This window comes from Bifidobacterium sp. LH_491 (genome assembly GCF_056356495.1).
On the sequence record NZ_JBKEUI010000001.1, the window covers coordinates 749,729 to 865,071 of the forward strand.

General features: G+C 58.2%; 95 protein-coding genes, 2 tRNA genes and 2 pseudogenes (1 of these 99 cut by a window edge). 77 read left to right on the forward strand and 22 right to left on the reverse strand.

Annotated elements, in window-relative coordinates:
• Window positions 1-213: 213 nt before the first annotated feature.
• Window positions 214-495: a ComF family protein gene (locus AC1AWK_RS02655; protein WP_476567894.1), complete on the forward strand. Its 282-nt coding sequence runs from the start codon at window positions 214-216 to the stop codon at window positions 493-495.
• A 55-nt stretch (window positions 496-550) separates the two neighbouring features.
• On the opposite strand, the gene AC1AWK_RS02660 is transcribed toward AC1AWK_RS02655, so the two are convergent.
• The 3 genes from AC1AWK_RS02660 to glgB are packed head-to-tail and all read right to left on the reverse strand — an operon-like array spanning window position 551 to window position 4,665.
• Window positions 551-1,636: a sensor histidine kinase gene (locus AC1AWK_RS02660; RefSeq protein WP_476569555.1), complete on the reverse strand. Its 1,086-nt coding sequence runs from the start codon at window positions 1,634-1,636 to the stop codon at window positions 551-553.
• Window positions 1,637-1,683: 47 nt separating this feature from the next.
• Entirely contained in the window at window positions 1,684-2,406 is a 723-nt protein-coding gene (locus AC1AWK_RS02665) for a response regulator transcription factor (RefSeq protein WP_476567896.1), read from the reverse strand.
• A gap of 15 nt (window positions 2,407-2,421) precedes the next feature.
• Entirely contained in the window at window positions 2,422-4,665 is a 2,244-nt protein-coding gene (gene glgB, locus AC1AWK_RS02670; protein ID WP_476567898.1) for a 1,4-alpha-glucan branching protein GlgB, read from the reverse strand.
• Between the two features lie 139 nt (window positions 4,666-4,804).
• Between glgB and AC1AWK_RS02675 the strand changes: the two genes are divergently transcribed.
• A complete protein-coding gene (locus AC1AWK_RS02675; RefSeq protein ID WP_476567900.1) occupies window positions 4,805-5,401 on the forward strand; it encodes a CarD family transcriptional regulator in 597 nt (198 codons plus the stop codon).
• Between the two features lie 26 nt (window positions 5,402-5,427).
• Window positions 5,428-5,907 carry a 2-C-methyl-D-erythritol 2,4-cyclodiphosphate synthase gene (gene ispF / locus AC1AWK_RS02680; protein WP_476569557.1) on the forward strand — a complete coding sequence of 160 codons (480 nt, stop codon included), beginning with the start codon at window positions 5,428-5,430 and terminating at the stop codon, window positions 5,905-5,907.
• Here the strand turns inward: ispF and AC1AWK_RS02685 are convergent.
• Both AC1AWK_RS02685 and AC1AWK_RS02690 read right to left on the reverse strand, forming a co-directional pair.
• Entirely contained in the window at window positions 5,890-6,723 is an 834-nt protein-coding gene (locus AC1AWK_RS02685) for a metal ABC transporter permease (protein ID WP_476567902.1), read from the reverse strand. The genes ispF and AC1AWK_RS02685 overlap by 18 nt on opposite strands.
• A gap of 60 nt (window positions 6,724-6,783) precedes the next feature.
• Complete coding sequence (locus AC1AWK_RS02690) at window positions 6,784-7,659, reverse strand: ABC transporter ATP-binding protein (RefSeq protein WP_476567904.1); 876 nt, start codon at window positions 7,657-7,659, stop codon at window positions 6,784-6,786.
• Between the two features lie 214 nt (window positions 7,660-7,873).
• Between AC1AWK_RS02690 and AC1AWK_RS02695 the strand changes: the two genes are divergently transcribed.
• The 10 genes from AC1AWK_RS02695 to pyk all read left to right on the forward strand — a co-directional run bounded on the left by AC1AWK_RS02695 (window position 7,874) and on the right by pyk (window position 29,792).
• The gene (locus AC1AWK_RS02695) at window positions 7,874-8,758 is read left to right on the forward strand and encodes a bifunctional methylenetetrahydrofolate dehydrogenase/methenyltetrahydrofolate cyclohydrolase (RefSeq protein WP_476567906.1); all 885 of its coding nucleotides are present in this window, start codon (window positions 7,874-7,876) and stop codon (window positions 8,756-8,758) included.
• 145 nt (window positions 8,759-8,903) lie between these two features.
• Window positions 8,904-10,376 (forward strand): 30S ribosomal protein S1, encoded by a 1,473-nt coding sequence (gene rpsA / locus AC1AWK_RS02700; RefSeq protein ID WP_476567908.1) that lies wholly within the window; start codon window positions 8,904-8,906, stop codon window positions 10,374-10,376.
• A gap of 127 nt (window positions 10,377-10,503) precedes the next feature.
• The gene (gene coaE / locus AC1AWK_RS02705) at window positions 10,504-11,121 is read left to right on the forward strand and encodes a dephospho-CoA kinase (protein WP_476569559.1); all 618 of its coding nucleotides are present in this window, start codon (window positions 10,504-10,506) and stop codon (window positions 11,119-11,121) included.
• A gap of 127 nt (window positions 11,122-11,248) precedes the next feature.
• Complete coding sequence (gene uvrB / locus AC1AWK_RS02710; RefSeq protein WP_476567910.1) at window positions 11,249-13,360, forward strand: excinuclease ABC subunit UvrB; 2,112 nt, start codon at window positions 11,249-11,251, stop codon at window positions 13,358-13,360.
• A gap of 517 nt (window positions 13,361-13,877) precedes the next feature.
• A complete protein-coding gene (locus AC1AWK_RS02715) occupies window positions 13,878-14,099 on the forward strand; it encodes a hypothetical protein (protein ID WP_476567912.1) in 222 nt (73 codons plus the stop codon).
• 49 nt (window positions 14,100-14,148) lie between these two features.
• The gene (locus AC1AWK_RS02720) at window positions 14,149-16,974 is read left to right on the forward strand and encodes an immunoglobulin-like domain-containing protein (RefSeq protein WP_476567914.1); all 2,826 of its coding nucleotides are present in this window, start codon (window positions 14,149-14,151) and stop codon (window positions 16,972-16,974) included.
• A gap of 65 nt (window positions 16,975-17,039) precedes the next feature.
• The gene (locus AC1AWK_RS02725; protein WP_476567915.1) at window positions 17,040-21,890 is read left to right on the forward strand and encodes a family 43 glycosylhydrolase; all 4,851 of its coding nucleotides are present in this window, start codon (window positions 17,040-17,042) and stop codon (window positions 21,888-21,890) included.
• Window positions 21,891-21,962: 72 nt separating this feature from the next.
• The gene (locus AC1AWK_RS02730) at window positions 21,963-27,053 is read left to right on the forward strand and encodes a beta-L-arabinofuranosidase domain-containing protein (protein ID WP_476567917.1); all 5,091 of its coding nucleotides are present in this window, start codon (window positions 21,963-21,965) and stop codon (window positions 27,051-27,053) included.
• A gap of 134 nt (window positions 27,054-27,187) precedes the next feature.
• Window positions 27,188-28,171, forward strand: a complete 984-nt coding sequence (locus tag AC1AWK_RS02735; protein WP_476567919.1) for a TerC/Alx family metal homeostasis membrane protein — start codon at window positions 27,188-27,190, stop codon at window positions 28,169-28,171.
• Between the two features lie 172 nt (window positions 28,172-28,343).
• The gene (pyk, locus tag AC1AWK_RS02740) at window positions 28,344-29,792 is read left to right on the forward strand and encodes a pyruvate kinase (protein ID WP_476567921.1); all 1,449 of its coding nucleotides are present in this window, start codon (window positions 28,344-28,346) and stop codon (window positions 29,790-29,792) included.
• Window positions 29,793-30,083: 291 nt separating this feature from the next.
• On the opposite strand, the gene AC1AWK_RS02745 is transcribed toward pyk, so the two are convergent.
• A tRNA-Leu gene (locus tag AC1AWK_RS02745) sits at window positions 30,084-30,157 on the reverse strand.
• A gap of 228 nt (window positions 30,158-30,385) precedes the next feature.
• On the opposite strand from AC1AWK_RS02745, the gene AC1AWK_RS02750 reads away from it, so the two are divergent.
• The 9 genes from AC1AWK_RS02750 to AC1AWK_RS02790 all read left to right on the forward strand — a co-directional run bounded on the left by AC1AWK_RS02750 (window position 30,386) and on the right by AC1AWK_RS02790 (window position 39,635).
• A complete protein-coding gene (locus AC1AWK_RS02750) occupies window positions 30,386-31,003 on the forward strand; it encodes an NUDIX domain-containing protein (RefSeq protein WP_476567923.1) in 618 nt (205 codons plus the stop codon).
• A 261-nt stretch (window positions 31,004-31,264) separates the two neighbouring features.
• Complete coding sequence (locus AC1AWK_RS02755) at window positions 31,265-32,041, forward strand: ANTAR domain-containing response regulator (protein WP_476567925.1); 777 nt, start codon at window positions 31,265-31,267, stop codon at window positions 32,039-32,041.
• Window positions 32,042-32,062: 21 nt separating this feature from the next.
• On the forward strand, window positions 32,063-34,921 hold the full coding sequence (gene polA / locus AC1AWK_RS02760; protein ID WP_476567927.1) for a DNA polymerase I: 2,859 nt from the start codon (window positions 32,063-32,065) through the stop codon (window positions 34,919-34,921).
• An 87-nt stretch (window positions 34,922-35,008) separates the two neighbouring features.
• Window positions 35,009-35,908, forward strand: coding sequence for a Nif3-like dinuclear metal center hexameric protein (locus tag AC1AWK_RS02765; RefSeq protein ID WP_476567929.1), 900 nt, complete (start codon window positions 35,009-35,011; stop codon window positions 35,906-35,908).
• 102 nt (window positions 35,909-36,010) lie between these two features.
• Complete coding sequence (gene tsaB / locus AC1AWK_RS02770; protein WP_476567931.1) at window positions 36,011-36,793, forward strand: tRNA (adenosine(37)-N6)-threonylcarbamoyltransferase complex dimerization subunit type 1 TsaB; 783 nt, start codon at window positions 36,011-36,013, stop codon at window positions 36,791-36,793.
• Window positions 36,790-37,356, forward strand: coding sequence for a ribosomal protein S18-alanine N-acetyltransferase (gene rimI, locus AC1AWK_RS02775; RefSeq protein ID WP_476567933.1), 567 nt, complete (start codon window positions 36,790-36,792; stop codon window positions 37,354-37,356). Before tsaB ends, rimI begins: the two co-directional genes overlap by 4 nt.
• 15 nt (window positions 37,357-37,371) lie before the next feature.
• Entirely contained in the window at window positions 37,372-38,415 is a 1,044-nt protein-coding gene (gene tsaD / locus AC1AWK_RS02780) for a tRNA (adenosine(37)-N6)-threonylcarbamoyltransferase complex transferase subunit TsaD (protein ID WP_476567935.1), read from the forward strand.
• Window positions 38,416-38,516: 101 nt separating this feature from the next.
• Window positions 38,517-38,589, forward strand: a tRNA-Asn gene (locus AC1AWK_RS02785).
• 128 nt (window positions 38,590-38,717) lie between these two features.
• Entirely contained in the window at window positions 38,718-39,635 is a 918-nt protein-coding gene (locus AC1AWK_RS02790; RefSeq protein WP_476567937.1) for a HipA domain-containing protein, read from the forward strand.
• A 142-nt stretch (window positions 39,636-39,777) separates the two neighbouring features.
• Here the strand turns inward: AC1AWK_RS02790 and AC1AWK_RS02795 are convergent, their stop codons facing one another.
• Window positions 39,778-40,008, reverse strand: a complete 231-nt coding sequence (locus tag AC1AWK_RS02795; RefSeq protein ID WP_476567939.1) for a hypothetical protein — start codon at window positions 40,006-40,008, stop codon at window positions 39,778-39,780.
• A gap of 508 nt (window positions 40,009-40,516) precedes the next feature.
• A complete protein-coding gene (locus AC1AWK_RS02800; protein ID WP_476567941.1) occupies window positions 40,517-40,924 on the reverse strand; it encodes a hypothetical protein in 408 nt (135 codons plus the stop codon).
• Window positions 40,925-41,760: 836 nt separating this feature from the next.
• Between AC1AWK_RS02800 and AC1AWK_RS02805 the strand changes: the two genes are divergently transcribed.
• The 9 genes and pseudogenes from AC1AWK_RS02805 (at window position 41,761) to AC1AWK_RS02845 (ending at window position 48,377) form a co-directional block, all read left to right on the forward strand.
• The gene (locus tag AC1AWK_RS02805; RefSeq protein ID WP_476567942.1) at window positions 41,761-41,973 is read left to right on the forward strand and encodes a hypothetical protein; all 213 of its coding nucleotides are present in this window, start codon (window positions 41,761-41,763) and stop codon (window positions 41,971-41,973) included.
• Window positions 41,960-42,187: an uberolysin/carnocyclin family circular bacteriocin gene (locus AC1AWK_RS02810; protein WP_476567944.1), complete on the forward strand. Its 228-nt coding sequence runs from the start codon at window positions 41,960-41,962 to the stop codon at window positions 42,185-42,187. The genes AC1AWK_RS02805 and AC1AWK_RS02810 overlap by 14 nt, the downstream gene beginning before the upstream one ends.
• Window positions 42,188-42,715: 528 nt before the next feature.
• Window positions 42,716-42,895, forward strand: a complete 180-nt coding sequence (locus AC1AWK_RS02815; protein ID WP_476567946.1) for a hypothetical protein — start codon at window positions 42,716-42,718, stop codon at window positions 42,893-42,895.
• Window positions 42,896-43,089: 194 nt separating this feature from the next.
• The gene (locus tag AC1AWK_RS02820; protein ID WP_476567948.1) at window positions 43,090-43,626 is read left to right on the forward strand and encodes a VanZ family protein; all 537 of its coding nucleotides are present in this window, start codon (window positions 43,090-43,092) and stop codon (window positions 43,624-43,626) included.
• Entirely contained in the window at window positions 43,623-44,903 is a 1,281-nt protein-coding gene (locus AC1AWK_RS02825; RefSeq protein ID WP_476567950.1) for a sensor histidine kinase, read from the forward strand. Before AC1AWK_RS02820 ends, AC1AWK_RS02825 begins: the two co-directional genes overlap by 4 nt.
• Complete coding sequence (locus tag AC1AWK_RS02830; RefSeq protein ID WP_476567951.1) at window positions 44,897-45,580, forward strand: response regulator transcription factor; 684 nt, start codon at window positions 44,897-44,899, stop codon at window positions 45,578-45,580. Before AC1AWK_RS02825 ends, AC1AWK_RS02830 begins: the two co-directional genes overlap by 7 nt.
• Before the next feature lie 322 nt (window positions 45,581-45,902).
• A pseudogene (gene istA / locus AC1AWK_RS02835) lies at window positions 45,903-47,350 on the forward strand (IS21 family transposase).
• 59 nt (window positions 47,351-47,409) lie between these two features.
• Window positions 47,410-48,126 (forward strand): IS21-like element helper ATPase IstB, encoded by a 717-nt coding sequence (istB, locus tag AC1AWK_RS02840; RefSeq protein WP_476567953.1) that lies wholly within the window; start codon window positions 47,410-47,412, stop codon window positions 48,124-48,126.
• Window positions 48,127-48,137: 11 nt separating this feature from the next.
• Window positions 48,138-48,377, forward strand: coding sequence for a hypothetical protein (locus AC1AWK_RS02845; protein ID WP_476567955.1), 240 nt, complete (start codon window positions 48,138-48,140; stop codon window positions 48,375-48,377).
• A 201-nt stretch (window positions 48,378-48,578) separates the two neighbouring features.
• Here AC1AWK_RS02845 and AC1AWK_RS02850 read toward each other — a convergent pair whose 3' ends face one another.
• Complete coding sequence (locus AC1AWK_RS02850) at window positions 48,579-48,737, reverse strand: hypothetical protein (RefSeq protein ID WP_476567956.1); 159 nt, start codon at window positions 48,735-48,737, stop codon at window positions 48,579-48,581.
• 1,038 nt (window positions 48,738-49,775) lie between these two features.
• On the opposite strand from AC1AWK_RS02850, the gene AC1AWK_RS02855 reads away from it, so the two are divergent.
• From AC1AWK_RS02855 to AC1AWK_RS02865, 3 genes are all read left to right on the forward strand, one after another.
• Window positions 49,776-49,943 (forward strand): type II toxin-antitoxin system RelB/DinJ family antitoxin, encoded by a 168-nt coding sequence (locus tag AC1AWK_RS02855; protein WP_476567958.1) that lies wholly within the window; start codon window positions 49,776-49,778, stop codon window positions 49,941-49,943.
• A gap of 56 nt (window positions 49,944-49,999) precedes the next feature.
• Window positions 50,000-51,106 carry a nucleotidyl transferase AbiEii/AbiGii toxin family protein gene (locus AC1AWK_RS02860; protein ID WP_476567959.1) on the forward strand — a complete coding sequence of 369 codons (1,107 nt, stop codon included), beginning with the start codon at window positions 50,000-50,002 and terminating at the stop codon, window positions 51,104-51,106.
• Between the two features lie 536 nt (window positions 51,107-51,642).
• Complete coding sequence (locus AC1AWK_RS02865; RefSeq protein ID WP_476567961.1) at window positions 51,643-52,896, forward strand: MFS transporter; 1,254 nt, start codon at window positions 51,643-51,645, stop codon at window positions 52,894-52,896.
• 37 nt (window positions 52,897-52,933) lie between these two features.
• Here AC1AWK_RS02865 and AC1AWK_RS02870 read toward each other — a convergent pair whose 3' ends face one another.
• From AC1AWK_RS02870 to AC1AWK_RS02890, 5 genes are all read right to left on the reverse strand, one after another.
• Window positions 52,934-54,007, reverse strand: coding sequence for a hypothetical protein (locus AC1AWK_RS02870; protein ID WP_476567963.1), 1,074 nt, complete (start codon window positions 54,005-54,007; stop codon window positions 52,934-52,936).
• Entirely contained in the window at window positions 54,004-54,723 is a 720-nt protein-coding gene (locus AC1AWK_RS02875; RefSeq protein WP_476567965.1) for an ABC transporter ATP-binding protein, read from the reverse strand. The genes AC1AWK_RS02870 and AC1AWK_RS02875 overlap by 4 nt, the downstream gene beginning before the upstream one ends.
• Window positions 54,720-55,832 (reverse strand): hypothetical protein, encoded by a 1,113-nt coding sequence (locus tag AC1AWK_RS02880; RefSeq protein WP_476567967.1) that lies wholly within the window; start codon window positions 55,830-55,832, stop codon window positions 54,720-54,722. The genes AC1AWK_RS02875 and AC1AWK_RS02880 overlap by 4 nt, the downstream gene beginning before the upstream one ends.
• A gap of 108 nt (window positions 55,833-55,940) precedes the next feature.
• Window positions 55,941-56,237, reverse strand: a complete 297-nt coding sequence (locus AC1AWK_RS02885) for a type II toxin-antitoxin system RelE/ParE family toxin (RefSeq protein WP_476567969.1) — start codon at window positions 56,235-56,237, stop codon at window positions 55,941-55,943.
• Window positions 56,237-56,506, reverse strand: a complete 270-nt coding sequence (locus AC1AWK_RS02890; protein ID WP_476567971.1) for a type II toxin-antitoxin system RelB/DinJ family antitoxin — start codon at window positions 56,504-56,506, stop codon at window positions 56,237-56,239. The genes AC1AWK_RS02885 and AC1AWK_RS02890 overlap by 1 nt, the downstream gene beginning before the upstream one ends.
• 261 nt (window positions 56,507-56,767) lie before the next feature.
• Between AC1AWK_RS02890 and AC1AWK_RS02895 the strand changes: the two genes are divergently transcribed.
• The 16 genes from AC1AWK_RS02895 (at window position 56,768) to AC1AWK_RS02970 (ending at window position 73,727) form a co-directional block, all read left to right on the forward strand.
• A complete protein-coding gene (locus AC1AWK_RS02895) occupies window positions 56,768-57,511 on the forward strand; it encodes a hypothetical protein (RefSeq protein ID WP_476569710.1) in 744 nt (247 codons plus the stop codon).
• A gap of 122 nt (window positions 57,512-57,633) precedes the next feature.
• Window positions 57,634-58,722, forward strand: a complete 1,089-nt coding sequence (argC, locus tag AC1AWK_RS02900; RefSeq protein WP_476567973.1) for an N-acetyl-gamma-glutamyl-phosphate reductase — start codon at window positions 57,634-57,636, stop codon at window positions 58,720-58,722.
• Entirely contained in the window at window positions 58,719-59,888 is a 1,170-nt protein-coding gene (gene argJ, locus AC1AWK_RS02905) for a bifunctional glutamate N-acetyltransferase/amino-acid acetyltransferase ArgJ (RefSeq protein WP_476567974.1), read from the forward strand. The genes argC and argJ overlap by 4 nt, the downstream gene beginning before the upstream one ends.
• Before the next feature lie 58 nt (window positions 59,889-59,946).
• The gene (argB, locus tag AC1AWK_RS02910; RefSeq protein WP_476567976.1) at window positions 59,947-60,894 is read left to right on the forward strand and encodes an acetylglutamate kinase; all 948 of its coding nucleotides are present in this window, start codon (window positions 59,947-59,949) and stop codon (window positions 60,892-60,894) included.
• Window positions 60,895-60,898: 4 nt separating this feature from the next.
• Entirely contained in the window at window positions 60,899-62,161 is a 1,263-nt protein-coding gene (locus AC1AWK_RS02915) for an acetylornithine transaminase (RefSeq protein ID WP_476569561.1), read from the forward strand.
• 89 nt (window positions 62,162-62,250) lie between these two features.
• Window positions 62,251-63,216: an ornithine carbamoyltransferase gene (gene argF / locus AC1AWK_RS02920; protein ID WP_476567978.1), complete on the forward strand. Its 966-nt coding sequence runs from the start codon at window positions 62,251-62,253 to the stop codon at window positions 63,214-63,216.
• Complete coding sequence (locus AC1AWK_RS02925; protein ID WP_476567980.1) at window positions 63,213-63,752, forward strand: arginine repressor; 540 nt, start codon at window positions 63,213-63,215, stop codon at window positions 63,750-63,752. Before argF ends, AC1AWK_RS02925 begins: the two co-directional genes overlap by 4 nt.
• A gap of 150 nt (window positions 63,753-63,902) precedes the next feature.
• Window positions 63,903-65,141, forward strand: coding sequence for an argininosuccinate synthase (locus AC1AWK_RS02930; RefSeq protein ID WP_476567982.1), 1,239 nt, complete (start codon window positions 63,903-63,905; stop codon window positions 65,139-65,141).
• A 26-nt stretch (window positions 65,142-65,167) separates the two neighbouring features.
• Window positions 65,168-66,655, forward strand: coding sequence for an argininosuccinate lyase (gene argH, locus AC1AWK_RS02935; RefSeq protein WP_476567984.1), 1,488 nt, complete (start codon window positions 65,168-65,170; stop codon window positions 66,653-66,655).
• Window positions 66,656-66,764: 109 nt separating this feature from the next.
• Window positions 66,765-67,331 carry an HD domain-containing protein gene (locus AC1AWK_RS02940; RefSeq protein ID WP_476567986.1) on the forward strand — a complete coding sequence of 189 codons (567 nt, stop codon included), beginning with the start codon at window positions 66,765-66,767 and terminating at the stop codon, window positions 67,329-67,331.
• Complete coding sequence (locus tag AC1AWK_RS02945; protein ID WP_476567988.1) at window positions 67,328-68,107, forward strand: putative ABC transporter permease; 780 nt, start codon at window positions 67,328-67,330, stop codon at window positions 68,105-68,107. The genes AC1AWK_RS02940 and AC1AWK_RS02945 overlap by 4 nt, the downstream gene beginning before the upstream one ends.
• Before the next feature lie 142 nt (window positions 68,108-68,249).
• Window positions 68,250-69,572 (forward strand): tyrosine--tRNA ligase, encoded by a 1,323-nt coding sequence (gene tyrS, locus AC1AWK_RS02950; protein ID WP_476567990.1) that lies wholly within the window; start codon window positions 68,250-68,252, stop codon window positions 69,570-69,572.
• Window positions 69,573-69,707: 135 nt separating this feature from the next.
• Window positions 69,708-71,396, forward strand: coding sequence for a tetratricopeptide repeat protein (locus tag AC1AWK_RS02955; protein ID WP_476567992.1), 1,689 nt, complete (start codon window positions 69,708-69,710; stop codon window positions 71,394-71,396).
• Between the two features lie 111 nt (window positions 71,397-71,507).
• On the forward strand, window positions 71,508-72,563 hold the full coding sequence (locus AC1AWK_RS02960; RefSeq protein ID WP_476567994.1) for an HAD-IIA family hydrolase: 1,056 nt from the start codon (window positions 71,508-71,510) through the stop codon (window positions 72,561-72,563).
• Window positions 72,564-72,601: 38 nt separating this feature from the next.
• Window positions 72,602-72,982 (forward strand): hypothetical protein, encoded by a 381-nt coding sequence (locus AC1AWK_RS02965; protein ID WP_476567996.1) that lies wholly within the window; start codon window positions 72,602-72,604, stop codon window positions 72,980-72,982.
• A gap of 25 nt (window positions 72,983-73,007) precedes the next feature.
• Window positions 73,008-73,727, forward strand: a complete 720-nt coding sequence (locus tag AC1AWK_RS02970; RefSeq protein WP_476569563.1) for a TlyA family RNA methyltransferase — start codon at window positions 73,008-73,010, stop codon at window positions 73,725-73,727.
• 3 nt (window positions 73,728-73,730) lie between these two features.
• Here AC1AWK_RS02970 and AC1AWK_RS02975 read toward each other — a convergent pair whose 3' ends face one another.
• Both AC1AWK_RS02975 and AC1AWK_RS02980 read right to left on the reverse strand, forming a co-directional pair.
• Entirely contained in the window at window positions 73,731-74,084 is a 354-nt protein-coding gene (locus AC1AWK_RS02975; RefSeq protein WP_476567998.1) for a hypothetical protein, read from the reverse strand.
• A gap of 339 nt (window positions 74,085-74,423) precedes the next feature.
• Window positions 74,424-78,242, reverse strand: coding sequence for a YobI family P-loop NTPase (locus AC1AWK_RS02980; RefSeq protein ID WP_476569565.1), 3,819 nt, complete (start codon window positions 78,240-78,242; stop codon window positions 74,424-74,426).
• 360 nt (window positions 78,243-78,602) lie between these two features.
• On the opposite strand from AC1AWK_RS02980, the pseudogene AC1AWK_RS02985 reads away from it, so the two are divergent.
• The 4 genes and pseudogenes from AC1AWK_RS02985 to AC1AWK_RS03000 all read left to right on the forward strand — a co-directional run bounded on the left by AC1AWK_RS02985 (window position 78,603) and on the right by AC1AWK_RS03000 (window position 83,727).
• Window positions 78,603-79,742: pseudogene (locus AC1AWK_RS02985) on the forward strand (IS1249 family transposase).
• 484 nt (window positions 79,743-80,226) lie between these two features.
• The gene (locus AC1AWK_RS02990) at window positions 80,227-82,098 is read left to right on the forward strand and encodes an AAA family ATPase (protein WP_476568000.1); all 1,872 of its coding nucleotides are present in this window, start codon (window positions 80,227-80,229) and stop codon (window positions 82,096-82,098) included.
• Window positions 82,099-82,190: 92 nt separating this feature from the next.
• Window positions 82,191-82,955 carry an ATP-binding domain-containing protein gene (locus AC1AWK_RS02995; protein ID WP_476568002.1) on the forward strand — a complete coding sequence of 255 codons (765 nt, stop codon included), beginning with the start codon at window positions 82,191-82,193 and terminating at the stop codon, window positions 82,953-82,955.
• Window positions 82,956-83,604: 649 nt separating this feature from the next.
• Window positions 83,605-83,727, forward strand: coding sequence for a hypothetical protein (locus AC1AWK_RS03000; RefSeq protein WP_476568004.1), 123 nt, complete (start codon window positions 83,605-83,607; stop codon window positions 83,725-83,727).
• Window positions 83,728-83,955: 228 nt separating this feature from the next.
• On the opposite strand, the gene AC1AWK_RS03005 is transcribed toward AC1AWK_RS03000, so the two are convergent.
• Both AC1AWK_RS03005 and AC1AWK_RS03010 read right to left on the reverse strand, forming a co-directional pair.
• Window positions 83,956-85,686: a DNA/RNA helicase domain-containing protein gene (locus tag AC1AWK_RS03005; protein WP_476568006.1), complete on the reverse strand. Its 1,731-nt coding sequence runs from the start codon at window positions 85,684-85,686 to the stop codon at window positions 83,956-83,958.
• On the reverse strand, window positions 85,683-86,024 hold the full coding sequence (locus AC1AWK_RS03010) for a nucleotide pyrophosphohydrolase (RefSeq protein WP_476568008.1): 342 nt from the start codon (window positions 86,022-86,024) through the stop codon (window positions 85,683-85,685). The genes AC1AWK_RS03005 and AC1AWK_RS03010 overlap by 4 nt, the downstream gene beginning before the upstream one ends.
• A 240-nt stretch (window positions 86,025-86,264) precedes the next feature.
• Between AC1AWK_RS03010 and AC1AWK_RS03015 the strand changes: the two genes are divergently transcribed.
• Genes AC1AWK_RS03015 through AC1AWK_RS03030 form a run of 4 tightly spaced genes read left to right on the forward strand, consistent with a single transcriptional unit; the run spans window position 86,265 to window position 88,515 of the window.
• The gene (locus AC1AWK_RS03015; RefSeq protein ID WP_476568010.1) at window positions 86,265-86,687 is read left to right on the forward strand and encodes an ArsR/SmtB family transcription factor; all 423 of its coding nucleotides are present in this window, start codon (window positions 86,265-86,267) and stop codon (window positions 86,685-86,687) included.
• Entirely contained in the window at window positions 86,687-87,679 is a 993-nt protein-coding gene (locus tag AC1AWK_RS03020) for a permease (protein ID WP_476568012.1), read from the forward strand. The genes AC1AWK_RS03015 and AC1AWK_RS03020 overlap by 1 nt, the downstream gene beginning before the upstream one ends.
• 36 nt (window positions 87,680-87,715) lie before the next feature.
• Window positions 87,716-88,093 carry a thioredoxin family protein gene (locus AC1AWK_RS03025; RefSeq protein WP_476568014.1) on the forward strand — a complete coding sequence of 126 codons (378 nt, stop codon included), beginning with the start codon at window positions 87,716-87,718 and terminating at the stop codon, window positions 88,091-88,093.
• Window positions 88,090-88,515 (forward strand): arsenate reductase ArsC, encoded by a 426-nt coding sequence (locus tag AC1AWK_RS03030; RefSeq protein ID WP_476568016.1) that lies wholly within the window; start codon window positions 88,090-88,092, stop codon window positions 88,513-88,515. The genes AC1AWK_RS03025 and AC1AWK_RS03030 overlap by 4 nt, the downstream gene beginning before the upstream one ends.
• 83 nt (window positions 88,516-88,598) lie before the next feature.
• Here AC1AWK_RS03030 and AC1AWK_RS03035 read toward each other — a convergent pair whose 3' ends face one another.
• Together AC1AWK_RS03035 and AC1AWK_RS03040 are read right to left on the reverse strand one after the other, a co-directional pair.
• A complete protein-coding gene (locus AC1AWK_RS03035; RefSeq protein WP_476568018.1) occupies window positions 88,599-90,017 on the reverse strand; it encodes a nucleobase:cation symporter-2 family protein in 1,419 nt (472 codons plus the stop codon).
• A 163-nt stretch (window positions 90,018-90,180) separates the two neighbouring features.
• Window positions 90,181-90,759 (reverse strand): xanthine phosphoribosyltransferase, encoded by a 579-nt coding sequence (locus AC1AWK_RS03040; RefSeq protein ID WP_476568019.1) that lies wholly within the window; start codon window positions 90,757-90,759, stop codon window positions 90,181-90,183.
• A gap of 179 nt (window positions 90,760-90,938) precedes the next feature.
• On the opposite strand from AC1AWK_RS03040, the gene AC1AWK_RS03045 reads away from it, so the two are divergent.
• From AC1AWK_RS03045 to rpsD, 3 genes are all read left to right on the forward strand, one after another.
• The gene (locus tag AC1AWK_RS03045; RefSeq protein WP_476568021.1) at window positions 90,939-92,843 is read left to right on the forward strand and encodes an acyltransferase family protein; all 1,905 of its coding nucleotides are present in this window, start codon (window positions 90,939-90,941) and stop codon (window positions 92,841-92,843) included.
• 92 nt (window positions 92,844-92,935) lie between these two features.
• Entirely contained in the window at window positions 92,936-95,605 is a 2,670-nt protein-coding gene (locus AC1AWK_RS03050) for a UvrD-helicase domain-containing protein (RefSeq protein WP_476569567.1), read from the forward strand.
• Window positions 95,606-95,808: 203 nt separating this feature from the next.
• Complete coding sequence (gene rpsD / locus AC1AWK_RS03055) at window positions 95,809-96,435, forward strand: 30S ribosomal protein S4 (RefSeq protein WP_476568023.1); 627 nt, start codon at window positions 95,809-95,811, stop codon at window positions 96,433-96,435.
• Window positions 96,436-96,640: 205 nt separating this feature from the next.
• Here rpsD and AC1AWK_RS03060 read toward each other — a convergent pair whose 3' ends face one another.
• Window positions 96,641-97,006 (reverse strand): phage holin family protein, encoded by a 366-nt coding sequence (locus tag AC1AWK_RS03060; protein WP_476568025.1) that lies wholly within the window; start codon window positions 97,004-97,006, stop codon window positions 96,641-96,643.
• A 37-nt stretch (window positions 97,007-97,043) separates the two neighbouring features.
• Between AC1AWK_RS03060 and AC1AWK_RS03065 the strand changes: the two genes are divergently transcribed.
• The 6 genes from AC1AWK_RS03065 to mltG all read left to right on the forward strand — a co-directional run bounded on the left by AC1AWK_RS03065 (window position 97,044) and on the right by mltG (window position 102,874).
• Window positions 97,044-97,718, forward strand: a complete 675-nt coding sequence (locus tag AC1AWK_RS03065) for a histidine phosphatase family protein (RefSeq protein ID WP_476568027.1) — start codon at window positions 97,044-97,046, stop codon at window positions 97,716-97,718.
• Between the two features lie 83 nt (window positions 97,719-97,801).
• The gene (locus AC1AWK_RS03070) at window positions 97,802-98,200 is read left to right on the forward strand and encodes a DUF948 domain-containing protein (protein ID WP_476568029.1); all 399 of its coding nucleotides are present in this window, start codon (window positions 97,802-97,804) and stop codon (window positions 98,198-98,200) included.
• Window positions 98,200-98,439, forward strand: a complete 240-nt coding sequence (locus AC1AWK_RS03075) for a hypothetical protein (RefSeq protein WP_476568030.1) — start codon at window positions 98,200-98,202, stop codon at window positions 98,437-98,439. The genes AC1AWK_RS03070 and AC1AWK_RS03075 overlap by 1 nt, the downstream gene beginning before the upstream one ends.
• A 106-nt stretch (window positions 98,440-98,545) precedes the next feature.
• On the forward strand, window positions 98,546-101,224 hold the full coding sequence (gene alaS / locus AC1AWK_RS03080) for an alanine--tRNA ligase (protein ID WP_476568032.1): 2,679 nt from the start codon (window positions 98,546-98,548) through the stop codon (window positions 101,222-101,224).
• Window positions 101,225-101,238: 14 nt separating this feature from the next.
• Complete coding sequence (gene ruvX / locus AC1AWK_RS03085; protein WP_476569569.1) at window positions 101,239-101,691, forward strand: Holliday junction resolvase RuvX; 453 nt, start codon at window positions 101,239-101,241, stop codon at window positions 101,689-101,691.
• A 10-nt stretch (window positions 101,692-101,701) separates the two neighbouring features.
• On the forward strand, window positions 101,702-102,874 hold the full coding sequence (gene mltG, locus AC1AWK_RS03090) for an endolytic transglycosylase MltG (protein ID WP_476568034.1): 1,173 nt from the start codon (window positions 101,702-101,704) through the stop codon (window positions 102,872-102,874).
• A 38-nt stretch (window positions 102,875-102,912) separates the two neighbouring features.
• On the opposite strand, the gene AC1AWK_RS03095 is transcribed toward mltG, so the two are convergent.
• Complete coding sequence (locus AC1AWK_RS03095; RefSeq protein WP_476568036.1) at window positions 102,913-103,437, reverse strand: A24 family peptidase; 525 nt, start codon at window positions 103,435-103,437, stop codon at window positions 102,913-102,915.
• A gap of 62 nt (window positions 103,438-103,499) precedes the next feature.
• Between AC1AWK_RS03095 and aroC the strand changes: the two genes are divergently transcribed.
• The 10 genes from aroC to sufU all read left to right on the forward strand — a co-directional run.
• On the forward strand, window positions 103,500-104,693 hold the full coding sequence (gene aroC, locus AC1AWK_RS03100; protein ID WP_476568037.1) for a chorismate synthase: 1,194 nt from the start codon (window positions 103,500-103,502) through the stop codon (window positions 104,691-104,693).
• A gap of 17 nt (window positions 104,694-104,710) precedes the next feature.
• The gene (locus AC1AWK_RS03105) at window positions 104,711-106,333 is read left to right on the forward strand and encodes a bifunctional shikimate kinase/3-dehydroquinate synthase (protein WP_476568039.1); all 1,623 of its coding nucleotides are present in this window, start codon (window positions 104,711-104,713) and stop codon (window positions 106,331-106,333) included.
• Window positions 106,334-106,406: 73 nt separating this feature from the next.
• Entirely contained in the window at window positions 106,407-106,853 is a 447-nt protein-coding gene (locus AC1AWK_RS03110) for a type II 3-dehydroquinate dehydratase (protein WP_476569571.1), read from the forward strand.
• 21 nt (window positions 106,854-106,874) lie between these two features.
• Window positions 106,875-108,320, forward strand: a complete 1,446-nt coding sequence (locus AC1AWK_RS03115) for a DUF2142 domain-containing protein (protein WP_476568040.1) — start codon at window positions 106,875-106,877, stop codon at window positions 108,318-108,320.
• Entirely contained in the window at window positions 108,298-109,962 is a 1,665-nt protein-coding gene (locus AC1AWK_RS03120; RefSeq protein WP_476568041.1) for a CTP synthase, read from the forward strand. The genes AC1AWK_RS03115 and AC1AWK_RS03120 overlap by 23 nt, the downstream gene beginning before the upstream one ends.
• 269 nt (window positions 109,963-110,231) lie before the next feature.
• Window positions 110,232-111,686, forward strand: coding sequence for a Fe-S cluster assembly protein SufB (sufB, locus tag AC1AWK_RS03125; protein ID WP_476569573.1), 1,455 nt, complete (start codon window positions 110,232-110,234; stop codon window positions 111,684-111,686).
• 5 nt (window positions 111,687-111,691) lie between these two features.
• Complete coding sequence (gene sufD / locus AC1AWK_RS03130; protein WP_476568043.1) at window positions 111,692-112,918, forward strand: Fe-S cluster assembly protein SufD; 1,227 nt, start codon at window positions 111,692-111,694, stop codon at window positions 112,916-112,918.
• 2 nt (window positions 112,919-112,920) lie between these two features.
• Window positions 112,921-113,700 (forward strand): Fe-S cluster assembly ATPase SufC, encoded by a 780-nt coding sequence (sufC, locus tag AC1AWK_RS03135; RefSeq protein ID WP_476568045.1) that lies wholly within the window; start codon window positions 112,921-112,923, stop codon window positions 113,698-113,700.
• Between the two features lie 107 nt (window positions 113,701-113,807).
• Window positions 113,808-115,082 carry a SufS family cysteine desulfurase gene (locus AC1AWK_RS03140; RefSeq protein ID WP_476568047.1) on the forward strand — a complete coding sequence of 425 codons (1,275 nt, stop codon included), beginning with the start codon at window positions 113,808-113,810 and terminating at the stop codon, window positions 115,080-115,082.
• 3 nt (window positions 115,083-115,085) lie between these two features.
• On the forward strand, window positions 115,086-115,343 hold the 5' portion of the coding sequence (sufU, locus tag AC1AWK_RS03145) for a Fe-S cluster assembly sulfur transfer protein SufU (protein ID WP_476568049.1). 297 nt of this gene lie beyond the right edge of the window; only the first 258 of its 555 coding nucleotides appear in the window; the start codon lies at window positions 115,086-115,088; its stop codon lies beyond the right edge, outside the window.

A 115,343-nucleotide genomic window follows, 5' to 3' on the forward strand; every position in this document is an offset into this window, starting at 1 on the left:
GATGATCGTGAGTGCACAGTGGTATTGGCCGGCCATATGGCCCGGTGTGTAGTGCAATCTTTGCAATGCCTTGCAAATGAGGGAGTATGGAGAGAGGGGATGGAGATGGTTTTGGTTCCGGTGCCGTCGTCACCGCGATCAGTGCGCCGGCGCGGCAGACGCCATATGGTGCAGTTAACTGCAGCCACAACCCTCGTACTGAGGAGGCACGGTATGGCGATGCGGATGATGGATGTGTTGCGTACTCGCGGCATTCGTGATAAAGCGGTGCAACGGGGAACGGCTCATGAGCGGGCGCGACGCATGCATGACGCCATCGAACTGAGGCCGCATCACGACGTGCGGGGTATGCGTGTCATAGTGGTCGATGACATTATGACCACGGGCAATACCATGAGCCGTGCTGCCGCGGTGTTGCGCGAACATGGGGCGATAGTACTTGCAGGGGTGGCATTGGCCAGCGTGGCGCACGATCACAGTAATGTAAATACCTAAAAAGCGTCAGAATGAGATTACGAGGGGAGTCTTGTACAGTGTACGGCGAGGCATATCAGCCGTGCCAGGTTGGTGCGGCATCCTGTTCATGAGGCTCGTGATGGGAAGGAATGATGATTTCAAAATTAACCCCCCGTGGGTCATCAACAACCTTCACCGAACCGCCGTGCAGCTGAGCAGCCCATCGGGCAATGGACAGGCCCAATCCAGTGCCGCCCGACTCAGTACCTGGACCGGACTTGCCTTTGACAAAGCGTCGGAAGATGTCGGAACGATCGGAAGCAGGAATCTGTGAACCGAAATTTACCACATTGGTCACAATCATGCCGTCATCGACGCGGGCACGGGCCTCAATGAGCACGGCAGTACCATCAGCGGAATGTTTGAGCGCGTTGGCGATGATATTGGTATACAGCTGACGCAGACGATCCTGATCGCCTTCCATGGATAACCCCTGCGGCACGCGCAGCATAATGGTGTGGGCGTGCCCGGCATCGGCAATTTCCAGAGGTTCGACCGTTTCGTCCAAAAACTCGGCGAAATCGAATGTTTCGATTTGCAAACTCGCTGCACCGGCCTCCATCCGCGACAAGTCCAGCAAGAAAGCGATGAGATCAGAAAGACGGTGCGTTTGGTTGAGGATGCCTTCCAAATTAGCCGTAGTGGGTTCGACCACGCCATCCGCCATGTTCTCCACCATCGCCTGCAACGCTGAAACCGGCGTGCGCAGTTCATGACTGACATTGGCGACCATGTCGCGCCGCATCTGGTCGGCATGCTCAAGCTCCTCGGCCATATCGTTGAAGGAACGAGCCAACTGGCCAACCTCGTCATGGCTGTTGTCGGCATGCACGCGCACGCTGTAATTTCCGTCGGCCATGGCTTCGGCGGCATCGCGCATTTGCCGCAATGGCGCCGTAAGCCCACGCGAAAACAGATACGTGATGCCCAAGGCGACCGCCAGCGTCAACGGCATCGCGATCCACCCACTGATTTTGGCTTTCAACAAAAACCATGCCATAACGAATGCGATGGCTGTGGCAATGGCAATCAGCACGCCCAATTCGACTTTCAGCGAGGAAAACCAACCGATGGGACGGAAGGAACGCCGTGTCGGCATGGTGGTGGCAGATGACGACATCGCGCCGCGACGAGGATCGCGGCGCGAATGATGATACGATGGTGCGCTCATGCGGCTGCCGGAGGTTCGAACGCGTACCCTACGCCATGCACGGTGCGTATGGTTTGAGGTCCAAGCTTGTGTCGCAAGGCCTTGACATGGGAATCCACTGTGCGCGTGCCGGACGCGTCAACCCAATCCCACACCTCCTCAAGCAGCTTCTCACGGGTCAATACCGACTTGGGCTTACGAGCTAGGGTAGCCAGCAAATCAAACTCGGTGGGTGTCAGATGCACCTGCTCGCCGTCCACGGTCACCAGACGCTGTGCCGGATCAATCACCAACGAACCGAAATCAAGCAGCTTCTCATTTTCGGAATTCTTGGCGATAACCTTGGCACGCTCCACACGACGCAGCAAAGCTTTGCAACGAGCAATCAGCTCGCGCATCGAAAACGGCTTGGTCATATAGTCATCCGCACCGGCGCCCAAGCCGATAACCTTATCGGCCTCGTCGTCGCGGGCGGTAAGCATAAGCACCGGAACGGGACGCTCGGCCACAATACGTTTGGTGGCTTCCAATCCATCCATCACCGGCAACATAATGTCCATGATGACCAAATCGGGACGCAACTGCTTGGCCGCTTGCACGGCGCTGGCGCCATCCGAAGCCACGCGGGCGTTCCATCCTTCAGCGGTAACGCGTTGTGCGATGGCAGTGGCGAGCGTCGGCTCATCTTCCACGACTAACACGGTGCGATGGGTGGGCTGTTGTGCTGTGCTGGTAAGCATAAATGATTCCGCCTTTCAGTCCTCTGGTACCAAGAGTACCGCACCAAGCGCAGGAATGGTGAGTTTTGCGGACCATTCCCGCGAATGATACGGTTCGGAACACGCTTCGACGACACCGTTACTGATACCCGACCCCCCGTAGCGCACATCGTCCGTAGTCAGTATTTCGCGCCACTTGCCGCCGTTTGGCAGGGCCACACGGTATTCGCTCCACGCCGTGCCGGAGAAATTGACGATGCATACCATGCGCTCGCCGTTGGTGCCGAGACGCAGGAAACTCAGCGTGTTGTGATCGCGGTCGTCGCTGGTAAGCCATTGGAAACCGCAAGGATCGAAGTCCTGACTCCACAATGCTGGCGATATGCGATACAACGCGTTGAGGTCGGCGACCAATCGTTGCACGCCTTGATGCTCCTTCCGTTGCAGGACATGCCAGTCGATCGAACCAGCCTGTTGCCATTCGCCGTGTTGGGCGATGTCGTTGCCCATGAAGGTGAGGTTTTTACCCGGGTGTGTCCATTGGTAGGCGAACAGCGCGCGAACTCCTGCGTAACGCTGCCAGTCGTCGCCGGGCATTTTGCCGAAGAGCGAGCCCTTGCCATAGACGACTTCATCATGGCTGATGGGCAGTACGTAATGCTCGGAATAGGCATAGGCCATGGAGAAGGTGATTTCGTCGTGGTGCCAGGAGCGGTTGATGGGCTCTTCGTGCAGATAGTGCAACGTGTCGTGCATCCAGCCCATGTTCCATTTGAGGCCGAATCCCAGTCCGCCGTGGTCGGTTGGCGTGGTGACTCCGGGGAAGGCGGTGGATTCTTCGGCGATCATCATGATGCCGGGATAGTTTTTGTAAGCGGTGGCATTGGCTTCCTTGAGGAAGTCGATGGCTTCGAGGTTTTCCCTACCGCCATAGATATTGGGTGCCCATTGGCCGGGCTCGCGGCTGTAGTCAAGGTAGAGCATGGAGGAGACGGCGTCGACACGCAGGGCGTCAATATGGTATTCGTCAAGCCAGAAGCAGGCGTTGGCCACCAGGAAGTTGCGTACTTCGTTCCGGCCAAAGTTGAAGATATACGTGCCCCAATCGGGATGGTCGCCGCGCAGGGGATTCGGGTCTTCGTACAACGGGGTTCCGTCGAAGCGTCCCAAGGCGAACTCGTCCTTGGGAAAATGGGCGGGGACCCAGTCCATGATGACGCCGATGCCGGCCTGGTGGAGCGTGTCCACCACATATTTGAAATCGTCGGCGTCGCCCATGCGCGAGTCCACGGCATAGTAGCCGGTGACTTGATATCCCCAGGAGCCGGCAAAAGGATGTTGTGCCAGCGGCATGAATTCGACATGAGTGTATCCCTGCTGCATAACATACGCCTTGAGCTCATCGGCAAATTGCCGATAGTTCAGTCCCGGTTTCCAGCTGCCGGCATGCACTTCGTAAATGCTCAGCGGACCTGCGTGTGGGTCTCGTGTAGCTCGGCGTGCCATCCAATCGCTGTCATGCCACTCATGATTGCTGTCTACAACAATGGAGGCGGTATTGGGCGGAATCTCGTGGCCGCGTTCCATGGGGTCGGCTTTCATCACCCATTCGTTGTTGGCGTTGAGTATTTCGTATTTGTAAATGGTACCGGCTGCGACACCAGGGATAAACAACTCCCACACGCCAGACGAGCCAAGGGATCGCATGGCGTGGCGTCGCCCGTCCCATGCATTGAAATCACCCACGACACGCACGGCGTGGGCATTGGGAGCCCAAACGGCAAACGCCGTGCCGGACAACGACTCGCCCGGGGTAGTGCTTCCCAAGGGATCGTCATATTGGCGCACATGGGCGCCAAGCATGGTCCATAGGCGTTCGTGGCGTCCTTCGGCGAATAGGTAGGTATCCACGTCGCCGATGGTGGGCAGGTGTCGGTAGGGGTCATCTTCGGTGACCTCGTGGGTGCCGTCGTAGATGGCGCGGATGCGATACGCGGGTGCGCTCCAGCGCTTGCCATCGCGCTGCGAAGGAACGACGGCCACGAAAACACCGTTGTATTCGTGTCGTGCCGGGTATTCGCCGCGAGTGGTCACAATACGTACTTCCCGCGCCAGCGGCCGCAACGCGCGAATGGTGGTGTACGCCGGGTCGTCGGGGCAGGGATGGGCGCCCAGTACGGTATGGGGGTCATAATGCTCGGCGTTCGACACTGCCTGCAAGTCGGCTACGCTGACCATGTTTGGCTGGATGTCACTATTGATATGCAACAATTCGCTCATAACAACAGCATAGACGTATATGCTGCGGCACCGGGCGTATCTGGAAGCGAATGTCGCCGAACTTGTCCGAAATGGGACAAGTCCAGCGTTGCTGGCACAATAAAGCGAGCTTTTTTGTGTATGCGTTCACGGAGGATTCATGGGCTACAAGGTCGGCGATATGGTTGTCTATCCGCGTCATGGAGCGGCAAGGGTGGAAGCAATCACGGAGCGCACGGTCAAGGGGATTACGCGGGAATATCTGCAGCTGTCGGTGTTGTCGTCGGATGGCTTGGTGATTAACGTGCCGGTTGAGAACGTCAAGAAGGTTGGTGTGCGCGATATCGTCAGTGCCAGCGAAGTAGCACATGTGTTTGAGATTTTGCGTACGCCGATCATTGAGAAGGAAATGAACTGGTCGCGCCGGTACAAGCTCAATGTGGAGAAGATCGCCACTGGTGATGTCAATAAGATTGCCGAAGTGGTGCGTGATTTGGCGCAGCGGGACGTAGACGAGCATGGTTTGTCGGCAGGTGAGAAGCGCATGCTGACCAAGGCACGCAGCATTTTGACTTCGGAGATTTCGTTGTCGGAGAAGTTGTCTGAGGGCGAAGCCCAGCGCTTGTTGGATGTCAATCTCGGCTACAGCGAGCCGCAGCCTGGTGACGAGAAGCACCACACGCAAGCGCCGCAGGAGGCTGCTGCCGATACATTGGCCCGCTTGGAGGCTGAAGGCAAGAAGAAGCGCAAGGCCTAAACGTTATGGCGGGCGAGGATTGCGCGATGCGTACGGGCATGGGATTTGATGCCCACCGTTTCGCTCAGGATGATCGCCCGTTATGGCTGTCTTGCCTGCAATGGGATGGTACGGGCATCGAGGGTGATTCTGATGGCGACGTCGCTGCTCATGCGGTGATCGATGCATTGTTGTCCGCCGCAGGCTTAGGTGATATCGGTACCTTGTTTGGCGTAGGGGCGCAATCGCAGGGATGCGGTATGCATGGAGCGGCGATGATGCGGCATACGGTGGAGGTATTGCGGGAGCATGGTTGGCGACCCAACAGCATATCGGTAGTCATCATCGGCAATCGCCCGCATTTTTCGGCGCGCCGCGACGAGGCGCAGCATGCGATGAGTCAAGCTACGGGATGTCCGGTATCCATCAGTGCCACGACCACCGATGGTATGGGCTTTACCGGGCGTTCGGAGGGAATTGCCGCCATGGCAACCGCGCTGGTGACTCCTCTACCGTTGACGTCGTGAGGAGAATACCCGCGCGGCCGTCCACAGTAGTGTCGAGAGCGTGACGATGATGAAGCTCGGCGGTGCGGGGAACATGGCGGAAAGTACTAATCCACCCCAAATCGAAACTAGGCAGAGTAGGCAGCCCAATATCATCGCTTGCAGGGGAGAAGCGGTAATCATGTTGGCGGTGTCTGCCGGTGTGATGACCAACGCGAACACTAGCAAGGTGCCTACTGCGGGGACGGCGATGGTGATGACGCCCGCCATGATGGCCATGAACGCGATGTTCATAGCGGCGATGGGCACGCCTTTGGCTTGGGCCACCTGTTCATCCAATGAGCTGAAGAGCAGCGGCCGATAGATAACGCACATGACCGCGAGCAGCAGTACGTCGAATATGGCGAATCCAATGAGCTGACCATCGGTAATGGTCAAAATGGATCCGAACAGGATGGATTGCATCTGCTGGGAAGCTGAGCTGGAAAGTCTGGCGAAGAACAGGCCCAAACCGGTGGCGAAGGCCAATACGGTACCCGTGGCGATTTCGCGTTGCGAGGCACGTTTGCCTAAGGCTCCGATAGCCAGGGCTCCTCCGAGAGCAAATGCGCCAAGCCCGGCCGACACGGGCAGTCCGAGCAATACCGCGCCAGTGGCGCCCGGTAGTCCGATGTGTGCCAAAGCGTGTGCGGCAAAAGTGGAGCGGCGGGCGATGGTGAAGTATCCCATGACGCCTGCGGCAATGGCAATGAGCAAACCGGCGACGAACGCGCTATGCATGAAAGGCGATTGCAACGTAAGCAGCCATTGGGGGTCGAAAATCGATGCGATGGTCATGTGGTTCCTCTTTGAATATCCTCGTCGGTGCGTTGTCGGATGGATGGATGAGTACGGCGCTCATGCGGACGGTAGGTGCGAAGCGACGGTGTCCTGGCCGTGCCCGTAAGCCAGCTCGTCGGCGCGATGCGTGTGCGGGGCGGCGTTGGATACGGCTGCCGATGGCGTGACGAACATATCGCCCTGCGGAGTGGTGACAACCTGCACGGTGGTGCCATACAAATGGGTGAGCAGAGTGGAGTCGAGCACGTCGTTCATGGCGGCGTAGTGTGGGTGTGCGTCCAGAAGGTATACTGCCCCGGTGAGGATGGGCAGTAGCATATTCAAGTCATGAGCGACGACCTGGATGGTCATGCCGAGCTCGCGGTTGAGCTTGGACAGTACCTGCACGATGGTGCGCTGGCTGGCCAGATCAAGGTTGGCGAGGGGTTCGTCCAGCATGAGCAGCCGTGGCTTTGCGGAGATGGCCTGGGCGATGGCGACGCGCTGGCGCATGCCGCCGGACAGTTCGCGCAGACGTCGGGCGGCGCTGTCGGCGATGCCGACGAAGTCCAGTGCCTCCAGTGCGATGCGGCGTTGTTCGCGGGTAATCGGATGAATGCCGAAGCGTGTGCCTACCATGCCGAGCAGTACGGATTGTATGGCGGTGAGATTGGCGTCGATGTCATCGGTGTAGCTTTGCGGCACGTAGCCGATATCTGCGTTGTTACTTCCCGCGGGCGCGCCGAGTACGTCGATGCTGCCTTCGCTGAGGGCGAGAAGTCCCAGTTCCGCATTGAGCAGGGTGGTTTTGCCGGCGCCGTTGGTGCCGACGATGGCGGTGATGGAGCCGGCGGGAATGGCAAAATTGCCGTCATGCCAGATGGTGCGTCCCGAGCGGGTGACACTGGCATTGCATGCGACGATACAAGGGTTGTCGCAGGTGGAATGATGCATGATTGGCTCCTGGCGTTGTCGGCGATGATAATCGTCGATTATTGTCGCAATACTTATTGACAATTGACAATCATTCTCATTTATGGGGTGGACTGCGACGAACCCTGCATATGTGGCGGCTGTATGAATCAAGTATGGCAAGGCGTGTGGGACCTGCGCGCTGTTGGTACAATGCAAACCGGCGTATGCCGCAGACACAGCGAAGGAGACGACTATGCCCATTCGGCTTGACGGCAAACAGGTGGCGGCATCCATCAAGGCTGACTTGGCTAGGCGCGTGCAGGTGTTGCATGAGCGCGGGGTGCATCCGGGGTTGGGAACGCTGCTGGTGGGCGAGGACGCCGGTTCGTTGAAATATGTGGCGGGCAAACACGCCGATTGCGAGGAAGTGGGGATCGTATCCTTGCGCTGCGATCTGCCGGCCGATGCCACGCAGGAGCAAGTGATGGGCGAGGTGCGGCGTTTCAATGACGATCCCGCTTGCACGGGATTCATCGTGCAGCTGCCCTTGCCGCAGGGTCATGACGAGCATGAGGTTATCGCCGCGATCGATCCGCGCAAGGACGCCGACGGCATGCACCCGTATAATCTGGGCGAACTGGTGCTGCGTAGCGATGGCGATGTGCGCACGCCGCTGCCGTGCACGCCGCGAGGCGTCATCGCATTGTTGCGTGCCTATGGCATACCGCTGGCGGGCAAGCATGTGTGCGTGGTGGGGCGTGGCATCACCATCGGGCGAACGATCGGTCTGATGCTGGCGGATCGGGAGAACAATGCCACGGTGACCAATTGCCATACGGGCACGCCCGATCTGCATGAGCAGATGCGTCGGGCAGATGTCATCGTCGCCGCGGCCGGTTCGGCGTGGATGGTCAAGCCCGAGGATGTCAAGCCTGGCGCCGTGTTGGTGGACGTCGGGGTGTCTCGGGTATTCGACGAAGCCGAGGGGCGCTATCGGGTGCGTGGCGACGTCGATCCGCGCTGTCATGAGCTGTCATCGGCATATACGCCGAACCCTGGTGGCGTGGGACCGATGACCCGCGCGATGCTGCTGGCGAACGTGGTGGATATGGCCGAATCTTCCTGTGGCTTGCGCTAACGGTTTACCCGGCGCGACACGCCCGAAATATTATGCTTGTTTTGGACAGGGTTTCCGGTAGTGTGGACTTCTGCGTGGGTTTTGCCTCACGTGATAACTGAAAAACGATAATTATCCACCTACTATCTGTAAGAAACCACAGTACATGGCACAGAATAATAGCGAAGTCACGAAGGTCGCCATCAACGACATTGGCACCGAGGAAGACTTCATCAAGGCAGTCGATTCCACTATCAAGAACTTCGATGACGGAGACCTGGTTGAGGGTACCGTTGTTAAGGTTGATCGCGACGAGGTTCTGCTGGACATCGGCTACAAGACCGAGGGTGTGATTCCCTCCCGCGAACTTTCCATCAAGAAGGACGTTGATCCTGACGAGGTCGTCGAGGTCGGCGACTCCATCGAGGCCCTTGTCGTCACCAAGGAAGACAAGGAAGGCCGTCTGATTCTTTCCAAGAAGCGTGCGCAGTACGAGCGTGCTTGGGGCGACATCGAGAAGATCAAGGATGCCGACGGTGTGGTCGAAGGCACCGTTATCGAAGCCGTCAAGGGCGGCCTCATCGTGGATATCGGTCTGCGTGGCTTCCTGCCTGCTTCGCTGGTCGAGATGCGTCGCGTGCGCGACCTGTCGCCGTACATCGGCCAGAAGATCAAGGCCAAGATCCTGGAGCTCGACAAGAACCGCAACAATGTGGTGCTGTCCCGCCGCCAGTACTTGGAGGAGACCCAGTCCGAGGTGCGCGAGACCTTCCTGTCGCAGCTCAAGAAGGGCCAGATCCGCGAGGGCGTGGTGTCCTCCATCGTCAACTTCGGCGCGTTTGTCGATTTGGGCGGTGTGGACGGTCTGATCCACGTTTCCGAGCTGTCCTGGAAGCACATCGATCACCCGTCCGAGGTCGTCAAGGTTGGCGACAAGGTCACCGTCGAGGTGCTGGACGTCGATCTGGATCGCGAGCGTATCTCGCTGTCGCTGAAGGCGACCCAGGAGGATCCGTGGCAGCGCTTCGCGCGTACCCACACCCCGGGCCAGATCGTCAAGGGCAAGGTCACCAAGATCGTGCAGTTCGGTGTCTTCATCTCCGTCGAAGACGGTATCGAGGGCCTGGTGCACATCTCCGAGCTGGCGAACCGCCATGTCGAGAACCCCGAGACCGTGGTCAAGCCGGGCGAGGAAGTCTTCGTCAAGGTTATCGACGTCGATCTCGACCGTCGCCGCATCTCGCTGTCCCTCAAGCAGGCCAACGATACTGTTGACCCGGCTTCCGAGGACTTCGATCCGGCGCTGTACGGCATGCCCGCCGAGTACGACGAGAACGGCAACTACAAGTATCCGGAAGGCTTCGACCCGAACACCAACGAGTGGATCGCTGGATACGAGCAGCAGCGCGAGGAGTGGGAAGCCCAGTATGCGGCCGCCCACGACCTGTGGGAGCAGCACAAGGAGTTCGTGGCCAAGGAGCTCGAGAACGCCGCCGCTTCCGCTGCCGAAGATGGCCAGTCGCAGAAGGAAGAAAAGGTTGAGGAAACCTCCAACTATTCTTCCGAGTCGACGTCCACCGGTACGCTCGCCGATTCCGATCAGCTCGCCGCCCTGCGCGACCAGCTGCTCGGCAAGTGAGTAGGTGCGTTGAATATTTCACGTCGATATGATGTGTGAGAAAAACCCGACCCATGCGGTCGGGTTTTTCGTTATCATGGCGGGCATTGGGACAGACCGGTGCGCATGGCATGCGTAGTGCGAGGGAATAATGACAAGGATTGGGCTTACGGGCGGCATTGCCGCAGGCAAAAGCACCGTAGCAAGGATGTTGCGCGAATTGGGGGCTTTCGTAGTGGACTACGATATGGCCGCGCGTGATGTGGTAAGTCCGGGAAGCGAGGGATTGCGTGCCATAGTGTCGGCGTTCGGCACACGGTCGTTGACGTCTGAGGGTACATTGGACCGAGCGTGGATGGCGCGGCAGGTGTTTACCAACGATGCCGCGGGGGAGGCTGCGCGGCGGCGTTTGGATGCGTTGCTGCATCCGCTGATTTACGATCGTGCGGCGGCATGGGAACGGCAAGCCGTGAGCGAGGGGGCGAGCGTTATCGTTCATGATGTGCCGTTGCTGGCGGAAGTATTGCCGGAAATGCCGTTTGTGTTCGACCATATCGTTACGGTCGAAGCGCCGCAGGAGCTGCGCATACGGCGCATGATCGAGACGCGAGGCATGACACGCCAGCAGGCGCGGGCACGTATCGGTCATCAAAGCGACGAGCGGGCGCGGCGTGCCATTGCCGATGAGGTGATCGACACGACGTGTTCGATGGAGCGCGTGACCCAGCAGGTCAAACGGCTGTATGAGCGGTGGTGCCAGGCGTAAGCGGATATGAACGCGCCGACGCGTTCACTGCGGGCGCAGTCAGTCACGCTGTAGCATAGTGGTATTCCTGAATATCGTCGCAGGCGCGTGATGCGTGCCGTAGCCGTACGCCGGAGGAGGCGCAGCCGTGGGATTTTCGATTGAACGCGTCGATAAGCCGTTTGTGGTCAAATCGCCGTACCGGCCGTCGGGAGACCAGCCCCGCGCCATCGAAGAGTTGGCCAATCGTATCGAAAATGGCGAAAACGACGTCGTGCTGATGGGTGCCACCGGTACGGGCAAAACCGCCACCACCGCATGGCTTATCGAACGACTGCAACGGCCCACGCTCATTATCGAACCGAACAAAACCTTGGCCGCGCAGTTGTGTGCGGAGTTCCGTGAGCTGATGCCGGACAATGCGGTGAGCTATTTCGTCAGCTACTATGACTATTACCAGCCTGAGGCGTATATTCCGCAAACCGATACGTATATCGAAAAAGATTCCAATATCAATGATGATGTGGAACGGTTGCGTCATGCCGCTACGGTGAATTTGTTGACCCGTCGGGACTGTGTGGTGGTGGCGACGGTGTCCTGCATCTATGGATTGGGTACGCCCGAGGAATACGCGGGACGCATGGTGCTGTTGAGGGAAGGCCAGCAGATTGAGCGCGATCGGCTGCTGAGGCAGTTCGTGTCGATGCAGTACACCCGCAATGACCTGGCCTTTACGCGTGGCACGTTCAGAGTGCGTGGCGACACGGTGGAAATCATTCCCGTATATGAGGAATTGGCGGTGCGCATCGAGTTCTTCGGCGATGAGATCGATCGTATCTCCACATTGCATCCGTTGACCGGCGATGTGATCGACCACGTCGAGCAGATTCATCTGTTTCCCGCCTCGCATTATGTGGCGGGTCCGGAGCGGATGGAGCGCGCGTTGGGCACGATTCGTCAGGAGCTGGACGAGCGTGTGGCGCAGTTGCGCAAGCAGAACAAGGAGCTGGAGGCGCAGCGGCTGACCATGCGCACCACGTATGATCTGGAAATGCTGGCCCAGGTCGGCGTATGTGCCGGCGTGGAGAATTATTCGCGACATTTCGACGGACGTGAGGCGGGGACGGCGCCACATACGCTGCTGGACTTTTTCCCGGACGACATGCTGTTGGTCATCGATGAATCGCATGTGACCGTGCCGCAGATCGGCGCCATGTACGAGGGGGATGCCTCGCGCAAGCGCACGTTGGTCGAGCATGGATTCCGGTTGCCCAGCGCCATGGACAACCGTCCGCTCAAATGGCCGGAGTTTCTGGAACGGGTAGGGCAGACGGTGTATCTGTCGGCGACGCCCGGCGATTATGAGTTGGGTTTGAGCGATGGTGTGGTCGAGCAGATCATTCGGCCTACGGGACTGGTCGATCCGAAGATCGATGTGCGTCCCATCGAGGGACAGATCGATGATCTGCTGGGTGAAATCAAGGCGCGCGTGGCCAAGGGGGAGCGCACGTTGGTGACGACGCTGACCAAGAAGATGGCGGAGGATTTGACCGATTATTTGGTGGAGCGCGAGATTAAGGTCGAATATTTGCACTCGGATGTCGATACGCTGCGGCGCGTGGAGTTGCTGCGCGAACTGCGCGAGGGGGTGATCGATGTCATTGTGGGCATCAACCTGCTGCGAGAGGGGTTGGATTTGCCGGAAGTGTCGCTGGTGGCGATTTTGGATGCGGATAAGGAAGGTTTCCTGAGGTCATATCGTTCGCTGATTCAGACGATTGGCCGCGCTGCCCGTAATGTCGACGGCACGGTGATCATGTACGCCGATGAGGTGACGGAGGCGATGGGCAAGGCCATCGACGAGACGAATCGGCGCCGCGACTTGCAGATTGCCTATAACGCGGAGCATGGCATTGATCCGAAGCCTTTGCGCAAGAAGATCAGCGATGTCAATGACATGCTGGCCAAGGAGGATGTGGACACGCAGACACTGCTGGAGGGCGGCTACCGTAACGCCGGTAAGGCAGGCAACACGCATCTCGGTGTGCCATCCGCTAGGGGCGAGGCCGTGGCGCGCAGTCATGATGATGTGCTCAAGTCGGGTATGCCGGCGCAGGATCTGGCCGATTTGATTCGCCAGCTGTCGGAGCAGATGCATACCGCTGCCGAGCAGTTGCAGTTCGAGCTGGCGGCGAGGTTGCGCGATGAGATCCGTGATTTGAAGAAGGAGCTGCGCGGTATGACACAGGCGCAGCGGTGAGGGCGCTGACTCTGCTGCTTTCAGGGAAGCATGAGGGCGATATGTTGTCTTATCGTTATTGAATTGTTATGCAGCGTGGTTTGGGATGCTCGAAGGTGAGTTAAAGGCGTAATTGTAAGCTTTTTCACCTGTTTGAGTGCATGCCGATAGGAGAGTGTCGGCGGTTTGTCTAATATTGTGCGGTTGTTGGAAAGCCTACAATGAGGACGTCGGATGTCAGTGTGATGAGTCAACTGTTGTCCGACACCGTGGTAGTGCCGCGGTATGGCATGTGATTGGCGTGGATGGCAATCGTGGGTAATGCCAAGATTTTTGGCGTGGCGCCGGTTGGCGATCCGGAAGAGCACGGAGGGCAGTTGCGGATATGCAAGTGATATGTAAATCCCGGCGGATGCAGGCTCGGATTATCGCCAACGCATAAGAAAAAGCCGGAAACTGTTGCAGCAGTTTCCGGCTGATGCGCGAGCCGCGAAGACTCGATGCCTGCATTGCCGCAAGAGCGGATACAGGACGCGCTATGACATTGAGAGATGTCTTTTCCATTGTAAGCAACATTCGCGTTGCGGTGTTGCGTCGCGTTTTGCATCATATGCGGTTGTGGTGTCAGTCGGTATTGTCGACTGCGGCTTGCGCGTTCGTTATGGACGGAGCGCAAGGTCTGATCGCCAATGTGGTGGACCGCGCTCCTCGTGCATTGTGGAAGAGGAATGATGGTGAACGCAAGGCAATGGAGAAGTAGCGTCGCTGTGGCGGCGGTAATTTCCTGTATGGGTATGGTGGGACCTGCGATGGCAACGCAAAGCGCAGTCGTTACCGGCTTGCCCGAAGCGTATCAGAAGCAAATATCCGACACACAGAAGTTATCCGGCATCGGTATTGAGGACTATACCGATGAGCGGAATCTGTTGGCGGCGTTTGATTTCGATGATGTGGCCGATGGGCAAACAGGACAGCTGGATTCTTCGGTCGGTGACGCCAAAGCTACGATTGAGGGTCAAGCTGCGATTGTCGAAGGCGTTGATGGGACCACGGCCGCCGAACTTGGTTCTGGTTTTTGGCTGGATGTGCATCGGGGCGACGGTTCAGCGTTGTTGGCCGGAACTCATGCCGTGGTTATTTCCTATGACAGCAAAGCCAATCAGAATACGCAGGGATGGTCAGTGTATGCGGCAGCTGATGATACGGCACAAACCTATATGCAGGAACGCTATCTTGGCGTGATGGACCAAACGTCGACGATTACCGTGGAGCGGTATCGTAACAGTGGGATGCGCGATACATCGGCAAATGTATCGGCATCTTCCTCTTCCCAGTGGAAGCATGTGGATATCGTTGTCACGGACGAGCGCACGACATTGTATCTGGATGGTGTGCAGCGGGATGAGTCTGTGAACACCAGTGGTGTTGCGCTGACGGATATTCTTGGCACGCAGGGTATTTTGCAATTCGGTAAGGCCAACTGGGTGAATGGAGAATACTTTACGGGTGCCATCGACAATGTGCGCATTTATGACGCGTCTGCTGTGGCCGCCTATGATGCTGTCTCCACGTCGGTTCCGCAGACCGTTCGAGAGGATTTTACGCTTCCGGTGCGGGCTGATGGTCTTGATGTTGCGTGGTCGTCCAACAACGCGGCGATCGTTGTTGACGCGAGTATCGGTAAGGCGACGGTTACCCGTCCGGCCGTCGGGCAATCCGACGTCAAGGTCGTGCTGAGCGCAACGATTGATGGACAGCAGTTCTCGTATACGGTAACTGTGCCGCACATGGAAAGCGAGGCGAAGAAAGCGCAGGCTGATCTTGACGCCATCGTCATTGCCCATGCCGATGATGTGCGTGGCGATGTGACGCTGCCAATGCAAGGCTCGGTGTTTGGTACAGAGATTCATTGGGTTTCCTCTGATCCGAAGATTGTCTCCGACTCGCAAATTGATGGGAAGGCTGCCGGTGTGGTCAACCGTCCTCAAAACCGTGATGTGACTGTGGTGATGACCGCCACTGCGGGTTCAGCGGTACGTCGTATTGTGCTAACGGTACGTCAAGCCGTTCAGGCGGAGGAAACGACGGATTATCTGTTCGCGCATTTCACCGGCACGGAAGGCAGTGCGACTGACGAACAGATGTATTTTGCAACAAGCCAAGATGGTCTGTCGTGGACTGACTTGCATAGCAACGGTAATCCGGTATTGAGTTCTACTGTTGGCGAAGATGGTGTCCGCGATCCTTACTTGGTGCGCTCTCCAGAAGGTGATCGTTTTTATCTTATCGCCACTGATTTGAGTATTTACCACCGTGGTGGATGGGGTAACGGCAATCCATCGGTTAATGGTGACGGCAGCATGAATTTGGTCGTGTGGGAATCTACCGATCTGATTCATTGGGGTGAGCCTCGATTGGTGGATGTGGCGTCGAAGATTCCTGGCGCTCATATGGCGTGGGCGCCGGAAGCGTATTGGATTCCTGAACTGGATCAGTACATGGTGTATTGGGCCACGACGTCGTCGCAGGATGACCACAATCCCCAGGCGGCCGATCCAACGAATGTGTACTATTCATTGACCCGCGACTTCGTGACGTTCTCTACGCCGGTTAAGTGGATTGATCGGCCGCAGTCAGTTATCGACACAACGATGATTCGTGCTGAAGATGGTTGGTACTACCGTGTTTCCGGAGATACCTATCTTGGCATCGAACGTACGAAGAATCCGTTGGCGGTTACTGAAGTCGCCGATGGGCAAGGGTACATCGTCGATGGGTCTGATGATGAGTGGACCTTCGTCGGTTATTTCGGGGATCTGGTCGGCAACTCTAACTGGACTGGTGCTTTGCTGGAAGGTCCGGAGTTGTTCCGCTATAACATGGATGACATTCAGCAAACGGCCGACGGAAAGCCTATGCCTTACGGTTTGATGTGGGATCAATATTCGGTGGGTGCCGGGTATTTACCGTTCCGATCTGCTGATTTGGGAAGCGTTGATACCGCTGATTGGGTGCAGGCAGACAATGTCAACTTTGGTGCGTTGAAGAAGCGTCATGGCACCATCCTGCCGATAACGCATGCCGAATACGAAGCTATCGTAGCGGCATACGGCAACGATGCCGAGCCGGATCAGCAAGCGCCGCAGCCGTCTCACGGAGCGCTTGGCGTGGTCGATAGCAACGGTCGTGCGGTAAGTGAGCTGCAATTGTCCCAGGGGCAGAGTGTTGAGGTGACTGCCGTGGGCGATAGCGATGTGATGAATGAGCTTCGGTGGTCATCGTCTGACATGAATATCGTGTCGGTGATTGCTGGATATAGCACGGTGTCGCACACTGTTACCGTCTATGCCAAGGGTGTTGGAGAAGCCTCGATAAGCGTCGCCTTTGCCGATGGTTCGGGGGCGGTCACGATACCAGTGACGGTCACCGGTTCGACTAGTTCCGGCAGCGATGAGCCAGGCGGTACCGAAAATGCCGGTGACAACACTGACAAACAAGGACAGCAGAGCGAAGGCAATGAAACCGGATTGGCTACCAGCGGGGCGCAAGTCTCGGCAATGGTGCTTGCTGCGGCGGCATGTATGGCGGTTGCTATGGGTTTTGTTCTCTCGCGTGTGATTCGACATCGTCGCTGATTGTAACGCAATGTTTGTGCGCTGGCGGTTCATCGCGGACCGCCAGCATATGAAAGGAATAATCAATGAAACATCGATGGAAATTGGTGTCTGCCGTCGCTGCCATGGCTCTTGCGACGACGGGGATGATTGCACCGGTATACGCTGCTAATGGTTCAAGTTCGCGCGTTGCGGACGATCAGCTCATTGCGGCGTATGACTTTTCCGAGACCGCCGGCCAGCTGTTGCATGATCGTAGTGGCAATGGTAATGACGGCACGGTGGTTGGTGCCACCGCGTGGGAGAAAGGTACGATGTCGTTTTCGGGCGACAATTACGTGCAATTGCCTGACGATTTGGTCAAAGGACGTGCTGCGGCAACGGTAACGGTGGAAGCCAAGCCTGATGCTGCGGCACTGTCGCATAATAACTTTTTGTTTAACATCGGCGGCACCGGTACCAGTCAGAATGGGGGCACCGGTCAATGGTTCGTGTCGATGAACAATCATGAGGCTTCGATTACCGCAACCAATTGGCAGGGCGAAAACAAGGCGCATGCAGATAAGGCTTTTACGGCTGATCGATGGCAATCTATTGCCGTAAGCATTGCACCCAACGATGCCGATGACACATCGACGTTGGTGTTGTATGTAGATGGGCAGGAAGTTGCGCGTAATGCGCAGTCCACGGCAAATTTGTCGGATTTGCTTGATCAGACGCATAATGTCATTGGTGCCTCCGCATACGCCGAGGATGCTAAATTCACGGGCTCCATAAGCAATTTCCGGGTTTATGGAACTGCCTTGGATGAGAGTGCGATTGCCGGCATTGCAAAGGCCGATAGTCAGGAAGTGTCTGATGAGGCTGCTGGTCGCCCTTATTTGGAGGAGGCCGGCGGTGTAGCCGGAGCCGATGAGCATTCAACCATTGTGCATGACGCTAATTATGGCAATGTGCTGACCATCGACGGCGGTTGGATCGCGAATAGTTCCACGAGTGGTCCGGTTACCTCTGCCGTGGGAACGTTTGTCGATACGTCAGTGTTTCAGTCGAAGGAGTGGACGCTGAGTGCCGATGTCAAGGTTACCGATCCGGACACGGTTGTGGATAACTGGAACAAGAAAGCCGCTTTTACCATAGGCAACGCTCAGCATGCGGTGAATGTGCTGCTTGGTGCAGGCAAACTTGGCTGGGGTAATACTGATGGCGGTTACAGCGAGCATACAGTCGATTTTGATGAGGTTCCTGAACGTGGTCAATGGGTTGCGTTGTCATTGGTGTATCGTGAATCCGCAGATAGCGCGACGGTGTCATTGTTCGTCAACGGCAAGCAGGTGGTGTCATCCGTCAACCTAGGCTTTACGTTTGGTGCTCTGGATAACGTGTCGGCGTACATTGGTCATGGCTACAACACCAGTTTCGTGCTCAACGGTTTGTATGATGCCATCGTGCTGGACGACAAGGCGTTGGATGATGAAGCCGCCGCCGCGTATACTTTGGCGCGTTTGCAGGACAAGCAGTCGGTGGAGCAGTCGCAAGGCCCCGGATATTTGTGGCTGTACTTCCAAGCAAGTGATTATGAGAAGGTCAATTATGGCTACAGCAAGGATGGTCGTTCTTGGAGTGCATTGAATAACGGCGAGAGCATCATGAGTTCGCCAAGCGGCACAAAGGGTATTCGTGATCCGCATATTCTGCGTTTGCAGCAGGCTGATGCATCGGGCTACCGGTATGTCATGCTGGGTACCGACCTGCATGCTGAGGGTACGGCCTCCGGCGGCAGCTGGGATCAGATTTCGGCCAGCACCGCATTGGTGGTGTCTAAGTCGAAGGACTTGGTAAACTGGACCACTCCACAGCTGGTGCAGACTGGGCTTGCCGGGAAGGTTGGCAATGCTTGGGCGCCGGAAGCAATATGGGATGAACAGACCAATGATTATCTGGTGTATTGGTCGAGCCGTGACCTGTCCACTGGAGGAACGAACCCGACGACGAGCAATACGGCGCTTAAGGTGTATAAGGCGCATACCACTGATTTCACGTCATTCACGGAGCCTACGGTATGGATTGATCAAAGTTCGGCTTCAATGCACAATATTATTGATACGACCATTGTGCAGGGCGAGGATGGACGCTACTATCGATTCTCCACGTCGGATTGGTGGACGGTTGTTGATGTTGCCGATAGCCTTGAGGGACAGTGGCATCGTCTGATAGAGCGTGATTCGGATGTTACCGATGGCAAGTCCATAGTGACCGGTGATACGGTGCGCACCACGACGCAGAGCGGGTTGAGCACGCATATCGAAGGCCTGACGGTATATCAAATGCCGGATGGCTCGTGGATGGTCATGGGTGATAATGGCGGATATGCTGGTTGGAGCATTGGTGCTCTTGCGGATATTGCAAATGACGGTGCTTTCCACAGTGCCGGTGCTACATTCTCAAGCCGTTTCCGTCATGGAACGGTAATGCGTTTGAGTGATGATGAGCAAACCGCCGTGCTGGCGGCATATGGCGACGCGGATGGTGACGCCGTTGAGGTGCCCGCCGACGAGGATGGCTCTGGTCCGATTGCGCAATATACCTTTGACGATGGTTCCGCATCCGATGTCACTGGTAACGGTAGGGATCTGACGTTGTATGGGTCTGCAAGTATTGAACGGGATGATGATAGTGGCAGCAGTGCGTTGGTGTTGGACGGATCCTCGGGAAGCTATGCGCAGTTCCCGCAGGGCATGTTTGACGGTCGTAACTCGTTGACGGTGTCCATGGATGTACGCACCGATCTATCGGGAAATATGTTCACATTTACGTTCGGCAAAGATACGCAGAAATACTATTTCATGCGGTATCGTAACACCGGCGAATTGGGTAACCACATCACCGTTGGGTCATATCAGCAGGAGGCCGTTGCGGATGCCTCGGTCGATGCACAAGGATGGCACAATATCACCGTTACCTTCGATGGGGTGGTAATGACCAGCTACTTCGATGGTGTTCAGGTGGCGCAAAATGCCAACACAGGGTTGCCGGTGACGTCGTTGGGCAAGCGTCTGATGGCGTATTTAGGTAAGTCCTTCTACGACGATCCGTACTTCCGGGGTGCCTTTGACAATGTCACTGTGTGGAATCGCACGCTCAATGCCATGGAGATTGCCCGAATGAACGATGCTCCCGCATTGGCGGGCGCCACTGTTGGTTCGGTACCTACTGCTGAGGAAGCCGCCGATTTGCGCGGCACGGATACGCATACGTCAGTACGTACGAACATTGACGCCGACAAACACGTGGTGACATCGGTGGTTAACCGCCGCGCGGATGTACACGCGCTTGCGGTGACGTTGTCGCTCACCTATGCGGATACCGAAGTGCTGTTGGATGGCAAGGCCTTCCATAACGGCGATATCGTTGATATGTCGAAGGATCATACATTGACGGTGTCATATCCTGACCAATTGCATCGCGCGAGCGAGGAATGGACGCTCAAAGCCTCGACCGTGTCGAACAATCCGGTGCTGCCTGGCCAGTATGCCGATCCGGATATCGATTACTTCGACGGCAAGTTCTGGATATATCCCACTACGGACGGTTTCTCTGGTTGGAGTGGCAATTACTTCCATGCTTTCTCCTCGACAGATTTGCAGAACTGGACTGACGAGGGCGTGATTCTTGATGTTAATCGTGACCATCAGCCCACTACGGACGGTGACGAGGATACGGCCATTTCACCATGGTCCGTGGGAAGCGCGTGGGCTCCTACGATTGAGAAGAAGAATGGTAAATACTACTTCTATTATTGCGCCAAACTTCCGAACGGCACGTCGGCCATCGGTGTGGCGGTTGCGGACTCCCCGGCGGGGCCTTTCCGCGTGGCCGACCAGCCGTTGGTTACCAATAATATGGAAGGAGTTACGGTAGGTCAGGCCATCGATCCATCAGTGTTCACGGATGACGATGGTACTTCTTACCTGCTTTATGGCAACGGTTCTGCGGCGATGGTGCAATTGGGCGACGACATGATGAGTGTGGTGCCTGGTAGCGCACGCAGAATCTCCGGCCTGAACGATTTCCGTGAGTCTGTGGTGGTGGCCAAGAGAGATGGTATTTACCACTGGACCTGGTCGTGTGATGACGCCGGGTCGCCGAATTACCATGTGAACTACGGCACCTCCACGTCGCTTATTGCAGATGACGGCACCGTCGGTCCGACCGAACAGCATGGAACGTTGCTGCAAAAGGATAGCGACAAGGGCATTCAGGGAACCGCCCACCAATCCGTGGTATCGGTGGTTGACGCCAATGGCCAGGAGCGGTGGTTCATGGCCTATCACCGTCATTACACTCCGTTGGGTGTGTTCACCGATGGGCTTGGCTACCATCGTGAAACCGCCATCGAGGAAATCACGTTTGACGAACAAGGTATTATGCGCACCTTGTCGCCGACGGACGAAGGCGCCGGCGCGGTGAAGCTGGCTGATGTCTCGGCGCTGAACGCCGAACTGCAGGAGTCTCAGGGCATTGTTCGTGATGACGCTGATGGGCAGCTGTGGAAGACGTTTGTACAAGCGCGCTCGCAAGCGGATGATGTGCTGCAAACGATGATGAGCCATGGTGCTGCGCAAAGCGTGGTGGATTCAGCGACGCAAGCGTTGCATGACGCTCGTCAAGCGCTGTCTGCTGGTGCCGATGATGGCAATCCGAATCCCAATCCCAATCCCAATCCTGATGGTGAGGGGGACGATGTGCCAGGCGATAATACGCCGGGACACAATTCGCCGGGCAACGATGACAAATCCCATGAAACGTCCTCTGGTCATGGAAGCTTGGAGGACTCCCGTACGGGATCGTCGGTGCACGCCGTGGTGGTCGTAGTGATTGCGTCTATCGCGGCCGGGTTGTTGTGCTGTGCGGCGCGCAAGGTTCGGCGCGGTTAAGAGGTAAAGGGGCGGTCGTGTGCGGCCGCCTCGTCTCTATTTGTATAAGGTCAAGATGAAAGAAGAAGTGATATGAAACATGCTAAGAAGACGACGTTGTCTGCGTGTATACGACATGAAGTGGGGGCGTTGGCGGCGATAGCTATGCTGTGTGCCGCTGGAACAGTATCGTCGGCGTTGGCGGTGCAGCCCTCGTCGGATCTGCAGGAGGGCACATCGACCCAGAGCAATGTGCTGAACATGGCGTTGGACGGCAATCTCAAGGATGCGAGCATCGTGAACAATGCGGTCGCGATGGTACGTGGAAATGAGTCATACGAGGATGGGGTGTCAGGCAAGGCCTTACAGCTAGACCAGGGAGCAATGTCGTTGGGCGCTTCACGCATGCTGCAGCCGCAGGATGTATCGCTGTCGTTCTGGTGGAAACCCAAGGGCACCATGACTAGCGAACAGATTTTCATGTGGAACAAGGCGTTGTACAACAATGACGGATGGTATCTAAGCTCGAATGCAGATGACAAGCCGTTGGTGTTGTCGGTAGGCATTGGTTCTGGCGGCAGTGGCGGCGGTCAGCCTGTCGAATTTAATATGAGTGGTGACCGGGCTTCTGTGTTTCCCGCAAACGTATGGACTCACGTGATGGTGACGTTCGACTCGGCTACGCGTCAGGCGGCATTCTACATCAACGGCGTCAAGCAGTCGTCGAGCGTGGGCAATGTCTCGTCGCAGGGCACCATCGTGGCAGATGATAGCGTCAAATATATTGGGTTGAACGGTGCTCATAATAGTGGAGGATGGCTATCCGGGTCACTGGACGAGGTGAAAGTCTGGTCATCCGTCGCAACCACGGTTGATGTGGAGCGTGAAATGTTGGTGGGCGATCCTTCTTTTGATGCGCGGACGCTTGCGCAATCTGCGCTTGACGCGATTAATGTAGCCGACAGTGCTATCACCAATATTCGTTTGGTGACGCAAGCGGATAATGGATCCACCATACGATGGTCTTCTGATAATCCTGAGATTGTCAGCAATACCGGTACGGTGGTACGACCGGGCGTAGGGCAGTCCGATGCGAAGGTGACGCTTACTGCGGTTGCCGAATATGGCAGTGCGGCGGTTTCCCGTACGTTTGTGGTCACGGTTCCGGCCATGAGTGAGACGGACGAATACTCCGAAGCGCTGCTTTCTGAAACCGGTATGGACGCGGTCCAGGTTAGTGATGAGTATTTGAGGAATGCCGCGCAGAAGGAAATTGAATATCTGCTAAGTTTTGATACCAACCGATTGCTGGTGGAATTCCGTAAGCAGGCCAATCTGGACACCAAAGGGAAAACCAATTACGGCGGCTGGGAAGCTGGCTATGGTGAGGGCACTCGTTTCACCGGGCATTTTGTGGGCCATTATTTATCCGCAGTGAGCGAGGCGGCGCGCGCGACCTTTGCCACCGATGAGCAGCGTAGCCAGCTGCGTGACAAGCAGCGCGAACTTGTGATGGGACTGCGTCAGGCCCAGCAGGCATATGCTGTTTTGGATCCGACGAACGCTGGGTTCTTGCCTGCGTTTAAAGTCAATGCCTTGCCTAGCGGTGCCGACGGGTTGCTAGTGCCGTTTTACGATTTGCATAAGGTAGAGCAGGGACTCATCCATGCTTACGATTATGCGCAGGATGACGATGTTCGCGAGGCGGCTTTGGCTGCGGCCTCGGATTTCGCTGACTTCATCGTGAATTGGAGACAGGCCCATCCTGACGTCAATATGTTGTCTACGGAATACGGTGGTATGAATGATGCGCTGTATCAGCTCTATGAAATCACGGCAGATGCCAAGCATCTTCAGGCAGCACATTACTTTGATGAAACCAGTTTGTTCGCCGATTTGGCCGCGAATAAAGATGTGCTGAATGGCAAGCACGCCAATACCACCATTCCGAAGTTGACCGGAGCCGTGCAGCGATATATCGCGTTGACGGAGAATCCTGAAGCATATGAGGCGTTGAGCGAACAGGAACGCACCGAGTTAAGCGATCTGTATTTGAAGGCTGCGGAGAATTTTTGGCAGATGACGGTTGATCATCATACCTATGTCATTGGGGACAACTCGCAATCGGAGCACTTCCATGCGGCAGATTCCTTATGGCAGGATGCTACGCAAAACGGCACGTCGAACGGCGGGTATAACAATAATTCAACGGCGGAAACTTGCAATGCGCATAATATGCTCAAGTTAACACGCTTGCTGCTGATGGTGACGAAAGATTCGAAGTATGCGCAGTATTACGAGCATACATTCATCAACAGCATTGTGGCGTCGCAGAACCCGCAAACCGGCATGACGACGTATTTCCAGCCTATGATGGCGGGATATCCGAAGGTGTTCGGTACCGAATACGGGGAATTCTGGTGCTGCCAGGGTACCGGTATCGAGAACTTCTCCAAATTAAACGATTCCTTCTATTTCACCGATGAGCATGACGTGTACGTTGCGATGTTCCGTTTGTCGACGTTTACTGATGTTCGTCATCACGCGCGCATTGTGCAATCTGCCAATGTGCCGAAGCAGGATACGGTAACGTTCCGTGTCGAAGGGCTTGACGGCAAGCCGGTGGATTCCGGCACTATGTTGAAGCTGCAGGTTCCTACGTGGGCTCAGCACGTGTCGTTGACGGTGGATGGGCTGGAGCAGGACGTTACGCAGGTGGATGATCATGGATGGTTGACTGTGCCGATATCTGAGGGTACGCAGATCTCCTATCGGTTGCCTGCCAAGTTGCAGGCTGTGTCCAGTGCGGACAACGAGAACTGGGTGGCCTTCCAATACGGTCCGGTGGTCTTGGCAGGTGCTTTGACTGATACCGATCCCGAGACGAATTACTCGTATGGCGGTGTTTTGGTGCGCGTTGGTCATTACGATGAAACGGCCAATGCCATGGCGTCCATTGTTCCCGCCGCCGATGCGCAAGGCAACGAAGTTTCGGGATCCGCATGGCTGAAGAATCTTGATGAGAATGTGGTGCGGTTGGATGATCCGGACGATGGGGGCAAGCTGTACTTTGCCTTGCGCAACGTGGACGGGGCCGCGGCGAACATTCGTCTTGAGCCGTACTATTCGTTGTATCAGACAACGTACGCGGTATATTTCGATATAGCGGATGTGGATTCACCCGCATATCAGGATAAGATCGTGGCTCAGAAACGGACCGATCGGGACGCTGCCATCACCACAGACTCCGTGGTCCCTGATCAAGGGAATAACATAGAGACCACGGCGAACTTGCAGCATTCCGCTGATTCGCAAAGCGCCGAATACGAAGGCAAGATGTATCGTGATGCGCGCGCAGGGGGTTGGTTCTCCTATGATTTGCATGTCAATTCCAGTGCTGATCATAATTACGTGAGCGTGCAATACAATACTGCGGATGTCAACCGGTCCTTCGACGTGTATGTTGATCCAACGCCGTTGGATGGGGGCGCCATGGCCGACGGGGTGCTGTCTGACGCTGCGGTCAAGTTAGCGACGGTGCGGGTGAATGATGATGCCGGAGAGAAAGCATTTTACTGGGAACACTATGAAATCCCTGACACGCTATTGTCTGAGAAGGATGCCAGCGATATCGTGCGCATTAAGTTTGCGTCGACAGGTGGTTTGGTTGGCGGTGTGTACGGCGTGCGCACGCTGACCGCAACCGAGTATTCCTCTAACGCGAACCTTGCGTCATTGTCGTTTGACGGTGGCATGCTTTCTCCCCAGTTCGATGGGGCGCGCAGCCAGTATACTCTGACGGTGCCGGAACGGACGACTTCGGTGACAGCTATGTTCGAGGTATCTGATCCCGGAGCATACATTGCCGTTGATGGGATTGTGATTGACGATACAAAACCCCGTGATATCTCATTGGATGCCGACGGACAAACCATCGAGATAGTCTCGTACGCGCAGAACCATACTTCGATACGCAACTATTCGATTGAGGTCATTCGCGAGGGCAAGGAGCCTGCGCAACGCACTGATCCGGTATTGTCGTATGATTTCTCCCAAGTTGGGGATGTGTCCGACGGTTCGACTGTTGCCAATCTCGGAACGGGACAAGAAACGCTGAGCGGTAGTGTGGTCAACGATGGCGCGCGCTTGGTTGCGGATGAGACGTATGGGACGGTGTTGTCTTTGCCGGGAGGCGGCGCGGGCAGCCAGTCTCCGTACGTGCAAATTCCTAGTGGCCTGATTGCCGAAGGGCAGAGCGATCTTACTTTGTCCGTGACGATGCGATGGAATGGGCAGGGTAGTTGTGTGTATCCGTTTAACATAGGGCGTAATAACAGCAATTACCTGTCCTATATCGTCTCGTGTGGCGGTAATACGCGTATGGAAAGTTCCGTTGCTGGAGCCCAGACGCAGCTGAGTGGCGTTGATCCTTCGGCAGGGCAGTGGGTGACGGCTGCTGCGGTGCTTCAAGGCGGCAAGACGTTGTCCTATTACTTGGACGGGGTCTTGATGAAGCGAGTGTCGACGCAGGTGAACGCCTCGGATGTGCGTGGCACGGATACGTTCAGCGGGTATTTGGGTAAGTCGTTCTATAACGATCCTTATTTCGGCGGCGATATCGCGCAGTTCCGAGTATGGAATCGTGCTGTGAGCGCTGCAGAGTTATTTAATCCCGATGAAGAACTTCCCGAGCCTGAACCGTCGCACGACGCTTCATTACGTTCCTTGACTATTGCTGGTGTCGCGGTTGATTTGCAGGCGGCGAATGAGGGTAAGGAACTGTCGGTAATAGTTGCGGATTCCGCCCACGTTGATGAGTCCCAAGTGGTGGCGGTGACGTCGGATGCGGGGGCTACCGTAAGGGTTGACATTGTTGAGAGCGTTGTCTCGATTGTGGTGACTGCCGAGGATATGACGACATACCGTACGTATACGGTGCTCCTGCAATCGAGTTCTGGAGATGAGGTCGACTCGAAGCCTGACACTAATGGACAGGGTGCCGATGATAATCCGTCGGTGGAGGAGCCGTCTGCTGCTCCTGCGCAGAAGCGGGATGATGCAACATCTTCAGAGGGTGAGTCTGTGTTGCGGAAGAGTGGTTCGTCGGTGACAGTGCTTTGTTGCTTGGCATTGGCGGCGTCGTTCGCCGGCGTTGCTGTGCGCCGCATGCGCTGTCGCTTGTAGTGTCTGCGCTTGCGCAGCGATTTGGTGGGGGCCGTGGCATTTGCTACGGCCCCCACCGTTGTCGGCACGTGTATTGGCATATGCATAATCACGGTACTGGGCATCGCGTCTAGGATGCTGGGTAGGGTATAGCCGTGTCTGAAACTCCTGTGTGGTTCATCGCGGCGTCTCTTATAGCGTTCGTTGTGTTTTTTGTGTTCGATGTATTGGTTGCGGGGCGTCGCCCACATATACCAAGCGCTGGCGAATGCGCGCGGCATATTGCCTTTTTCGTGGGTGCGGCGCTGGTGTTCGGAGCGTTGATGTGGTTGGTGGCGGGTGTGAGTCCGGCGTTGGAGTTTTATTCCGGTTGGCTGACCGAGTATTCGTTGAGTATTGATAATCTCTTTGTGTTCGTGTTGATTATGGCGAATTTTGCCGTGCCCAAGGAATTGCAGAAGTTGGTGCTCAGTGTCGGCATCGCCGTGGCTTTGGTGTTGCGTGGCGTGTGTATTGTGCTGGGGGCTGCTGTGATCGAGCGTTTTACGTGGGTGTTCTTTCTTTTTGGTGCGGTGTTGTTGGTGTCTGCCGTGAAGTTGGTTTGTGGATTGGATGATGGTGGGGAGGAGTACCATGACAATGCGGCGATTCGCGGGTGTCGCAGGGTGTTGCGGCTGTCGGGTGACTATGAGGGGTCGCGGCTGCGTGTATGCCGTGGCGGTGTATGGTACTGGACGCCGCTGTTGGTGGTGTTTGTGGCGATCGGTACGACGGATGTGTTGTTTGCCTGTGATTCGATTCCGGCGATTTTTGGGTTGACGAAGGATCCGTTTATTGTGTTCGCCACGAATGTGTTTGCCTTGTTGGGGCTCAAGCAGCTCTACTTCCTGCTGGGTGCGTTGTTGGACCGGTTGGTGTATTTGCCGTTGGGCTTGTCGGTGGTGCTGGGGTTTATTGGTGTCAAGCTGGTGTTGGAGGCGCTGGCGGGCAATACGTTGCCGTTTATCAATGGTGGGCGGCCGGTGTCGTGGGTTCCGGAGATTCCCACATGGTTATCATTGACGGTAATAGTGCTTTCGTTGACTATTGCGTCGCTGGCAAGTTTGTGGACGATGCGGACGGCGCAATCTGAAGTGTGAAGATTTTCTGCTTACTGGCATGTGCGGTAATCCTTTTCTCAAAATAATTGTGAGCGCTAACAACACACCGCGGAGAATGATTTTCACGGCGTAATCTGCTAGTACATTGATGTGGTAGAGACGGTATTCGTACCGTCTGATTGCAAGTAATACACAGAATAGGCAGGCATTCATGCGTAAAGCCAAGATCGTAGATACCATTGGTCCCGCTACCGAGTCGCTCGAAAACCTCACCAAGCTGGTCGAGGCTGGTATGGACGTGGCGCGATTGAATCGTTCCCACGGCACTCCCGAGGATCATCTGCGCGTGTACAACAACGTGCGCGAAGCTTCCAAAGTCACCGGCCGCAATGTGGCCGTGCTGGTTGATCTGCAGGGCCCGAAGATTCGCTGCGGTTGGTTCAAGAAGAACGCCGAGGGCGAGGACAAGGTGCAGCTGACCGCCGGTCAGGAGTTCGTCATCACCACCGATGAGATCGAGGGTGACGAGCGCATCACCTCCACGACGTTCAAGGGTCTGCCTGGCGATTGCCATCCCGGCGACCCGATTCTGATCGATGACGGTAAGGTTCGTCTGGAGGTTACCAAGGTCGAAGGCAACAACGTGCACACCAAGGTGATCGTTGCCGGTCCGGTCTCCAGTCACAAGGGCATTAACCTTCCGGGTGTCGCGGTGTCGCTTCCTGCGTTGACCGAAAAGGACGAGGCCGATCTTCGTTGGGCCATCCAGACCGGCGCTGACATCATCGCCATGTCCTTCGTGCGTTTCGCGTCCGACATCGATCGTGCCCACGAAATCATGGACGAGGAGGGCCGCCGCATTCCGGTGGTCGCCAAGATCGAGAAGCCTCAGGCTTTGGAAAATCTTGAGGATATCGTCAAGGCATTCGACGGCATCATGGTGGCTCGCGGCGACATGGCCGTGGAGTGCCCGTTGGAAGAGGTGCCGCTGGCCACCAAGCGTTGTATCGAGCTGGCTCGTCAGTACGCCAAGCCGGTCATCGTTGCCACCGAGGTGCTGGGTTCCATGGTGAACTCGCCGGTGCCGACCCGCGCCGAGGCCTCCGACTGCGCCAATGCCGTGTTGGACGGTTCCGACGCGACCATGACCTCCAACGAAACCGCCGTCGGCAAGTATCCGGCGGTGACCGTGGACACGATGAGCCGTATCTCCGGCTTCGCCACGGAGCATGGCTTTGACCGTATCCCGCAGTTGAAGAATCTGGATATGTCGTCTACCGGCGCCGTGTCCTCTGCTGCCGTTGATTTGGCCGATAAGCTCAATGCTAAGGCTATCGTGGCATATACGCAGACTGGTTCCACCGTGCATCGCATTTCGCGTGAGCGTCCGGCGACTCCGATTTACGGCTTGACCGCCAACGAGCACACCTATCATTGGCTGGCGTTGAGCTGGGGCACCGAGGCGTTGCTGCTGGAGGAGGACTATCACGACAAGAGCCGTAAGGATTTGATGATTTTCACCGATCGCGTGCTGCGCGATGCCGGCAAGGTCGTCAATGGCGACAAGATTGTGGTGCTGAGCTCCGCGCAGGGTGAGTACAAGCCGGGTCGCACGGATTCCATTTACGTGCACACGGTTGGTGCCTGCGATATGGACTAATCTCGACCATAGTGTCGAAGGCGCGGTATGCGTCAATGTAAGGTGCAAAGAACCCCGCATCCAATAAGGATGCGGGGTTCTTTGTGTAGAAGCGCGGATATGGTTGATGGCTGTAACAACCAGATATGGTGTCCAGTTGGAATGCGGTGGCGTGCTGCGTAGTGGATGGCGCGTGCAGTGCAGTGAGGGTAGTTATCGCGGACAGTATCCTACGGGGTGCTCCTGCAAAATACGTAATGGAGGTTGGATAGCAAAAGACCCCCAGCGTAACGCTGAGGGTCTCTGTTGAAGTGCCCCCGGTGGGACTCGAACCCACACTGTACAGATTTTGAGGCTGTCTCCTCTACCAATTGGGATACAGGGGCTTGTATCAACCTAGGAGAATATATCACAGAAGATGACCGACGCCAATCGTGTGTCGTTTTGGGCGCGTCGCGTCAAAACGTCCATGACGGTGGCGGCAATTGTGGAGTGTTCTTCGGTGCCATTGGTGTCTCATCGGCTACGCACACCGCGCAATTCGGGCGTGTGGCGGATAACGTGCCTACAATGGCAAATAACGTCGGCATTGAAGCGGACATAAGGAGGATTCCATGAATGACACGAACGAGCGCAAGACCTATCGTCGCTTTGATCCCTGGCGCCCCTCTCCGGTACAGGAAGTGTCACGCAAGCAAATCGTGGACAGTCATTATTTCACCGTGGACCATGTGGCGTTTGATTCGTCGGAGGTGGGACATTTCGAACGCTACCTAGTGCAGGAAAATAATGGCGATACGGTGGCAGTGCTGGCGCTGACCGACGATGGACGCATTCCGTTCGTGGAACAATACCGCATTCCGACCCATCGCTGGATGTTGGAAATTCCGGCTGGACATGCCATGACGCCGACGGAGCGGCCGTTGGATGTGGCGATGCGTAAGCTGCGTGAGGAAGCCGGTTTTGAGGCGCGGCACATGACGCAGTTCGCGCGCTTCATCAATACGCCGAGTTTTTCGAATCAGCATACGGCATTGTTCTATGCCACAGGACTGTCTGCGGTGAACCGTAGCCAGATAGGACCGGAAAGCCCGCGTTCCGGAGTACGTTTCTATACGCCTCAGGAGGCGTATGACATGGTGGTTAACGGCACAATTGTTGACGCCAAATCGGTTATTGCAGTGCTGCGTGTGCATGCGGGACTGCGGGATGTGGAACCTGACGCGCAATAGTGGGAGCGGTCAGTGAGGCGTGAGCACGGGGTGGATGTGCCTGTTGTGGCACGTATTGTGCCGACACACCATTATCTGCGCCGCTAGCTATGATGTCAGAACGAAAACACGCAAACAAACAGGACATTGAACACCGTTTGATCCCCGCGGCATGACCGTTTACGAAAGTGGGTTGGCCACTTGTACCGGCCGCCCCTGATGCGAGTCAGCACGATGCTCGACGGCGGTTTGCCCGGTGGTGCGGTGAAGAAAAGAGGCATAATGACGACACAGGCAGATACCAACGAACCCGTGTTGGACGAGGTGCTCACCGAAGATGAGCTGCGGGCGGCTGCCTTGGGCGACGAATCGGTTGCTCAGGAGCCTCGTGAGCCGGGCAAGCGCACCGTAGTGGTTGCCGAGGATGAATCCGTCAACCGTATGGATTTGGTGGGCATGCTGGAAGACAATGGCTATACGGTGGTCGGCGAAGCCGCTAACGGTGAGGAAGCCATTGAACTGACCCGCAAACACCGTCCTGATGTGGTGTGCATGGATGTGAAGATGCCGCGTGTTGACGGCATCGCCGCCGCCGGTGTCATCTGCGACGAGAACATTGCTCCCGTAGTGATGCTCACGGCGTTCTCCCAGCCCGATTTGGTCAAGCAGGCCACGGGTGCCGGTGCCATGGCATACGTGACCAAGCCGTATGAGGAATCCAAACTCATTCCCGCCCTGGAAGTCGCCATGGGCCGTTTTGCGGAAATCAACGATTTGCTGGACAACGTCGAGCGCAGCGAAGCCAAGCTGCGTGACGCGCAGGAGCAGCTGAAGAAAACCGAAGAGCAGCTCAAGAAGGCCGAGGATACCTTGGAGGAGCGCAAGCTGGTGGATCGCGCCAAGGGATTGCTCATGGACAAGGCTGATTTCTCCGAACAGGGTGCGTTCCGTTGGATTCAGAAGACTTCCATGGATCAGCGCATTCCGAAGAAGCGTTTGGCAATGGCCATTATCGCCAAGTACAGCGAGCCCAAGCCTCAGGACGAGGAAGACCGCTAAACCGCCAGAGCGGAGGATACGGTGGCAGATAACCCACAGGATAATCAGCGCGGAACGTTATTGGTCATTGATGGCCACTCTTTGGCGTTCCGCGCCTTTTACGCATTGCCGGTAGAAAATTTCACCACTGCCGATGGCCGTCCCACCAATGCGGTGTGGGGGTTTGCCACCATGCTGTCGCAGGTGGTTGCCGCAGAACAGCCCGACCATCTCGCGGTGGCGTTCGACGTCAAAGGCGGCACGTTCCGCAACGATATGCTGCCGCAATATAAGGGTACGCGCGAAGCGGCCCCCGAGGAGCTGCTGTCGCAACTGCCCGTAATCCAACGTATGCTGGGTGCGCTGGGCGTGACATATATCGAATGTCCCGGATACGAAGGCGACGATGTCATCGCCACCTTGGCGAGCATGGGCGAGCGCGAAGGGTACAATACGCTGATTCTTTCCGGCGATCGTGACGCCTTCCAATTGGTCAACGATCGCGTCACGGTATTGTATCCGGCGCATCATTTCAAGGATCTCAAACGCATGACGCCCGAAGCGGTGGTGGAGAAGTACCATGTCACCGCGCAGCAATATCCCGATTTGGCGGCGTTGCGCGGCGAAACCGCAGACAATATTCCAGGTGTGCCTGGTGTGGGGGACGGATTCGCCGCCAAGTGGATCAACCAGTACGGCGGCTTGGACGGCATCGTCGAACACGCCGCTGACATCACCGGGAAAAAAGGTGAGGCACTGCGCGAACATCTCGACCAAGTACTGCTCAACCGTAAAGTCAACGCGCTGGTGCGTGACGTCGAATTGGACGTGGGCATGGACGACCTCACCTTCGGCTCCCTGCATGCCGACGAAGCAACCGCACTATTTGCCGACTTGGAATTCGGCGTGCGCACACGCAACCGCATCCTCAAAGTGTTCAATGGGGGAGAACGCCCCGAAACCACACAGAAGGAAGATGCCGAACCGCAAGGCGTGCAAGCTCCGCATTGCCAAGACATCGAGAGCGCACAAGCCTTGCGTACGTGGTTGGATGCGCATTGCGAGCCAGTCAAGGCAAGCGCGGCCAATGTTCAGAAGAAAACACCGGCAACCGATTCTGTCGATCACGCCGATTCAACCGCACAATGGAGCATCGACCACGAGGCCCACGCCCAAGATGTGTTGACAGGGCTGTGGGTACTCCATGCCGACGGCATGGCGCAGTCGGATACGGCATCGGTAGTGCAAGTGGCGATATTGTGCGGCACCGAAGCAGCCGTGCTGACATGGCCATGGAAACCAGAAGTCACCGAAGCGTTGAACGAACTGGTGCATCGATACCGGGGCACCATGGCCGTACACGGATACAAACAGCAGCGCCATCGTCTGCACAGCATCGGCGTGCAACTGGAAGAACCAGGGTTCGACACCAAACTGGCGGCGTACCTCATGCACCCCGACGTAACGCTGGACACGTTGGACCAAACCTGTGCCTACGTACTGCACACACACATGCAAGCCGAGGAAACAGTCAGCCAAGGCATGCTCGACCTAGGTGACGAAGACAGCGTATCGGCCACCCCACAAGTGGCGATTTCAGCGGCCGCAGTGCGTGAATTGACCTCTGCCTTGGCGAAGGGATTGGACGAACGCAGCCAATTCGGGCTGTTGCGCTCGCTGGAATTGCCGGTAGCCTCCGTGCTCTATGACATGGAATGCGCCGGTGCCTGCGTGGACATGGCGCGTTTGGAGAAGATGCGCGATACGTTCTCGGCCGACGCCGAACAGGCCCAGGCCATCGCATGGCAGTGCGCGGGCAGCGAAGTGAATCTGCAAAGTCCCAAGCAGTTGCAGACGGTGTTGTTCGAGGAGTTGGGCCTCAAGCCCACCAAGCGCACCAAGAACGGCGGCTACACCACGAATGCGGCGGCCTTGCAGGATCTGTATCTGCGTTCGGCCGACAACGAGCGCGCCAATGGATTCTTAGGTGCGTTGCTGCGTCACCGGGAAACCAATAAGCTCAAGCAGATTGTGCAGACGCTGATCGACGCGACCGATGCCGACGGGCGCATCCACACCACCTTCGAGCAGACGGTGGCCGCAACGGGACGATTGAGCTCGGTGGATCCCAATTTGCAAAATATCCCCAACCGTAATGCGTCAGGCCGTGAGATTCGTTCCGCATTTGTGCCCGGTGAGGGATATGAGAGTTTGCTCAGCTGCGATTATTCGCAGGTTGAGCTGCGCATTATGGCGGATCGTTCCGGCGACGAATCCTTGGTGGAGGCGTTCCGTTCGGGTGTGGATTTCCATCGATATGTGGCCAGTTTGGTGTATGGCGTGCCGGTGGATGCCATCGGCGCCGACCAGCGCGGTCATGTGAAGGCCATGAGCTATGGTCTGGCGTACGGATTGAGTACGTATGGCTTGTCACAGCAGCTCAACATTACGCCCGCCGAAGCGGATTCCTTGAAACGTCAGTATTTCGCCACGTTCGGCAAAGTGCATGATTACTTGGAATCGTTGGTGGCGACGGCGCATGATGACGGCTACACCGAAACGATGTTTGGTCGCCGCCGGTATTTCCCCGGATTGGCGTCTACCAGCCGTATGGTTCGTGAGGCCGCCGAACGTGGGGCGTTGAACGCGCCGATTCAAGGTTCGGCCGCCGATATCATGAAAATCGCCATGTTGCGCACCCATGAGGCGTTGCGCCGCGAAGGATTGCGCAGCCGCATCATTTTGCAGATTCATGACGAACTCGTGCTTGAGATCGCGCCTGGCGAGCGTGAGCAAGTCTCGCAGCTTGTACGCGAGGCGATGGAGCATGCGGTGCGGCTCAGCGTGCCGTTGGATGTGTCCATAGGCATTGGCGATGACTGGCAGTTGGCGGCGCACTGATTCGTGCAGGCCGCACTACGGATAGTGGATGCCGGTTGGGTGTAGGCCCGTAGGCCGGCGCCCAACCGGTGAGAAACGAGGTGGGAAATGCCACGTGTGCATGATGTGGTAAGCGTCTTAGAGACGTTGTACCCGTTGCGGTATGCCGAAAATTGGGATCATCCGGGACTGATTGTCGGGAATCTGGCCGCGCCTGTAATGCGAATCGCTTTCGCCGCCGATCCCACGATGGCGGTGATCGACGAGGCGTTGGAGTATGGTGCCGACCTGCTGGTGTGCCATCACCCGCTGCTGTTCCGGGCGGCGCATGAGGTTTCTGGATTGGGCATCCACGGCCATATAGTGCGGCGTTTGCATGAGGCGGGATGTGCTCTGTGGGTGGGGCATACGAATGCGGATGCCGCGTTCCGTGGCGTGGCGCATGCGGCGGCGCAAGCTTTCGGATTGACGCAATTGCGTCCGTTGGTGCCGATCGACGATCCGCAATCCGCCCATGCGGTTGGTTTGGGACGGGTTGGCGTCTTGCCCGAGTCGATGTCGCTACGCGAGTTTGCGCAGCGGGTTGCGCGGGAAGTGCCTCCGACGGCGTTGGGCGTGCAGGTGTGCGGCGAGTTGGACATGTCGGTACGCACGGTTGCCGTGCTGCCAGGCTCGGGCGACTCCTTGATGGACGAGGTACGGGCCAGCGGGGCGGATGTGTACGTCACCAGTGATTTGCGCCATCATCCTGTCACCGATGCCATCGAGCAGGCCCGCTATGAGGCATGGTTGCGTGCTCAAGGCGTGCCGGTTGGCGGTGGCGACATCGCGGATGCCGCTCCGCGGCCGGCATTTATCAACACCGCGCACAGTGCCATTGAATCGATGTGGTTCCGCTACGCCGTGCAGGATGTGCCCCAGGCGGTGATGAATCGATACGGCGAGCGCCCTGAGGTGCGGTGGATTACGCGCAATACCGACCCGTGGGCATTGCATATCGCGCAATAGCCGCACGTTCAGCTGGGGCGCTTCGTCTGCGGGATGCGGGCGCGCGTCATACACGTGCAAGAACACTATGCGAGCCAGGACAAGGCAAGGAGCGAAACGAGCATGGCACAGACGTTGGTGATCGACACGTCATTCGGTTCGACCGTAGGCATTGTGGGGCATGATCCCGTTAGCGAGCAGGATTCTCGACTCCATGTGGAACGGCTGCAAGGCAATATTGATCGCGCCGTTCGTCAGGCCGGGCTTACGGCGGCCGATATTGACACCATTGTGGTGGGGGTGGGGCCGGCGCCGTTCACGGGATTGCGGGTCGGCGTCGTGGCGGCCAAGGCGCTTGGTTTGGCTACCGGGGCGCGTGTCGTCGGCCAGGATATTCTCACGGTGCAGGCCGAGCTGATGCGTGCGGCCAGGCGAGGGGACGTGCCGTGGCCGGATGGTGGTCAGATGCCGCAAGAGGAGAGTGCGGCGGCACGGTACACGTTGGCGGTTAATGATGCGCGTCGCCGTCAGCTGTATGCCACCATGCTTGACGAACAGGGCGATGTTGTGCTGGCGATGGATATTGACTATCCCGCCTCATTGGTGCGGCGTATTGGCGAGCTGGTTGCGGGCCAGGACGGGCCGGTTGCCTTGGATATCGTCGGTCATGGCGCTCAAGCGTATGAAGCGGTATGGCAGGAGCTTGACATGCCGTATTGCATGGAGGATGTGTCGCTGGCTGATTGGGGCAAGGCAGGATTGCGCGCCATGGCAACATGCGCCATACGTGCCGCGGCGCAAGGCCAGGACAGCGTGGAACCGTTGTATTTGCGTCGTCCTGACGTCAGCGTGCCGCATCCGCTCAAGCACGTCCTTAACCATGATGGCGCGGAGCGAACCGCATGAGCGTGCATGACGAGGCCGCTTGCCAATGGCTGCAAGCCAATGAGCCGTGGCACATCGTGCCGTGGACCAGCGTCGAGCGCGAACACACCATCGCCGCCATCGCATCTATGGAAGAGACCTTATTCGGTCGGGGCGCGTGGACGCCATCCATGGTCGCCCAAGAGCTTGATGCTCCGGCCCGACACTACTGGCTTGCCGTACGGGAGCATACCTCGGGCATCGCGAACATCGGAGGATACGCCGGATATTGGTATGACGGCGATGACGCGGAACTCATGACCATCGGCGTATCCGTGCCATACCAGCGGCAAGGATTGGCCGCGCGACTGTTGACGACGCTTATCGAAGACGCGCGTCAACGCGGCGCTGCCCGCGTGCTACTCGAAGTACGAGTGGACAACGATCCCGCGCTGCACCTGTACCGACGCTTCGGTTTCCAACGATTGGGCATACGCAAACGCTACTACCAGCCCGAAGGCGTAGACGCCTACACCATGGCGCTTGAGCTGCATGAGTATCCCGTAGGGTTTGCGTCGGGCGCGACCACCAAGACAAGGCAATAGGGGAGGAATAGGCAGATGAACGAACCATTGGTATTGGGCATTGAATCCACCTGCGACGAGACGGCCGCCGCGGTAGTGCGCGGCTATGAACTGCTATCCAACGTTGTGGCCTCGTCCATGGACGAGCACGCGCGATACGGCGGCGTCATCCCCGAAATCGCCTCGCGCGCCCACGCCGAAGCGCTGGCGCCTGTGGTCGGCAAAGCCCTGGACGACGCAGGCGTGACGCTAGCGGACGTAGACGCCATCGCGGTGTCAGCAGGCCCGGGATTGGCCGGCTGCCTGGCGGTCGGCGTATCCGGCGCCAAAGCGTTGGCCTGGGCCAGCGGCAAGCCATTGTACGGCATCAACCATGTCATCGGACACATCGCCGTAACCCAGCTGCAATTCCGCGCATTCCCCGCCGACACCATGGCATTGATCGTCTCCGGAGGCCATACGTCGCTACTGCACGTGCAGGACGTGGCCCGCAAAGTGGACGTCGTCGGCACCACCCTGGACGACGCCGCCGGCGAATGCTTCGACAAAGTAGCGCGCCTGCTGGGATTCCCCTACCCGGGAGGACCACATATCGACCGTCACGCCCAATCGGGCAACCCCCACGCCCTAGCCGTGCCGCGCGGCCTGACGCAAGGCAAAGCAGGACGAGAACACCCATACGACTTCAGCTTCTCCGGCGTCAAAACGGCAGTGGCACGATGGATCGAACAACGGCAGGCGGCCGGACTGGATATTCCCGTCGACGACGTGTGCGCCTCACTGGCCGAAAGCGTCGCCGACGTATTGGCGCGCAAAGCAATGCGCGGCTGCAAACAATACGGCACGGACACCCTGATCGTGGGCGGTGGATTCTCAGCAAACTCACAGTTGCGCTCGCGGCTGATGCAGGTCGGTGAGGAAGAAGGCGTTCACGTGCGCATTCCGCAGTTGAAATTGTGCACGGACAACGGTGCGATGGTGGCGATGCTGGGCGTGAATCTGGTGCAAGCCGGAGTGGCGCCTTCGCCGTTGGACTTCGGTATCGACTCGTCGATGCCGTTGCATCGCATCGTGATGTAACGGCATCCGACACGCCGATTTGCGTCAGCAAGTTGCATCCGTCGTATTTGCGTGTAATATCTTCATCTTGTGTTCAGCAGTTAGCAGAACACAGCAGACATTCCTGCGTAGCTCAGTTGGCAGAGCATCCGACTGTTAATCGGACGGTCGCTGGTTCAAGCCCAGCCGCAGGAGCTTCTCGGAGGCCCCCGCTTCGGCGGGGGCCTTTCCGTTTTCCTTGATATTGTCGGCTTTCTCGGATATGAGAAGCGAAGGTCGTTGCATATGTCGGGTTGGTGTTTGGATTCTGCGAGGTCGGTGGCATGGCGAATCTGGTGAACTTCGAGGATTGCCCGCGTTCGGGCCGGTTCTATGCGGGCAACGCGGGGCGTAAGATCGGCGTGCGTTACCGGGACGCCGATTGGCTGCTCAAATTCCCGGGATCGACCCGCGAGCTGCGCGGATCGGTTCCGTCGTACACGACCTCGCCGGTGTCGGAGTATCTCGGCTCGCACGTGTACGGGCTGCTGGGCATCGCGGTGCACGAGACCGTGCTGGGCGTCAGGGAGGGCAGGGTCGTGTGCGCGTGCAGGGACTTCGTGCGTCCGGGCGAGCGGCTCGTCGAGTTCCACGACCTGAGGAACTCCCTGTCGGACGACGAGCCGGGCTTCGCCCAATCCGCGTCCACGGGCTCGGGCGTGGTGCTGGCCGACGTGCGGGCCGCGCTGCGCCTGATTCCGGAGCTTTCCATGGTCGCCGGGGTGGACGAACGGTTCTGGGACATGTTCGTCGTGGACGCGTTCATCCGCAACGTCGACCGCGACAACTCGAACTGGGGGCTGCTGTCCGACGGGAACGGCGGCTGGTCGCTGGCGCCCGTGTACGACAACGGCAATTCGTTCAACAACAAGCGCACGGCGGACGCGATGGCGCGCACGCTGTCCGATCCGACGCTGATCGGCCGGGACGCCGCCGACGTGCGCTCCTGCTACGTGACGGACCAAGGCCATCCGATCGCCCCGCTCGAATACCTGGCCTCGGGCCGGGACGCGGCGGCCACGGCGGCGTTGCGCCGTTTCATGGAGCGGTTCAGCCTGGACCGGTTCCTGGAACTTCTGGATTCGATACCCGACCAAGCGTACGGCGTGACGGTGCTGCCGGAGGGCTACCGGGAGTATCACGCGCGGGTGATGGCGTACCGGTACGAACGGATCTTCGCGCCCATGCTGGAACGCCTCTGAAACCAATGCCGCACGCCGTACGGGCGGCGTCGGCGTCGCCTGCGGCTAGCGTGTGGTCATGACGAAAAAGGGGATGGCCCTGGTCCTTGGCGGATCGGGGCCATCCCCGTCGTCGGTTCGGGGCCGGTGTGGCCCGGACCGACTATCGTGCGGAGGTTTCCTGTTCGCGGCGACGTTTGCCGGCCGCCAGCACCAGCGCCACACCCGCCAGCACGATCACCAGCACACCCGAGCCGGCGACCGCCGCACCGGTCGGGGCCGTCTTGCCGGCGTCGCCGGTACCGGTGCCGGCGCCAGCGCCGGCGTTCTCGTACACAGTCGCCACGGACACCGACGTCGCACGCGGCGTTGATCCGCTCCGTCCAACCGCCACGGCTCCGCCAGGTGACCGTGTATCCGACCACCTGCTCCCGCGTGTCGAACGATCCCTTGGCCACGCCCCTACGCAGCCGTGGGTCGATGTTCAGTCCCTCGCGGCGCACACGGCGGATGAACTCGTCCTCGCTCCTGGACGAGATCGCGCATGCTCGTACAAGACGACCGACCGCGAGCCGCGGCATCGTATCGGCCATGACGCCAGCCGTCATCAGACTTCTCGCGTCGGCATCGAGATCCGCCCAAGGCGGGATGCCATGACAGTCTTGGCGCGCCTTCCACTCGGCCCATTCACGCCACTCGCGATACGTGTAGCGGATATGGTCGCGGTCCGTCACCGAAGCCAGCGGTGTCAGCTCGGCCCGTTCGCGCTCCATGTTCCGGCACGCGTTCTGCGCATGCCTGCGGTCGTTGTACGGGTTGATCCAATCATCGTCACGAGCGAGCTGCACCATGATGTGCACATGATCGTTCCCGTTCCTGCTGAGCCCGTGCCTGACCGCCACTCAAGTGGCGCCCTCGCCATCCGTGTCGAGCACGTTCAACCGTCTGAGGTAATCCGCGACGATGTCCGACCATTGCCAGTCCGTCAGGATCCCGTCCTCGGAACGAAGCGACAACGAGCAATGCCAGACCCGATCCAGACCATCCTCACGATCGGGATTCCGTTTCAGGCTGCGCCGGTCCGGCGGGCAGGAACGACCCTCGGCAAGGAGACGACGATACCGAGCATCGAACAGATCGCCCGGCTCACGGAACGACCGCTCCGGCGTTCCTCCGATGCCGAACGCATCGACCATGTCGCCGCTCGCCGCGATCAGGTGCTGGTTCCGATGCTCGTTATGACTCCCCCGACCGAACAGATAACGCAACAGTCTTGCGGGATCCGAACCTCGCGAGATTTTAGGAATCATGAAGCCCATCATCGAACCGTTCGTCCGTGTCGAAGGAGAGGAACCCGGCCATGATCGCGCGTCTGAGTCCCGTCTCGTCCGTGCCGGCCGGAGCCGTCACTCCAAGCGTCGCATGGTTGGACCCTTCCGGGGGCAGGGCCAGTTCGGAGCGTTCCTCGTCCTGCTAAATGAAGTATTCCCGTTGCCAAGTCCAGGAGGCCGTATCGTTCGATCAAATCCCGCGCCGTGTCGGCAAGACGGCGTTCCTCGGGCGTGCATTCGTCGGGTCCCATCATCATCGTCGCATCCTTTCGTTTCACGGTGCCGCGATTCCTTTCACGGACGTGGTCATCGTACGTGCGCGGCTCGTATGAGACATGGCGTCTACGCCTTGAAACATCGAATGACTTTGCTGAGGCACAGTGCTAACGTATTAAAAGGTCGCATTAAATTCTCCAAAAGGAAGGAGATGATGCATTGAAAAACAATGTGAGACTTTGCCGTAAACGGAAAGGGCTTACACAGTACCAGTTCGCGAAATGAATCGGCTTGACGCGCAGAGGTGTACTCACCATAGAAAAGGGTGCAGCCAAGCCAAGACTGCAAGACTGGGCGATGCGCTGAAGCTTTGCTGCGAGTTAGATGCGACTATGAAAGATTTGTTTTGCGTCAAAGAATATACGGAGAATCTCGGTCACTCACCTTACCAAGAGCCGATCAAAGGTGTTTGTCTAGACTCTATTAGATATGCAGACGTAGATTAGCGGCTGGAGATTGTTAATACAGCCTCTACCTATACCAATGTTCTATGCCTGACATTGTAGATAGCAACCTATCTGGCGTGGAATGGAGGTTTTATGCAAGAGCATGAGGAAAACGTTCGTCATCGTCTTACACCAAAATGGTGGGAGCTTTTGGCATACGCATGGATAATTGCAATTGCATTGGTTTTCAACGCAATGCAATTCCCTAAATGGGTAGTCATCCCGCTTGTTTTAGCGATCTTATTGGTTCGAGCAACGCGAATATATCTCGCAAAAGGAAAGAAAGCTCAAGATGACGATGTTTAAGATTGCTGATACATCGCGTGTAAGCACAGCCATAGCTATGAGTGTGGTGAGTGTCATCTTGATTGGACCTGCACTAGTCACGATTATCCTAGCAATTACTTCGATTCTTAGTGGTGGCGTAGATGCAATCCTGACCATGGGTCGGTCCGCCTTTGTTACGGAAGTCAAGAAGATTGTCACCGAGCGAGGTGCTGCTGCAGCAGACGCTTGGTAAATAACAATCACCGTCCGTAAATGTTGGCAGGTGCTAAGAGATCTTTTTTGGATAAGCTACTGGAGATTTCCTCTGAAGTCTTCGACAGCTTTTTGATAGGCGATAGTGGTGGATGAACTAAAGCAAACATTTTTAATTACGAAAATGACAATGGTCAATAAACGTCGATGCAAAGATACGGCAGAGCGACACAGAGTGTTAGACAGGATTGCAGCAGATATGAAAAAGCCTGGTTGATATTCGATCGAGGCTTCTCGTAGTGCTCCCTCGAGGATTTGAACTCTGAAGCGCTGATGCGGAGCTAGGAGCCATACATGAGGATACGACTTTACTTTCATTACAATATCGGCCGGTGGGGGCCGACTTGCCATAAGCGTGTACACTGTAGGGCGACAGCGGACCTGTGAAATCAAATCCTGAGAACTCTGTCCATTCGTATGAGGTCTCGCAGCTTGCCACGACAAACGACACCATACAATACGTCTGGCGTCGCATTCTGCTACGCCTTGAAACTCAAGGAGAGCGTATATGAAATGCCGGAATATTAAAATCACGTTGACAAGTTTTGTGGTGTTGCTTCTGACCATGCTGCTCGTCAGCATTGGAAGTGTGGCTCATGCTGATGAGGTCAACTCCGTACTGCACCGAAACGGCGGGCCGGATCGGGTGCGGGACGTCGGAGACGATCGGCGGGATTCGTGCATATGACTATCGGCTGTTTGGAAGGTGTTGTGATGGGTGGCAGACATGGGGCAGGCGGGGCTCCTCGCAGGGTCGGACGGCATGGGGCGATCGGTGCCGGGCGGGCGCGTCATACGCCGGTCAGGCTGGTCGCGTCCCTGGCGTGTGGAGGTTTCGCGTATTGGGTGTACGCGCGTGTGGCGTGGGCGTATCTCCTGTCGATGACGCGTGGGGCGTTGGAGTCCGATCCGGTTTTGGGGGTCGGGATGGCCGTGGCGGTCGTGTCGGTTGCCGTGGCGGTGTGCTATTGGGATCTGGGGGTGTTCGGTTCGGGGGTTCCGAAGTCGGCGGGCGATGCGCAGGCGGTGGTGTACTGCGTGCTGCTGGCCGGGGCCGTGATGGGCAAGAGCGTGGGGGTGCGTGGCGTGAACTGGGATGTCGCGGCGATCGTGGACGAGCTCGTGCCGCTTTCCCCGACGCTGGTTCTGAACGTGCTGCTTTTCGTTCCGGTGGGCATGATGCTGACCGATGCGTTGAGGGAATCGCCGTGGGCCCATGTCGGGGTGGCGGCCGTGCTGCTGTCGGCGGAGGCGTTGCAGTATGCGCTGTCTCTCGGCGTGTGCGACGTCAACGACGTCCTGGTGAATTACTGCGGGGTGTTATGCGGCGTGGCGGCGGCATCGTGGCTGCGCGCGCATGTGTGCGTGCTTCGCTGCGACGGCGGCCGTTACGTGGTCCGCAGGGTGGTCCGGGCGTGATGCGGCGTCTTGTCGGTGTGCTCCGGCGTCGTGCGGTGTTGTGCCTGCCGTCGTGGCTGTGCGCGGCGTGGCTGGCCGGGGATTGGGCGTGGCGGTTCGGGGTCTGGTCGTGGCGGGCGGGGGCGCATGTCCTGCCGGACGTCCCGGTGGCGGCGATGACGGTCCTGCTTGTCGTTCTTCCCTGCGCCCCTGTCGCGGTGTCCCTGGCCGTCGTGGCGTGCGGGGGCCTTTTCGTGGCGTTGCCGGTTCCCGGGCCGGACGTGAACTGGCTGTCGTCCGTGCCGGTCTGTCTGGCGTTGGCGGTGCTCGGGCATCGATGGCGGTCGGCGTGGTCCGTGGCGGCGGCGCTCGTTCTCGGATGCCTGCCGGGGCTCCTGGGGGCCGTGTCGGGGTTCGGGCCGCTGTCCGAGGCCGCGTCTTCCGTGCAGGCGTGCGCGATGTGGTGGTGCGTCGGCGCGATGGCGGGCAGGGCCGTGGACGCCGAACGCGCCGGGGCGGTGCGGGACGAACGGTCCCGGCAGCGGGAGCATCGGCTGCGGATGCTGGGGCTGCTGCACGATTCGCTGGCCAACGACCTCGTCGGCGCGCTGCTGCGCTGCCGCGCCGTCGTCTCCCGCCGGGACGTCGACGTCACGGCGCTGGCGGGGATGCGCGAGGTCGGGGACATCCTGGAACGGAGCCTGACGCGGCTGCGGGAGGACGTCCTCGCTCCGGAGCGCGCCCTGCTTGACGGGGGCGCGGGCCCCGTCGGCGCTGGGCCGGAGGACTCCGCGGGCGATGGGGCCGTTCCGACGCCTGGCCCGTGCCTGTCGGCGACGGCGGCGGAGTTGGACCGATGGCTGGAATCGCGGGGGTGGAAGGGCCTGGTGCGTGTGAGCGGGGACCTCTCGGACGTCGACGCGGCGTCGGTGCGGCTGGCCGAGCGGTGCGTCCGGGAACTGGGCGTGAACATGCTGAAGCACGGCAGTCCCGGGGCGTTCGCGTTGGAGGTCGACGTCGACGGGGACCGCATACGCGTGTTCGCCTCCAATCCCGTTGCGCGCGGTCCCGCTGGCCGCGATGCCGTCGGGCGCGGCTCCGTTCCGGCGACGGACGGGCGCGGCGGCGCCTGCGGGCCATGCCCGGAGTCGGTCCTGTCGTCGGACTGCGGGCTGGCGCTGCTTCGTCGGGAGCTAGACCGGCGTGGCGGATCGCTGCGGTGGGCGGACGAGTCCGGGGAATGGACCGTGTACGCGGTCATACCATGCGTCGTATCGGCGAAGGGGGAGGGATGCTGAGGGAAGGACGGCCTGCCGGGCCGCGTCGTCGTGCGGAGCCCGACGGGTCGGGGATGGCCGCGCCGTCTCCTGTCACCGTTGGCATCGTCGACAACGACCCCGTGGTGGCGAGGGCTCTGGCCGCGATGTTCGACGATGCACCGACGCCGGTCCGTGTGCTGTGGAGCGTGTGTTCGGCCCGTGAGGCGCTGCTGTGCTGCGGATCGCCGGATATGGTGCCCGATGTGCTGCTGGCCGACGTGTCGATGCCCGGGATGGGAGGGGTCGAACTGGCCCGGCGTGTGCGTGAGGGGCATCCGGGCGTCCGCGTCGTGGCGGTGACCGCGTTCGGGGCCGACGCCGTCGGGGCCGTTCCGCGGGATTCGGGTGTGTCGGCGGTGCTACGCAAGGAGGCCACGCTTCAGGAGTACGTCAGGGCCGTCGCCGCGGCCGCGGGGCGTGACGATCTGTCCGGCTGGAGGGAACGGTCGTGGTCGTTCGTGCGCATGATGCTGACCGAGACCGAGGTGGCGGTGCTGCGGGAGTATCTGCGGGGCCGTACCACGGCGGCCACGGCGCGTCTGCTGCACATGTCCGAGGGGACGGTGAAGACCCATATGAACCATGCCTATAGGAAGATGGGCGTGCACAACCGGGCCGAGGCCATCCGTGTCTGCGTGCGCGAACGCATCCTGTGACGGCGTCGGACTCCCCGTTCCCACGACCCGGACGGCGCCGTTTCCCGCATGACGTTGCCGGGCGCGGACCGAATACCGCAACGGCAGGGGCGTTCCGACGGGCCGGCAGGGGGCAATCGTCGGGTTTCCCGTAGAACCGACGTTGTGTTTGTTCAATAGAAGTTAGGCCGATGCGGCGTAACCATTCAGTCCGAAAAAGCGGTAGGAATTAGTCCGTTTCACCGAAACGGCGAGATGAAGGGCACCGGTCCGCCATAACCCTGCTATTTTCCCGAGTTGAAACACACCCGGCCCGCGCGGGGCCACTCGGGAAAGGAAAGGAATGACGAAACCGATGTCGATACAACAACGTATCAGGATTCTCGACGCCCAGGGCGTGTCATGGCGCGAAATCGCCAGACGGCTTGGCGTGTCGAGGGATACCGTCAGGAAATACGCGACCATGGAGGACCGCTCCCCGAAGCCCGCGGTCAGGAAGGGACGGCTTTCCCTGATCGACGCGCGTTCGGACACCGTCGATTCGTGGCTGGCCGCGGACAGGCTCATGCCCCGCAAGCAGCGCCACACGGCCAGGCGCGTGTACGCCAGGCTCGTGGAGGAGGAGGGGTTCCATGGCTCGTACTCGTCGGTGCGGCGCTACGTGAAGAAGTGGCGGGAGGAGCATCGTCCCGATGGCGACGGGTACCTCGAGCTCGACTGGCACGGCGGGGTCATGCAGGTCGATTTCGGCGAGGCCGTCGCCACGATCGGCGGCAGCGACTCCAGGATCCACTGCCTGGTCGCCACGTTCCCGCATTCGAACATGCGGTACGTGGCCGCGATGCCGGGCGAGAACGCGGAATGCGTGTGCGAGGGCCTGGCCCAGATCTTCGACCACATCGGCATGGCCCCCGCGTGCTGGTGCTCGACAACGCCACGGGCGCGGGCCACCGCGTCGCATGGAACAAGGTCACCGTGGTCCGCGTGTTCGCCATGTTCTGCAACCCCTACTCCGGGAACGAGAAGGGCTCGGTCGAGAACGCGGTCGGCTTCCTGCGGCGCAACCTCATGGTCCCCAAGCCCAACGCGGAGAGCCACAGGCAGCTGACGAGGCACCTGCTGTCGAGGTGCGACGCGGTCGCGGAGACGGGCCACTACCGTTCCGGCAGGCCGATACGCGAGCTGTTCGACGAGGAGCGGGACGAGTTGCAGCCGTTGCCGCGCGTGCGTTTCGACGCGGTCGAATGGGTCGAGCGCAAGGCCGACAAGGAGGGCAACATCCAGATCGGCTCGGTCCGGTATCTCGCGGGTCCGTCGTGGCGCGGCTGGACCCTGCTCGCGGGACTGCGCGCGTTCGAGGTGGAGATCCGCACCACCGACGGCAGGCACGTGAACACCCTTCCCCGCTCCTACGGCAGCGGCGGGACGACGGTCAGGAACCCCGCCACGCTGCTGCCCGCGCTGGACAGGAAACCGAATGTGTGGGCCGAGTCGCCGCTGCGCGGCGAGCTTCCCGGCGAACTCGTGCCGCGTTTCGACGCGTTGGACCCCCAAGCGAGACGGCGAGAGCTGACGATGCTGCACAGGGCCAGCACGGCCAGCGGCTTCGGGAACGCGGTCCGGGCCATGGCCTTCATCGTGGAGGGCGGCAGGGGCCCCGACGAGGCCAGTCTGCTCGCGCTGGACAGGCGGATCGCGCAGGGAGATCCGCCCGACGTGGACGACGGGGCCGGCAGACTCACCGTCTACGACAGGTTCAACAACCCCGGAGGGAAAGGAGATGAATCGTGACGAAGCCATCGCGTTCCACGGCCGATACCAGAAGCAGACGCGCGTCAACGGGCAGGAGGATGGACGAGATCATGGAGCTCGCCAGGAGCCTGCCGCTGACCAGGAGGGTGCTCGCGGACAGTCTGGAGTCCGCGACCCCGGTCCAGATGGAGTTCATGCTCTCGTGGATGAACGCGGAGCTGGCATCGAGGGAGCGGTCGAAACGCGCCAGGCTGCTCAAACAGGCGGGTCTTCCGTCGGTCAAGGAACTCGACGGCTACGACTGGACGCCGGTCCGCTTCCCGGTCGATTACGGACGTGAGGCGTTGGAATCATTGGATTTCGTCGCCGGTAACGAGGACGTGGTGCTGTTCGGCCCGCCCGGGACCGGCAAGACGCATCTCGCGGTCGCGCTGGCCCGCAAGGCGTGCATCGACGGTATCCCGGCGAGGTTCTTCACCGCGGCCGGACTGGTCATGCGTCTCCTGCGCGCGTCGGCCGAAGGCCGGCTCGACAGGGAGCTCGCGCTGATATCCAAGGCGCGGCTCCTCGTGATCGAAGAGCTCGGCTACGTGCCGGTCGACGAGGAGGGATCCAGGCTCCTGTTCCAGGTCGTGACCAACGCTTACGAGCGGCAGAGCGTGATCTACACCGCGAACATCGAGTTCAGTGGCTGGGGACGCGTGTTCGGCGATCCGGACATGGCCACCGCGATCGTGGACAGGACCGTGCACCACGGCAGGATGATCAGGTTCGAGGGAGAGTCGTACAGGCGAACCCACGCCCTGATGGGATAGAAGAAGAAACAATGGCGGCGGGCTTTTCGCTCAATTGGACCAGAACCCGCCGCTTTTTCGGACTGAATCGACACGCCATTCTGGACTGCTTCAATTTGACAAAACACAAAAGTAGCCTTTGCCGCTCGACCGCTATTCATCCTACACGACCGGTGGTGGCGCTGTGCGTCGCCGGAGTGGTCTGCCAGCGTCTGATCGACGTTGCGTTCGTTGCGCTGTTGATCGCGGCGCTGAGCTGTCTGCGGAGGTGACGTTTCTGGTGGATGGGGTGCGTCGCTGCGGCGCGTCCCGCCGTTCTTCTTCATCGTCTCATGGCATCCGGGGCACGAAGGAATCCTCATACCGTTCAGACAACCACCAAACCCTCGAAAACCCTTGTCTCACAAGGCCTGGAAGACGATTTCAGACACACATTTTGGCCTATAGCCCCACTTTGAATACTCCTTATTTAATTAAAACCAATGTTGTATGTAGGCAATTAGCCCCAGAATTGCTCCCACTGATGCCCCGATGGCAGTAAACAAATTACCGCTCTTTCGCATAGCTAAATCATCATCAAGGCTTTTTGGTGGAGCATCAGATTCAGTCTGAATGACATCTTTGTCAGACATTTTGCTTCTCCGCTTTCTCTCTCTACAAGTGGATATAAAGTGTATAATTTATGTTACCCTCAGTAAACTCGCATATCAAGTTTTACGTGTCATGATGGCTTTTTACTAATCGGAGAGACCTGTCTGGCGTATAATAATGGGAATGCAGACTCTTACACGCTGTAAGGTCATATGCTTAGTCGCACTGACTTCTTTTCAGCGCAATCCGCGCGCTGGTGCTGTATGCAGTCTAACACGTCAGAATCGGTGATCGGCTCGTGATCTTCGTCTACGTAGTATTGAAGAGTGACCCGCGAACCTCAGATTTCTTGGATATGAATATATGGGGGAGCGGTTCAGAGGGTGCGGAGGTGTTTTTTGAAGGTATATAGAAATAAACAAGAACTCAAGACTGAAATCAATAAGGCGTTTGAGGAGTATATTTCAGAATTCGATAATATTTCCAGAACACTTAAAGGATAGGGTTATAGGCTAAAATGTGTGTCTGCGGTGGGGCTGGTCGATGGCGTCCGGGTATCTGGGCTGGGTGTGGAATTCGTTCCAGTCGATGCCGGTGCCGTACCGGTTGGGAATGCCGAACGTCTCGTACGTGTCCTGCCGGCGGAGGTCCTGCCGTTCTTCTTCATCGTCTCATGGTATCCGGGGCACGAAGGAATCCTCATACCGTTCAGACAACCACATGCAAACGCCTCTCGCGCCTACTGCCGCAACGCTTCGGGACCCGTTCCGGACACACATTTTGGCCTATAACCCGCTTTCTCGGATATGAGAAGTGAAGGTCATTGTGCATGTCGGGTTGGTGTTTGGATTCCGTGAGGTCGGTGGTATGGCGAATCTGGTGAACTTCGAGGATTGCCCGCGCTGACGCGCTAGCAGACGGTCGTCGACGGGCTGTGCGACCGTGTCTGCAATTCACTGTTCTTTCTGATCGACTCTCTGAAGGATCGGGCGAATCGACCCGGCGGCGACAGCATTTGTATTCGGATGATACATATTAAGATGTCATTTATTATCATGTATGCCTATAGGGGGTGTCTTATGGCGAAGGTTATCGCGACGGTCGACGAGGATATAAAGGCCGAGGTGGCGGCCCTGTACGAATCGATGGGTATGAGTCTTTCGACCGCAATCAACGTGTTCCTGCGCCAGTCGGTCAACGAGCATGCGATGCCGTTCCGCCCGTTGTCCGGCGACGGGCGGGAGTGAATCAGCTTCCGTCATGCGTGTTCGCACGGGTTTGTATACGGCGAAGGAGGCCGGCGATGCGGTATGTGACGGGTATGCATGCGTTGAACCTGGGCGATAGGTCGTTCACTCCGGGCGATTGGCATTTCAGCGCGATGGATTGGGCGCATCCCATGTGGCTGGACACGGATACGTCGCCGTTTGGCATGTTCGATATTGCGATGCATGAGGTTCCCGGCCTGGGCATGGCGCCGTTGGCGGGGCATGTGCGCGCGTGCCTGGATCTGGTCGAGCAGGGTTTGTTCGGCAGCGCCCAGGGCATGCGTGAGCATTTCCTCGACAATCCGCTTACCGATGGGCCGGTCATGAGCCATGTCATGCTGCTGTACGGGCGTCCGGACTGGCCGGATATCGACCGGTTCATGGGGCGTGAATACCGTTGCGATTGGCTGGACTACCGGGCCTCTCGCAAAGATGCGTGCGAGGAAGCGTGCGAAAATGTTCAAGAGGGGTTGGCGTCGATGGTTTGGACGGTGAATCGTCGTGCGCATGGCGAGGCCGTTCGCGCCGTGCTTCGTGGCATCAATTCGGCTTCGGACAATCCGTTCATTCTCAAAGGCGGTACTGCGCTCATGGAATGCTACGGACTCGACCGATTCTGTGAGGACATTGATGTGGATGCGGCTCGGGCGAACGTCTCGTCTTCGCGGTTCTTCGGCGCGATCGAATCGGTCTGCACGAAAGAGGGATATGCCTGGCGCAAGGCGAAGGCTACGGCTGCGGTATGTCGGGCGTTCATCGATTATGGCGATGGTGAACGTCCCTTGAAGGTCGAACTGTCGTTGCGGCGTCCGATTGTGGAGGCGGAGAGGACTTCCGTCGTCGACGGCATCCTGGCCTATACCATCAGTGAACTATGCAAGCAGGCGTGCGCCGCGCTCATGTCGCGCGATGGGGTGTGCGATCTGTTCGATGTTGCGTTCATCGCCGAACGTTACTACGGCGAGCTTTCCCATGATGCAAAAGACATGTTGCGTATGGCCTTTGCCTACAAGGATCATGGCTGGTTTGAGCACCTCGTGCGTACGCAACCAGCCCCGTCGATCGATCCTCAGCTGTTGAAGGTTCGGTTTGCTGCCGCCCTCGGTCGCGTCGGGCTGCCGGTCGGTGCGTGGCTGGGGTGACTTGCGTGTGGGTGTTCATCGGTTTTTGAAGTAGCGCAAGAGCCGGTTCTCGCGGGTGGCTAGCGTGGTCAGGGGCCCTGGGTACGCCCACGTGCAGGGTGTCGGCGGGTTCAAGGGGACGTCGCAGGGTGGAAGAGTCTGCGATGCCTGTGCGTCACAACCGCGTGTGACAGACCGTGAGGGGTGTAGTTCATATGTAGACATAATGTCAATGTTGTGCAGTGCGGATGAAACGTTTTGTGTTTTAGTCTTTAGTTTTTAGTCTTTAGTCTTATGAAAAAGTCTGGGCAAAACATCATCCAGTTTTCTGCTAGACACCATGCAAACGAGCAGGCTTGCGTAAGGTTGCTAAGCGCTTGAGGATTGTCGCGGCTTCGTTGGTTTTGAGCGTGAAGGTGAGTATTGATGGGGCGCTCGGTGTGTGGACCAGAGTATGATCCGTGCCTGTTTTGCATAGTCTTCGGTGTGTTAGAATTCTGCAATATGTGAAGGAATACCGTAGGGGTAAGTGTTCTGCGGATGTGGCAGGGGGACTGATGGGTGGTTCGTTGTGGCGTATCGCGAACTATAGGACGTGGTTTGTTTCCGATACCGCGGAGGCACTTGCAAAAAGTATGAGGGCTTTTGCGATTCCTTTGGTCGCTTTCGAGATATCGGGTTCGGAGAGCGTGGCCGGGGTGCTTACGGCGGTGGAATCCACGCTTGTCATGCTGCTTACCCCGATAGGCGGCGGGCTCGTCGATTTGCTGGACAGAAGAAAGATGATGTATTCGCTTGGGTTCGCGGGGTGCGCGCTGTCTTTGGTGACGGCTTTGTCGTTGTGGGTTCGGCCGAGCGTCGCGGCACTGAGCGTGCTGGTTATCTTGTTCGGTGTGTGCACGGGTTTGCTTGGGGGCTCTAATGATGCGATGCTCAAGTCGTTGATCCCGGAGCGGTTGTTCGCGGGCGCCCAGGCGGTTCGGGAAAGCCGCGAGGCGGCGTTGGATCTTTCAGGCGGATTGGTCAGTGGCGTGCTGTACGGATTGTCGGGGGCCGCGCTGTTCGTGGCGTCTTCGTTCTCGTATGTGGTGAGTGCGTTCGCGGCGATTCCGATCCATGTGGCCCGTCCGGACAGTGGCGGGCGGCCGCAGGGCGGCGACGGGTCTTGCCCGGGCGTGGTGTCGACGTTCGTGCGGCATGTGTGGCAGGGGTGGTGTTGGTGTTCCCGCAGGCCGATTTTTCTGTCCGCGATGCTGGTCGGGGCGTTGGTGAACGTATCGTTCGTGATGTTGCTGACGGGTTCGCGGATAATGTTGGCGGCCGCGGGGACCAGTTCTGTGCTGATTGGTTTGATCAATACGGGCATGGGTGTGAGTGCGTTCGTGGGTTCCGTTGTCGCGGTTCGGCTGGTCGAGCGGGTACGTACGGGGTTGCTGATTGTGGTGTGTCTGGCGTTTACGACGGTGTGTTGCGTGCCGTTGCTGTTGCGCAGCTCATTTCCGTATCTGCTGGTGGCCATTTCCCTGACGGGGTTGCCGGTGCCTGCGCTGAACGCCGCGCTGTATGGTTTCTTGTTTGGCAAGACTCCGGACGACATGCAGGGGAGGGCTTCGGCGGTGTTCGAGACGTCCGTTGGTCTCGCGAGCGCGGTCACACCGGCGTTTGTCGGGCCGTTGCTGCAATGTGACAATGGTTTTGTGCTCGTTGTTCTGGTGACGGTGTTGTTCTCGGGATTGAGCGTTGTGGTCGCGTTGTGTTCCAGAATCAAAGACATTCCCGGTGTCGCTATGTGGGATACCGTCACGCTCTAGGTCGCGGTTTGCTGCGGTTTGTGGTGCGTGTGGGTGTTCATCGGTTTTTGAAGTAGCGCAAGAGCCGGTTCTCGCGGGTGGCTAGCGTGGTCAGGACGGCCGCGGCGATGGTGCCGGCCATGAGCGTGGTGGGCGTGCGCAGGGCGTCCGCGAGCATCGCGGCGGGGTCCGATTGGCTGAGTCGCAGGCTTGCGGCGGTCAGCAGCGCGCACGTGGCGATCCATGCGGGAACGGTCCAGGCGATGGTTTCGGCCGCGGTCTGCAGGGCGAGGGCGGTCCTGGGCACGCCCACGTGCAGGGCGGCGGCGTGTCCGAGGCGGCGTCGCAGGGTGGCGGCGGTTCCGAGCGCCGCTCCGAGCGCGAGCGCGACGAGGGGCATGTGCCGTGTGGTCCTGTCGTGGTATTCGCGGTTGGGGTCGTAGCGTGAGTCGTACGTGCCGTTGATGGACGCGACGGCGGTTTTCTCCGGGTCGGCGTCGGCTGCCAGGGCGGCGCGCAGGAGCGTTTCGGTGTCGTCGGAGGCGGGCCAGCGCCGGGCCCAGCATTCCTGGAAGGTTCCGGTGTCGGCGGGGATGACGGCGGCGTAGGCGAGCCGGGTGTCGCGTCCGTCGTTGGGCCATTGGTAGGTGCCGGCCACGCGTACGGGGCCGTCGTCCGTGTCGAGGGTGTCGCCCGGGGAGACGGCGAGGTCGGCCGCGAGGTCGGCGCTGAGCCATGCGCCGTTGGTGTCGGGCCGGGCGTCGCGCGTTTGCGAGGCGAGCAGGGCGAGGAAGCCGGGGGTGGCCTCGTACGCGTCGACGGAGTGTCCGGGCGTGACGGCCGGGGTGAGCGGGTCGGCGGGGCGCAGGGCTCCGGACTGGTCGGGCCCGTTGCCCGGGTCGGACAGGGCGTCGCAGGCGGCCGGGTCGATGCGGTCGGCGGCGATCGCGGTGATGTCCGCGCCGGCCCGGATGCGCTGGGCGGCCTCGCGTTCGATGGCCAGGGTGTCCGCGGTCGCGTATCCGGCGAGCAGGGTCGCGGCGGCGACGAACGCCAGCGCGAGCATGGCGGCGCGCGCGGCCCCGGACGCGAGGTTTCGCGACGCTTCGGAGAGTATCGCCGATGGTCTCATGGCGTCGCCTCCCGTGCGATGGCGGACCCGTCCGGCGTGTCCGGCGGGTCGGGTGTGTTTGCCGCGCCGGGCGTGTCGGTGGCGTCGGGCGTGCCTGGCATGTCGGGCGCGTCCGGGGCGTACAGGGCCAGGTCGATGGTCGCGTCGCACGCGTCGCGCGTGTCGGGGTCGTGGGTGGCGACCACGACGATCATGCCCTGTCCGGCGAGGTTGCGCAGGGTGCGGTTGACGGTGTGCGCGGTGCGGGTGTCGAGCTGCGCGGTCGGCTCGTCCACGAGCAGCAGGTCGGGACGCGAGCAGATCGCGCGCGCGAGCATGAGCCGCTGGGCCTCGCCGCCGGACAGGTCGCGGAAGCGCCGGCCCGCCGCGCGCGCCAGGCCGAACAGGGCCATCGCGTCCAACGCGCGCGGTTCGGCCTGCCGGCGGGTCATGCCCTTGGCGAGCAGGGGCAGCGCGACGTGGTCGAGGGCGGTTCTCTCGGGCGTGCCGTAGGGATTCTGGAACACCCAGCCGGTGCGTTCGATCCCCTCGCGTTCGATCGTGCCGCGCCAGGGACGCTCCCAGCCCGCGAGGATGGACAGCAGCGTCGACTTGCCGCTGCCGCTGGGACCGCACACCGCGGTCGTGGTGCCCTCGCGCAGGTCGAGGTCGAGCCCGCGGAACAATACGTCGGTGCCCGCGAAACGGTGGTCGAGCCCGCTTGCCGCGAGCCTCATCGCCCGTCCGTCCCCGCGCACGGACCCTGCTCGAGCGCGCTTCCCGCCGCGGCCCGGGACATCTCGGGAGGATCGCCGCCGTCGGCCGGCCTGACCAGGCTCGCGCCCAGCGCGGAATCCACGATCGTCACGCGCAGCGCCTTGCCCCGTTCCCGCCCGTCGAGGGGCACCATGCACGCGCCGTCCCCGGCGCGCGCCAACGCGCCCACCGGCACGCGCAGCACGCGCGTGGGCTCTTTCAACGCCACGCTCGCGCCGATGCCCGCGGCCAGCGCGGCGGCGTCGAGCCGCCGGTACTCCTCCTCGCCGGCCACGGCCGCGAGGAACCGGGCATCGTCGACCTCGACCGTCCCGGCGGGCAGGTCCACGCTGTGCGACAGGACCGTCAGGACGCGGTCCCGGTCGGACGCCTGGCCGCCCTTGATCGACAGGGACGCCAGCCGGCCCGCGGCGACCCCGACCTGGGCGCCCGCCGACACCGGCGTGCCGGTGAGCGCGCTCCACTCGCCGGCGACGGTCTCGGCCGAGGGGATCCACAGCACGTCCGCCATGCGGAACCCCGACGGCGCTTCGGCCCCGTTGTCGCGCATCAGACGGGACCACGCGGCCTGGGTGCGCGCGCTGTACGCGTCGCTGTCCGGATCCGCGTCGTATCCCAGACGGGCCAGCTCGCCGTTCAACGCCAGCGCGTCCGCGCCCCGGTCGCCCACGGCCAGATCGCGGTACGGAGGCGTCTGCGTGGCCAACGCGACGACCGGGGCGGCGTCGACCGCGTACGCGCGCCGGCCCGAACGCAGCGTGCCGTCGGCCCACACGGCCGTGACGGTGCCGGTCGCGTTGCCCGTCAACGGCACGCTCGCGGACACGGACGGCACCACCGTGACCTGCCGCGCCCCGTCATACTCCTCCACCGACACCGGCGCGCTGGTCGACGCCTCCGCCCGCGCCAACAGGTCCGGAGCCCGGTCCGGCATCCACAACGCGCACGCGCCGGCCGTCAGGCACGCGCCCAACACCACCGCCAACGCGCCCCACTGCCACGCGGCCGACACGCCCGCGCGCCGCACGCGCGGCAACTTGTCCCCGGGATCGTTCGTCGATTCGTCCATGACGGTTCCTTCCTGGAACCGGGCGGGCCCCGTCGCCCTCCCGCTGCCACACATCGTAACATCCGCAACCCAAGCGGCCGTGTTGACTCGCCGAGCTATGTGGAGGAATCACCTTCCGCCGAACAGATCATCGTGGCTGCCCGTGCGCATGAATACGGCGACGTCATCCTTGCGAATCCAGATGGCAAGCCAGTCTGCCGCATTGCCGACGTGACATTCCATTACGCCGGAGAGGTTGCCGGTAAGCATATGCGCGCGGTGGCGGCGACGTAGCACGGCTTTGGAATCTTCGGTATCTTCCAATACCAGTCGTATGACTTCCTTGAGTTCGGTAACGTTCGCGTGGCGTCTGGTGAGCCGTTTGATATCTCGCTCAAAGGCCTTCGTATATTCCGCCCGCAGCATCAGATTCCCAGTGAATCGAACATTTCATCGGCCGAACCGAATCGCGCGGTTCCCGCGCTGGCAATCCGTTGTGCCTCGTCCAACGCTTCGGTGGTTTCGGTGGGCAGGGATGGATATGACAATGCCAGGGGGATTCTCCGCTCGCGCACGATTTGACGGTAAAAGGCTCGCGTCACGCTGGACAGGTCGAATCCCAGATCTTCGGCGATCGAGGATGCCTTGCGTTTTGTGTCTTCGTCCACCCGGACAGTGACCGATGTCATCGTCATTACCAACCACTCCTCGTCTTCGGTATAAAGATTGCCGAACATTGGCATGCATGTGTATGATCATTGTAACACCATTGAACGCTGATGTATTGCGTCTAGCCGGTGATGGCAGGCGGTTGGTATCTGAAGGGTCGCTATGCGTGACGTGCGACTCGCCGGGCCGTGCCGAATCCCGTCCGCGGGCGTGCTTGTGGGATACGATGAACGGGTACGGTTCCGCCGCGACGGGCGGCGGCCTCAAGGACGAGGCGGAGGAGCGTCATGACGGGAAACGCCAACCATACGCATACGCGCGCGCATGCAGTCGAGGCCGCCTTGCGCGCGGCCGCAAGGATCGTGGCCGGCATGGCCGCGTTGGCGCTCGTGTGCCAGGCGGGCGCGTGCGGCGGGCGGTCCTCGATGGACGACGACCCTACCGCGGACGGCACCAGGATCGCGTCCTCCATGCAGGACTACGCCGACCAGCTGCTGCGCGAGTACAAGGGCAAGATCGCGCCCGAACAGCGCGCCGTCCTGCGCAAGGCCGGACAGACCGGCAGCATCAGCGCCGGACAGTACAAGGCCGCGTGGGACGCGTACCGGACATGCCTGACCGACGCGGGCATCACCCCGCACCCCACCAAGACCCTGTCCAACGGCCTCATCCAGGAGGAGGCCGTCGTCGAAGGCGAGGCGAACGACAACGAGGCGAACGACGACGTGACGTTCACCGCGTGCAGCGAACGCTACCGGGACCCGATCGAGAAGTTCTACGAGGCGCAGGTCGGCAACCCGAACCTGTACGCCGACCACAGCACCGGCGCGGTCGACTGCCTCAAGCGCGCCGGCCTGGTGCCCAAGTCGTACACCGTGCGGGACTACCAGAACGACCAGCAGGCCGAGATGCACCACGAGCCCGGCGAAAAGCCCGACACCGCGTACGATTCGGACGACCCGGCCGTCATCGCCTGCAGGGCCGCCAACGGCGTCGTCTCCCTCGACCTCGACGGCCTGAACGTCGGATAGCCGCGCATCCTCGTTGATGCCCCACGACACGCTATGCATAATTATGCATAGTTATGTATAAAATAGATGCCGTATGACATATCAGGCGCGGCGGCGACGTCGCGGTGAGAAAGTGTGGTGTCGTGGCGAAATATACAGTGGCGGTGGCGGGGGCTACCGGATATGCGGGCGGGGAGATGCTGCGTATCCTGGCGACGCATCCCGACTGTGAGGTGACGTGCGTGACGGGCCATGCCTCCGTGGGGGAATCGACGGCGCGACATATGCCGCACATCCCTCAGTTGGCTGACATGGTGGTTCGTGATACGACGCCGCAGGAGCTTAATGGTCACGATGTCGTGGTGCTGGCGTTGCCGCATGGAGCGTCGGGTGCGTTGGCCGCGCAGCTTGATCCATCAGCCTTGGTCATCGATTTGGGGGCTGATCATCGTTTGGAAAACCGCGCCGATTGGGACGCATATTACGGTGGCGATTTTTATGAGCCGTGGACGTATGGCATGCCCGAACTGCTGACGTGCGCGGCGGATGGTTCGCTGCATCGTCAGCGCGAGGCGTTGCGTGGGGCGCATCGTATCGCAGGGCCTGGGTGCAACGTCACCGCGGTGACGTTGGCCATGCAGCCTGGCGTTGCCGCCGGGTTGGTGGAAACTGACGATATGGTGGCCGATGCCGTAGTGGGCTATTCAGGTGCGGGCAAGAGCTTGAAGCGCGCGAATCTGTTGGCCGCCGAAGCGATGGGTTCCGCCGTGGCGTATGGCGTGGGCGGCTCTCATCGCCATATTCCCGAAATGGTGCAGAATTTTGCCCATGCGGCTGGTGCCAATATATGCGACAACACGCTTGCGGTGAGTTTCACGCCGGTGCTGGCCCCGATGCCGCGCGGCATCATGGCGGTGGTCAGCGCTCGGATGACGAATCGGGCGAAAGGCATGAGCGATGCCGAGATTCGTCAGGTGTGGCTGGATACGTACGCCGGCGAGCGATTTATGGTGATGCAGCCCGAGGGCGTGCTGCCGGCGACGGGCAACGTGACTGGCAGCAACGCGGCGCACCTGCAGGTGGTGGCCGATCGCAAGGCGGGCCGCCTGTTGGCGTTTGCGGCTATTGACAACCTTAACCGTGGTACGGCTGGTCAGGCGGTCCAGTCGATGAACATCGCGTTGGGATTGCCGGAAGATCAAGGATTGACGACGATTGGAGTGGCACCGTGAGTGTAACGTTTGCTCAAGGATTCGTAGCGGCCGGCGTGCGTGCCGGCATTTCCGCGACGCCGGATAAGAAGGACGTCGCGTTGGTGGTGAATCAGGGACCGGCGCGTGCGGCTGCGGGTGTGTTTACCGCAAATCGTTTCTGCGCGGCCCCGGTGCAGTGGACTCGCAAGGCGGTGGCCGATGGTCGACTGGCGGCGGTGGTGCTCAATTCCGGAGGCGCGAACGCATGTACCGGCCGAGCGGGGTATGAGCAGTCGGAGCGCACCGCGCAGCAGGTGGCCGAGCTGTTGGGTTGCCCGTGCGACGAGATAGGCGTGTGCTCCACTGGCCTGATCGGCGAGCTGCTGCCGTTGGAGCGGGTGTTGGCTGGCGTGCAGAACGCCTATGCGGCGTTGTCCGCCGAACCGCAGGCGGGTGTGGATGCATCGTTGGCGATTATGACGACGGATACCAAGCCCAAGACGGTATGTCTGGAAGGTGAGGGCTACCGCATCGGAGGCATGGTGAAGGGTTCGGGCATGATTGCCCCGCAGTTGGCGACCATGCTTTGCGTGATTACTACGGATGCGGTGGTTTCCGCGGGGCAGCTGCAGGCCGCGTTGTCGCGCGGGGTGGAGATGTCGTTCAATCGCATTGATGTGGATGGCTGCATGTCCACCAACGATACGGTGCTGTTGTTGGCGTCGGGGGCTTCCGGTGTGGAGCCGGATGCCGAGCAGTTCGCGCAGTTGGTGCAGCGTGCGTGCGCCGATTTGGCACGGCAGATTATCGGTGACGGCGAGGGCGCGAGCCATGACGTGCGCATTGAGGTGCGTTCGGCGTCCAGTGAGGACGCGGCGTTGGCATGCGGTCGGGCGATTGCGGCTTCGAATCTGCTCAAATGCGCCATTAGCGGCAACGATCCGAATTGGGGTCGTATCGTCAGCTCGCTGGGTACGGTGCCCGCCTCGGTGGCGCCGTTTGAGCCGAACGAAGTGGATATGAGCGTCAACGGCGTGATGATCTGCCGCGGGGGCGGCACCGGCGTTGACCGCAGTGAGGTGGATATGACGCCGCGGGAAGTGTCCATTGTGGTTGATTTGCATGCCGGCGAGGCGCAGGCGACGGTATGGACCGATGACCTGACGCACGAATACGTGCATATCAACGCGGATTACGAATCGTGACCGTCTGCGCGTTGCGGGCGGCGACTGGGCTCGGATGGTAGTGAAAGAAGGAACAGGAATGTCATTGCATGGTCCTGGACATCATCTCGACGTGCATAGTTTGGATGCGGCGCAGAAGGCCGAAGTGTTGGTGGAGGCTCTGCCGTGGCTGGAGGAGTTCGCCGGTCAGCGCATTGTCATCAAATACGGCGGCAATGCGATGGTCGATGAGCGGCTGCAGGCGTGTTTTGCGCAGGATATGGTGTTCCTGCGACAGGTGGGATTGCATCCGGTGGTGGTACATGGCGGCGGGCCGCAGATTTCCCACATGCTGGATGCGTTGGGCATTGAATCGCAGTTCCGTGGTGGGCTTCGCGTCACGACGCCCGAGGCGATGGACGTGGTGCGCATGGTGCTTACCGGCAAGGTATCTCGCGAACTGGTGGGCTTGATTAATGCGCACGGGCCGTTTGCCGTGGGACTGTCCGGTGAGGATGGCGGCTTGTTCTCGGCGGCGCAGCGCATGCCCATGATCGATGGCAGCCCTACGGATATTGGCTTGGTCGGCGATGTGGTGAGCGTGGATGCTTCCGCGGTTGAGGATTTGATTGCCGCCGGCCGTATTCCGGTGGTGTCGTCGGTGGCTCCGGACGAGGAGGATGCCACGCAAGTGCTGAATGTGAATGCCGATTCGGCCGCTGCGGCCTTGGCATGTGCTTTGGGCGCTCGCAAACTCGTGATTTTGACGGACGTTGACGGATTGTATGCGGATTGGCCTGACCGCAATTCGTTGATTGGGTCGATTGGTGTGGAGAATCTGCGCGATATGCTGCCGGATTTGGAAAGCGGCATGCGCCCCAAGATGGAGGCGTGCGTGCGTGCCCTTGATGGTGGCGTGCCGCAGGCGCACATTATCGACGGCCGGCAACCACATTCGATTTTGACGGAGATTTTCACCTCGAATGGTATCGGCACCATGGTGGTTCCCGAGGATGGTATGGAGATGAGGAGTGCTTATGAACAGTGAGCGGATGAACGGCGAGCAGTGCGTGCTTGGACAAAGCGACCAGCGCTGGCTTGGCGAATATGGGCGTGTCCATATGCAGGTGTTCGGCACGCCGTTGCGCGTGATGGATCATGGTCAGGGCTGCCGTATTTGGGATGTCGACGGCAATGAATACCTGGATTTCCTTGCGGGAATTGCGGTGAATGCTTTGGGATACGCGCATCCTGATTGGGTGCGTGCGGTGAGCGATCAGGCCGCTCGTGTGGCGCATGTGAGCAATTATTTCGCCACTGAGCCGCAGATTGAGTTGGCTGCCGAACTGGTGCGCCTGTCCGGCGCTCCTGAAGGGTCGAAGGTGTATTTCGGCAATTCCGGTGCCGAGGCGAACGAGGCCGCGTTGAAATTGGCTCGCCTGTATGGACGATCCGTGTGGCCGGATCGGCCCGCTCGGGTGATTGCGTTGACGCATGGCTTCCATGGCCGGACTCTGGGCGCGTTGAGCGTGACGTGGAAGCCTGCCATCCGTGAGCCGTTTATGCCGTTGCTGTCGGGCTGCGAGTTCGTTGAGGCAGGCGATGTGGAGGCGTTGCGTGCGGCGTTTGCGCGTCAGGATACGGACGGCCCGGTGGCGGCTGTCATGATGGAACTGATTCAGGGCGAGGCAGGAGTGCGTCCGGTGGGCGCCGATTTCGTGCGCGAAGCGCGTGCGTTGTGCGATGAGTACCGCGCCTTGTTGATTGTGGACGAGGTGCAGACCGGCATTGGTCGTACCGGTTCGTGGTTCGCATTCCAGGACGAGGCGCTTTCCGGCGGGGTGACGCCTGATATCGTGACGTTTGCCAAGGGCGTGGGCGGTGGTTTCCCCATTGGCGGCATGATTGGTTTCGGTGAGCGACTGTGTGCGTTGTTTACGCCTGGCTCGCATGGCTCCACATTTGCCGGCAACCCGTTGGCGGCGGCCGCGGCGTTGGCTACGATTCGGGTTATCGAACGCGATGGCTTGGTGGGTAATGCCATGCGGCGCGGCGAGCAATTGCGTGCGGCGCTGATGGCGTGCGGCAATCCGCTGTTCGATGCGGTGCGCGGTGCGGGATTGCTCAATGCGGTGGCGTTGGCTCATCCGTGCGCGCATGCGGCTGCGGAGTGGGCGTTGGAGCATGGCCTTATCGTCAATGCGGTGGCGCCGGACGCGCTGCGGTTGGCGCCGGCGTTGATTGTGTCCGACGACGAGGTGGATGAGGCGGTGCGGCTGCTGGCGCAGATGCCGGTCGATCTGCCCGATGACTGATGGCGATGGTCGCCCGGGCGGGCGATGTGGATGTGAGATAACGACAAGGGCTCGCGTCGCGGGCCGATACTGACCGTAAGGAGGCGTACATGGACGGTCAATTGCGACATATGTTGCGCGACGATGATGTGACTCACGAGGAGCAGCTGCAGATTCTGCGTTTGGGCATGAAGTTCCGCGAGGATCGCTTCTATCACCAGCCGTTCGCCGGCCCCCAGGCGGTGGCGGTGCTGTTCGATAAGCCCAGCACGAGGACACGGTCGAGTTTTTCGATTGGCGTGGCGGAGTTGGGCGGCTATCCGCTGGTGATCGACAAGGAAGGATCTCAGCTTGGTCGCGGCGAGCCGGTGCCGGATACGGCGCGGGTGCTCACACGCATGGCGTATGGCATTGTGTGGCGTACGTTCGAGCAGAGCCGCGTCGAGCAGATGGCTCAGTATGCCACGGTTCCGGTGGTGAATGCGTTGACGGATGACTTCCATCCGTGCCAGATTTTGGCGGATTTTCTCACGATGGCACAGCATCGTGGCGGTGTGGAGGCGTTGGCCGGCAGCACGATCGCATACTTGGGCGATGCGGCGAACAATATGTCGAATTCGTATTTGCTGGGCGGTGCCACCGCCGGCATGCATGTGCGTGTGGCTGGCCCTCAGGGGTATTTGCCCCGTCCCGACATTGTGGAGGATGCGCGTCGGATCGCCGCGCAGACGGGTGGTTCGATTACCGTGACGACCGATGCGCGCGAAGCGGTGCAAGGCGCTGATTGCGTGTTTACCGATACGTGGGTGTCCATGGGCGAGGAAGATCAGTATGCGATTCGTTCCAAGCCGTTCTGGCCGTATCAGGTCAATGATGAGTTGATGGCGCTGGCCAAGTCCGACGCCTTGTTCCAGCATTGCCTGCCGGCGTATCGCGGCAAGGAGGTGACCGTGTCGGTGATCGACGGCCCGCAGTCGGTGGTATGGGATGAGGCCGAAAACCGCCTGCATGCGCAGAAGGCGTTGCTGACATGGCTGGTTGGCTGGCAGCGCGGCGATGAGGGGTTGTTGTCATGAGTGAGTCTGATTTCGCCTCTCCGCAGCGTCCTTCTACGCGCGCCGCGCGGTTGAGCATGGTCGAGCAGGTGTTGCTCACGCATATCATCACCTCGCAATCGCAGCTGTCGCAGATTCTTGCCGATGAGGGAATTGAGGTGACGCAGGCGACGTTGAGCCGTGATTTGGATGAGCTGCAGGCCACCAAAACACGGCTGCAGGATGGCACCATCGCGTATACGGTGGGGGATGCTGCTGCCGCTGGCGTCGGCTCGGGCGATGGTTCGGCGACGCAGCGGGCCGAACAGCAGATGTCGCGGGTGCTGTCGGGGTTGGTCACGTCGGTTGCCGCGGCGCGCAATCTGGTGGTGGTGCATACGCCTTCCGGCGCGGCGCAATATGTGGCGAGCGTGGTGGACAAGCAGCCTTTGGAGGGTGTGCTGGGCACCATTGCGGGCGACGACACGGTGATGGTGGTGTGCGCCGATGATGAGTCTGCGCAGTACCGGTGCCGCTGGTTGGTGCAGATCGCTTCCAAGAACCAGCAATCGGCGTAGGCGCAGGTAGGGCGGTCCGCGATTGTTGATATGCGGCCCGCCTTGCATTCGTCATCATATGGGCGAACACGCCGTGGCGCATATCGTATTGCATAATTATGCATAACTCTGTATATTCTTATGAAGCATTGATTGTCAGAAAGGACGATGATGAGCGAGCAGAACCGCATTGTCTTGGCGTATTCGGGAGGTCTGGACACCTCCGTGGCCATCCCGTATTTGAAGGATCGCACCGGGAAGGATGTCGTCGCCGTGTCGCTGGACGTAGGCCAGGGCGGCGAAAGCCTGGAGACCATCAAGGAGCGTGCGCTGGCATGCGGCGCGGTGGAATCCTATGTGGTGGACGCGCGTGACGAATTCGCCAATGAATACTGCATGATGGCCTTGAAGGCCAACGCCATGTACGAAGGCGTGTACCCGCTGGTGTCCGCCATTTCCCGTCCGTTGATCACCAAGCATTTGGTGCGTGCCGCGCATCAGTTCGGCGCCGATACCATCGCGCACGGCTGCACCGGCAAGGGCAACGATCAGGTGCGGTTTGAAGTGTCCATCCAATCCATCGACCCCACGTTGAAGGCCATCAGCCCGATTCGTGACCTGTCGCTGACCCGTGACGTGGAAATTGCCTATGCCAATGAGCATAAGCTGCCCATCGTGCAGACGGAGAAGAGCCCGTATTCCATCGACCAGAACGTGTGGGGACGTGCCATCGAGACCGGATTCCTTGAGGACCCGTGGAACGGTCCGACCAAGGATTGCTACGCCTACACCGACGATCCGGCGTTCCCGCCGGCGCAGGACGAGGTTGTCATCGAATTCAAGCAGGGCATTCCCGTCAAGATCGACGGCCGTGAGGTGACGCCGCTGCAGGCGATCGAAGAGATGAACCGCCGTGCCGGCGCGCAGGGCATCGGCCGCATCGACCTGATCGAAGACCGTTTGGTCGGCATCAAGTCGCGCGAGCTGTACGAGTGCCCGGGCGCCATCGCGCTGATCACGGCCCATCAGGAGCTGGAGAACTGCTGCCTGGAGCGCGAGCAGCACCGCATCAAGCGTGACATCGACAAGCGTTGGGGCGAGCTGGTGTACGACGCGCAGTGGTTCTCGCCGGCAGTACGTTCGCTGAACGCCTTCATCGAGGAGACCCAGCAGTATGTGTCCGGCGAAATTCGCATGGTGCTGCATGGCGGTCGTGCGGTGGTCACCGGACGTCGTTCCGACACGTCGCTGTATGACTACAATCTGGCGACCTACGATTCGGGCGATAGCTTCGATCAGAACGCTTCCAATGGTTTCATCGAGATCTACGGTCTGCCCAGCCGCGTGGCGGCGGCCCGTGACGTCAAGTTCGGCAACGGCATCGAGGTGCCGGATAACGCCGTGGCGTAACCGTTGCTGTGGTGAAGGAGAACGTAATGAACGCTGCATCGCATGAGGCCAATGAGCATCTCGCATTATGGGGAGGCCGCTTTTCGTCCGGCCCCTCGCCGGCATTGGCCAAACTATCCAAGTCCACGCAGTTTGACTGGCGGTTGGCGGATGACGATATTGCCGGTTCTCGGGCGCATGCCCGTGCGTTGGGCCGTGCCGGGTTGTTAAGCGACGACGAGCTATCGCGCATGGAAGCGGCATTGGATGAGTTGCAGCGTCGTGTCGATGACGGATCCTTCGCGCCGGTGGAGGATGACGAGGACGAAGCCACGGCGTTGGAGCGTGGACTGCTGGCCATTGCCGGCGACGAGCTGGGCGGCAAGCTGCGTGCGGGCCGTTCGCGCAACGATCAGATTGCCACGCTGATTCGCATGTGGCTACGCCGTCACGCCAGGCATATCGCGTCGTTGGTACTGGAACTTGTCGAAGCTTTGGCGCAGCAGTCACGCCAGGCCGGCGATGCCGTGATGCCGGGGCGTACGCATTTGCAGCATGCCCAGCCGGTATTGGTGGCGCATCAGCTGATGGCTCATGCCTGGCCGCTGTTGCGTGATGTGCAGCGCTTGGTGGATTGGGATGCGCGTGCGAACGTCAGTCCGTACGGTTCGGGAGCCTTGGCGGGCAATACGCTGGGTCTCGATCCGGAGTCGGTGGCGCGTGAACTTGGGTTCGACGCGGTGACTGATAATTCCATCGACGGCACGGCTTCGCGTGATGTGGTGGCTGAGTTCTCCTTTGCGATGGCGATGATTGGCGTGGATGTGTCCCGCCTGTCGGAGGAGATCATCATTTGGAACACGCAGGAGTTCGGGTTCGTTCGTCTTGACGACGCGTATTCCACGGGCTCGTCCATCATGCCGCAGAAGAAGAATCCGGACATCGCCGAATTGGCCCGGGGCAAGGCAGGTCGTCTGATCGGCGACCTTACGGGATTGCTGGCGACGCTGAAGGGCTTGCCGACCGCGTACGCACGCGATTTGCAGGAAGACAAGGAAGCCGTATTCGACCAAGTGGACACCTTGGAGGTATTGCTGCCGGCGTTTACTGGCATGGTGGCGACCATGTCGTTCGATTTCGACCGGCTGGAACGCCAGGCGCCGATGGGCTTTGCCTTGGCTACGGATATTGCCGAATGGCTGGTGTGTCAGGGTGTGCCGTTCCGTCATGCACATGAGCTTTCCGGCGCATGCGTCAAACTCGCGGAGCGGCGCGGTGTGGAGTTGTGGGATTTGAGCGACGAGGATTTCGTCACGACGTTCGCCCAGTTCCTTGACGTGCAATTGGCGCCTCAGGTTCGCCAGGTGCTGTCGGTACATGGTTCGGTGGCGGCCCGCCGCGGCAAGGGCGGCACGGCTCCCGAGCGTGTGCGCGAACAGTTGGCGCAGGCGGAGCGCACGATGGCGTCGCTGCGTCAGTTTGCAGAAACCACGAGCGATGGGCAGGCGTATCGCCCGTCCGGATCGCTGGCATAGATCTGCCTGCCGCCGCGTTGGGGTGGCGTGTTGTGTGGGCCGCTTATCGCATGGTGCCGCAATGGCGTGTACCATCGAAGATAGGCGGCCGACCACGACGGGAGGAGACATGCTCAGTCGCAATGCCATTCGCCGTGTGGTGCAGCATCATGGGGGCGATATCATCGCCCATGAGCGTATGGATATCGAACGCGCCTGCTATCAGCATGGCGTGGTGACGACGTTCGCGCATTCGATTCGCGTGGCCTGCCTTGCCGTATGGCTGGTTGACCGTTGCCGATTGTGGCGTCGCGTGGATATCCGTGCGGTGGTGCGCGCCGCGTTGCTGCATGATTATTTCCTGTACGACTGGCATGACTGGGATAACGGCACCCATCGTTGGCATGGGTTTACTCACGGCCGGACTGCAATGAACAATGCGTTGGATGACTTCGTTTTGAACGAAGTGGAGCGTGATAGCATTCACCGGCATATGTTTCCGCTCACGCCGATTCCGCCACGCTATGTCGAAGGGTATATAGTGACGGTGGCGGATAAGTTGAGCGCTACGGCCGAAACCTGTTCGCTGCGTCGTTTCGACGCCGGCCATCCCGCGGTGCTTCGGCGGCGTCGCCGGCTGGCATCGCGCGCGCATGGCGATGGGCGTTGGCGTGCGCGTGGGGGATGGATGCAATGATAGTGAATTTGACTTGGGATATGCCGATATTGTGGTTTGTTGCCTATAGCATGATCGGTTGGGTGTATGAATCGGTGTTGGTGTCGGTGAAGGAACGCCGGTGGGTGAATCGTGGTTTCCTCAACGGTCCGGTATGTCCTATCTATGGTGTGGGAGCTGTGTTGGCGATGCTGTTGCTCGGCTCATTGCGCAATCTTTGGGTGGTGTTTGTGGCGTCCGCGTTAGGAGCGAGCGTGCTGGAATATATCACGTCATGGGTGATGGAATTGATGTTTCATGCGCGATGGTGGGATTATTCGCATTTTCGATTCAATATCCAGGGGCGTGTGTGTGCTTTGGGCGCATTGATTTTCGGTCTTGGCGGCGTAGCGATCACGGCGGTGGAGCCGTGGGTGGTGGGGTTGACGCTGTCGATTCCTGCTTCGGTTCGTGCATCTGCGGCGCTAGTATTGTTGGCGATATTGGCGGTTGATACCGCGGTGACGGTGTTGGGTATGATGCATTTCGATGCCGATGTATCCGCGCTGTGGCGTGCCGTACAGGCCTACGCGCAGCGTGCGGAGGTGTCGTTGCAAGAGGGACGTGACGGCGCCGAAGAGCGGATACAGTCGTGGGTGTTGTCTTCCCAACAGGCAAAGGCCCGTCTGCGTGCGGCGGCGCGCACGGCGTTGAATAACCAGCAACGTCGTATGATCGCTTCGTTTCCCCGTATGCAGATGAAGGGGCGCGAACGTGTGATGACCATGCTACGCGAGGCGTTGCGGCGCAAGCCATAAAGCAGGATGTACGTATGGCGGCATGCGGTTGGGATCCCCCCGTTTCGCCCTGCCTTTGGTGTCGTTGCGTCCTGCGACACTGGGTAATGCTCATATGAGCGTATTATCCCCGTTTGCTATTAGGTAGGAAGAAGCTGAAGACATGGCTCATGTCACGAATTTTCAGGAGGCTGGTTTCGCTTCCTTATATGAAGAGTTGACTTGGCGCGGGTTGATTTCGCAGTCTACGGATGCGCAACAGCTTGCAGAGGCGTTGAACGGGGAACCTTTGACGTATTATTGCGGCTTCGATCCGACTGCCGCGTCGTTGCACATCGGCAACTTGGTGCAGCTTATCAACATGCGGCATTTGCAGGCCGCCGGCCATCATCCCATTGCCTTGGTGGGCGGCGCCACCGGTTTGATTGGCGACCCGCGCCAGTCGGGGGAGCGCACGCTGAATCCGAAGGACGTGGTTGCCGGATGGGCCGATCGTCTGCGCGCGCAGATCGGTACGATCCTGCAGACCGAAGGCGACAACCCGGCACGCTTCGTATCGAACTACGATTGGACGGCGTCCATGTCGGTGATTGACTTCCTGCGTGACGTCGGCAAACATTTCCGCTTGGGCACCATGTTGGCCAAGGATACTGTGGCACGTCGCTTGAACTCCGAAGAGGGCATTTCCTTCACCGAGTTCAGCTATCAGGTGCTGCAGGGCAATGATTTCCTGCATTTGTTTGACGAGTACGGCTGTTCGCTGCAGTTGGGCGGCTCGGATCAGTGGGGCAACCTGACCAGCGGAGCAGATTTGATCCGTAAGGTGCGTGGAGCTTCGGTACATGCGTTCACCAGTCCGATCATTACCGACAGCCAGGGTAAGAAATTCGGCAAATCCGAAGGCAACGCGCTGTGGATCGATGGCTCGATGCTCAGCCCGTACAAGTTCTACCAGTTCTGGTTCAACCAGCCCGACGGCGAGATGGACAAACTGCTGCGCGCGTTTACGTTCCTACCCAAGGCGCAGATCGAACGACTGGTCGAGCAGACACGGCTTGATCCGGGCGCTCGCGAAGCCCAGCGCACCTTGGCATGGGAAGTGACAAGCTTCGTGCACGGCGAGCATGCCACCCAGCAGGCGATTGACGCGGCTTCGGCATTGTTCGGCCGTGGCGCCGATCTGGCGGATATCGACGAGTCCACACTGGAAGCGGCGTTGGAAGGCTTGAAGGTCGCGACGTCGGATGGCTCGCGCGTGTTCGCGCAGGCGCAGGCCGGCGATCGCGTGGTGCAGGCCGGAGTGGATGCCGGCTTGTTCAAGTCCATTTCGGAAGCGCGCAAGACGATTCAGTCGGGCGGCGTGTATGTGAACAATGTTCGCGTGCAGGACGTGGAACAGCTGCTGACTGAAGACGACTTCCTGACTGGACGTTTCGTGGTGATGCGTCGCGGCAAGAAGGCGTTGGGCGTCGTGGCAAAACAGTAGACGGTGGGACGGCGTACCGCTCGTGTGGCGCTCGCCGTCCTAGTAGTATCATCGGACTATCAATGTGGTCCGATACAGGTAAGAGAGGTTCGTTAGGTCGCGTAAATACCGGGCTTAGCGAGGTAAGGAAACTGCATGGCACAAGAACATCAGGGGTCGCACGGCAAGTCGTTCGGTTCGCGTAAGCCGGGCGGTCGTGGCGGCAAGGGCTTCAAGCCGCGTGGCCGTGATGGCGGCAAGTCGTTCGGTCGTTCCGAGCGTGGGCATAAGCCGTTCGGCAAGCGTGATGGCGGTTCGTTCGAGGATCGTCGCGGCGGCGCGCGCGAAGGGTATCGCAAGCATGATGGTGCTCGTCGTTTTGAGGAGCGTCGCGAGGATGGTCAGGAGCGTCGTTCCTTCCATCGCGATGGCCAGGGCGGTCGTCGCGATGGAGCGCGCGGAGGATACCGTGGCGGGCGCGCTCAGCAAGAGGGAGGCAAGTTCCGCAAGGATGGTCGTTTCGGCGAGCATCGTGGACAGCGTGATGATCGTCGTGGCGACAGTGAGCGTCGTTCCTTCCGTCGTGACGATCGCGGCGGTCGTGGCGGCCAAGGCCGTAGCGGCGGCTATGGCGAGCGTCGCTATCAGCGTGATGATCGTCGTGATTCGCGCGATACTCGTGAGCCGCGTCAGTCGCGTCAGGAGTTCGCCGAGCGTGCCGAGTCGCATGATCGCGGCGAGCATCGCAATTATCGCGAGGAAAAGCGCCAGGCGTATCTGTCCAAGCCGCGTATGAATTCTGACGGCACGATTTCGTTCCCGTCGCAAAATCCGTATACGCATCGTCGCCCTGATGAGCCGAAGATGCCCAAGGGCATGGAATGGTCCATGCTGTCGAAGGATGAGCGTGAGCGTTTGCGTGGCCTGTCCAAGGAGCATGCGGAGAATATCGGTTTGCATATTTTGGCGGCGTTTGCCGTGGAAGAAAGCGATCCGCAGAATGCGTTGGCCCATGCCAAGTGGGCGGCACGCCAGGCTTCTCGCATTGATTTTGCGCGGGAAACGCTTGGTTTCATTGCTTATCGTCAAGGCGATTACAAGTTGGCCGCCCGTGAGCTGCGTACCGCGTATCGTATGAATGGTTTCCTGGATTATCTGCCGTTCATCGCGGATTGCGAGCGTGGCATGGAGGAGCCAAAGAAAGCCATTGAGATTGCGCTTTCGCCGGAGGCTTCGCAGCTGCGCGGCGAAGGCAAGGCGGAAATGTTCCTCGTGTATGCGGGCGCGTTGGGCGACTTGCAGATGTGGGACAAGGCCGTGGAGATCGTCCATGTGTTGGGCCGTTCCAAGGGTCTGCCGGGCGCGTATCGCATGCGTGCGATCCAAGCGGAGCAGTATTTCCTTGAGGAGAGCGGTCAAAGCGGCAAGGCGTTGGCGCTCGAACCGTTGTTGGAGCGTTTGGAGCTGCAATATGCGGATGTGGATGAGGATGAATCCGATGAGGAGATCATCATCGACTACGATTTGCAGCACATGACGGAGGATGTGCTCGAGGAGATCGGCATTACCCCTGAGGACGCGCAGTACGCTCCGGAAGACGAGGTTGACGAAGACGAGGATGCCAACCTTGACGGGGAAGGCGAAGCGGATGCCGAGGTTGGCGCTTCTGAGGCCTTCGATGAAGTCGATACTTCCGACGAAGCCAATGCTGACGAGCATGACGGCGCTGCTGAGGAGGAGTCCGCCGATTCGGCAGAAACGGAAGCGTCCGGTAACGCTGATGACGCTGATGAGTCCGACGAGGAAGACGTGCAAATCGCGCAGGCAGATGCCGAACGCGAGTAAATGACACTGATGGCTGACCGCCGTTGCCCTGAGGGACCGGCGGTCAGTTGCATAGTGATGGCAATTGAAGCCCGGAAGGCGAATGTTCGGGCGGCACAATAAGGGGCATATATGTTGCAGTCCACGCATAATCCGTTGAGTCAGGCATATCGTTTGGCATTGCTGGATTTGGACGGAGTGGTGTATCGCGGCAAGGTCGCGGTGGAACACGCGGTGTCCAGCATCCAGCAGGCGCAGGCGCACGGCATGACGATGGAATATACGACGAATAATTCGTCGAGGCGGCAGGCGGTGGTGGCCGAACAGCTATGTGGTTTCGGGCTGCAGGTGGAGCCGTGGCAGGTGATTACGTCGTCGGTGGTGGCGGCGCGTATGGTGGCCCGCCATGTGCCTGCCGGTGCCAATGTGTTGGTGGTGGGCGCTGAGCACCTGTGCGAAGAGGTGGAACGTCAGGGCTTGCGCGTGGTGCATGAGGTGAATGATGATCCTCAAGCGGTGATTCAGGGCTGGCATCCGATGATGACGTGGAGCGATATGGCGCAGGCTGCGTATGCGGTGGAGCGCGGGGCTGTGTATTTGGTGACGAATCGCGATCTGACGATTCCGCGCGAGCATGGCATTGCGCCGGGTTGTGGTTCGATGATCCAGGCCGTGATGAATGCGACTGGTGTCGAGCCGGTGTCGTCGGCGGGCAAGCCTGAATCGGCTATGTATGATGAGGCTCGTCTGCTGGCGGCCCGCGATGGGGCAGAGCCGGTGGCGGTGCAGGATTGCTTGGCGATCGGCGATCGTCTGGATACGGATATCGAAGCGGGTTCGCGCGGCGGATATGCGTCATTGGTGGTGTTGACAGGTGTGGCGGATGCGCGGCAACTGATGACGGCCGGCGAGGCGTTGCGCCCCACGTATATGGCGGCTGATTTGCGTGGTTTGCTGACGCCCCATCCTGCGGTGGTGCGCGATGGCGAGGCGTGGCAGTGCCGTCAGGCGCGTGCGTGGGTAAGCGACGGCGTGCTGCAGGTGTCGGATGTGGAGCACGTGGACGGATTGCGTGCGGCTTGCATGGCGGCTTGGGATGCTGCGGATCATGGTGTGTCGCTCGACGTATTGCCGCAGTTTGCGGATACGCTGACTGAGCATGACGGCGAACCGGTAAAGAACCAGTAAAACGAATACCGGCAACGGCTTGTGGGGTAGGAGTGACGATGACGGACGTATCGGGCTTGCCAAACACGGCGGATGAAAGCGCAGACGGCGCTGCAAGCAAGGATCAGACCTTGGACGCGACTGCGTCGGTGCGGGAGCAATATCCGCAGCTTGCCCCATTGCTGGATGTGTTGGATGCCGCGACGGCCCACAAGTCGTCGTCCTCATCCGGCCCCGACTCGCCCGACTCGTCTGAATCACCTGACTTGGCTGACTCGTCTGCACCTTCTGACTTTGCTGCACAGGCTTGCGAGCCTTCCTCGGAGCAAGGCGAGCACCCGGCGCTGGCAGTGGCGTTGGACGAACGGTATGGCGACGTATTGCAAGGGGTGTTGCAGGATATGCAGCGCACGTTGGATGCGTTGAAGCGCGAAGACTGAAAGGTTGCGCATCGTGCGGTTGGATATGGCATTGGTGGCGCGTGGCCTGGTTGCGACGCGCACGCGGGCGCAACGGTTGATTCGTGAAGGCGCGGTAAGCGTGGATGGCGTGGTGGTGCGCAAGCCGTCGATGGTGGTGGATGATGGCGCCGTGCTGGTGGCCGATCAGGGTGAGGATTATGTGTCGCGTGGCGCGCTCAAGCTGGTGGGGGCGTTTGTGGCGTTTGCCGATCGGGGTTTGCGCAGTGCGCAAGGACGGCAGTGCTTGGATATCGGCGCATCCACAGGTGGTTTTTGCGATGTGCTGTTGCGTCAGGGAGCGCGTGCGGTGGTGGCGTTGGACGTGGGCCATGGCCAGTTGGCGCCGCGGATTGCGGCTGACGAACGCGTGACGGATATGAGCGGCGTGAACATTCGTGAGGTGACGGCGCAAACGCTGCCATTCCGGCCGCAAGTCGTGGTGTCTGACGTGTCGTTCATTTCGCTCACGTATGTGATTCCGGTGATCGCCGATATTGCCGCCCCGGGTGCAGACGTGGTGCTGCTGATCAAACCGCAGTTCGAGGTCGGCAAAGGACGGTTGGGCAAAGGTGGCGTGGTGGACGACGAGACGTTGCGCGACGAGGCGGTACGGCGCGTGGTGGCGTGCGCCCGCGAGCATGGCCTGACGGTGGTGGGCGTGGAACCTTCGCCAATCGAAGGCACGCACGGCAATGCGGAATACTTGCTTTGCGCACGCGCGTAGCGGCTACTCTGCAACGGTTTGCGGCGAAACTTCGTCGTCGAACATTCCGTTGGTGGCGGCGTTGTTGCGGTGCCACACGTCGTAGTCGAGGTGGAACGGCAGTCCTTCGATCAAGCCGTCGTGGCGGCTTGCGTCGAGTTTGAGGCCGTGGTTTTCGCACAGGAGCATGAGCGCGGTGCCCAGGTCGAACAGGTAATGGAAATCCATGTCGGCCGCCCGGCCGATCTCGGCGTCGGCTTGCCGGTACGTGGTGGTGAAGCCGTCGGGCGCTTGTTCGAGCGCGAAGAGTATCCGTTCCGCGTCCATGCGGATGTTCGCGTCGATGGACAGCAGATCGTCCAGTTCCTCCTTGCTCATGGTATCCTCCTTACGTGCGCGGCATTCGAGCGCAGCCTATGCCATCGGGCTTACCCCTGCCCTTTTTCAACGTTTGCTGATGCTTACGTATCAGTGTTATTGCAAAAGGATATGATTCTGGTGTCAATGATTTTGCGTAGGCGTTTATAAAGCCTATCGCAACAATTTTTATCATTGCTTTTTTGAATAAATCCACTTCTCAATCATGAAATTCATATTGTCTGAGCAAGGCATTACATTCTATGAATATTTTCCCTTTTGTTCAAAAGAAATTCGATGAATAAGACACAATGTACTTCGTGTTGAATGTCATCAGAGCATGCATGTCGGTTATCTTATTCACTTGCGCTTGTGTCCTCTTGAATGTACTTTTCTCCGTTGTTCAGCGTTGACGTTGTCCGATACTGTTCCGCACATCCCAAGCGCAGCTAGAGCATAGAGCATTTCATCATCAGGATCTGATTCGGGAATCATGGACATGGGGCCGTGCATGAGCTTCACGTAGTCTGGCATCTCCGCAGTTTCAAAGCATTTTGTGACCTCGGTTCTGTTGATCTGGCCTTTATGTTTTTTGAAGTACCACGCAAGGAGGCCTAGGCTTTTTTCTCTGTCCTCCTTTGTGTATTTCAAGCAATTGAGGAGCAGGTCAACGCCAAACTCAACACCATCGCTTATGACTGTTTCGTCATTTGCCACAAATATCTTGGAGATTTGGTCCTTCAATTCTTCCGGCGCGCCTTCGTACAGCCGATAAAGATTGTTGATGTCATCCAAGCTGAAATGATTGGTAATTATCGCTGTGTTGATTTCAGAAGCGTAGTTTATAGCGGGGGATACCACATCGTTGAAGCAATTCAGCGCAATGAGTTTCTGTTGGGTATCGATGTTTGATCCCAACACGCCGGAGAGCTCGTCTTCTTCGATTTCTGTTTCGGCTTCCTTGGAAGAGTCGGACGTAATCAGGAGAAGAAAATCATCCATTGCGGAGAGGATGTAATCGAGTTTTAGGCGGGGGCAATGCTTCCTGAATTTGTTTAGCATATCGGTGTTCATCTCGATGGTTCTGGTTTCGATCATCGCTTTTATTGTTTCGTCATCGAGTATTTCAATATCGAAGGAGGAGAACGTTACACCACAGCTAGCTAAAATTGTTTTCTTGGTGTTTGCCGATATGGCATTGTTCTTGATGAGCTTGCTGATGATATCAATATAGTCTATGCCTGTCTCATCGCATTCTTGTTTCATGTCGGAGGGCAGCCCCTTTGACTCGATTAGCTTAGCGAGGTCATCGGAGATGGATTTTTCCGCAGCGCGGTAGAACGATATAATATTTTTGGCATTGCATTTGACAAGTTGGGCAGCCAGTAAGGCGTTTTTGTAAATGGGCGAAGTGACTTGAGAGATATTTGCTATTTCAATATTGCTCAGTAAGTTTATATACTTTTCGGCGGTTTCTTTTTGAATGGTTTTATTGTTCAAAACGTCAATCACGGTTTTAGGCGTATCTTTGAGTGAAGTTTTGGATCCTTCGACAACGCTAGAGATGAAATATGCTATATTTTCGGAAATGACGTCTGCAATGGGGCCATCTGAAAGTTTCAATGCCTCAGTTACCAAGGTACCTCGGTCCATACTCTGATTCACTTCAAATTCGAGGCCCAAATAGCCGTCAATGATTGAAGCTTTAGGCATGAAAAGATGGTTGTCATAAACGAATTTTAACAGTGTGGTGTTTGCTACATGGAAGTCGATGGCTTTGGCGCGATAGCCAGAGCGGCGAAGTCCTTCTTCGATTTCCGTATCGTTGAAACGTTGGTCATTCTCCAGGAAGAGGGGGTCTGAATTGATATACTCCACAAAAATACTATTCTCTGTTTCAGCCAGGGAGTTTGCGCTTTCGATGACAAGACAGTACTTGCAAAAGCACCGTTTCTGTTGTGCTGATATGTTTTCGTCGCTAAGCAGTTCTGCAACGGGATTATTGAAGTAACGCGGTATGAGTGGGAAGATTTTAGGAGTGAACTGTTCTGAGTCGATGAATTGCGCGAGATAGCGAATACCGCCAGATTGTCTGACGGACTTCATGAACGCATCAATTTTTTTCTCATCTTTGCTGTTGAGAAGAGTGCATATGAGCCAAGGGTTTCGACTGCTTTTGCGGGTAAACATCTCAGGACTCATCCGTCGTACGATTTCGGCTGGCGCTTTAGGCTTATATGATAAATCGATTGACGTGGCTTGCTTGATGCTGGAAAGGAAATCATCGTCTTCGGCGCAAAGTGTATCGGAATAGAAGTTGCTGGTATACCGTCGATAGGATTCGTCGATATACCCCGACGAGACCAGAAAACGTAGCATTGGGAAAGAGGGGCTGCTGATGACAGACGCCATCGAGAGTTCTTCGAAATCCTCTTTACGTTTGATATATTCGTCCGTAAACTTGAACAGTGTATCTGCATCCGGGAGCTCGTCAATAAGCTGTTTGATGGTCATCGACCGGATGATTTCGGTTTTTGTTGCGAGTTCTTTTAGGCGTTTGAGAATAACGTTGCTCCTACGATTTTCGTCGCCTGTGATTTCCATAAGCCGTTGTTTGTAGCCTTCGTTCTCCTCCAGGCTTTCCTGGATGTCTTCGAGTGTTTGGCGATCATCGTCGTCTTGTTCGGCCTTTTCTATAAAAGTATGAGGGTTGAAGGTTTTTGGATCGCTGAATTGATTGGCTAAGCAGCTTATGCTTCCGAGTTTCGGTAGGCCGAATATACATAGAAGCTCGTCTTTGCTTACTTTGGCCTGTTGCGTTATGTTTGTCAGCTCCTCTCGTAGCTTTACTTGTTCGTTATCGTGGTTTTCTATTAATTTGCCAATAAGTCTATGTTTGCCATTCAGTACCTCATGCAAGTATCCTCGCCCTACTTGAAGTAACTCGAAGTCTCTTGGGAAGAATGCTTTGTATGAAAGCAGTGCCACCAGGCGTTGGGAATCGCTGTCAGTGAAAGATCGGCTTTGAAACAGAGCTTTCTTATAATGATATGCCTCATTGGCGATGCTGTGGATGATTCTAGGGTCATCAATGTAGGAAGAAAGTTGATAAAGAAAACCCTCGTCAACGGTAATGCCAACCCCATTAAGGGCATTTCGGAAAATGTCCAATGCGCTGTCTGTGTCGACATAAGGGACGACCGGGATAACGAAATCGAAGAATTTTGTTCGATCATGAGGGTTCTCGAATAACCCGTCGCGTACCAGAAAAAAGAACTTCAGAGGCTTGGACGTTTTTCCGCGGGATTTCTTCATTCTCTCGTCGCTGAACCTCGAATCATTCGCCAACGCATTTAAGTTCCGCATCCTCTCAAAAATTGCTAGCGAATCAAACCTGTCGAGGTCTTCGAAAATAACGGCATCCACTTTGGATGCATTGAGTAAATATACGATTTCGTCTGCAGAGCGCTCATAAGGAGAGTCTGAATCCGAAGGGGCAACGTCAAATTCCGCTTCAAAAATCTTGACCCGTCTGACGATTTTCGAAATCACGTTCGTTCGTACAAGCTGATATAGGCCAACACCTGCTATGGATAACCATGCTGAAAAAGCTAGGTATTCCAAGTAAGAAGCTTGGAAGGAAAATAGTTTGCCCGAGAATTTCGGAAGGTATACGGTGAGGAGAATGAACGTCAAGATTAAAGCGGCTATGAATACGTCCATGACGGGTTTGTGATCACTTAATTTGCGGAGCCCACTCTTCGGAGCTAAGGATGTGCCGATCTTATGCACCATTTGTCTGAGAATTTCCGTTTCGACGGAGTTCTCCTCGTTGTTTACTCCTGCGAAAGTGGCGAGCGAAATGGTGATCCATTTTTCTTTGGCGGCTTGCTGCCTATGCTTAACCTTTTCCATGACGGAGCTCTTTCCAGCTCCGTAGGGTCCGGAAAGAGCGATATTCCTGCAGAGAGGATCATTCAGAACCTTCTCGAACTCTGTTTCATATAGAGAAAACTCTTCGTCTGACAACTCTCTGGGGTGAAGGGGTAATAGGTTGGACTTTTCCTCGTTTGACAAATCGAACTCCCAAATTGTGGAACTACCTGGGGCAGGTTCCTCGTCGTGGTTTCTTGGAGCATCTGGAGCGAGCATAGGTCTGTCGACATTCCCCAAGAGCATTGCATTCAACGTAGTATTTTACCATTACAAGGAAATATGGCTGGTTGATTCGTTTCATCGCATGATATTTTCGTTTGATTGGTTTTAAGGTTTTGATCATGCAGATTTACGTTTATGCAGTTGTCGCTCGTAGATGTAGCGCTGATGAGGGCCTAGGGCCCTGCCGAGAATTATAAAGAGGGTTATAAGCCAAAATGTGTGTCTGAAATCGTCTTCCAGGCCTTGTGGGACAAGGGTTTTCGTGGGTTTGAATGTGGCGGAGGGGACTTTCGAGGACGGCCAGAATGTGTGTCCGGAACGGGTCCCGACGCGTTGCGGCAGTAGGTGCGAGGGGCGTTTGAATGTGGTTGTCTGAACGGTATGAGGATTCCTTCGTGCCCCGGATGCCATGCGACGATGAAGAAGAACGGCAGGACCTCAGCCGGCAGGACGCGCTGGCGGTGCAAGGACCCGGACTGCGGAGCCTCCCTGCCCCGCGGCTACGACCGGCGCGCCGCCGACCTGCGCACGTCACTGGACTGGCTGCTGTCCAAGGAAAGCCAGGAGGAGCACGCGCTCTCGGCGCGCACGCTGCGGCGGCGCAACGAGCTGTTGTGGAGCCTGTGGCCGCCGGTCCCGCTGGTCGACGAGGTCTTCGACGTGGTGCATCTGGACGGCATCCATGTGCACCGTCGGGCGGTGGTGTCGGTCGCGGCCGCCGGCGGGCACGTGGTCGGCTGGTACGTCGCCAGAAGCGAGACCGCGGCCGCGTGGGGCCATCTCATGTCCAGGATCGCCCCGCCCCTGGCGGTGGTGGTCGACGGCGGCGGGGGCGTCCTGAAGGCTCTGCGCGCCCACTGGCCGCAGACCGAGGCGCGGCCGATGCCTGTTCCACGCGTGCATGAACATCACGCGTCTGACCGGGGCGAGGCCAAGGCTCGAGGCGGGCAGGCGGCTGCGCGAGATCGCCGTCGCCCTGAGCCGGGTTACGGACGAGGACGCCGCGCGGGCATGGCTGGTCTCCTACGACCGGTGGGAGCGGGCGCACGCCGCGTTCCTCGACGAGAAAAGCACTTACGCGGACGGCACCGTGGGACCGGCACCGGCGTCTGGTCAAGGCGAGGCGGATGATCCGCAGACGCATCCGCGAATGCCATCCGTTCACGTTCCTGCGGCCGCCCGACGGGTGCGCCGAACCGATACCCGCGACGAACAACCGGATCGAATCATGGAACAACCGCATCCGCGACATGCTCCGCCGCCACAGGGTGCTGCGCACGATCCGCCAGATCAAGGCGATCCGCTGGTGGCGCCCACCAACACACCCGGCGTCCCGGGCCCGCGTCATGGCTGGCGGACAACGCGGTCAGCGACCGGCGGATCGAGGAACTCTACCGACTGGCATGGGAACGCGGCCCGCAGGGCGCGTACGAGACGTTCGGCATTCCCAACCGGTACGGCACCGGCATCGACTGGAACGAATTCCACACCCAGATCAGATACCCGGACGCCATCGACTAGCCCCACCGCCAGACACACTTTTTGGCCTATAACCCAATAAAGAGCCCCAGGGTTGAGTACTGTTAGTAGGCTTAGGGGAGACCGTTGCTTTCGCCATATTCGAAACGCGAGATTTTCCAAAGTTCCTGTCGAGTCTTTCCGGCAGGGGCGCATGCCACCGATGCGGATTGGTAACTTTGCAGGGGTGGCGTCGCAAGCTGACCAAACTAAAACTGACTAACGCGGGAACTCCGGCGTGACTGGATATATATATCTGCATCCTAATAAACCAAGTCCGGCAAACGGGGTGTAGTTAATTGCTTTAAAACGTGATAATGTTTTTGAGGGGCAAATTCATCAACCGCGGATTGGGGATACGTTGTACTATACTTAATGCTCGATAGGAAACGATTAAAATTTTCGATTTTAGATGTTGAAAAGTGCAGGAAGAAAAAATGCTCTGAAGGAATGTGTGTACAGGAATTCTGAGAAGATATAGGGGGCAATGTTGTATAATCCATTATATGAACTCCAAAAAGCCAACGAAGTAATTGTGCGTCACCTTACGTCAGACGATTCCATAGATGAGATTTCGCAGGATGTGCTTGCGCAGCTCCGTCATTTAACCGAGCATCTTACTGTGGCATTGGTCTACGGGGATAAAGATTTTGACAATGGTTACAAAACCATACAGTCGGTATTTAACAAAAGAGTTGGATATAAATCTTATATGCAATTTCTTTACGAGTTCCATAAATTGTTGCAGGAGTCGGTATCTCATTACGTGCAAACTTTGGATGGATCTCACAGATTATTCCTAAAATACAGGGAGTATTTAGTACAGGCTCGTGCTATTTCAAAAGAGAAGTTAAAACTCGATATTCTTTCGGGTCTTGATGCGATTAAATGGGAAAATGATCCTGGGCTTTGTAAGTATTACGAGAAGATTTACGAAAAAATTCGGGTCTATGGGTTGAGTTCATATAGCTCGAATAATAGTGAACGTTTTTATATCCACTCCCGTAAAGCTGTATATGCGAGAGAGAAGGTCTTTTATGAGTATTCATTAGTTCCGGCAACAAACTTCACCAGCAAGTTTGACCATATTATAGCTTTTTCGCTTGAGCGTATTCCTACAAATTATTCCGTTGTTCTTTCTATTGAGAATGACGAGATTTCTGTTTTCAGCAAGATTCTCCCAATACTGGTGATTGTTAGCTGGCGTACATCCATCAGGCCATGTGAGATAAACAAGTTATTGCAAATTCTCGGTAGTACTGAAAAGGTTACTGGTAAGCTAAGTAGCTACAAACGACTTATGTCGCTTTTAACCGCCACTCAGAAGAGTCTGGTGGATCTTAGTATGCTTCCAGATTCTGAATTTACGCAGCTTGCGACGCAGTTGAGTGCCGCCTGTGGAAATCGAGGGATTAGTGAGCTTCTTGTCAAGTCTCGCGAAATATTGAGTAAGGGGGCCCCGGGGTCCAATGTTCTATCTTACCTTCTATTTCGTCCTCGAAACAAAGTTATTGCAGACCAGTTGAGTCAAAAGAAAAACATAAAGTTAAGTGGTATGCGGCTTGAATATGGCTGTATACCTTTTGACTCTCAGCCATATTGCACTTCTCTTATTAAACATTCTCCTTCTTTTTGGGATCTTGCTGGATGTATTAGCACAGAATCGTATGAAGATAATCTTCTTGCGAGATCTGTTAGAAATAAAGAAGAGGCGAGGGGAAAAATTTTCATAAGCGACAAAGAGTTTAGCTCATTTGGGGATTTGGATAATTTGATAGATAAATACAATAGTGGTCTGTACCGCAAACATTTAAATCGGAAGCTAAAACATGAACATCATCAAGTTTTTTTCGCGTCGGCAGAAGAAGACCTTGTAGCTATCGTAAACGAACTGACAAAGCTGTCGAACAGCGGGGCGGTGTCGCGTCAAGTCGCATCAAGCAAAAAAATTGATGCGGTGATGCAGAATCTTGATGACGACAAGAAAAAAGAAATTATTTCGCAAATATTTGTGAATAGCGATGTTGCTCTGCTCTATGGTTCTGCTGGTACGGGGAAAACTACTTTGATTAATAGTATTTGCAGTATATTTACTGGATTTCATAAAGTTGCAATCGCTAATACAAATCCGGCAGTGGAGAATTTACGCCTAAGGATCAACGATGATAATTGTGAATGTATGACAATTACAAAGTATTTGCGGCCATCGTGCTTAGAGGACATTGATCTTTTGATAATTGATGAATGTAGTACAGTAAGCAATGAAGAATATTGTCAACGAGAGATTTTAAGTTGTTGCTGCTTGTCGGAGATAACTGTCAAATTGAAGCTATTCGACTTGGGAACTGGTTTAGCATAGCGAATGATTTATGGCGTGATGAACATTTCGTTTTTAGGTTGGAAGAATCTCGGAGAGCGAAGAACGTTGCCCTCGTAGAGTTATGGAAGTCCGTGCGTTCGGTCGAATGCAACATTTCCGAAAAGCTGGCTTCCTCGGGCTTTTCAAAAAGGTTAAGTGCAGATCTTTTCAAACCGTCTTCCGGCGATGAGATAATTTTATGCCCGAACTATGATGGTTTGTATGGCATTAATAACATCAACAGGATGCTGCAATCTGAGAACAAAGGCAAAGCGGTCGATTGGGGTCTTAAAACTTATAAAATCGGGGATCCGATACTTTTTAACGAATCGAATAGGTTTGCACCTGTTCTATATAACAATCTAAAGGGGAAAATTACTGATCTTGAACGTATTGATGCCGAAACGCTCAGGGTCGGGGTTGAGGCTGAAGTACCTTTGGATGATGTTGATGTAATGCAAGTTGATGGCTTACGTATTGTCGGAAGTGCGAAAGAAGGCACTACGCAATTGGAGTTTGAGATTACAGCATTCGACGAAGACAGTGAAGACGAATCCTCCCAATCCTCTATAGTGCCTTTCCAAGTTGCCTATGCTGTTTCCATCCACAAAGCGCAGGGTCTTGAGTATGACTCGGTAAAAATCGTCGTTACAAAAGATGTGGAGAAACGAATCACTCATAACGTTTTCTATACAGCAATCACAAGAGCAAGAAAATACCTTTCAATTTATTGGAGTCCTGAGGCGGAATATAACGTCGTCAATAGTTTTTCTCCTACTGACTATAGAAAAGAGATGAACCTCCTGAAGAGTCGAAAAACATTTCAGAACATGGTGAAGGCGGATGTGAATATATGAGTGGAAATCAGCTTCACTAATTTTGAGCTCCTTGCTATGTATATATTGATGCAAGGAGCTCAAACTGAGATAAATTGCAATCCAAATATTTCCGAGTTAAAAATTGAATCAGGGCATGCAAAATCTGTGCGGATCACTCAGTTTCTTGTTTTCGAACGAGCATGGAATCTATGTTTCTGGTACATGTCATATTGCCGTTCATGTTGGAATTTTGGGACAGAGTGTCTTGATGGATGTGCTGAATATGGGTGAGGCCGTCGGTGGAACTGTTGGAGGTGCGGGCTTTAGCGGTTTTGCGGGGCTTTCGACCCCTGCGCGAGCCGTGGCGCTTGCCGAGGTGGATCGGGCGCATCGTCCGCAGGGTTTGGTGGACGGGCTGGTGCGCGTGTGGGAGCGGTCGGTCGTTCGACTCATGGTTTTCTTACCGACGCGGAGGTGCTGCGTATCAAACAGTATGTGCCGCAGGCGTTGCATGGTGTGGAGCGTTTGGTGGTTGCCGAAAACGCGGTGGGCGAGCCCGTGGCATTCATGGGAGCGGAGGCGGGCATGTTCGAGATGCTGTTCGTCGCGCACGAAGCGCAAGGCAAAGGTTTGGGCGGGGCGACTGCTGCGCTGGGGCATCGAGCGGTATGGCGTGGAGCGGTTGACCGTGAACGAGCAGAACCCGCAGGCGCGGCGGTTCTACGAACACATGGGATTCGTCGCCTACAAGCGAACCGCCACCGACGGCCAAGGCAACCCCTATCCGCTGATATACATGAAACTCGCATAGCTGTAGCGTTGGCGTTGCGTTGGCATTGCGTAGTGGGTAGAGTGTGGGGGCCTCGTGCAAGGCGCACAGCCCACATATCAATGTGCAGAGATGCAAATCTATTGCGATGAATACCGAAGACGCCAAAACCGGTTATCGGAGGATACCGAATCGATTATTCGTCGAGACTGAAAACTGTTGGTGCGGAAGAAACTTTTGTACCAACATCCCTATGTCGCTAATGGTATTTCACCTCAGTGTTATCGCTGAAGAATGATTCTTTCCTCCGTGTGACGGGATGTAGCGCTTCAGGTATTCGCGTAGTGCCGGATCAACCACATAAATATGTGTGCCGAGTATGCCTCGGGTGAGCAGTACGTAGTAGATGTTTTTGATGTACTGAGTGAGTTCTTCCGGAGAAGCCGTCGCCCAACCATTGCGATCGTAATAGCTGCTTTTGTTGGCGACTACTGAACCGGTCGAGGCATCATAGATGCAATCGGCGCCGATAATGGTATAGGTGTAGCTGAGATCGTAGCCTTGGATTGAGTGCACGCAGCCAACTTCGTGCGCGATGGCATCGTTATCGACACCACGGATAACCCAATTGTTGTAGGTGTTGTTCCAACGCAGTTTAATATCGTCTATTTCAATATCGAAAGCGTTGGGCCTTTTATCTTTTTTGGTTTTCCACTTCCAGGCGTATCCGGCAACCATACGGCTAAGATTGTGTCGTTCGAGCGTGGTGTTGAATGATTGGACAAAGTCCGCGAAATCTTCGTGAAGTACAAAGTCGTAGTTGTCGAATTGTTGTGGTTCGTCGCATGTGCCGTTGAGTAGCCCTTGAATGTACTGCAGATATTCATGGCCTCCTTGCACGCGCATTTGCGTTTGCAGTTGAATTGGTGGGTTGAGCGTCGGCTCGAGCACTTGTTCGACAGTGGCTTTTTCCACGCACGAGGGGCCGATGTTTTGCAGTGGGTCGTAGAAGAAGATGGGCAGTTTGGCTTGGTCAAGTATCCAATCGAGTTGGCTGGATCCTTGTGGAAGGCCAAGCTTTTCATTGACTGTGTCAAAGTTTCCATATTGTGTACCCAAATTGACGCGACGCTTGAGTTTATGAGCCTCGTCTACGAGCACGATGTCGAATGACTTTTCACCGGGCCGATATCCGTATTTTGGTTTGCATAAATCGGCGGGAGCGATGACGTCGGATGGTTTAAGCCCGCTGACGGAGGACAGTGTGTGTTGTAGCGTGGTGCGTAGCGAGGTAATTGGTTGAACGATCTTGATGTTCATTCCTGCATAGCGTGGGTCATCTTTGAGTCTTTTCAGCAAATAAATGGCAAGAATGGTTTTGCCGGTGCCGGGCATGCCTTGAACGACGATGGGTTGTGCTTTGTCGAGCCCGTTTTCGATGGCGAATAGGATTTCGTCCAAGGCAATGCTCTGATCGATGGTAAGCCGTTTGAACGGGGAATATTTGAAGACCTCGGACTCTTCGATTTCGCTAAGTGTTCGATCGGCGAGATCCATGGAACGCAGCTGTTCCCACAGATCGTTGAACATCTTGGCATATTCGGATTTTCCGAAGTAGTTCGAATCCGTCATACCATTGTTTTTGTTGGTTAAACGGTATTTGCCATCGGCGTGCATGTATTCGATGAGCTCATGTTCGTAACCGGTAATTACCGAAGCGTTGAACTCTTCGTTGTAGATGATGTTGGCAGTGTCGAAGTCTTTCTTTTCTTCATTGGCACCATGCTGGCTCATGCGGGATGCGATGCTTGTGGTTTGTCCCACGTATGCGCTGGTTTTATTGGCGAGGATATACACCATAGGCCAGTTATAGATACGATCGTCCGGCAAATCAGAATCTGCCGGGTTGATGCCTTGGCCATAATGGAACGGGCACTGATCGATGTGGAAGGGAGCGCCGCTTGGTTCCGGTGCTGTTTCGTGCGTGGGAATGGTTATCATAGCGTGGTGTACTTTCTTGCGTTGCCGTGTGCTTGTTCGATCGGGTATTTCTTCGCGTTGCGCTCGAGTTTACGTTGCACGATGTCGTTAAGGTCCAAGCCGACGTAATCGGCCAACATTACGCTGTAAATCAAAACATCAGCTAGTTCTTCGCTGAGTTCTTGCGTTTTACCCTCTGCGGAAGTGTTGGAAGCCGACCATTGGAAAAGCTCCAATAGTTCGGCGGCCTCAAGATTGATGGAGATGGCGAGATCTTTGGGGCTGTGAAATTGCTTCCATTCGCGTTCGTCTCTGAAACGAAGGATGCGGACGATACTATCTTCGCTGAGACTGTTCACGAGATATCCTCCAGACGACCGTAACAATGATGAATTGTTGTGCGCTAGGACATATTGTATCCACGTTTTGGGTAACTTTCGTGTTCATGCATTGATGTGTGTGCCAGATGCGTGGTGGGCGGCATGCCGTGCGGTTCCGCCTCTACATATTGACAAACATCAATATGTCTTGGTATGCTGATGATACATAGATAATCGTCGATATGATATGTGATCTTGAATGCGAAAGGCGGATGGGGTATGGCTGAGAGCTGCGACATGCATAATGGCATATCGAGAACGGGGGAGGTGTGCGTCATGGTTGGCGTACACGAGAGCTGCAATGATGATGCTGCGCTGACCGAAGGTCCCGCATGCAATACGTTGCCGCTAACCTGTGCCGAGGCGGCCGTGTACTGCAAAGCCTTGGCGGACCCGAATCGCATGAAACTGGTCACCCTGCTGCTTGATGGCGAGCGCTGCGGGTGCGCGCTGCTTGAGCAATGCGATTTCACGCAGCCAACCCTGTCACATCATATGAAGATTCTTTGTGAGGCAGGTTTGGTTCGCGCTCGCAAAGCGGGCAAATGGAGCCATTATTCGCTCAACGTCACCGCCATGGAGGCGCTTGGCCGCCACCTGATCGCCATGGCGCACGCTGTGAACGCTTCGGAGGCGTGCTGATGTGGCCGTGGATCGAAGACCAGCTCCTGGGAATGCACTGGCTGGACGAACTGATTGGCCGAGCGCTTTCGGCAATCGGGATCGACATCACTGGCCGGATCGGTGCCAGCATACAGTTTTTCCTGTATGACGTCATAAAAATCAGCGTATTGCTATGTGTGTTTATCGGGTTGATCTCCTATGCGCAAAGCTATATGCCTCCGGAGCGAAGCCGTCGGCTGTTGGGCAAGGCACATGGCATATGGGCCAACATACTGGGGGCCTTGCTTGGCACCATCACGCCGTTCTGCTCATGTTCGTCCATCCCGTTGTTCATCGGGTTCACGCGTGCCGGCCTGCCGCTGGGCGTGACGTTTTCGTTCCTGATTTCATCGCCCATGGTCGATCTTGCCAGCGTCATGCTGCTGATGAGCGTATTCGGCGCCCATATTGCCATACTGTATGTGGTGCTTGGCTTAATGCTCGCTGTCATCGGCGGCACGCTGATCGAACGGCTGCACATGGACGATCAGATTGCGTCGTTTGCGCTTGAGCCAATGTCGGCCGAAGCACAGGAACAGTCGTTGACCCAACGGCAGCGGTGGCAGTACGCTTCCGCGCAGGTCCGTGAAACGCTGCGTAAGGTCATCGTCTATGTGCTTGTCGGCGTTGCGCTGGGAGCCATCATCCACAACTGGATTCCACAACAGTGGGTGCAGTCATTGCTCGGTAGCGATAATCCGTGGGGCGTGCCGTTGGCGACGTTGGTGGGAGCGCCCATGTACGCCGACATATTCGGTACGATTCCGATCGCGGAATCGTTGCTATACAAAGGTGCGCAATTGGGTACGGTGATTGCGTTCATGATGGCGGTAACCACCCTGTCGCTGCCGTCCGTGATTATGCTGCGTCGCATTGTGCGATGGCGTTTGCTCGCCGTATTCCTTGCCATATGCGTTGTTGGCATTATGGTCATCGGCTACGCATGCAATTGGCTGCAATGGCTTGTCTAATACCGTGTCAGAACCATGCAACAGAAAGGAACCGTCATGATTCATATGCTTCGCAAGCTCATCAAGGGGCAGTCCGCGTCATCGTGCTGTGCTGGAACGCAGTGCGCGTGTGATGGTCCCGTGCAATCCCAGGCGAACGCATCTGCCGATACCCAGGACGGCAATGTCTCAATCGTGGTATTGGGGACGGGATGCGCCAAATGTCAAACACTCGAAGCGACCGCGCGTGAGGCGTTGGCATCGAGTCGCATCGCCGGCACCGTCACGCATGTCACCGACGTATCACGCATTGCAGCGTACGGCGTCATGCGCACGCCGGCTTTGATGGTAAATGGCGCAGTGATCTCGCAAGGTCTTGTGCCAGGCGTGGATGAGGTGCGTGCTGTGATAGTTCGGGAAGTGGAACGCTCATGAATGTGCGTCCGAAAGTCGCGTTTGTATGCGTGCATAATTCGTGCCGTAGTCAAATCGCCGAAGCATTGGGGAAGGCGTTGGCCGGCGACGTGTTCGAGAGCTACTCCGCCGGCACCTGCACCAAGCCACGCATCAATCCTGACGCCGTGCGGCTGATGAAACAGCATTACAACATCGATATGGAAGCGACCCAGTACAGCAAAACGTTGGATGCGCTTCCTGCCGTCGACGTGGTCGTCACCATGGGGTGCAACGTGCAATGCCCCATGCTTCCCTGCCGGATGCGGGAAGATTGGGGATTGGACGATCCGACCGGCGCGTCTGATGATGTGTTCGTGCACGTGATTCGGAGTATTGAAACCAACATCCTGGATCTTAAACATCGCTTGCAAGACCAGCCTATTACGCCGACAGTCCGGTAAGAAGAAAGTGGCGGCCGTCCCGGTGAGGAACGGTCGCCACTCGTGTAATTATGCTACTGGCACGCTATGTGCGGCACTGACAATTACTCTGCGCAATGCATGGCGTCGGCGCTCGCGTCGCTATCCGCATCGCTATCTTCGGTGTTCTGCGCGGGCGCTGCGACAAGGAAGTGTTCCTCGCTGGGCAGCACCGCGTTGAGGATAACCGCCACCACGAACGCCACGGCGATGCAGTTGGAGGCGAAAATCGACTGGAACAGTGCGGGGAAGTGCGCGAAAATGCTCGACACCTGCGTAAAGCCGATGCCAACGGTCAGGCTGAGCGCCGCGATGGTGATGTTGCGCTGCGAGTATCCGGCTTCGGAAATCATCTGGAAACCAGACAGGATGATGTTGCCGAACATCATGATGGTGCAGCCGCCCAACACAGCCTGCGGCATGGAGTTGAACACTTCGGCGATGGCCGGCACGAAGCTGGCGAGAATCAGGATCAGACCGCCGGAAAGAATAACCTTGCGGTTGACGACCTTGGTGATGGCCACCAGGCCGATGTTCTGCGCAAAGCTGGTCAATGGCAGGCAGCCGAACAGGCCGGACACGGAGGAGATCAAACCGTCGCCGGCAATCGCGCCCGCGGTTTCCTTCTCCGTAGGCAGACGGTTCAGGCCCACCTTGGTCAGCGCGGCCGTGTCTCCCAACACTTCCACGGAGGACACCACGTACAGCAGCGCCAAAGAGATGATCGCACCCGGGTCGAACTGCGGCTTGAACGGCATGAACTGCGGCACGGACAATACCTGCAGGTTCGCAAACCCGGAGAAATCGACCTTGCCCATCGCAATGGCCACCACATAGCCGACCACCAGGCCGAACAGCACGGACAGCTGCTTGGCGGTGCCCTTCATCAGCAGTTGGAACGCCAGGCAGGCGACCAAGGAAATCAAACCAAGCGTAAGGTTTTGCCACGAACCAAAATCCTTGGCCCCCGAACCGCCGCCGAAGCTTTCCGCACCCACGGTAAGCAGGGAAAAACCAATGGACGTGACCACGATGGCAGATACGATCGGCGGCACGAAACGACGCCAATAGCGTGCGGTCAGACCAAGGATCAGCTCGATCAAACCGCCGACCAGCACGGCGCCCACCACGGCGCCGTAGCCTTTGTCCGCGCAAATCGCCACCGCGGCAGCCACGTACGTAAACGAAATGCCCGTGACCATCGGCAGACGCGAACCAATGCGCCACGCACCATACAACTGCAGGCAGGTTCCCAAGCCTGCTACCAGCAAACCGGCCTGGATGACGGTGGCGGATTGCTGATCAGTCATCTTTGCGGCCGAAGCCACGATGAAAATCGGCGCCAGATTGGCGACGAACATGGCCATCACATGCTGTAGGCCAAAGGGGATGCCGCGCCAGAACGAAACAGGCGCGTCGAGGCTGCTAAGGGCTGCGAACGACACGCCTTGTTTACGTGTGTTCGCGGTATTGCGGTTGCCCATGCTGCTGGGTTCCTCTCTCTTGGATGCCGTCACTGGGATGATGGCCGGCGCCGAAGCGTCGACCGCGCGGCAAACCCAGGCATGGGACGGCTATCCACGCATCCGCAAAACGCTCGCGCTTCGCGGGGACCGTTGCCGCGCACAATTGGTGTGCGGGCAACCGCTAGCGGAAGGTGATGCTGCCCGTCGTGGGATCCATCGATTCGACAATGGCCAGCGAGTCGACGTCATACCCTTCGTCGCGCAACGCGTCGCCACCGCCCTGGAAGCCTTTTTCTACGGCGATGCCAATGCCTTCGATGGTCGCTCCGGCATGTTCGCAAATGTCGATCAGGCCACGCAATGCCTTGCCGTTGGCGAGGAAGTCGTCCAAAATGAGCACATGGTCTTCCGGGCCTAGATATTTGCGGGAGACAATGACCGGAAACTCGCGCTGCTTGGTGAACGAATACACGGTGGCGACGTACTGGTCGCCGTCCAGGTTGATGGACTGCGCCTTCTTGGCGAACACCACCGGCACATCGCCGAAATGATGGGCCGCCATGCAGGCGATGCCGATGCCGGAGGCTTCGATGGTCAGGATCTTGGTGATGTCCTTGTCGGCGAAATGCTGGGCCCACTGCTGACCCATGCGGTCGAACAACGCTACGTCGCATTGATGGTTGAGGAAGGCGTCCACCTTGAGGACGTTGCCGGGCTTGACGGTGCCTTCACGACGAATGCGTTCTTCGAGTTCCTTCATGGATCGACCTCTTTTATGTATGGAACGAATGAACGGCCGTCCGCGATGGACAGGCCGTTATGTGTGTATGAATGGTAAGCATACGCGGGGTAGATGACTGGACGCGCCGATACCGTCAGCGACACAAAACCGCTAGGATGGTACGGGCTTGTCGGGTGCGTGTGCGGAGGTAATCGGTTATGCAAAACGCAAGGCGTTTTGTAAGTGTTGACGGCATCAAAGGGTTGGCGTTGCTTGGTGTGGTGTTCTACCACGTATCGCAGCGTTTCCTGCCGGGCGGTTTCATCGGCGTGGACATTTTGCTCACGCTTTCCGGATTCCTGCTTGGCTGGAGTTTGCTCAACGACATCGATGCTCACGGGCGCATTCGTTGGGGGCGTTGGTATGCGCGCCGTGCCGCCCGCCTGTGGCCCGCGTTGGCGGTTATGGTGATGCTCACGTGCCTGGTCGGTGCGCTGATCGGTGCCCATACGATAGTCGGCATGCGTGGGCAAAGCGTTGCCGCGCTGACGTTTACCTCCAACTGGTATGGCATTGCCACGGGAGGCAGTTATTTCGCGTCGGTGAGCGCCCAATTGTTGAAGCACCTATGGTTTGTGGCGCTGATGGTGCAGTGCGTTGTGTTGATGCCCGTGGTAGTGGATGCCACCTATCGGTATGTGCCCAGCCGGCAGCGCATTGCCGTGCCGGTGGTGTTGGGACTGTGCAGTGCGGTGGCGATGGCGGCGTGCTATCGGCCTGGCAGCGATCCCACCCGCGTGTACTACGGCACCGACACGCATTCGTTCAGCATGTGGTGGGGTTTGGCGTTGGCGTGGAGCTGGCGCATATTGTCGCCGCGGTGCGGGCGCATCCTGCACCATCCGTGGTCGGCGCGCATCATGCCGTGGGTCGCCACCGTCATCCTGGTGGCGCTGATGGTGATGGAAGTGCGGGTCGGCGCGGATGGTGTTATGTTCCGTGTGGGCTTGCCAGTGGTGTCGCTGCTCACCATGGTGATGGTGGTGGCCAGCGAATGGCCAGGCTCCTGGATGGCCGACCTGTTCCGTTGGAAGCCACTGGCGTTGTTGGGCCGTTATTCCTATGGCATATATCTATGGCATTGGCCGGTGTGGGTATTGACGCAAGCGGCATTGCCTGCATGGCGTGATGCCCGCGTATGGCGGCTATGGCTGATTGCTGCCCTGGTGACCTTGGCGGCGTCCGTATTGTCGTGGTATTGGGTCGAGCGTCCGGTGCGCCAGGCGGTGTATGAGGCGTGGAGCGTCGAGGTGCCATCGGGCTTGCGGGCGGCCGCACAGATGCGCTGCTTGTGCTTGCTTCGTCAGGTTGCGGCCTTGCAGTTGCGGGGCGTCATCGCCGTGTTCGTGGTGGTGTTCATGGTGATCGGGTATGGCTATGGATTGCGTGTGGCGCCCAATACGTCACCATTGCAGGAAGCATTGCAACGCAACCAGGCAGCGTTGAATGCGCAGAGCACCCAGCGTCAGCAGGATGCCCGTGCCAAGGCCGAAGCGCAGGAGCGTGAACGGCAGTTGCAGCAGGCGCGTGCCAAGGCGAAACGCGAGGCGGAGCGCACGCTTACCGGCGATCAGGTTAGTGCCATCGGCGATTCGGTGATGGTGGGGGCTTCCAACGCGTTGCAGGCGGCATTGCCCGGCATCGTCATCGACGCGCAGGTATCGCGTCATATCGCCGCCGCGCCCGGCATCGTGGAATCGTTGAAGGCGCAAGGCCAGCTTCGTAAATTCGTAATTGTGGGACTCAATACGAACGGAACGGTGTCCCAGGCGGACTTCGACGCCATCGCGGCCGCCGCCGGAGACGGGCATGTGTTGGTGATCGTCAACGCGCATGGCGACCGTAGTTGGATCCCCGGTGCCAACCAGGCGGCCGCAGCCTACGTGCAGTCGCATCCGACGACGTCCATGCTGGTGGATTGGGACGGGGCGATCGGCGCGCATCCCGAATGGTTGGGCGACGACGGCATTCATCCGATGATTCCCGGCCCTGGCGTCGATTTGTATGCGGCGAGCGTGAAGGATGCGATGACCACATGGATCGCGGCGCAGCAGGTGGGCTAGCCGTTTCGTTCGCGCGGCTATGGTAGAACTGGACTTCGATTGTTGACCCGACAAGGCGCCGGCGCAACACAGGACGTGAGGAGCACACAATGATGGATGCGGAACCCGAGGTGATTGCGCGCAGCGCCGAGGAATTGATCGGTGACCTGAACCCACAGCAGGCGCAGGCGGTGCAGTACCGCGGTCAGGCGTTGCTGATCGGCGCCGGCGCGGGTTCGGGCAAAACCCGCGTGCTGACCCGCCGCATCGCATGGATCCTCAGCCAGTTCGGCGCTTGGCCGAGCAAGGTGTTGGCCATTACCTTCACCAACAAGGCCGCCGCGGAAATGCGCGAGCGTTTGGGCACACTGATAGGACCCGTCGCCCAGCGCATGTGGGTGTCGACCTTCCACTCCGCGTGCGTGCGGATTTTGCGACGCGACGGCGAGCATGTCGGACTGCGCTCCGGGTTTTCCATCTATGACACCGCCGATTGCGAGCGTTTGGTCAAAAACATTGCGGCAGACCTGAACATCGATGTCAAGCGGTATACGCCGCGCAGCATTCTGGCGCGTATCTCCGACTACAAGAACGCGTTGGAGACGTGGCAGAGCAAGCTACAGGAATATGCGTCGGATTACAAGCCGGGGCAGCGCGGCTACCAGTTGGGTGCGTTCGGCGACGTCGAGGTGCTGTATGCCGTGGTGTACGCGGAGTACCAGCATCGTCTGGCCTTGGCCAATGCCATGGATTTCGACGATTTGATTTTCCGCACGGTGCAACTGCTGCAAAGTACGCCGCAGGTGGCGCAATATTATCGTCGTAAGTTCCGCTATATTCTGGTCGACGAGTATCAGGACACCAATCATGCGCAGTATGTGCTGGTGCGCGAATTGGCCGGCGTCGACGCGGCCGAGCAGCCGAGCGAGACGGCCGTGGCGGCCGGGGACACCGGTCCGGCGTGGATTACCGTGGTGGGTGACTCCGACCAGTCCATTTATGCGTTCCGTGGCGCGGATATTCGCAATATCCAGGATTTCGAGAAGGATTTCCCGAACGCCAAAACCATTATGTTGGAGCAGAACTATCGCTCTACGCAAACCATTCTTGACGCGGCCAATGCGGTGATTGCCAACAATGTCAACCGCAAGCCCAAAAAGTTGTGGACGGCGTTGGGGCAAGGCGAGCCGATTGTGGGGTATGCGGCGGACAATGCCCAGCAGGAGGCTGCTTGGGTGGCGTCGAATATCGCCAAACTGCATGCCGAAGAGGGCATTCGCTATGCGGATATGTCGGTGATGTACCGTGCGAACGCGCAATCGCGTGCTATTGAAGAAGCGTTGATCAACGCGGGGGTGCCCTACCAGTTGGTGGGTGGCACGCGCTTCTACGAACGCAAGGAAATCAAGGATGCGATGGCGTATCTGCAGGCGGTCGTCAATCCTGCCGACGATGTGAACATGCGACGCATCCTCAATGTTCCCAAGCGTGGATTGGGCAATCGTGCGGAGGCATTGGTCACGTTGGCGGCCGCCGAACGTGGCATGAGCTTCTATGATGCGCTATGCCAGGCGGAGCGCATTGAGGGAGTCGCCTCGGCGATGCTGTCGAAGTTGGCGGCGTTCCGCGACATGATGCAGTCCTTGATGGCGTTTGCCGCCGAACATGACGCCAAGCCATCCGAAGTGGTGGCGCAGGTGTTGTCCAGTTCCGGGCTGCTGGAGGAGTTGCAGCGTTCCGAAGATCCGCAGGATGCCTCGCGTGTGGAGAATCTTTCCCAGCTGCAGTCGGTGGCGGCCGAGTACGAACAGAAGACGCCTGATGCCACGTTGGGCGGATTCTTGGAAACCACGGCGTTGGTGGCGGATTCCGACCAGTTGCCCAATCAGGGGGAGGACAGCGGATCGGTGACGCTGATGACCCTGCACACGGCGAAGGGCTTGGAATATCCGGTGGTGTTCTTAGTGGGTATGGAGCAGGGCACGTTCCCGCATTCGCGCTCGTTGGAGGATACCGCGGAACTTGCCGAAGAGCGCCGTTTGGCGTATGTGGGCATTACCCGAGCCAAGCAGCGGCTGTTCCTGTCGCGTGCCGCGGTGCGCGCGCAATGGGGACAGGCCAGCGAAATGTTGCCAAGCCAGTTCTTGGATGAGATTCCCGAGGAATTGATTTCCTGGGCTCGTCGTGAGGCCAGCGTGGAACGGTTGCGGGGCAGTTGGGGCGGTGACGATGATGAGTTCGGCGGCTGGGATGACGATGATTCGTCGACCACGTTCGGTGCCTCGTCCGGCTCGTCGCGCCGCTTTGGATCCGGTGCCCGTTCGGGCCGTTCATATGGCGGCTCGTATGGCTCGTCATATGGTAGTTCCTATGGGTCGTCCTATGGGTCCGGTTCGTCGTATGGTTCGTCGGAGCGTTCCTATGGTTCGCGCGGTTCGCGCAAGTCCTATGGTTCGTCTGGCTCGTATGGTTCGGGCCGCTCGTACGGCTCTGGCTCCTCGTATGGCAGCTCCTCCAGCGCGCGTGGACCTCGCTCCGGCAAGGTGACGACACGTCGCACCACGCCGCGCGCCGACGCGCAGCCGTCCGGATCGCTGCATAACGACAATGCGCTCAATATCGCTGATTTCGCCATTGGCGACAAGATCACGCACGACCAGTACGGTTTGGGAACGGTGGTCGACGCACAGGATAAGGGCCGTAATTCGGTGCTGACCGTGGACTTCGGTTCGATGGGCGTCAAGCGGTTGATGCTGCGTGTCGCGCCGATTGAAAAGCTGTAGGCGATTCGTCCGCCCCCGCCGTGTATGATTGCCTGTTGGCGTCTGTTTGCGGCTGACGCCGTCTGGAGCCTTAGCCCATCAACGGGTCGGCGGTTCTTGCGGGACCGTTCGTGCATGGCACGTAAGAAGCGTTGGAGAGGCCGGCTCAGCACTACGCTTGGTGCGTGGTGTTCCGTTCAGATAACGACAGAAAGAGAAATATCATGACGAACGTTCAGCGTTCTCGCCGCCAGGTGCGCCTGTCGCGTGCCCTTGGCATTGCGTTGACCCCCAAGGCTCAGCGCATTTTCGAAAAGCGTCCGTATGCTCCGGGTGAGCACGGTCGTACCCGCCGTCGCACCGAGTCCGATTACGCGGTGCGTCTGCGTGAGAAGCAGCGTCTGCGCGCACAGTATGGTCTTTCCGAGAAGCAGCTCCGCGCCGCTTACGAGAAGGGCACCCATACCGCCGGCCAGACCGGTAACGCGATGCTGACCGATCTCGAAACCCGTCTTGACGCCCTGGTGCTGCGCGCCGGCTTCGCCCGCACCACCGCTCAGGCCCGTCAGTTCGTGGTGCATCGCCACATTCTCGTTGATGGCAACGTGGTGGACCGTCCGTCCTACCGCGTCAAGCCCGGCCAGACCATTCAGGTCAAGCCGAAGAGCCAGACCATGGTTCCGTTCCAGATTGCCGCCGAAGGCGTGCACCGTGATGTGCTGCCTGCGGTTCCGGGCTACCTCGATGTGAACCTGCCGTCGCTCAAGGCGACGCTGACCCGTAAGCCTGAGGCGGAGGAAATTCCGGTTCAGGTGAACATCCAGTACGTCGTCGAGTTCTACGCTCGCTGATTTCTGGATCCATTTATTTCAAGGACATACCGGCAAAGGCCCCCGAAAACTCGGGGGCCTTTGCCGTTGTTATAGCGGTTCTCCGTCGATATCGAAGGAGATGCCGACAGTGATGATACGCAATGCGCGAACATGCCGTCGAATGTGCGTGCACGCTCTGTCAGTCAGCGGCGCTACACGCTGGCACGCGTCCGGTGGGTTGTACTTATTCGCCGATAATGGCACCCACCACACTGCCGATCATCGCGATGATCAGCGATGCGAGCACCGACCACCAGAATCCGGTGACGACCACGCCCACGTCGAATACCGTCAACGCCAGCCATGAAGCCAGCTGCATGAATAACCAGTTGATGATCAAGGCCACCAAACCGAAGGAAAGAATGGAAAAGGGCAGGGCGATGAGATGCACGATGGGTTTGATGGAAGCGTTGATCAGCGCCATAAATAAGGAGAACGCGGCGATGCCGAGCACTGCAGGCTCGCCGATGGTCTGCATGCCGGGCAGCAGCGCGGCGGTGGCTGCCACGGCGATGGTCATTACCAACCAACGGGAAAGAAAACTTGTCATGTTTCGATTATGCCAGCACGGTGCAATAATCGAAATCATGAAGTTGCATATCTATCTTGTCCGTCATGGACAAACGCTGTTCAACAAATACAATCGCCTGCAGGGCTGGACCAACGCGCCGCTGACCGAAGACGGCTTGCGCGACGCCGAACGCGCCGGGCACAAACTGGCAGATATTGATTTCGCTGCCGCGTATTGCTCGGATACCACGCGTGCGCAGCTGACCGCACAGGCCATTCTCGATATCAATGCGGAACACGGTCACACTCGCCCTGAATTGGTCAGTGACATGCATTTTCGCGAACAGTGCTACGGATACTTCGAAGGGCAGGACATGGCGCAGGCGTGGTGGGCTGCGGGAGCTCCCCATGGGGCACCGACTTATAACGCCATCGTGCGGCAGTTCGGTCTTGGCGCCACGCGTGATTTCCTCAAAGAAGCCGATCCTTTCCATGACGCGGAATCTGATGCGCAATATTGGCGGCGGGTCGAGGACGGTTTTGCCATGATTGGCGCCAACAAGGTCCTGCAGGACGGCGATAAGGTGTTGCAGATTTCCCATGGCAATACGTTGTTGAGTCTGATGCATCGCTTTACACATGGCGAATACGATCTCAACGAGCGACCTGCCAACGGCAGCGTCACCTGCGTGCAGTTCGATACCGAGCTGCCGTTCGATCAGGCGTTGCATGTCGTCTCGTACAACCAGTGACCGGGCAGTGCCGTCTGCACTCTTGGTTACGCTTATGGCAGTATGCGTGGTCGCACATGGCTCACGCGGAAAAGAGGTTCACGATGGGCGTTGGAGAGATTGCCGGACTGATCGCGGCGATTGCATTTGCCGTGCTTGCTGGGTTTCTGATTTACCCGCTGATTCGCTTGGGCAAATTGTTCGATCAGATGGCGGAGACTGTGCGACAAACCGGCGAACATGCCATCCCGGCGTTGGATGAAAGTGTGACGACGGTCAAGCAGGTCAATAAGTCGCTAGAAGACGTGAATAAAATTTCCGCGGCAGCCTCTACCACGGCGACCAACGTTGGCGCTCTTACCGATTTATACGGATCGTTCCTGGGCAAGCCGATCATCACTTTGGCATCTTCCATGTATGCGTTGCGACAGACGGCCGGTTCGCTGTTGGCGAGCAAGCGGGGCAAGAGTGGCGAGCACGCCGGGGAACACAAGGAGGCGTGATGCTCAAGCGCGTATTTTGGATTGGTGTCGGCGTGGTGCTAGGCGTATTGGCGGTTACCAAGGCACAGGCGTATGTCAAGGCTAATACGCCGGATGCCGCCCGTCAGTTTGTGTTCGGTCCGGACCAGGATCATGTTGCCATGCGCACGCTCGAAGGATTGGTCAACGAATTCAACTCCGCGCGTCGAGCCCGCGAGGCTGAGTTGAATGCCAAATATGCCGAGCGCGCACGTCGTTAAGCCGATGACCATATCATCGCGACGTGGTGAACGTAGGTTGTGTTTTTCGCTATATCGAACCGTGGGTCGGTCGCGGCCTGAATGAAACAAGGAGTTTGTTGAAGTTATGCGCACTTCGGAAATCGCCAAGCGCTATCTGAATTATTTTGCCAAGCACGATCACCTGGTTGCTCCCTCGACCTCGTTGATTTCCCCGAATCCCACCACGCTGTTCACCATCGCCGGTATGGTGCCGTTCATCCCGTATCTGCTCGGCGAGCAGACGCCGCCGTATCCGCGTATGGCCAGCAACCAAAAGTGTGTGCGTACGCTGGATATCGACGAAGTGGGCAAGACCACGCGTCACGGCACGTTCTTCCAGATGCTGGGCAACTTCTCCTTCGGCGATTACTTCAAGGAAGAGGCGATTCACTATGCGTGGGAGCTGCTGACGCTGCCGCGCGAGCAAGGCGGCTATGGCCTTGACCCGGCCGATTTGTGGGTGACAACGTTCACGGATGATGACGAAGCTCGTTCCATTTGGAAGAACGAGGGCTTCGACCCCGAGCACATGCAGATTTTCGGCATGGAGGACAACTTCTGGACGACCGGCGGCCCTGGCCCTGGCGGTCCGTGCTCCGAAATCTACATTGACCGTGGTCCCGAATACGGCAAGGACGGCGGTCCTGCGGCCGACGAGAACCGATTCATCGAGATTTGGGATCTGGTTTTCGAAAACTACGAAGTGGACAACGTCAAGTCCAAAACCGATCTGCACATCGTCGGCGAATTGGATAACAAGAACATCGATACGGGCGCTGGTCTGGAGCGTCTGGCGTTCTTGCTGCAAGGCAAGGAAAACATTTACGAAACCGATGAGGTCTATCCGGTGATCGAAGCCGCCGAACGGTTGTCGGGCCGTCGCTATGGCGAGGATGCTGACGCCGATGTGCGTTTCCGTGTGGTGGCTGACCACGTGCGTTCCGCGTTGATGATCATGAGCGACGGCGTGCGCCCCAGCAACGTGGGCCGCGGATATGTGCTGCGTCGTTTGCTGCGTCGTACGGTGCGTTCCATGCGTATGCTCGGCGTGCATGATGCAGTGCTTCCGGTGCTTTTCCCGGTGTCCAAGGATGCGATGGTGGCCAGCTATCCTGAGCTGGAAACCACGTTCCACGATGTCAGCGAAGCTGCCTTCGGCGAGGAGGATGCCTTCCGTCGTACGCTGGAGAATGGCACGACGATTCTCGATGTGGCGGTTGCCAAGGCCAAGCAGAGCGCCGATGCCGTGGTGTCGGGCAATGATGCGTTCACGCTGCATGATACCTACGGATTCCCGATCGAGCTGACGTTGGAAATGGCGGCCGAACAGGGTATGCAGGTTGACGAGGCGAAGTTCCGCGAGCTGATGAGTGAGCAGAAGTCGCGCGCCCGCGCCGATGCATTGAAGAAACGTCACAACGTGGATCTGAGCGTGTATGACGATTTCAAGAAAACCTTGGTCTCGCCGATTGCCTTCCTTGGCTACGACGAGTTTTCCAGCCGTGCCACGGTACTGGGCATTATGCAGGAGGGCAAGGGGTCGGTGCCGGCGGTCAGCGCTCCGGCAACCGTTGAAGTCATTCTCGACCGTACGCCGTTCTATGCGGAAGCCGGTGGCCAGCTGGCCGATCAGGGTGAGATTTTAACTGATGATGGTGCGGTACTGGAAGTGGACGATGTGCAGAAGCCGATTAAAGATTTGATCGTGCACCAGTGCCGTTTGACCGAGGGCACGTTGGTGGTCGGCTCGCCGGTAAATGCTTCGATTGATATGAGGCGTCGTGGTGCCATTGCCCGTTCACATACCGCCACGCACATGGTACACAAGGCGTTGCGTGAAGAACTTGGTCCGGATGCCACGCAGCGTGGCTCGGAAGACGGCCCTAACCGTCTACGTTTCGACTTCCAGTGGTCCAAGGCTCCGGCAAAGAGCATCATCAGCGCCGTCGAAGCCCGGGTCAACGAGCGTTTGCGTGACAACCTTGTGGTAAGTACGACGGAAATGAAATTCGATGATGCCGTGGCGCTGGGCGCGATGCATTTGTTCGGTGAGAAATACGGCGACATCGTGCGTGTGGTGTCCATTGGCGAGGACGGTTGGAGCCGTGAGTTGTGCGGTGGTACGCACGTGGACCATGTCGGCAAGATTGGTGCCATCAGCATCATGTCGGAAGCTTCGGTCGGCTCTGGTGTGCGACGTGTGGACGCATTGGTCGGACAAAGTGCTTACGAGTTCCACGCACGTGAGCATGCGTTGGTTTCGCAGCTGTCCGACACGCTCAATGCTCGTCCCGACGAGTTGGCCAATCGTATCGATACATTGCTGTCCAAGTTGAAGGAAGCGGATCAGCGCCTGTCGACCATGTACGAAAGCCAGCTTGCCGATGGTGTGCCGTCGTTAGTGCAGGAAGCGAAGGCTTCCACCGCTACGGTGAAGATTGCTGCTAGGAACGTCGGTCATTTCGGCTCGTTCGATGCGTTGCGCAAAACCGTGTTGGACATTCGCGGACAGCTCGGCGATGAGCACCCCGTTGTGGTGGCGTTGGCCGGTGTCAGTGCCGATGACAAGCCCATGGTAGCAGTGGCAACCAACGCTGCCGCTCGTGAACGCGGCGTGAAGGCCGGCGATTTGGTGCGCGGCGCATCGAAGATACTTGGCGGCGGCGGCGGCGGCAAGCCTGACTTCGCACAGGGCGGTGGCACCGACAGCACGCGTATCGACGAGGCGCTGGAAGCCTTGCGAGTCGAGGCGATGAGGGGCTGATTGCTCACGTGGCAATGTGGCTTGGTATAGACCTTGGTCAGGCTCGGGTCGGACTGGCATTGTCCGATCCGAGCCTCGCTGTCGCGCATCCTGCCGGCAATATCGACGTGTATGGCGACGCCATGCAGGCTATCGATGAAGTCGTCAACATTATCGAAGACGAATCCATTGAGCGTGTGATCGTCGGTCTGCCGTTGCTTATGGATGGCAGTGAAGGCGAAAGCGCGGCGAAAGCGCGGCGCTGGGCGCAGGAACTTACCAAAACTATCAACGTGCTGATGATGCGGGGAGAATATGCGTTGTCGCAGGCACCCGACGTAACATTGATGGATGAGCGCCTGACCACGGTGATGGCTCATCATCAACTGGCGCAGTCGCAGGTTGGTTCTCGCGCACATCGCCCGAAAGTCGACCAGCAGTCGGCGGTGAATATCTTGCAAGCCGCTTTGGACCGGCATGACGATTGAGGAGTGATTGGTGAACGACGAGTTCAGTGAGTTTTTCGACGAGGGCAGCACGTGGGAGGGGACTGATTCCCCCGAGAATCAGTCCCTGCCGCCAGTGCCGCCGAAATCGCGCCGTGACATGCGCCGTGCGCGTGAACGTCGCCATCGTCGCACATTGGTCAGCACCATTGCCATAGTGGCGGTGCTTGTCTTGGTATTTGGGCTGGGATATGCCGGTTTCACCAAACTCAAGCAATGGGGCCAGTCTACGTCGAGTTCACAAATCGCCGATTATGAGGGTCCTGGCGAAGGTTCGGTATCGTTCACTATCGAAAGCGGGCAGGGTGCGTTGCAGGTGGCCAAGAATTTGGTGGCGCAGGATATTATCAAGTCTCAGGAGGCTTTCACCAGTGCGGTGTCCGCGAATCAAAGCACCTTGTATCCGGGTACATACGAGCTTAAACGCCATATGCGAGCCATGGATGTGTTGAAGATTGTCAGTGACCAGAGCAAGGCCGGAGGTTTCCTTGAAGTCAAGGCCGGCGAACGGGTCAGTGATATTTTGGATGCTGCAGCAAAGATTTCCGGCATTGACCGGGCGCAATTCCAAAGTATCGTGGACGCCGGCGGGCAGGGGATTCTACCTGTGGAAGCGGGTGGTGAATTCGAAGGCTGGTTTGAGCCGGGCACCTACAATGTTGTCGGTGTGGGCGACGCGGGCACCATTATGAAAGCCATGGTCGATAAGCGTATCGCCAAACTCGATGCCATGGGCATGCCGACCGGAGCCGAGCGTCAACGTTTGCTGAACATCGCGTCCATTGCCGAATCCGAAGTGAATCTTAAACAGTATTACGGCAAGGTCACCCGGGTGATTCTGAACCGTCTCAACATCGGCATGAGTTTGGGTATGGATAGCACGGTGGCATATGGGGCAAATGTGGCGCCGTCGCAGCTGACGAATGCGCAGCTCAATGACGCTTCAAATCCATACAATACGCGCATCCATCAGGGTCTGCCGCCCACGCCGATTAGCTGCCCCGGCGATGATGCCATTGAAGCTGCCCTACATCCCGAGGACGGTGACTGGCTGTATTTCGTGACTACGAATCTGCAGACGGGTGAAACGAAGTTCACTGCCAGCGCTGAGGAATTCCAGCAATTTGTGCAGGAATACAAAACCACGAATCCCAACGCGAATTAAGAAGATCGACCAGAGAAGAATTCGTCAGATTTGCGAATCTATGCGCCGCGTGCGCCAATAACCATGGGCACGGCGGCAATCGCCGCGGTGACGATGACCGGAGCGAAAGGTGCCAAGTCCATCACCACAGGTTGCACCGGTCGAAGCTCGTTGCGCGCGGCCGATGAGTGTCGTTGTCCGCGCGCGTGGCGATAGCGTTGCCACCAACCGATCCATGCCAAACCAAGCACGCCCATCAGCAGCCACCACAGGATGAATGCCGTCCATCCCCATAGGCCCACAAACTGGCCCATCAGCGCGGCACAGGTCACATCGCCGAATCCCAATGTGCCCGGGCGAACCAAGGCAAGCGTCGCCTGAAACGCTCCGGCAAGCACCGCGAATCCCAGTGGCAGGCACACTAATTGCCAAGGTGCTCCGTAGATCCAAGCACATAAGGAAACCGCTAACTGCGAGAGCATGCCAACGAGCACCAACACGCGGGGCACACGCCGATGGCGAATGTCCTGCCAGCAAATCAGCAGTCCACACAGTAGACTCGGTGCTGCGGCGAAATATTCCATGTAGGTACAATACCTGCAGTCGCACCCGAACAAAAGTGGCACCCGGAAGTGAAGGAGAGAGCATGTTGCGCTGGCAGACGGCGGGCGAATCACACGGCGAGGCGTTGGTCGCCATGATTGAAGGGGTGCCTGCGGGAGTGAGCCTCACCAGTCAGGACATCGTATCGGCATTGGCTCGTCGACGGTTGGGATATGGTCGTGGCGCGCGCATGAAGTTCGAGGAGGACCGTGTGCGACTGCTTACCGGCGTGCGGCACGGGGTGACGCTGGGATCTCCCATAGCGGTGGAAATCGCCAATACGGAATGGCCCAAATGGACAAAGGTAATGAGCACCGATCCTATTGAGGAATGTATGCCTCACGAAGGGCGCAATGCGCTGTTAAGCCGCCCTCGGCCGGGACACGCGGATCTAACCGGCATGCGCAAATATGGCTTTGACGACGCCCGCCCGGTGCTGGAACGATCCAGTGCGCGCGAAACCGCGGCGCGAGTGGCATTAGGTGAGGTCGCTCGGCAGTTCTTGGAGCAGACGTTAGGGGTGAGCACGGTGTCTCATGTGCTGTCCATCGGCGGCGCTGGGGTTGACGAGCAGGCCGATCGTGCGCTGCCCACACCCGATGAGGTGGAAGCGTTGGATGCTTCTCCTGTGCGTACGTTGGACGAAGCGGCGCAGGCGCGCATGATGGCGCGAATTGATGAGGCCAAGTTGCAGGCGGACACGTTGGGTGGTGTGATTGAGGTCATAGCCTATGGTATGCCGGCCGGAGTGGGCACGTATGTAGAGTCGGACCGTCGGTTGGATGCGGCGTTGGCGGCGGCTTTGATGGGCATCCAGGCCATCAAGGGCGTGGAGATCGGCGACGGGTTCCTGGAGGCATGCCGTCCCGGTTCGATGGCGCACGACGAAATTGTCAAGGGGGCCGATGGCAGGCTAACCCGTCTGACCAATCGTGCGGGCGGTATCGAGGGTGGCATGTCGAACGGCGAGCCGATTCGTGTGCGGGCAGCGATGAAACCGATTCCCTCTATTCCACGCGCATTGCGTACCGTTGATGTGCTGACGGGCGAGCCCGCGCAGGCCATCAACCAGCGTTCTGACAGCACCGCGGTGCCAGCTGCCGCCGTGGTGGCGGAAGCCATGGTACGGCTGACGTTGGCGCGTTGCGCGCTGGAGAAATTCGGTGGTGACACAGTGGAGGAAACACGCCGGAATATGAGGGGATACGTGGCATCATGGCCGGAGCATATGCGCTGATGGGAGAGGCAGTCCCCATGACTTGTACGCATCCCCGCGCGGTGATCATCGGTATGATGGGCGCTGGCAAAACCCGGGTTGGACGTGAGGTTGCCAAGCTGATGCAAGTGCCATTTGCCGATGCCGATGTGGTGATTGAACAGCGTGTCGGCATGTCTATTCCGCAGTATTTCGAACAGTACGGAGAATCGGCGTTCCGTGAGGTGGAATGTGCGGTGATTCTCGAGATGCTCGACGCCTTTGCCGGTGTGTTCTCGCTGGGGGGAGGCGCGCCGATGACGCCCGCTGTGCGCGAGGCTTTGCATCGATATACGGCTCATGGCGGGTGTGTGTTGTATTTGCAGGCCGACCCGAACGAAGCGATGGAACGGGCACGCCATGGCGCTGGACGTCCCATGCTGGACGGGGACGCACGGCAGCGTTGGATGGATTTGTATGAACGTCGCGACCCGGTATTTCGCCAAGTGGCGAATGTACGCGTGCAGACGCGAGGGATGACGCCTATGGTGGCGGCACGAAAGGTGAAGATGATGATCGAACAGCGTGTGGTGCGGGTAGGCGCGGGCGAGGATGCCTACGAAGTGCGTATCGGCGGTGGCGTGATGCAGGAATTGGGGTCAGTGTTGCCCGAATCGGTGACGCGAGTGGCTCTGATTCATACGCAACCGGTGCAGAGGCACAGCGATCGGGCCCGTGCATTGCTTCGCCAGGCCGGCTTCGACGTGTATGACATGGTTATTCCTGATGCCGAGGCAGGCAAAACCATTACGGTGGCTGACGGCGTATGGTCACGGTTGGCGCAGGAAGGATTCACGCGCTCCGATGCGATCGTGGGCTTGGGTGGCGGGGCCGCCACCGATGTGGCGGGTTTCATCGCTGCCACCTGGATGCGTGGCATTCGCTATGTGAATTGTCCCACGTCCTTGCTGGCAATGGTGGACGCCTCGACCGGGGGGAAAACCGGCATCAATACGGCGTATGGCAAGAATCTGGTGGGATCCTTCTACACGCCGGCCGGGGTATTGGCTGATCTGGACACATTGTCGACATTGCCGACTCCGATTTTTCTTGAGGGCTTGGGGGAAGTCGTCAAATCGGGATTCATTATGGACACGGAGATGTTGCAGATATTGCGCGAGTATGCCGAGCCGCTACGCACTTTCACCGCAGCATCCATGAGTGACTCAGCCACGCGAGAAGTGGTGTGCGAGCTTATCGAACGCACAGTGCGCGTCAAGGCCCATCATGTGTCGGGCGATGTGCGTGAGCATGGCATCCGGGAGTTTCTCAACTATGGACACACGTTAGGGCATGCCATCGAAGCGTCGGAGCATTTCCGCTGGCGGCATGGCAATGCGGTGGCGGTGGGCATGGTGTTCGCCGCCGAACTTTCTGCGTTGTTGGGATATGCGGATGCCGATATGGTTAGGTGCCACCGTGATCTGTTGATGTCGCTGGGACTGCCGGTTAGCTGGCGAGGCGGCTCGTGGGACGGGACATTGACGTTGATGCACCGTGATAAAAAAGCCCGGGGCAATATGCTGCGCTTCGTTATCCTGGATCGTATTGGCCATGCCATGGCGGTGGACGATCCACCATTGGAGGCCGTGCGTGAGGCGTTCGCGCGTATTCGACGGTAGGTGGCGTCGGTGTCGCGCGGGCGGCCGCAACTTATCTTTAAGCAACTGAACGGATACGCAACGGGGAGGAATGATGACAACGGTTATTGTGGTGAACGGTCCGAATTTGGGACGTTTGGGCGTGCGCGAACCTGATGTGTACGGACGCCAGAATATGGACGAGTTGCGATCGCTATGCGAACAGTGGGGCGCGCAGTTGGGTATGGATGTTGATGTGCGCCAAACCGATGATGAAGCGCAGATGATCGCCTGGATGCATCGTGCGGTGGACGAGGGCACGCCCGTGGTGATGAATCCGGCGGCATTCACCCACTATTCCTACGGGTTGGCCGATGCCGCGCATATGGTCACCGATGCGGGGCTGCCGTTGATGGAGGTGCACATCTCCAATCCGGCGGCTCGCGATGCATTCCGCAAGCATAGTGTGATTTCCCCGGTGGCGACCGGTACGATTACCGGCATGGGGTTCTATGGATATCACTTGGCCTTGTGCGCGGTAGCACACACCTTGGCGCAGTAAATCCAGCAAATAGGGGGGTGGATGGCACAGTCGCAGGAGATGCCGGCGCAGCGGGGTGCGGGTATGGATGCCTTGCATGATGCGGGGCGCCGTTGTCGCATGCTGATGCCGATACTGGTTGCCGTGTTGGTGGCGTTGGTTGGCGGATCGTCCATACTGCATACTGCGCCCGGACACACGCCGGACATTTGGGCGCACGTGTATCGCATCGATGGGTTGGTGCACGGTCAGGTCATGCCGCATCCGGTAACTGCGCAGAGTAACCTGCAGCGTAGCGACGACAATGTCGGCGGTCATGTCGATTGGGAGTGGATCAATTACTCGCTGCAGTGTGATGATGGCTATGATCCGGCGGTGGTGTTGCCTGATACCATCACCGCCAGCGATGAGACGGGCGCGGACGTGCCGTATAACAATGCGGCGGTCAACACCCCTGTGGTCTACGGTCCTCAGTTGGTGGCGTTTGCATTGGGACATGTATTTGGATGGGCACCTGACCGCACTTTTATGGCGGCGCAGTGGTGCATGCTGGCCGTATATACCTTGTGCATGGCGTTGGCGGTGTGGGCGTTGCCGCGTTGGCGCGTACTGGCCGGATTGGTGATGGTGGCGTTGTCAGGACTTGGCTCCACCGCGTTTGGTATTTCCGCCGATGGGCTGACGCAGGCCTTGGTCATCGTGCTGTCGTGCATGTTGTTCCGTGCGTTCGATCGCCGCGTAGGCGTGGGGTTTTGCGCGGCGCTGGCAGTGTTGTGTGCTGTGGTGGGAGTATGCAAAGTGACCTACGTTCCGCTGGTGGCGTTGGCACTTCTGGTGCCGTGGCGTCAGCGGGTGTTGGCACGGCGTGATGGTCTGGCAGTTCGTTCTTGGTGGCGTCAGGCGTGCACGTGGTGGTGCACCGGCGGTGTGGCGGTTGCGGTGGTGTTGAACGCGGCGTGGCAGTCGTCGGTGTCGTGGTTTACGACCACGCCCATGCTGGTGCCGTATGAGGATATGGCGGCGCGTCGTCATGCCGTGCTGAGCGATCCGAAAGTGCTGTGGCAGGGTTTGCGCTCGATTGTCTCCTCGGCTTGGCTAGGCCGTGCCAACTTAGGCGATATGCGTAATTCCTTCCTGTTGCATTGTTGGTGGGCCGCAGTGGTGGTGATGGTGGCGATACTGATAGCGGCAACCGTGCGTCGATGCATGTCGTTGGGCGCTACGGTCTGGTGGTGGTGTGTTGCCGCCGCCAGTGTGGGTAGCGTTGTGCTGACTTACGCGGCGCTGTGGCTGCAGTACACGGTGGATATCAGCCAACCAGTGGATGGTATGCAGATTCGCTACTGCTGTCCCGTCGCCATGGCCTGCGTCCTATGCGTGTTGGAATGTTGCCGTGCTTTGTTGGGACGGAAGGCACCACGCGGACGAAACAATCCGTCATGCTTGCGTGATATGCTGAAATTCCATGGTGAGAAGACAACATGGTAATGCACAGGAACATATAACCAAGCATATTTTTGTCACCGGCGGCGTGGTGTCGTCGCTGGGCAAGGGCTTGACCGCTTCGTCGTTGGGTCGTCTCTTGCGTAGTCGTGGACTACGGGTGCTACAGCAAAAGCTTGATCCATATATCAATGTCGACCCCGGTACGATGAATCCCTTCCAGCATGGTGAGGTGTACGTCACTGAGGATGGCGCGGAAACCGATTTGGACATCGGCCATTACGAGCGTTTCCTCGATGTGTTCTTGAGTCAGAAGGCGAACGTCACTACGGGGCAGATTTATCAGGAAGTATTGCGCAAGGAACGTGCCGGCGAATACTTGGGCGAGTGCGTGCAGGTGATTCCGCATATCACGAATGAGATCAAAAGCCGTATGCGTGCCCAAGCCGGCGATGATGTCGATGTGATTATCACGGAAATCGGCGGCACGGTGGGCGATATCGAATCGCAGCCCTTCTTGGAGGCTGCACGCGAGGTGCGGCGTGATCTGGGTGTGGAACATTGCATGTTTGTTCATGTATCGTTGGTGCCGTATATTGCGGCCGCGCATGAGCTGAAAACTAAGCCGACCCAGCATTCGGTGATGATGTTGCGTCAGTTGGGCATTGCGCCGGATGCGCTGGTACTGCGTTCCGACCGGCCGCTCAAGCAGTCCATCAAGGACAAGATCAGCCTGATGTGTGATGTGGACGTGGAAGGCGTGGTCAACTGTGTGGATGCGCCGAGTATTTATGACGTCCCTAAAACACTGTTCCGCGAAGGATTGGACGCGTATGTGGTACGTGAGTTGGGACTGCCATTCCATGACGTGGACTGGGAGGAATGGGATGAGCTGCTCGATCGTGTCCACCATCCGCGTCACGAGGTGAATATCGCCATTGTGGGCAAGTACATTGATTTGCCCGACGCATATTTGTCGGTGACGGAAGCCATCAAAGCCGGCGGTTTTGCACATTATGCCAAGGTGAATGTCAAGTGGGTGGCCGCCGATGTGTGCGAAACGCCTGATGGTGCCGCGGCCGCGTTGAACCAGGTCGATGGCATCGTGATTCCTGGTGGCTTTGGCATCCGAGGCATCGAAGGCAAGATTGGGGCACTGCGGTTTGCCCGCGAAACTGGATTGCCGGCGTTGGGGCTGTGTCTGGGCATGCAGTCCATGGTGATTGAATATGCGCGCCACGTGCTGGGATTGCAGCAGGCTGGTTCCACGGAATTTGACCAACATTGCCCCGATCCAGTGATTGCTACCATGGAAGAACAGAAGGCCATCGTCGCCGGCAAGGGCGATATGGGCCACACCATGCGTTTGGGGTCGTATCCAGCTGATTTGCAGGAGGATTCCTTGGTGGCACAGCTGTATGGCACGACGCGGGTTACCGAGCGTCACCGCCACCGCTACGAGGTGAATGTGGCCTACAAGAACCGGCTGCGTGAGGCGGGTCTGCGCATTAGCGGGCAGAGTCCTGACGGCGAGCTCACCGAATTTGTGGAATTGCCGCAGGAAGTGCATCCATTCTATGTGGCGACCCAAGCACATCCGGAGTTCAAGTCGCGTCCGACCAAGCCGCATCCGCTGTTCGCTGGATTGGTACGTGCCGCCTTGGACCATCAGGAGGCTCTTCAGTAGGCATTTGTCCGGTGTATCGGGAATCACTCGCTCCTGCGGGTGCGCCGGTGTCGCACGTTCGGTGCCAGCGTGATGCGCGCGGTGTGTTATCACTGTGTGCAACATCACGTTGGCACTTGTGTGTTTTTTGTCTCTTACTTCCGCGTGTTCCGCGTGGTTCTGTTAGATTTACCTTGGAGTATTTCTAAGATTGGAGGCGGTGTACGGTGACGGCATCAGAGCAACCGCACAATCCCGAACAGAGCGGGGGTGCAGCGCAGGACGTGGAGATGAGCCAGTACGAGGCTGATCGAGCCCGCGTCAGCGAAGAGAAAATCAGGCAAGACGAAGAAATCATCGAGCAATTCGGTGAATATGGCTACGGTTGGCATGATTCCGATGCCGCGGGCGAAGCCGCAAAGAAAGGCATCGACGAGCGGGTCGTGCGCTCGATTTCCGCTGACAAGGGTGAGCCCGATTGGATGTTGGACATTCGTTTGCAAGGGTATCGCTCCTTCGTCGAACAGCCCATGCCTGATTGGGGTGTGGATTTAAGCGGATTCAATGCCGATGATTTCAAGTATTACGTCAAGCCGATCGAGAAGCAGGCGACTTCGTGGGAAGAACTGCCCGATGACATTCGTACCACCTACGATCGTTTGGGTATTCCGGAAGCGGAGAAGCAGCGTCTGGTATCTGGTGTCGCCGCGCAGTATGAATCCGAAGTGATCTACAACTCCATCCAGGAGGATCTGGCCAAGCAGGGCGTGATTTTCGTCGATACCGATACGGCGGTTCGCGAATATCCCGACTTGGTGCGCAAGTATTTCGGCACGGTGGTGCCCCCGGATGACAACAAGTTCGGCGCACTCAACACGGCGGCATGGTCGGGCGGTTCGTTCGTGTATGTGCCCAAGGGCGTGCATGTGGATATTCCTTTGCAGGCGTATTTCCGTATCAATACGCCGAATATGGGACAGTTTGAACGTACGTTGATCATTGCGGACGAAGGTTCCTACGTGCACTATGTCGAAGGCTGCACGGCGCCGATCTACTCGACGGACTCGCTGCACGCCGCGATTGTGGAGATCATTGTCGAGAAGCATGCGCGCGTACGCTATACCACGGTGCAGAACTGGTCGAACAACGTGTACAACCTGGTGACGCAGCGCGCCTACGTGCGCGAGGGAGGCACCATGGAATGGGTGGACGGCAACATCGGCTCGAAGGCCACCATGAAGTATCCGGCCTGCATTCTGGCCGAGCCTTACGCCAAGGCGGAGACCATGTCGCTGGGCTTTGCGGGCAAGGGGCAGTATCAGGACACCGGCGCGAAGATGATTCATTTGGCGCCCCACACCAGTTCCACGATCGTGGCCAAGTCCATTTCGCGTGGCGGCGGCCGTTCGGCGTACCGCGGATTGGTCAAAATCGTCGACGGTGCGGAAGGTTCCAGTTCGTCGGTGGTGTGTGACGCCTTGCTGGTGGATGATTACAGCCGTACGGATACGTATCCGCATGTCGATGTGCGTGAGGATGACGTCTCCATGGCGCATGAGGCTACGGTATCGAAGGTATCGGAAGACCAGTTGTTCTACCTGATGAGCCGTGGATTGGAGGAAAAGGAAGCCATGGGCATGATCGTTCGCGGCTTCGTCGAGCCCATCAGCCGCGAGCTGCCGATGGAATATGCGTTGGAGCTCAATCGCCTGGTGGAATTGCAGATGGAAGGATCGGTGGGCTGATTCTCATGATGCAGGAAAAGGAAATAACGATGCCGGTTGCGGATCCTTCCGATCCGTATGCCATGCCGGCGGCAATGCCGTCCAGTGCCGACAAGTCGGTGCGTTCGTTCGCGGTGGAGGACTTCGCCGTGCCGTCGCGCAAGCAGGATGATTGGCGCTTCACGCCGGTGGAGCGTCTGGCTGAGTTCTTCGACAGCTTCACGGCGTCGGGCAAGACCTCGGTCGCTGTGACCATGATCGATGGCAGCCAGATTGATGGCACGTCGGTGCGGTTGTCCCAGGTGCGTCCCGGAGAGGGAGGCACCGGTACCATAGGCAAGCCTTCCGACCGTGCCGCAGCCGTCGCGTGGAATAGCGCCGAGCATGCGTATGTGCTCACTGTGGACGCCGATCTCGATCAGCCTGTGTTGGTACGGGTACACGGCGAAGACGATGCGTTGGACGCCTGCCATCTGATGATTGTCGCGGCCGATCGGGTGCATGCGGACGTGGTGGTGGAGCATGCGGGTACGGCTCGCTTGGCCGAGGGCGTGGAGATTGTCACCGGAGCGCAGTCCGCGGTTTCCGTCACTTTCGTACACGAGTGGCAAGCTGGCTCCAAGCATGTGGCGAACCATCGCATTCATGTGGGCGAACAGGCCACGCTGCGTCATTCCGTGGTTACCTTGGGCGGCGATGTCGTGCGCATCCGTATGGATCAGGATTTCGGCGGCGAACAGGGTGATTTGAACATGCTGGGCATGTATTTCGTCGATCCGGGCGAACATATCGAACATCGCACGATGGTGGTGCACAACCATCCCGATTGCAAGTCCCGCGTGGTGTACAAGGGCGCATTGGACGGCAAGGGCGCCCATTCGACGTGGGTAGGCAATGCGCTCATCGAGCCTACCGCGCCGGGTACCGATTCCTACGAGTTGAACCGCAATCTGGTGCTGACGCCTGGTGCGGTCGCCGATTCCGAACCGAATCTGGAAATCGAGAACGGCGATATCATCGGTGCTGGTCATGCCAGCTCGGTGGGTCGTTTCGATGATGAGGAATTGTTCTACCTGCAGTCCCGAGGCATTCCCGAAGCCGAAGCCCGCAAACTGGTGGTGCGTGGCTTCTTTGGCGAGTTGGCCGACGAAATTGGCGTACCGGCCGTCGCCGACCATGTGATGACGTTGATCGACCGTCGCCTCGCACGCACGCAGGGTGACGATACGCAAGCCGTATTGGAGGAAAAGTAATCATGGCAACTCTGGAAATCAAAGACTTGTATGCGTCCGTCGAAACGAAGGAAGGGCGCAAGCAAATCCTCAAGGGCGTGAACCTCACCGTGCGTTCGGGCGAAACCCATGCCATCATGGGCCCCAACGGCTCGGGTAAATCCACCCTGGCCTACACGTTGGCCGGCCACCCCAAGTATGAGATCGAATCCGGTCAGGCGCTGCTCGATGGTGTGGACTTGCTGACCATGACCCCCGACGAACGTGCGAAGGCCGGCTTGTTCCTGGCCATGCAGTATCCCGTCGAAGTGCCCGGCGTGTCCATGACGAATTTCCTGCGTACCGCCAAGACGCAGGTCGACGGCAAGGCTCCCGCCATTCGTACGTGGTCGAAGGAATTGTCCGACGCCATGAAACGGCTCAAGATGGATCCGAAGTTCGCCACCCGTTCCGTGAACGAAGGCTTCTCGGGCGGTGAGAAGAAGCGTGCCGAAGTGCTGCAGTTGGAGATGCTGCGACCGAAGTTCGCCGTGTTGGACGAAACCGATTCGGGCTTGGACGTCGATGCGTTGCGCATTGTGTCCGAAGGCGTGAACCGTGCCAAGGAAGAAACCGGCATGGGCGTGCTGATGGTGACGCATTACACGCGCATCCTCAAGTACATCAAGCCGGACATCGTACATGTCTTCGCCGATGGTCATTTCGTCAAGACAGCCGGTCCCGAGCTGGCCGACGAACTGGAGGAGCAGGGCTACGACCAGTACCTGCCCGAAGGCGCCGATTCCGAATCCGCCGTAGCATAGCCGCCGAGGCGGGGTGAGCCGCAACTACCGGCTTGCATGCCGTCACATGTCGTTGCGTCATGTGACGGCATGTGGATAATCGTGACAAGCAATAGACGAGGTGCGTCGTGAATCACAGGATAGAGAACATCCGTTCGGAATTTGCCATATTGAATCAGCAGGTGCATGACAAACCCCTGGTATATCTGGATTCGGCAGCCACCGCACAAAAACCGCAGTGTGTCATCGACGCGGAATGTGAGTTCTATCGCACGGACAATGCCGGCGTGCATCGGGGAGCGCATGAGCTCGCAGCCCGCAGCACGATGGCGTTTGAACAGGCGCGCGCTCAAATGGCGCAGCTTGTCGGCGCGTGCGCCGAGGAGGACGGTGAAGAAATCGTCGTGACCGCGGGGGCCACCGCAGGCATGAATTTGCTGGCCACCGCCATCGGGTATGCTTCGATGGGCCGTGGCGGTGCGGCGGCGCAGCGATTCGCCTTAGGTCCCGGTGATGAGATCGTCGTCACCAAAGCGGAACATCATTCGGTGTTGTTGCCGATGCAGGAGTTGGCCGCGCGTACCGGAGCGACCCTGCGCTGGCTGGGCTTGGATGATGAGGGGTGTGTGCTCAGCGCCAGTGCGCAGGACATCATCACCGAGCGTACCGCGCTAGTGGCGATAACCCATATCAGCAATGTCACCGGAGCCATCACCGATGTGGCGCCAATCGTACGTCGGGCCCATGAGGTGGGTGCCTTGGTGGTGCTCGACGCATGTCAGTCGGTGCCGCATATCGCCGTGGATGTCAAGGCTCTGGATGTTGATTTTGCCGTGTGGAGCGCCCATAAAATGTATGGACCCACCGGCGTCGGATTCCTCTACGGCAAGCGGGCTTTGCTTGAGGCACTGCCGCCGGCGAATTTCGGCGGTTCGATGGTGTCGCTGGCGTGGATGGACGAACCCGCACAATATATGGATCCGCCGGCGCGGTTCGAGGCAGGCACGCAGCCAGTGGCGCAGGTTGTCGGCGCCGGAGTGGCGGCGCAGTGGATGATGAACTTAGGGATGCCGGCGATCATGGAGCATGAACGCGAACTTACCGAGCGCCTGCTGACCATGGACACCATTGAAGGCGTGCATATTCTGGGGCCGCGCGAAGGCCAGCAGCGTATCGGTACGGTGTCATTCAGCGTAGACGGTGTGCATCCGCATGATGTGGGGCAGTATGTGGACGCGCAAGGTGTGGCCATTCGGGTGGGACATCACTGTGCTCAGCCAGTGCATCGGCATTTTGGTGTGTTTGCGTCCAATCGTGCGTCATTGGGTGTCTACAACACCATGCAGGACGTGGAATGTTTGCTGGAAGCATTGCGTCATGTCCGCGCATTCTTTAAGGTGTGAGCTATGGAAGTGATATCCGACGATTTGGAACAGATGTATCAGGAGGTTATTCTCGAAGCCTCCCGTCAGCCACATGGCAAGCAGCACTTTGCCCGTGATTTGGCGGACGAGCGCGGCGCTTCGGCGCAAGTCACGGTAAGCCAGCCGCATGTGGGGTGTCCGGTGGGACAGTCCCACCAGTTCAACCCGACCTGTGGCGATGAGGTTACCGTGCATGTCGAATTGTCGCAGGAGGAACCGTATCGCATCGAACGGGTGATT

Bases quoted from the DNA above. Each gene is read 5' to 3' on its own strand.
- AC1AWK_RS02730 (WP_476567917.1), top strand. From the start codon at position 21,963: ATGAAACATGCTAAGAAGACGACGTTGTCTGCGTGTATACGACATGAA.
- alaS (WP_476568032.1), top strand. From the start codon at position 98,546: ATGCGCACTTCGGAAATCGCCAAGCGCTATCTGAATTATTTTGCCAAG.
- AC1AWK_RS02720 (WP_476567914.1), top strand. From the start codon at position 14,149: ATGGCAACGCAAAGCGCAGTCGTTACCGGCTTGCCCGAAGCGTATCAG.
- argF (WP_476567978.1), top strand. From the start codon at position 62,251: ATGGACGGTCAATTGCGACATATGTTGCGCGACGATGATGTGACTCAC.
- AC1AWK_RS02955 (WP_476567992.1), top strand. From the start codon at position 69,708: ATGGCACAAGAACATCAGGGGTCGCACGGCAAGTCGTTCGGTTCGCGT.
- AC1AWK_RS02815 (WP_476567946.1), top strand. From the start codon at position 42,716: ATGAAATGCCGGAATATTAAAATCACGTTGACAAGTTTTGTGGTGTTG.
- AC1AWK_RS02865 (WP_476567961.1), top strand. From the start codon at position 51,643: ATGGGTGGTTCGTTGTGGCGTATCGCGAACTATAGGACGTGGTTTGTT.
- argH (WP_476567984.1), top strand. From the start codon at position 65,168: ATGAACGCTGCATCGCATGAGGCCAATGAGCATCTCGCATTATGGGGA.
- AC1AWK_RS03105 (WP_476568039.1), top strand. From the start codon at position 104,711: ATGACTTGTACGCATCCCCGCGCGGTGATCATCGGTATGATGGGCGCT.
- AC1AWK_RS02755 (WP_476567925.1), top strand. From the start codon at position 31,265: ATGACGACACAGGCAGATACCAACGAACCCGTGTTGGACGAGGTGCTC.
- AC1AWK_RS02690 (WP_476567904.1), bottom strand. From the start codon at position 7,659: ATGCATCATTCCACCTGCGACAACCCTTGTATCGTCGCATGCAATGCC.
- AC1AWK_RS02980 (WP_476569565.1), bottom strand. From the start codon at position 78,242: ATGCTCTTGGGGAATGTCGACAGACCTATGCTCGCTCCAGATGCTCCA.
- AC1AWK_RS02850 (WP_476567956.1), bottom strand. From the start codon at position 48,737: ATGTCTGACAAAGATGTCATTCAGACTGAATCTGATGCTCCACCAAAA.
- glgB (WP_476567898.1), bottom strand. From the start codon at position 4,665: ATGAGCGAATTGTTGCATATCAATAGTGACATCCAGCCAAACATGGTC.
- AC1AWK_RS03035 (WP_476568018.1), bottom strand. From the start codon at position 90,017: ATGGGCAACCGCAATACCGCGAACACACGTAAACAAGGCGTGTCGTTC.
- sufC (WP_476568045.1), top strand. From the start codon at position 112,921: ATGGCAACTCTGGAAATCAAAGACTTGTATGCGTCCGTCGAAACGAAG.
- AC1AWK_RS03005 (WP_476568006.1), bottom strand. From the start codon at position 85,686: ATGATAACCATTCCCACGCACGAAACAGCACCGGAACCAAGCGGCGCT.
- AC1AWK_RS02880 (WP_476567967.1), bottom strand. From the start codon at position 55,832: ATGGACGAATCGACGAACGATCCCGGGGACAAGTTGCCGCGCGTGCGG.
- AC1AWK_RS03030 (WP_476568016.1), top strand. From the start codon at position 88,090: ATGAATGTGCGTCCGAAAGTCGCGTTTGTATGCGTGCATAATTCGTGC.
- AC1AWK_RS03115 (WP_476568040.1), top strand. From the start codon at position 106,875: ATGGCACAGTCGCAGGAGATGCCGGCGCAGCGGGGTGCGGGTATGGAT.
- rimI (WP_476567933.1), top strand. From the start codon at position 36,790: ATGAGCGTGCATGACGAGGCCGCTTGCCAATGGCTGCAAGCCAATGAG.
- AC1AWK_RS02765 (WP_476567929.1), top strand. From the start codon at position 35,009: ATGCCACGTGTGCATGATGTGGTAAGCGTCTTAGAGACGTTGTACCCG.
- AC1AWK_RS03075 (WP_476568030.1), top strand. From the start codon at position 98,200: ATGCTCAAGCGCGTATTTTGGATTGGTGTCGGCGTGGTGCTAGGCGTA.
- AC1AWK_RS02685 (WP_476567902.1), bottom strand. From the start codon at position 6,723: ATGACCATCGCATCGATTTTCGACCCCCAATGGCTGCTTACGTTGCAA.
- AC1AWK_RS02750 (WP_476567923.1), top strand. From the start codon at position 30,386: ATGAATGACACGAACGAGCGCAAGACCTATCGTCGCTTTGATCCCTGG.
- AC1AWK_RS02675 (WP_476567900.1), top strand. From the start codon at position 4,805: ATGGGCTACAAGGTCGGCGATATGGTTGTCTATCCGCGTCATGGAGCG.
- AC1AWK_RS02875 (WP_476567965.1), bottom strand. From the start codon at position 54,723: ATGAGGCTCGCGGCAAGCGGGCTCGACCACCGTTTCGCGGGCACCGAC.
- AC1AWK_RS03015 (WP_476568010.1), top strand. From the start codon at position 86,265: ATGGCTGAGAGCTGCGACATGCATAATGGCATATCGAGAACGGGGGAG.
- sufD (WP_476568043.1), top strand. From the start codon at position 111,692: ATGATGCAGGAAAAGGAAATAACGATGCCGGTTGCGGATCCTTCCGAT.
- AC1AWK_RS02960 (WP_476567994.1), top strand. From the start codon at position 71,508: ATGTTGCAGTCCACGCATAATCCGTTGAGTCAGGCATATCGTTTGGCA.
- pyk (WP_476567921.1), top strand. From the start codon at position 28,344: ATGCGTAAAGCCAAGATCGTAGATACCATTGGTCCCGCTACCGAGTCG.
- AC1AWK_RS02895 (WP_476569710.1), top strand. From the start codon at position 56,768: ATGACGGGAAACGCCAACCATACGCATACGCGCGCGCATGCAGTCGAG.
- AC1AWK_RS02860 (WP_476567959.1), top strand. From the start codon at position 50,000: ATGCGGTATGTGACGGGTATGCATGCGTTGAACCTGGGCGATAGGTCG.
- AC1AWK_RS02725 (WP_476567915.1), top strand. From the start codon at position 17,040: ATGAAACATCGATGGAAATTGGTGTCTGCCGTCGCTGCCATGGCTCTT.
- AC1AWK_RS02655 (WP_476567894.1), top strand. From the start codon at position 214: ATGGCGATGCGGATGATGGATGTGTTGCGTACTCGCGGCATTCGTGAT.
- AC1AWK_RS02925 (WP_476567980.1), top strand. From the start codon at position 63,213: ATGAGTGAGTCTGATTTCGCCTCTCCGCAGCGTCCTTCTACGCGCGCC.
- AC1AWK_RS02915 (WP_476569561.1), top strand. From the start codon at position 60,899: ATGAACGGCGAGCAGTGCGTGCTTGGACAAAGCGACCAGCGCTGGCTT.
- AC1AWK_RS02965 (WP_476567996.1), top strand. From the start codon at position 72,602: ATGACGGACGTATCGGGCTTGCCAAACACGGCGGATGAAAGCGCAGAC.
- AC1AWK_RS02800 (WP_476567941.1), bottom strand. From the start codon at position 40,924: ATGATTCCTAAAATCTCGCGAGGTTCGGATCCCGCAAGACTGTTGCGT.
- istB (WP_476567953.1), top strand. From the start codon at position 47,410: ATGGACGAGATCATGGAGCTCGCCAGGAGCCTGCCGCTGACCAGGAGG.
- AC1AWK_RS03040 (WP_476568019.1), bottom strand. From the start codon at position 90,759: ATGAAGGAACTCGAAGAACGCATTCGTCGTGAAGGCACCGTCAAGCCC.
- AC1AWK_RS02845 (WP_476567955.1), top strand. From the start codon at position 48,138: ATGGCGGCGGGCTTTTCGCTCAATTGGACCAGAACCCGCCGCTTTTTC.
- AC1AWK_RS02870 (WP_476567963.1), bottom strand. From the start codon at position 54,007: ATGAGACCATCGGCGATACTCTCCGAAGCGTCGCGAAACCTCGCGTCC.
- AC1AWK_RS02885 (WP_476567969.1), bottom strand. From the start codon at position 56,237: ATGCTGCGGGCGGAATATACGAAGGCCTTTGAGCGAGATATCAAACGG.
- AC1AWK_RS02830 (WP_476567951.1), top strand. From the start codon at position 44,897: ATGCTGAGGGAAGGACGGCCTGCCGGGCCGCGTCGTCGTGCGGAGCCC.
- AC1AWK_RS02855 (WP_476567958.1), top strand. From the start codon at position 49,776: ATGGCGAAGGTTATCGCGACGGTCGACGAGGATATAAAGGCCGAGGTG.
- AC1AWK_RS02715 (WP_476567912.1), top strand. From the start codon at position 13,878: ATGACATTGAGAGATGTCTTTTCCATTGTAAGCAACATTCGCGTTGCG.
- AC1AWK_RS02945 (WP_476567988.1), top strand. From the start codon at position 67,328: ATGATAGTGAATTTGACTTGGGATATGCCGATATTGTGGTTTGTTGCC.
- AC1AWK_RS02695 (WP_476567906.1), top strand. From the start codon at position 7,874: ATGCCCATTCGGCTTGACGGCAAACAGGTGGCGGCATCCATCAAGGCT.
- AC1AWK_RS02890 (WP_476567971.1), bottom strand. From the start codon at position 56,506: ATGACGATGACATCGGTCACTGTCCGGGTGGACGAAGACACAAAACGC.
- tsaD (WP_476567935.1), top strand. From the start codon at position 37,372: ATGAACGAACCATTGGTATTGGGCATTGAATCCACCTGCGACGAGACG.
- AC1AWK_RS03050 (WP_476569567.1), top strand. From the start codon at position 92,936: ATGGATGCGGAACCCGAGGTGATTGCGCGCAGCGCCGAGGAATTGATC.
- aroC (WP_476568037.1), top strand. From the start codon at position 103,500: ATGTTGCGCTGGCAGACGGCGGGCGAATCACACGGCGAGGCGTTGGTC.
- AC1AWK_RS02975 (WP_476567998.1), bottom strand. From the start codon at position 74,084: ATGAGCAAGGAGGAACTGGACGATCTGCTGTCCATCGACGCGAACATC.
- AC1AWK_RS02930 (WP_476567982.1), top strand. From the start codon at position 63,903: ATGAGCGAGCAGAACCGCATTGTCTTGGCGTATTCGGGAGGTCTGGAC.
- rpsD (WP_476568023.1), top strand. From the start codon at position 95,809: ATGACGAACGTTCAGCGTTCTCGCCGCCAGGTGCGCCTGTCGCGTGCC.
- argB (WP_476567976.1), top strand. From the start codon at position 59,947: ATGTCATTGCATGGTCCTGGACATCATCTCGACGTGCATAGTTTGGAT.
- AC1AWK_RS03120 (WP_476568041.1), top strand. From the start codon at position 108,298: ATGGTGAGAAGACAACATGGTAATGCACAGGAACATATAACCAAGCAT.
- AC1AWK_RS02940 (WP_476567986.1), top strand. From the start codon at position 66,765: ATGCTCAGTCGCAATGCCATTCGCCGTGTGGTGCAGCATCATGGGGGC.
- tsaB (WP_476567931.1), top strand. From the start codon at position 36,011: ATGGCACAGACGTTGGTGATCGACACGTCATTCGGTTCGACCGTAGGC.
- AC1AWK_RS03070 (WP_476568029.1), top strand. From the start codon at position 97,802: ATGGGCGTTGGAGAGATTGCCGGACTGATCGCGGCGATTGCATTTGCC.
- ruvX (WP_476569569.1), top strand. From the start codon at position 101,239: ATGTGGCTTGGTATAGACCTTGGTCAGGCTCGGGTCGGACTGGCATTG.
- ispF (WP_476569557.1), top strand. From the start codon at position 5,428: ATGCGTACGGGCATGGGATTTGATGCCCACCGTTTCGCTCAGGATGAT.
- AC1AWK_RS03045 (WP_476568021.1), top strand. From the start codon at position 90,939: ATGCAAAACGCAAGGCGTTTTGTAAGTGTTGACGGCATCAAAGGGTTG.
- AC1AWK_RS02970 (WP_476569563.1), top strand. From the start codon at position 73,008: ATGGCATTGGTGGCGCGTGGCCTGGTTGCGACGCGCACGCGGGCGCAA.
- AC1AWK_RS02990 (WP_476568000.1), top strand. From the start codon at position 80,227: ATGTTGTATAATCCATTATATGAACTCCAAAAAGCCAACGAAGTAATT.
- AC1AWK_RS03020 (WP_476568012.1), top strand. From the start codon at position 86,687: ATGTGGCCGTGGATCGAAGACCAGCTCCTGGGAATGCACTGGCTGGAC.
- AC1AWK_RS02810 (WP_476567944.1), top strand. From the start codon at position 41,960: ATGACGATGTTTAAGATTGCTGATACATCGCGTGTAAGCACAGCCATA.
- AC1AWK_RS03025 (WP_476568014.1), top strand. From the start codon at position 87,716: ATGATTCATATGCTTCGCAAGCTCATCAAGGGGCAGTCCGCGTCATCG.
- AC1AWK_RS03110 (WP_476569571.1), top strand. From the start codon at position 106,407: ATGACAACGGTTATTGTGGTGAACGGTCCGAATTTGGGACGTTTGGGC.
- AC1AWK_RS02805 (WP_476567942.1), top strand. From the start codon at position 41,761: ATGCAAGAGCATGAGGAAAACGTTCGTCATCGTCTTACACCAAAATGG.
- AC1AWK_RS03060 (WP_476568025.1), bottom strand. From the start codon at position 97,006: ATGACAAGTTTTCTTTCCCGTTGGTTGGTAATGACCATCGCCGTGGCA.
- tyrS (WP_476567990.1), top strand. From the start codon at position 68,250: ATGGCTCATGTCACGAATTTTCAGGAGGCTGGTTTCGCTTCCTTATAT.
- AC1AWK_RS03095 (WP_476568036.1), bottom strand. From the start codon at position 103,437: ATGGAATATTTCGCCGCAGCACCGAGTCTACTGTGTGGACTGCTGATT.
- sufB (WP_476569573.1), top strand. From the start codon at position 110,232: ATGAGCCAGTACGAGGCTGATCGAGCCCGCGTCAGCGAAGAGAAAATC.
- AC1AWK_RS02660 (WP_476569555.1), bottom strand. From the start codon at position 1,636: ATGTCGTCATCTGCCACCACCATGCCGACACGGCGTTCCTTCCGTCCC.
- rpsA (WP_476567908.1), top strand. From the start codon at position 8,904: ATGGCACAGAATAATAGCGAAGTCACGAAGGTCGCCATCAACGACATT.
- AC1AWK_RS02665 (WP_476567896.1), bottom strand. From the start codon at position 2,406: ATGCTTACCAGCACAGCACAACAGCCCACCCATCGCACCGTGTTAGTC.
- AC1AWK_RS02820 (WP_476567948.1), top strand. From the start codon at position 43,090: ATGACGCGTGGGGCGTTGGAGTCCGATCCGGTTTTGGGGGTCGGGATG.
- AC1AWK_RS02790 (WP_476567937.1), top strand. From the start codon at position 38,718: ATGGCGAATCTGGTGAACTTCGAGGATTGCCCGCGTTCGGGCCGGTTC.
- AC1AWK_RS03065 (WP_476568027.1), top strand. From the start codon at position 97,044: ATGAAGTTGCATATCTATCTTGTCCGTCATGGACAAACGCTGTTCAAC.